We start from the raw sequence: 109329 nt of genomic DNA, 5'->3' as shown, positions 1-109329 counted from the left end.
GCCGTTGCCGCTCCCTCAAGCTATCGGCATTCTCTGTTATGGCAGCAGCCATCGGCCCGCGACGCTCTTTTTCCTCAACCTTCCCCGCGGGGAAGCTTTCCGGCGTATCATCTTGCGGAAGATCAATATCAAATACGCGACGTTTCTTGCTCATGCTGTCACCTCAATGCTGTCCCACGCCTGCAAAACATTGCCTTTGAATTCGTCATACGCCCGATCAAATGTCGTGCGTGCACGTCGCCATGTTTCCCGCGTCATGTCACGATAGTCGATTTCATAAACCGAACTCAGGAACCGCCCGGACTGCTCAACAGCGCGTGTCATCTCGACCGGGTGTTCCGTCAAGGCATCACCAAAGACCCTCCCGAACGCATCGAACATCGCGCGGTGCAAATCGTTTCCTGGCTCATAACGGGTCATCAGGAATTTAATATCGATGAATGCCTTCGGCAGCGAAACCTTCCCCGCGGGGAAGATCTGCGGAAAACCATCCGCCAAATCGCCCAATGCCTCCGCCAACTGACCGATGAAGGACGTGGTACTGTCATACTCCCAATAGCCCGGACCAGAGGGGATATAGAGCATATCGGCAGCGAACACTGCATTCATCGATTGATAGCCGATGGCAGGCGGACAATCGAAAAGGATCAAATCATAGGCATCGTCTGGGATCGCATCCAGATAGCGCGAGACAGCCGCAAAGAACGACCAATCAGGATTGAGGTGCCGGTACTGAGCACTGGCGAACTCAACAAATGCCGCATTGGCGCAGGACGGAATGATATCAATCGTAGACCACGCGGTTGGCTTAATGAAATCCCCAATCCGCAAATCCGCAAGACCCAGATCACGTATCGACGCAGGGATCTTGCGCTGGGGCAGGGCAGTGCCGCTCGCGGCACCCACCGCTGAGGAATTCATCCGATCGGTTTCCCGGATCAAATCGCGGGCCATGATGCCCCACACCGTGTGATCCTCCTCTACATCATTGAGACCCATCGAATGCGACAGCGTCGCTTGCGGGTCAAAATCAACGCACAGCACCCTATAACCGTCCAGAGCAGCCGCATGGGCAAAATGCAAAGCAACGGTGGATTTGCCCGCACCGCCCTTGAAGTTGGCAATCGCCGCGCGGAAAGCGCGCTTACCCGCAGGCCGTTCAGGCATCAGAGATTTCCGGTTCACCTTCATCCGTCGCCGCAACACATTGATCTCATCCAAACTGAACCAACGCTGCCGCCCATCTGGTTCGACCTCTCCACCAGGCAAATCAGGTTCTGCCGCAAGCCGCCCACGAAACGTCGACTGGTTGATCCCAAAAATCAGCTCCGACACCTCCCAAGAGGAAAAGCGCCTCAGCGTCTTTTCCATCTCTGGCGAAAAGGTCTGACGCCTGATCCAGCTCTGCATCTTGAGCGATTCGGCCTGTAATTGCGCGAGGTCTTCATGTGTGAACATGGATTATTCTGCTTTCTTCTGGACGCAAATTCTTAGTTATTTGCAAATTACGCTGGATTTCAGGAAAAAGCAAAACGCGATTTGCGGAAATACGCGAATTTGCTAAACTTCGGAAAACCCTGGGAAAACAGGCCGCATAGACATAAAACAAAACCTCTATCGATTCGCTCAAGGACCACCAAAAGCAGCAGCATCTTCCCCAATATCTAGGGGACAGTTTACGACCTACCTCAACAAATTGGGGGACAAAACTGTCAAATAAGAGGACACCCAGAATGTCCCCCTTTACCAATAAACCTCATTTCTTTAAGTTTTGTGATGAATAAATTGGTCCACATTCACGCCATAAATTCAAAACGTCTTGACAGAATCGATTGAGAGGACGCAAATACCTCCACGGTCGGGAAAAGCGTTGAGAACACCGCCATCGACCAGAAAATGGGGCAACAAAGACCCCGCGGTATATTGAGGCTTATTAGCCATTGCAGCAGGAGCGCCAATCGTGTTGGTCGCAAAACCCGTCGGGCGTGACGCCGCGACGAAGAAATATGATATTTTGTCCGCATTGGCGACCTTTGGCCTGTCAAAAGACAAGCACAAGCAACGCCAGATCCTGCGGCTCATGGCTCTGATTACTACGCGCTACAATTGGCAATGTGACGAGCTATCTATGGGACAAGCGGAAATCGCGCGTCTTTGGTCAGTGGATACTCGCACCGTCAAAAGAGAAATGGCGCGCTTGCGCTCTCTTGGGTGGCTCGTGCAAAAGCGACAGGGCGCGCGGGGACGGGTGTCTGTCTACGGTTTGGACCTGGCCCGTGTCATGGCAGATACACAGCCTACATGGGACAATATTGGTCCCGACTTCGTTCAGCGAATGGGAGCTGAACCTCAGCAATCCGACACGAATGTCATTCCGTTTCGAAATGAAAGTGCCGTCGAATTTTCCAACGATGTTTGGGGACGCGCCTGCAAGGTGCTTCATGTCGACGACCCATCAACGTTTGCCTCATGGATTGCACTGTTGAAATTTGGCGGCGATGAGGCCGGTCAAATCGTCTTGGTCGCACCTTCACGATTTCACGCCACCTACGTTACGTCTCACCTACAGCAGAGGATCCTCTACGCGTTGCGCGCTCAGGATCCGTCAATTTCTGCCGTTCAGATCATTGCGCAGTAGCCTACTGCCCGCCGGTGAGGTCTTCGGCCAACATCAGCGCATTGCCATCAGGGTCGTAGAAGGTTGCGGTCTTAACCATTCCTTCGACCACATCGGTCGGCCCATCGAACTTCACGCCCGCACCTTCCAGTTTTGATCTCGCGTCCTCAATATCCGCAATCCCGAAGACAGGCACGCTGTTCCCCGGAACCGGCTTTGTATGCTCACCAAATCCGATGGTCACGCCGTCCGTATTGGTTGCAACTTCTGACCAACCTGCTTCGTCTGCATGATATAACAGCTCAAATCCCAGCATCGATGTATACCAATCCGCACTGGCGTGGCGATCTGAAACGGAAAGGGCGATTGTAATGGTTTTTTCAACGGATATGAGCGACATGACACTTCCTTCTGACTAAAAATATAGTTACTATACTTTATGGACATTGATGTAGTTGTCAAGATGACCTCCAGAGCATGGAATTTGCCGATCCTAAAGGCGTTTTATGATGGGGTTCCTGGTCGCCAAGCGCCGCTTCTGGCTGCGACTGGAGCAGGGCGGACAGCATTTGCGCAGAGCTTGGACCATCTGATCCAAAACGGTCTGATCGAACGCAACCCCGGTTATGGGCATCCGCTTCGGCCGGAGTTTCGACTGACAGAAGCAGGTGTGAAGGCAGCAGAGATTGCACATAAGATAAGGTCCGCTGACCGCGAGGATGGCGATCCACTGATACGCCGGAGTTGGACGATCCCCGTGCTCGCCACGCTCCAAACGCCATTGCAGTTCAGTGGGATTAAGAGGCAACTCGGGCCCATTACCGATCGTGCCCTGTCCCAGTCCTTGAAAGCCCTAGAAGAACGCACGTGGGTCAAGCGCAACCTTATCCCGGAGCTAAGGCCGCCCAGACCGATCTATGCAGCATCCGGAACCGGCAAACGTATTGCCGATGTTTTTGAACTAGACCGCTAACCGCCCTTATGGATGGTTGCTGAGTTCAAAGAACTCAAAAGTCGCTTGCTGCGCACGACCCGTCAAATCCTGCGCCGCCATGCCAATATACGTCCCGGTGAAGTTGGAGTGTTCGCCCCTTACCCCCTCGTCAGAAAGGATGTGTGCGTCGAGTTCTGGCCCGATTTCCACATATGCCCTTCCATCTAAGCTGTAGCTGAACTGGAGCGCTCCGCGTCGTATCGAAAGAGCGAGCCAAACAGCACCTTCTTCGGGAATTGCGAACATCGCATCCAATGGAAAGGTCAGCGTACCTTCCGGCCAGTTGTGACAGCTTAGGATGTTAAGAGCACGGTGTCCGTCTTGGCTGCGCGTCACTCCGAGATAATGAAACTGCGTTCGGTTATAGTAAGCGGTCAAACCCGCCATCTGTTGGAAATCTTCTGGATCAAAGGAAACCTTTGTCCGCGCTTCGCAGTCCCATTCCGTCTGACGCCGCGCGACAAGCGATTGCTCAAACCAAGACCCAATGCTTTCTCGGCCCGTCAGGACCAGACCTTCAGAAGACAGGTTGAAGATACGGTCCGACTCAGGCGTTCGCGGCCACATGAAGGTGTTGGGCAAGCTTTCCAGTTGCGAGAAGTCATGAATGGTCGGTTCCGGCTCAAACTCATACACGGGTAAATCGGGAGCCGTTTCTTGAGCTGGCGGTATCAATCCGCCCTGATCAAGATAGAGCCAGCCGTCATCTTCCCAACGGCACCGCGTAATCCCAGTCTCTCTGCCCATGGGTGATTTCCGTGTTCCGGGTAGGGGGCGGGTGCAAAGGAACGTATGATACGGCGTGCCGTCCTGCGTTTCGACGTATTGTCCATGGCCGGTCCGCTGCAACGGGCTGTCCGGCGTCTCAAACACGCGCAACAGATGTGGGTTTGGGTGGAGCTCGTAAGGCCCTTCGATCGTTTTGGATCGCGCGAAGGTCACAGCGTGTCCGTAGCCCGTGCCGCCTTCAGCGGTAATCAAATAGTAGTACTCATCGCGCTTAAAGAGGTGAGGGGCTTCCGTAAGTCCAAGATCACTCCCTGGGAAAATGTTTTTGATCGGGCCCGTCAGGCGACCCGCCTCATGGTCATACTCTTGCAGCAGTATCCCGCCAAAAAGATGTTTGGTCGGCGCATTCGGATCACCCTGCATCGCGAGGTGGTTCCAAACCATGTTCACGAACCACTTCCGCCCGTCGTCGTCATGAAACAGCGACGGATCGAAACCCGAAGAGTTCATGTAAATGGGATCACTCCAAGGCCCTTCAATCGTCTCAGATGTCACAAGATAATTGTGGGCATCTTTCGAACTGCCATCGAGCCTTTTGACGTCCGTGTAGATCAGCCAGAACTTGCCATCCGCGTAGCTTAGCGAAGGCGCCCAAACGCCACCGGAATCCGGATTGCCGCGCATGTCGAGCTGTTCTTTGCGGTTCAGAGCTTGCCCAACCGTCCGCCAGTTCACCAAGTCTTTCGAATGGCTGATTTGGACACCGGGATACCATTCAAAAGTCGAGGTCGCGATGTAGTAATCGTCGCCAACGCGGCAAATAGACGGATCCGGATGAAATCCGCGTAAGATTGGGTTGCGGATTTCGGTCATGACGGCTCCTTTAGGCGATAAACAGCATCCATATGGCCATTCCGACCATCATCAGGTTCTCTGTCAAGCTGACAAAGCCTAGCGGCACACGTGCGTCGCCGACACAGGCACACTTTAGCTCGCGCTTTTCGATGTAGACCGCTTTGAAGACACTGTAGGCACCGATACCCGCCACAAAGAGCGCCGCAGGGGCCGCAAGCCACGTCAGCGCCCCCATCAACATCAACAGACCTGCGCCGGTCTCCACAAAGGGGTAGACATACCCATACCGCACCCACCGTTGCGCCAGCAGGTCGTAGTTGAGGAACATGGTCGCGAATTTTTCGATGTCCTGCAGTTTCTGCAATCCAAGCAAAACCATCGCGATTGAGATAAACCAGCCGATGGTCTGACCAACGAACAGCGTATCCCGCGCCAACCAAGTCACAGCAACGGCCAAGAGCGCTGCGACCGAAAAGAGCGCAATCACCGGCTGGTAGGTCACGTCGCCTTCTTTCGCGACTTGCTTACCAAAATGGGCGCTTAAATCGTCAAAACCGCCGATCCGTTCACCATCTATGAAGATCTGAGGCGTCGTCTTAACGCCATACTCGGCCTTGAACGCATCCACATCTTCGCGGGTCGTCAGATGTTGATCATCAACGACATAGCCGTTTCGCTCCAACAGGTCTTTGGATTTCAAACCAAAGGGGCAGACATGTCCGGGCATCACCATGCGGTGCAATGTTGCGGTTTTGGCCATGAGGATCTCCAATTTTTTGATCCAGCGAATTTTGATTCTCACAATTTCATCTAAGCTGCGTCCTACTAGACCACAAGGAATTGCCCGAATTGGATCATCAGATGTTTCTGGCGAGATTTCCCGATGCTGTCTGATAGCGCGTTTTGGTAGCTGGCAGTGTTGCCGCAAGGCGTATTGATCGTTTTCCTTTTGCGCTTCTGCACAAAACCAGCCGCAAAACGCCCGTCTTGTCTATCTTATTGCCAAACACGGACGTTACTCGTTTGTTGCGAATATGTTTGTGAATACGTGGTTAATAATCACCAATTGCATCGTGCGCTTAATCGCATGGAAAATGCTGCACCACGCCGAACATCACGGCTACTTAAAGGCACCATTTCACAAGTTGCCTGAGCTTCATACGCTTGCCGCTGAACACCTGCAAGTGACACAAGACGGATAGGCCAATTTTGGGGCATCCTTTCTCAAGGGCGCGAAATAGGGTCCATCTAAGCCAAGCTTGGCAACCACAGCACTATCGCGGGGAAGGCGACGAGCAAGCCGATGGTGATGGCATCAGCGATGAAGAAGGGTGTCACACCCTTGAAAACGTCCTGTACGGTCAGGTCATCACGCACGCCGGCCACGACGAAACAGTTCAGGCCAATGGGCGGGGTGATCAAACAGAACTCCGCCATTTTCACTACCAGTATCCCGAACCAAATCGCGCACATTGGCCCTGACATACCGAACGTACTTTCCGCTGCAGAGACGAATTCGCCGCCATTCAAGGCCATGACCGCAGGGTAGACCACGGGCAAAGTGAGCAGCAGCATTCCAATAGCGTCCATGAACATACCCAAGACTGCATAGGCCAGAAGGATGCAGATAAGGATTAACATCGGCGCCATGTCCAGGCCGGTGATCCAGTCAGAGAAGGCTCCAGGCAGGTCCGCGAAGCCAAGAAAGCGGACGTAGAGAAGCACTCCCCAGATGATCGAAAAGATCATCACCGACAGTTTTGCGGTTTCGAGGAGTGCATTCTTCAACTGTTCCCAACGCATCCCCTTGTAGAGCGCCATCAAGAACACGACGAACGCCCCAATCGCGCCGCCTTCGGTCGGGGTGCCCCACGCCTTTTCGCCGAAAGGGTTATAGACAAAGCAAATGATCGTCACGACCACAAAAATGATCGGCAGGGCGGGGGGGAGTGATTCAAACTTTTCGCGCCATGTGAAGCCCGAAACAGGGGGGCCAAAGTTCTTAACCGTTAGAGCAAGGCCAATAATTAGCAAGCCGTAGATCAGTGCTGAAAACGCGCCTGGAACAAAGCCTGCAAGCAACAGCTTGCCCACGTCTTGTTCAACAATGATGGCGTAGATCACGAGTATGGCTGACGGTGGGATCAAAGACGCGAGCGTCCCACCTGCCGCGACCACACCCGCCGCGAATTGCTTATTATAGCCGATCTTGAGCATCTCAGGGATCGCAATCCGCGCAAACACGGCTGATGTAGCGACGGAGGCTCCTGATACGGCCGCAAAACCGGCCGTTGCAAACACTGTGGACACCGCCAAACCGCCGGGCACCCATGCGATCCAACGCTTCGCCGCTTCAAACAGTGCTTTGGTTAGGCCGGCGTAATAGGCGAGGTATCCAATCAGAATAAAGGTCGGGATCAGTGACAGGGCTTGCGACGAGACTTTCGAATGCGGAACTTGCCCTGCCGTCTTCACCGCGACACTGAGCGCCCAACCGAATTCGTCGCCGGCATAGCCTTTTCTGGACCAGAAGATCCAAATCAGGCCAATCAGTCCTGACAGTGCCGCGGCGAAGGCGACCCGCATTCCTAGAACAACAAGTACAAGCAAGCCGCCCGTGACCCATAGTCCAATCTCAATAGAATCCATCAATCTTCGCCCTTCAACTGATCGGCTTCCATGGAGGCCTGTTTTGCAGCATCCGCTGGCAGTGGTACGGCGATCGGGTTGCCTGTAGCAATTGCCCGGCAATAGGCCCAGGCTTGCAAGGACAGTCTTACGCACAGCACAGAAAAAGCGATTGGGGCAAGCAATTTAGCTGGCCAGATCGGTAGGGCGATGTCCATTGAGCTATCGCGGCTCCACATCGGGGCGTTGAAGTCAAAGCTGCGGCTAAAGTGGGACCAAGTGCCCCAAACTAGCATCGCCATGAGCAAAAGTATCAAAAGGGTTGTCAGAAGTTCGACGATATACAGCGTGCGCCCGCGCAGTTTCCCCACGACAATATCCATACGGATATGTCCACCTTCGCGTTGCACGTATGAAATGCCCATAAAGGCGATAAGTGGCATGGCTTGTTCAATCCAATCCACATAGCCGGGTAGGGGGCTTGCGAAGAAATTTCGTCCACCGACTGAGACAACGGCCAAAATCATCAACGCAAAAACAGCAAGGCCGCTGAGCAGCGCTAGAAATTTTTCAAGTTTCAAAAGGTGCTGGTCGATCTTGCTGAGCGTGCTGTCATCAGCCAGCACCAATGATGCCATGGCCATTTTGTGCTCCCAATTGGTCGTAGCTGGACCTGCGCCGCTTGATGCGGCGCAGGTCCATTTCTTACCGGTTCGAACTTAGCTTTCGCCAGCGATCATCCCTGTCACCATGTCGTAGAGTTCCTGCGCCGGAAGCCCGCGCGCAGCGTTCTCTTCAATCCAAGACGCAGCCGCAGGGGCTGCAGCGGCGTCTTTGAAGGCGGCTATTTCATCATCACTGAACGTCACACGTTCAATGCCACGCTCATCAAGAGCAGGGCCCCAAGCGTCCATAGTCGCACCATTGTAGTTGGCAATGTAATGATTGAGCGATTCTTCGATAGACCCCATCAAAGCCTCCCGATGCTCATCGGACAGCGAATCCAATGCATCGGTGTTCACGACCACTGGGCAGTTTACGGTGCCTGGGTTCAGGTTTGTCGTCCACCACGTTGCATTTTCGATGGTGCCAAAAGACATATGTGCATGTGGTGCGAAGCTGACCGCTTCAACAATTCCGCCGTCCATTGCTTGACGCACTTCGGATGCTGTTGTGGATGTGGGCACAGCCCCGATGGTTTCCATAGCTTTGCCAATACCGCCGGTCGCACGGACCGTCATGCCTTCAAAATCAGCAAGACCCGCAGGCGCGTCTCCTGCGCCAACGATATTATACTGCGGCAATGGCGACGGCATCAGAAGTGTGGCGTTCCAACGAGCCAGATCTGCGACAGTGGCCGGGTGGTTATAGACAGCAAGGGAAAGTGCCACTTCTTGCTCTAACGACTCCACGCCGAGGAACGGTAATTCCAGGACGGTGATTGTTGGGTTCTTGTCACGGTGATATCCTGCGCAGAATTGTGCCATCTCGAACGCACCGATGGAAATCCCGTCCAGGTTCTCCCGGTTGTTGGACAGACCACCGTAAGACAGGTTCAGCGTGAACTCACCGCCGGTTTTTTCGCTAACCAATTCGGCAAGCTTTTCGACATGCTCCGTAAACGCGCGTCGTTTGCCCCAGAGGGATACGTTCCATTCTGTTGCAAGCGCTTCACCCGCGAAGGCCAGCGTAATAGCGGCAACCGCTGTTTGGCTTAGTAGTTTATTCATGAGAACTCCTCCCGATCTCAAACTTGTGAGGTCAGTGTCGGCGATTCCGTAGATTCAATCAATGAAGGAAACCGCGTGGCGTTGAGGCGAAGCGTTGCGGATTTCCGCAGAGGGTAATTTTCAGCCTATCAAACTTCCAGTTTGAGCCTATGGTGAAGCAAATTGGACAGGTCCCACTTTTAATCGTGGGGATTTTCACTTCACGGCGCCAACGATTTTGGGCATGAACTTGAATTGCCTTGCAGGGTCGTCAATTTGGTTGAGTGTGCCCGTGATGTACAGGTCCTTTTCGGGATTATAGAAAGCCATTGCCCCGTTGACGCCTGCGTGACCGATGAACTCTGGCATCTTCTGAAAAAGGGTAAGCCAGCGTGGTAATTGAAACCGCCATAGCCCATAGCCATAATGCATTGGGAAAAACATGCGGTTCCATTTTGTCATGCGCTCAAAGTACGTTTTATTGAAGAGCTCCCCCTCAAAATAACCGCGCAGAAATCGATAATTATCCTGCATTGTTGAGACGCACCCGCCCGCCCCTCGCTCTGAGGTTAAAGCAAGCGGCAACGACAATTGTGTGTTCTCGCAGAAGAACTGCAGCGGCTCTTTTTCACGAGGGATAGTGTGATCGAAAAGGTAGGTGTCCGCCATTTCCAAACGGGCAAAGATACGTTCCGCGAATAATTCGGCTAAAGGCCGCTCTGCAACGACCTCGATTAGTGCACCCAGAAGCTGATAGTTTGTGTCGGAGTAATGCGATCTTCCGCTGTCTGGGGCTGCGAAGGGCGACTGACCTCGGATCAGGTCGAGGACATCTTCTACGCTGTACAACCGGTCTCGGTTCTTCTTGAAATCTTCATCCAAGCCCTTCGCAAAATAATCCGCAAGTCCAGATGTCTGATGGAGCAGCTGATATACTTTTAGTTGATGACTGTAGTCCGTGCCCCTGAAGACATGAATGCCCTCCAGCCTGAGATGCGGCAAGTATTCGTCAATTGTATCATCCAGACTAAGGCATCCTTCTTCCACCAATTGCATAATTACCGTGGCCGTAAACATTTTCGAAATGCTTGCAACAAAATAGGGGCTGTCGATTTCACCCTCACCGGCGGTAGCTTCAAACAGAACACGTCCGCTACCTGACCTTACGCTTAGCAGGATGCTGTTCGAGTTGGGCTTGTCGAACTCAGTCTCAATGAGTTTCAGGAATTCGTCTTCCAAGTTGCTCATCTCGATACGTCTCCATTAGCAACTAAAAATTGTATTTTATGTTCCATGGTTCAACGAGTTAGAACGACGGTTTTGTCCCGAATTGTCAACCATGGTTGATCGAGTAGCTTACGGCATTTCGGTCCCTAAAGCAGTCAGAAACTAGTGCTATTTATGCGCCGTAAGAATGATAGGAATTTGGTGATCAGCTTCTAATAACTGCGTGAAGAAATTGTCTTGCCTAAGCAACTTATTTTGTTTGATGCCCATCGACATGGCGCGCCACAACTTTGTTGAGGCCTCTGAATCTGCTCCTAACGGAGCCATCGTGATCTTTTAAGTGGTACTCGCACGGCTGCTCTCCCCATCTGACTACATGCCAACGCACGCCACCGTTCTCATCAACTGAACATGCACCAGTTTTTTACTACATCCTAACTCGTCCTCAAGATTTGGGCAGGGTCATAGTACAGTATACCTACCATCTTTCGCATTGCCGTCTTGTACGATGGGCATGCGCGTGCCTGATTTTGCTAAATTACAATTTTCAGTAAAAATACAAATGAGGCAGGCAAATGAGAATTTCCTCAATTTTGGATCCTAAAGGTGGTGCGGCAAGACCACCTATTTCGATGAAAGTTATGGTTAAGTTGCAGGTACTTGGAAATTTCCAAGCGCTGAAATCTGTATAAAGTGGTCAAAATAGTCGGCCACAGGATGTAACGCCTACGTTCAGAAAGCGCAAAGCTCATTCAGTGTAGTCACAGCTTACAAATGAACAGCTGGCGGATAAGTGAGTTTGAACTGAGAATGTGCTTTTTAACGGTGGAGTGCGCATCGCGCGTGTTGTCGCCTACTGGTATTATATCCGAGAACAATTGATGGATTTGTCGCTAAGGGTGGCATTCACCAAATGTCGACAATACCCTTACAAAAATGCATCCTTATTCAACCCCAGTTTCACGATCTTCTCGTTGAGCGTCCGCCGCCCGATCCCCAAAGCTTCAGCCACCGCGTCCATGCGGCCTTGATGGCTTTGGATCGCTTTACCGATCAATTCCCGTTCAAAGCTCGCCACGGCCTCTCGCAAGGTATCTGGCACATCGTCTTGATCGACCAGTGGGCTGATCGCTTCGGCAAACGAGCCCAAACCGCGACGGGCAGCGTGGGTACGGCGGTCGGCGACGCTGCGCAATTCGCGCACATTACCGGGCCAGTCGTGTGCCAAGAGGGCTTTGACATCTTGCGCAGTGATCTCCGGCGTTGCGATTTCGTAGGTCTGGGCTGCGGTGTCGAGGAAGTGGGTTGCCAGCAGTAGAATGTCGTCCTTTCTCTCTCTCAAAGGAGGGATCGAGATGGTGAAGGGGTTCAGCCGGAACAAGAGGTCAGAGCGTAGTGTTCCGGCGGCGACCGCCTCGTCCACGTTCTCATTGGTGGCCGAAAGGATGCGGATGTCCAACGATAGGATGCTGCCATCCTCGGCGGGGAGTTCCTTGTGCTCAATGAGCCGCAAAAACATGGCTTGAACGTCGACTGGGCAGGCCCCGACTTCATCGAGAAACAGCGTGCCGCCATCTGCGGGGTGGACGCTTTTTGCCAGGGTTTCCGCCGTTAAGAGCGAGGCATTTAGAGCTAGAAAATTCTGCTCAGCACGCGGGCCAAGATTATGCAGCGCTCGGGCGACGAGCTCTTTACCGGTGCCGGTTTCGCCCTTGATGAGCACTGGCAATCCGGTGTCTGAAAAATCCATGATCGTATCGCGCAAACCCTGCATCGCCGCACTTTGACCCAAGAGGATACGGTTCAAACCCGCTACGCTGACCAGACGGTCTTTCAACCGCTCGTTGGCGGCCTTCATTTGGTACTGGTCGGCGGCGTGCGACAGGATGGTCAGCAACCGTCGTGGCTCAAACGGTTTTTCTACAAAGCTATAGGCGCCACGGCTCATTGCATCGACGGCCATCGGAATGTCGCCATGGGCCGAGATCAGAACGATAGGCGGCCCGTCGCCGGGGATTGTATCGAGCAGTGCAAGGCCACCCATGCCGGGCATTTGGATGTCAGACAGAACCACGGCTGGTTGCAGGTCATCGAGCTGTTTCAGCGCGTCTTCGGCACGCGGGAAGGCGGAGGCGGTCCAGCCTGCGGCATCCAACAAATCAACAAGCGATGATCTGATTTCGTGGTCGTCTTCGACGATCATTACATGAGGTTTGCTCATCTGACCTCCTCCGCCGTGGGCGCGGGAAAGGTTGCTTTGAACACAGCGCCGCCTTCGGTGCCGTTTGAGGCCTTTAAATGCCCGTTGTGGTCTTCGACAATGCCAGCAGAAATCGTCAAGCCAAGCCCCATACCTTTACCGCTTTCGCGCGTGCTTCGGAACGGTTCTTTGAGGTCGTCAAAATTTTGATCATCCAAACCATGGCCGTTGTCGGCAATCTGATACCAGATGGTGTTTTCATCGGTGCCGGCTTCCACGGTAATCTTTGGCGCATCAATCGCTTCTGTTGCGTCGAGCGCATTGCGCAAAAGGTTGGTCATCACTTGCTCGATCCGAAGTCTATTGCCATGGATAACAAGCGGGTCTTCCCCGAAATGTTCTGTGACCTTGACGCCCTGCTGTTTCAAATTCGGCGCTAGGAGTTCCAAAGCTGCGGCATGGGCGTCTCTCAAATCGAAATCCTCGAAATTGTCCCGACCTTTGCGGGCGAAGAACTTTAACTGGCGGGTGATACCTTCCATCCGGTCAACAAGGTCTTTCATTTTATCAACAATCTTACTTGGCCCACCTTGCATCTCTGCTACGGTTAGGTGGTTGCGCATCGCTGTGATCGGCTGGCCGAGTTCATGGGTCACTGAGGCAGATAACTGCCCTAGTGCTGCCAGGCGACTAGCACGTTCCAATTCCGTTTGTGTCCGTTGCAATTTGAGTTCAGCGGCGCGCCTGTCTTCGATTTCTATTGCGAGCCGTTCGTTGGCTAATCGTAACTGTGCTTCTTCTGCTTCTGAACGTTGCAGCGCGCGACCGATGCGTTGGTTGCGTTGTATTTGGAAGATGATGAAGGCACTGCCTGCAAGGAACACCATAATCGCCGTAGCAAGCCAACTGCGGGTTACCGCCACATCGTCGGTGGTGAAATAGTGCAGCGCCCAATCGTTTGGCAAATCAAGAGAACTGAGGTGAAGCAAATCCTCCCCTTCTACCTGCGCGGTGCCAGTTGCATCGGTCATCCAATCCAGGCGCGGCAGGTCTTGTCCACTGAATTGGCGCGCGTCCGCAATGCGGGTGACTTGCGCAGGCGACAGATCGGACATAGCCCGGTATCGCCAATTAGGTTCAGATGCGAGGAGGGATATTCCGTCAGCATTGGCAAGGATGACCTTTTCTCCGGCTTCTTGCCACGAGGTTTGCAGCTTGGACAGATCGATCTTTATGGCTATAACGCCAAGCGCCGCGCCATTGGGACCATTCACAGCCTCAGCGTAGAAATACCCCGGAATACCTGTTGTCGCTCCAATGCCGTAGAACTGTCCTTGCCTGCCGTTTAGGGCTTGTTGAAAGTATGGGCGGAAGGAATAGTCTTGGCCAACAAAGCTCCTTGTTGTTCCAGCGTTTGATGCGGATTGTGTGACGCCGGACAGATCCATCAAATAGATCGCATCGATCCCTGCACGATCCGCAAAGCCTGCGAGCCTTTCGTTCAAAACCTGTCTGTTACCGCCCCGCGCTGTCGCTATAACAAAGCTATCGTTGGCCAGTACAAAAGTTAGGTGGGAGAAGCGTTCAAGCTCCGAAACCACAGTGCTGCGGTAAAGAGACAATCGGGCAGCGGCGCGGTCCATCACTTCCGCACGGAAATAGACATACGCGCCCCAATAGGCGCCAAAGGCACCGATGGCCATGACGCCAATCAAAAGGAGTGGGACGAAAATCCGCATCCTTTTACCTAGGCCGAAGTCAAATCGTCGTGCAAGCGGTGCTAAAGACCGCCTTTGCTTTTGATCAAATCAACAACGTCCTGCACACCGTTGTTGTTTCGCAAAGATGCAAAGACATAAGGCCGCCCGCCGCGCATCTTTTGCGAGTCTCGATCCATCACTTCCAAGGAGGCGCCGACATAAGGTGCGAGGTCTGTTTTGTTGATCACAAGGATGTCCGAACGGGTTAGGGCAGGGCCACCCTTGCGCGGGATTTCTTCGCCTGCGGCCACGTCAATGACATAGACGGTCAGGTCCGCCAATTCCGGGCTAAACGTGGCGGAAAGGTTGTCGCCGCCAGACTCGATTAGAACAAGATCAAGTTCGGCGTGGCGTTCCCGCATTTCCGCAACCGCCGCGAGATTGATCGAGGCATCTTCGCGGATCGCCGTGTGCGGGCAGCCGCCGGTTTCCACGCCAATGATCCGATCGGATGGCAGGATTTGCATTCGCGTCAGCGCTTCTGCATCCTCCTGCGTGTAGATGTCATTGGTGATCACACCGACGGAATACTCAGCCTTCAGTTGTTCGGAGAGTTTTGCTGTAAGCGTCGTCTTGCCAGCCCCGACGGGACCGCCGATGCCAACGCGCAAAGGGCCATTCAATTTAGTCATGATTGAAACAGTCTAGGTTGTTGGGTTTCGTGTACCATCGACGCGACATCTGAGAGAAAGCAATTCGAATAGATGTCATCAAGGTCTGAATGAGCGACGTCTTGCGACAGCTCTGCGCAAAGTGGTGTTAGCTCCAGGAGGATCGTTTGCGCTGATGTCTGCCCGAGGGCCATCAGTCTTTGCGCCGCCAGCACGAGATTGCTAAGCACAGATTGTGCATAGATCGCGGTCAAGCTCTGCCCATCAAGGTCTTGTAACCGTGCCGCATAGCCAAGCGCCACGGGTAGCATCAGATCAGGCAGGTTGAGCTTCCATACCTCTCTGGTTGTTTTGGCAAAGGCCGTCCCTTGACGCTCCGCTTCTCTAATCCGCTCTTTTGAGGCGGCCAATGCGCGTGCGGTTGCGTTTAGATTGCGCACCGTGTCGTAATCTGTTGTTCCATAGGCGAGCGAGATCAGAATCGCGTCGTTGCGAATTGATCCTTGCTGAACCAAATCGGTGAGCCATTCTTTCAGGCTTTGGTCGTCTTCAATCCATCCCTGTGCAATCGCGGCTTCAATCCCATGGGACCACGCGAATGACCCAATCGGATAGGACGGCGACAGCCAATGAACCAGCGTCAGCAGTTTCGGATCAGTTGTCATGATGCGCTGAATGCCCATGTTCATGACTATGCGTGCGACCGTGGCCATAGGCCCCGCCTTCGGGAGTGAAGGGCTCGAAGACTTCTGTCACCGTCGCGCCGAGGTGTTCCAGCATATGACCGATGACCTTGTCCCGCTGGATCAGCAGGCGGTTTTCTTCAATCTGGCAGGGGGTGTGGCGATTGCCGATGTGCCATGCCAATTGCACCAAATCGCCGGTCACTTTGTAAAGCTCCTCTTCCGCAGCTATGACTTCGATCAACCGTCCATCTGTCAGCACAAATGCGTCGTGATCATTGATTGAGGTGGTCTGTTTCAGGTCGACCAGCAAGTTCTCATCATGCGCTGTTTTGACGACTTTTCGGCGTAAGAACCGCTCATCATAGGTCATGACGCATAGTTCAAAGCTGCCGGACCAATCGCCAGCGCGTTTGATGTCCTGGGCTACAAAATCCGGCATCAGAACAGGAAATACCGCTGCGCCATTGGCAATTCCGTCGCTGGTTGGCAGGTGAGGAGTTCGCCGTCGGCACGGACCTCGTAGGTTTCTGGGTTCACCTCAACCTCTGGCGTGGCGTCATTGAGTTTGAGGTCTTTCTTGCCGATGTTGCGTGTGTTCTTCACGGGCAAGGTGGACTTGGCCAAGCCAAGCCTATCGCCAATGCCATTTGCATAGGCCGCCTCGGACACGAAAACCACGGCGGAGTTTTCGACCGCTCGACCATAGGCACCAAACATTGGGCGGGAATAGACCGGCTGCGGCGTTGGGATCGAGGCGTTCGGGTCGCCCATTTGCGCACAGACGATGGAACCCCCGATCAGCACCATTTCCGGCTTTACACCAAAGAAAGCAGGCGACCATAGAACGAGGTCGGCGCGTTTGCCTTCCTCGATGCTGCCAATCTCAGTGCTTATGCCGTGGGCGATGGCAGGGTTGATCGTGTATTTTGCCACATAGCGGCGCACGCGCAGGTTGTCATTGTCGCCTGCTTCGTCCGCCAGACGCCCGCGCTGTTTCTTCATCTTATCCGCGGTCTGCCATGTGCGGATGATCACTTCGCCAACGCGGCCCATGGCCTGACTGTCGGATGCGATAATCGAAAAAGCGCCCATGTCGTGCAGGATATCTTCGGCAGCGATGGTTTCGCGGCGGATCCGGCTTTCAGCGAAGGCCACGTCTTCGGGGATGGATTTGTCGAGGTGGTGACAGACCATCAGCATGTCCAGGTGTTCCTCTACGGTGTTCACGGTGAAGGGCCGAGTTGGGTTGGTGGAGGATGGCAGGACATGATCCTCACCACAGATCTTGATGATGTCCGGTGCGTGCCCACCGCCTGCGCCTTCGGTGTGGAAGGCGTGGATCGTCCGGCCCTTCATCGCGGCGACGGTGTTTTCCACAAAGCCACTTTCGTTCAGGGTATCCGTATGGATCATCACCTGCACATCCATCGCATCAGCGACAGAGAGACAGCAGTCGATGGCGGCGGGCGTCGTGCCCCAATCCTCGTGAAGTTTTAGAGCGCAGGCGCCCGCGTTTACCTGTTCTTCCAATGCTGCAGGAAGCGACGCATTGCCCTTGCCTGCGAATGCGAGGTTCATCGGGAAGGCGTCTGCCGATTGGAGCATCTGGCCTATGTGCCAAGGGCCGGGGGTGCAGGTGGTAGCGAGTGTGCCATGCGCGGGACCGGTGCCGCCGCCCAACATGGTTGTCAGTCCGGAATGTAGTGCATCTTCGATCTGCTGCGGACAGATGTAGTGGATGTGGCTATCGAACCCACCCGCGGTGACAATACGGCCTTCACCCGCAATGGCCTCTGTCCCAGGGCCAACGATGATGTCAACCCCCGGTTGCGTGTCAGGGTTTCCGGCCTTCCCAATCTTGAGGATGCGCCCGTCTTTTAGGCCGATGTCTGCCTTATAGATCCCTGTATGATCAACAATTAGCGCATTGGTGATGACGGTATCGACGGCACCTGCAGTGTGGGTTATTTGGCTTTGCCCCATGCCATCGCGGATGACTTTCCCGCCGCCAAATTTAACTTCTTCACCGTACTGCAGCGTGTTCGCAACAGAAACTTCGGTCGCGGCTTGTGCAGAACGTTCGGCGATGAGGTCTCGTTCGACCTCGATAAGCAAATCTGTGTCGGCCAGGCGGAGCTTGTCCCCAACGGTGGGACCATACATGGCTGCATAATCAGAGCGGGAGATGGTTGCGGGCATTTAGAGATCCCCCATGACTTTTTGATTAAACCCAAATATCCGCTGTGCGCCGGAGATCGGAATTAGGTTCACTTCGCGGCGTTGCCCCGGCTCGAACCGAACAGCTGTTCCAGCTGCGATGTCCAATCGCATTCCATACGCTGCCTCTCGATCAAACTCCAAGGCAGGATTGGATTCGGCAAAGTGATAATGACTGCCCACCTGAATGGGGCGGTCGCCAGTGTTGGCGACCATCAAAACGGTCACCTCCACATCGGGGTTTAGGGTTAGGGTGCCGTCGGCGGGGAAAAGCTCTCCTGGTATCATGGTGGCCCTCAGCGGATTGGGTTGTGAACGGTGACAAGCTTGGTGCCGTCGGGAAAGGTGGCTTCGACCTGCACTTCGTGAATCATATCAGACACGCCATTCATGCATTGGTCGCGGGTGATAACCTGCGCCCCAGCCTGCATCATGTCAGCGACAGAGCGGCCATCGCGTGCGCCTTCGATCACTGCATCTGTGATCAAAGCAATCGCTTCGGGGTGGTTCAATTTGACCCCCCGCGCCAGCCGTTTGCGCGCAACTTCTGCAGCCATCGCGACCAACAGTTTGTCTTTTTCTCTGGGTGTCAGCTGCATGTGTTCAAAGCCTCCAAGTTTTTGGGAGTGTGTTTTGGCTGAGGAGATCAAGGATCGGCAAAAGCGCTTGGCGGAGCTCGAACCCATCGGATGCGAGCACACGGCCTACCATCACGTCGTCTTCAATCATAGTCGCCCCACCTGTTATTGGTAGATGGCTACGCACAGTATCGAGATGTGCTTCGGCGTCGGGGCCAATATAAATGAGATTCACCATTGCAAGGCAGCCTTGCGCGATGGCGCGTTGTGAAAGGGTATTTTTAAGGTCGTCTTCTAGTCGAACACGATCAAAATAGAGAAGTATCTGATCTCTGTAGATTGTGACCTGATCGAGAAATCGGCCTCGATTGACTGTTTCCTTCATGGCCGTACGGCCAAAGACCATCGGTTCGACGAATAGAAACTGCGCATCGCCCTGCATGTTGGCGGTGAGTGAACGTTCGATGTCACAGCCGTCAAACAATATCAGTTCTTGGGGGAGCCAATTGAGCCGCGCACCATCTTCGACTGACAGCGTTGTTTGCGTGACCGCTGAACCTGTCAGGGCGCGATAGCCGCGTTCCGCCGCTTGGGTAGAAAGAGTTAGGTTTGAGCCTTTTTGCGCCGTTGCTTCAAATTCGAAAATATCGCCGCTGGTCAGGCCGCCGGATGTGTTGATCAGGATCGCGGACAAGTCCTGATCAGTTCTCGGAAACAGCACGCGCAACGCGCCACTGCACCTGAAATCGTCGATAACGCTTCGGCCCTTGTATAGCTTCGAAGACAAAGCTCCTCGCCCTTCGGACCGCGGGATAATCTGTTCTAGTTCAACGTTTCGTCTTTTAGTGGCACCACGGGTTAACATTTTCGCACTCAAATTTCGATTTACCACTAAATCTCCCTCTGTCTTTTTTTAAAAGGATAGAAATTTAAGCCCTATCTCAATGAACAAAAAGCTAATGCTTATCTGGCAAGCGGCAAATCTAATTATGCTTATTTTTTAAGCACTTTTTTAATCAGTAGTTCGATGAGGCTGGTATCCGTTAGGGTCAGGATTCATTATCAGAAGATGATTTTGACTGCGAGATATATAGTGGATCGGAGTGTGTGGGCGCATCTGTCGTAACGCGCGGCTATGCGCCGCAATATTTACCAAAGTTTCTAAAGCAAGCACGTGAACATATTTTGCTCGAAGTAGTTTCCTGCCAAGCTCGTTCGTTCACCCCACTTGCTCAAAGGCTATTTGAAAGGCTTGTGTTCTTTAAAAATCTCCCGAAAAGTAACATGGCAAAAAGATAGTAAAACGCCATGGCTCCTGAACCAGTGAGCTTAGAATTGGCAAGGGGAGAAAGATCAAAATCATGAAGAATTTGTTTGGGATAACGACCGCTTTGGCGCTCACAGCGGCAGGTGCCGCAGCTGACACAAAGATCGGCATGATTACAACATTATCTGGCGGTGGTGCTGGGCTTGGCATTGATGTCCGCGACGGATTCATGCTGGCAATTGCGCAATCCGGTCGGGACGACATCGAGGTTGTGATCGAGGATGATCAACGCAAGCCAGACATCGCAGTCCAGCTTTCGGACAAGATGATCCAATCTGAGAAGGTCGACATAATGACCGGTATTATATGGTCAAACCTTGCAATGGCGGTAGTGCCTTCGGCGGTGAATCAAGACGTATTCTATCTGTCACCTAATGCCGGCCCGTCGGCGTTAGCCGGGGCCGGATGTCATGAGAATTACTTCAATGTTGCTTGGCAGAATGACAATCTGCACGAGGCCGCTGGTGCCTATGCCAATGGTGCAGGTTACAGCAACAGTTTCATCCTCGCTCCGAATTATCCTGCGGGTAAGGACGCGCTTACAGGCTACAAACGCTTTTTTGAAGGAGAACTGGCAGGGGAGCTTTATACAGAGCTTGGTCAAACGGACTACGCAGCTGAGATTGCTCAGATCCGCGCTTCTGGCGCTGACAGTGTATTCTTCTTCCTGCCCGGCGGGATGGGAATTTCTTTCCTGAAGCAATATTCTGACAGCGGGGTCGATTTGCCGGTTGTTGGTCCTGCGTTCAGTTTTGATCAAGGCATTTTGCAGGCCGTGGGTGCGGCAGCACTTGGTGTTGTCAACACATCGCAATGGAGCAAGGATATCGAAAACGCAACCAATGCCGCGTTTGTTGAGAGCTTCCAAACAGAGTACGGTCGTTTGCCATCGCTCTATGCAAGTCAGGGATTTGACACTGCGAACCTAATCTTGTCCGCCCTAAATATTGCAAACCCAGATGACGCCGATACGTTTCGTGAAGCACTTCGAGCAGCTAATTTTGACAGCACACGAGGTGATTTTATGTTTGGGCCGAACCATCACCCGGTTCAAACCATCTATGCTCGGGAAGTTGTTCAGGAAGGCGAAATCTTCACCAACAAGATCCTTGGAACTGCTCTCGAAAATCATGCGGATGCATATGCGGGTGACTGTAAAATGTAAGCATTTGGCCCCAAGGCACTACCTTGGGGCCGCCCCTTTGCCGTAGAAAAGGGCTCAGATCTTGGCTGAGCCGAAGTTTCCATTATGTCAGCAATCCTGGTCATCGAGCAGATCCTGAACGGTCTTCAATTCGGCATTATGCTGTTCTTGATGGCTGCGGGTCTCACCCTGATTTTTGGGGTTATGGGTTTGATCAATCTCGCGCATGGATCGCTTTACATGGTTGGTGCTTTTGCTGCGGCATCGGTAGCCGGCGCGACCGGATCTTTTCTATTGGCCCTAGTAGCTGCTTTTACCGTTGCTGCCTTTGCCGGTGCCATCGTGGAAATTGTGGTCATCCGGAGACTATACCGAGCAGCTCATCTGGACCAGGTGCTTGCTACCTTTGCATTGATTCTCATCTTTTCGGAGGGGACGCGTTGGGTCTTTGGTTCCTTCCCGCTTTTCCTTGATGTGCCGAGCTATCTCTCCGGCCCCGTTACCTTGCCAGGCGGGATCGAATATCCGCTTTACCGTCTGACTCTTATCGGCGTTGGACTTCTGGTTGCTCTCGGCCTTTGGTGGCTTACTGCGCGGACACGGATTGGTATTCAGATCCGAGCTGGCGAAAACGATCGGGAAATGATTGCTGCTCTTGGCGTTGATATTTCAAAACTCTATACCCTCGTATTTGCTTTGGGTGCTGCACTTGCCGGTTTGGCAGGTGCACTGGTGGGTGCCATTCAATCTGTTCAGGTTGGTATGGGGGAACCGGTTCTAATCCTTGCCTTTGTAGTCATTGTAATAGGCGGTATCGGTTCCATTAAAGGAGCGTTAATTGGGGCCATATTGGTTGGATTGACGGATACACTGGGCGGCATTTTCCTGCCTGAGTTTTTGAAGCTCTTCATGGAAAGTGGTGCAGCAACGCAAACCGGATCTGCGCTTGCTTCGATGGCAGTCTATATCTTGATGAGCGTCGTGCTGATTTGGCGTCCCACGGGGCTTTTTGGGGCGCGGCCATGATCCGGGAAGGTTACATCAACGCGATTGTCCTATTTGGGTTCCTCTTAATCCCAATCTGCGCACTGATTATCGAAGAGCCCTACACGATCACGCTTGCGACGCGGGCTGCGGTCTTGGCGCTGGCCGCCGTTGGTCTTAACATTGCGTTGGGCATTGGTGGGCTAGTCAGTCTTGGCCACGCGGTATTCTTCGGGCTCGGCGGATATGCCATGGGCATTCTGGCCTTTCACGCTCAAAACTATATTCCAGTAGAACTCGGTCCATTGACCATTAACGGTACTAAGTCAATGCCGATCATTTGGTTGACGGCTGTTCTGGTCTCCGCCTTCGCGGCACTGATCATCGGCCTCTTGTCGCTCCGTACGACGGGTGTCTACTTCATCATGATCACGTTGGCCTTCGGTCAGATGTTCTTTTTCTTTTCGATTTCGTGGAGCGCTTATGGCGGAGAGGACGGGCTATCGATTTATGTTCGCAATGTATTTCCGGGGGTCAATACACTTGTACCGATCCAGTTCTTTGGCCTATGTTTCACCGCCCTTTGTGTTGCGCTGTTCGTCCAATCGCGCTTACGGGCTTCGATATTCGGGCTTGTGCTTAATTCAGCGCGTCAAACCCCAGTGCGGGCTGAAACCGTTGGGTTGAACCCAATGCGATTGAAGCTTTTGGCTTTTGTGATTTCTGGCGCGATTACGGGATTAGCAGGAGCATTGTTTGCTGATCTCAATCGTTTTGTCAGCCCAACCATGTTCTCGTGGCAACTTTCGGGCGAACTTATCGTCTTGATTATCATTGGTGGGGTGGGGCGGTTGGCAGGTCCGGTGATTGGGTCGGCGTTATTTGTGACTTTGGAACACTTCCTGGGAGAATTTACAGACTTTTGGCATATTTGGCTTGGCTTGATTCTGCTTTTGATTGTTCTCTTCGCTCGAGGTGGCATTATCGGCATCTTGACCGGAAAAGATGGGCCGCATGTCTGAGCCAGTTTTAGCGACTCGCAATTTGTGTAAGACCTTCAATGCGCTTGTTGCGACTGATGATGTCTCCATCGATCTGAAGCCAGGTGAAATTCATGCGATCATCGGCCCAAACGGCGCGGGGAAGTCAACGCTGATCGGCCAGATTTGCGGTGGGATCAAGCCTGATGCTGGCAGCGTTCATTTGGGGGACTCCGATGTCACCAACTTCTCGACAGCCGAACGCGCGCAAGCTGGACTTGGCCGAACTTTTCAAATCTCTGCTTTGGCGATGGAAGATACGGTTCTTGAGAATGTGCTCCTCGGAGTGGTCGGTCGATCTGCAAAACCGTGGCGGTTTTGGTCGCCCGCTCTGAAAGCACGTGATTTGATTGAAAGTTCTATGGCTGCGTTAGAACGTGTAGGTCTGGCTGAGGTCTGTGATCAAGTGACTGCGAATCTTAGTCATGGTCAGCGGCGACAATTGGAGGTTGCCGTTGCTCTGGCTCTTACTCCAAAGGCATTCGTGATGGATGAGCCGATGGCTGGCCTTGGCGCAGAAGGATCCCACTCAATGACAGACTTTTTGTCCGAACTTCGACATGAAGCACCAATCCTTTTGGTAGAACACGATATGGATGCTGTTTTTGCATTGGCGGATCGAATTTCGGTTTTGGTATACGGACGTATCATTGCGTCTGGTTCCGTCGATGAGATTAAGGCCTCAAAAAAAGTCAGAGAAGCCTACCTAGGAGAAGAGACGTGAGTCTTCTGAGCTTGGAAAGTCTGACTGCGTCTTATGGTCCAGTTCCTGCGCTCTTTGGTGTTGATCTGGAACTAGGGGCTGGTGAGGTGATGTCGCTCATGGGTCGCAACGGCATGGGTAAAACGACCACCGTCAAAGCGATCTGTAGGATGATCAGCTCCAATGGTGGGCTGCATTTCAATGGCAACACTCTTCATAAGCTTCCTAGTCATCGGGTCGCTCGGCTTGGGATCGGTTTGGTTCCTGAAGGGCGCAGATGCTTTTATAACTTAACGGTTAAAGAAAATTTGATCGCTGCGGCAAGGACGGGACCTTGGGATCTCAAAACGGTTGGAGAGCTTTTTCCGCGGTTGGCGGAACGGCGCAATCAAGGTGCTGCTTTTCTTTCTGGAGGTGAGCAGCAGATGTTGGCTGTTGGTCGTGCATTGATGACGAACCCAAAACTCTTGATCCTTGATGAGGCGACCGAAGGCTTAGCACCAATCGTAAGGCAAGAAATTTGGGCTGCAATAAAGCGAATTAAATCGGAAACTGGGATGGCAATCATCCTGATCGACAAGAACTTAAAGGAAATGGCTGCTGTGTCTGACTATGCTGCGATTCTAACACGCGGAAAGACGGTATGGAGTGGTGCGATGCCAAGCCTAACAACCGAAATAACACAAAGGTATATTGGCGTTTAGATAGTGCTAGAGCTATGGAAGCTTCTTAGCCAAGCTTCCGTTTAAGCAGGCTACCAATGTTTGTGCATCAGTCGTCCGACTAGATTTCTATGAATTAAAAATCTCCAATTTAATTTTTGGTTTTTTGCCAGGATAAGAGCGTTTGTGTCTAAAAAGACCGCGAAAGCGAATGTCGTAATTGGATCACCGCTCAGCGCTAGAATGTTGAAAGTTAAATGACGGCTTTGGTTAAGTGACAATCTCAAAAGGATCTTGCAGCAAAGGATTGCTTCTCGTCTTTAATAACGATTTTCGTAGGCCACTCTGAAAGGCGGCTTGGGCGCACAGCCGATACCTGTCTCTCACCCATTTTATAGGCCATGACTCCAGGGTATGCCCAATGAAACATGACTTGCCGCCGAGGCTGCCTGATGTAGGGTCCAACGGAAACTACAAAGGGGGAGACAGATGAAACTTTTGCGGTTTGGAAACTCTGGGCAGGAAAAACCCGGTGTTTTGGACAGTTGTGGTCAAATTCGCGACCTATCTTCTTTGTTTGCTGACATCTCCGGAGAGACGCTGTCTACATTATCTCGTGCGAGTATATCGCAGAAAGACTTGGACGCTTTGCCAATCGTGTCTGACAACGTTCGGATTGGGCCTTGTATTGGCGATGTTGGAAAAATCATCTGCATTGGTCTGAATTACTCGGACCACGCCGCCGAAAGCGGGATGGATGTGCCGCCAGAGCCGATAATTTTCGCAAAAGCCACTAGCGCCATTTGCGGTCCAAATGATGATCTTGAGCTTCCTGTTGGTTCGGTTGCGACAGATTGGGAAGTCGAACTTGCCATCGTCATCGGCCGTCATGCAAAAAATGTGAACGAAGACGACGCGCTCGAATATGTCGCTGGCTACACGATTATGAATGACGTCAGCGAACGCGATTTTCAGCAGAAACGGTCAGGCCAATGGACTAAGGGTAAAAGCTGCGACACCTTTGGGCCACTTGGGCCTTACCTTGTAACGGCGGACGAGGTTCCTGATCCTCAAAACCTCGCCATGTGGTGTGAGGTGAACGGACATAGGTATCAGGATGGCTCAACCGCGACGATGGTTTATGGCGTACGCTATCTGGTATCTTACCTCAGCCAATTTATGTCGCTCCACCCCGGTGATGTGATCACGACGGGCACACCGCCCGGTGTCGGTATGGGGCATGATCCGCAGGTTTACCTAAAAGCCGGTGACACTGTTGAGGTAGGTATCGAAGGTTTCGGTAAGCAAAGCCAAAAGGTGGTGCAGGGCTAATGGGGCCTTTGGCTGGAAAGCGCGCTGTTGTCACTGCTGCAGGGCAGGGGATTGGAGCGGCAATTGCGCGACGTTTCAGTGAAGACGGCGCGGAGGTTTTCGCAAGTGATCTCGATCCTGTTTTGATGTCTGATCTTAATGCCCAAAGGACTGACAAATTGGACGTCACTGATGATGCAGCGGTGGAAGCTTATGCCGCAAAAGTTGGCGATGTTGACGTCCTTTGCAATGTTGCGGGCTTTGTCCACAATGGTACGGTTTTGGACGCAACAAATGAAGACTGGGATTTTTCTTTCAATCTTAACGTCAAATCCATGCACCGCATGATCCGCGCTTTTTTGCCGGGTATGTTGGCGCGCGGGACTGCTGACATTGGTGGGTCAATTATAAACATGTCCTCGGGTGCGTCTTCGATCAAAGGGGCGCCGTCGCGTTATATCTACGGCGCGACGAAGGCTGCGGTGATTGGTTTGACAAAGGCGGTCGCCGCTGATTTTGCCGGACAAAAGTTGCGGTGTAATGCCATTTGTCCGGGGACGGTTGATAGCCCGTCTTGGCGCGACCGAGTGGAGGCCATCGCGGATGAAGTTGGCGGTGTGGACGCGGCCGAGGCCCAGTTTGTTGCGCGTCAGCCGATGGGGCGTGTTGCGAGTGCTGATGAAATTGCGGCGATGGCAGTCTATCTCGCTTCTGACGAAAGTGCTTTCGTCACTGGGGCTGAATTTAAGATCGATGGCGGTTGGACAATTTAGACTGCGCTTAGTCGTTGTCTGAAATGCCAGCGCCGGCACCGAGCATCCGAGACTCCTCAGTCGCGGGAGCGTAGGTGCGGTGAGCGAACTTGTCGAGCGTTTCCCATGTCTCCCTTTGCGGACTCGCTCGGGAGACTGAAGTCATTAGTTTTGGTGACTTGGCCGTGGCTTTCACTTCAATAACCGACTTATTGCGCATCGGCTCGCCAGTAATTTCGAAAGCACTCTCGCTAACAATAACTGAGCATTTGCCAGCCTGAATCGCCAGTGGACGTTCAATCTGTGCTGATGCAAAAGCTGCGAAAGGGATCACCAGCGCTGGTTCGGCGACCGAACCGAAGGATGTCAGAGTGTCACCCAAGTTTTTTGCATTGTCCAAAATGAGGATACCCAATCGGATCGGGCAGTTTTTGGGATCAGGCTTCGCTAGCAGTAGCTGCGCAAGATGCTCGCACCCATTTACTCCGCGTTTGCACAACCACCTCACCGCTTTTCCTATATCTTCTGCTTCGCCCCACGAATAGTCGGCCCCTTTCGCGGCCTTTCGCGCTTGGGCTTCAACTTCGTTCATTGAAAGGTCCATTAAGCGACCTCTGGATAGATCCAAAAGTCGGCGTTTTCTACTGTCAGATCAGCGGGATACGGCGCACCGGAAAACATGCATATACGCACCCAGCGGTCGGAGCGTGGATCGAAATGAATGGCTCCAAAGAAAGACAATTTCGCGCGAAGCATATCAATCGGCAAAAGTTCTGCGCTGATCGTATTGTCACGGATTTCGGAATAGGGGGCGAGTGCACTCATTTGCGCGCGACGGATCGTGTGCCGGAAATGCGGGTGGTCTGCGAGGAATGCGCTGATGGGTGCATCCTTTGCGTAGGGTTTGAGAGCCCCAAATGCAGCTGCCGCATCGCGTGCCGGGGCCAAGGGCTGTTCATATTTGGCGATGGGTTCTTCAAACCGTTCGCCCAAGCGCGGCTCTAGCTTTTCTTCTGAGACATACCATGCTCGCGCATTTTCAGGCTGAGCTGTCCAATCGACGGACAAAGCCCATCCGAACGTATCGGTGATCAGTTGCCTTACGTTTTCAACAGGAATGGCGCCATCAATGTGGAAGCTCCGTTCAAAGTGATCCGACATGCAGCTACTCAGTCCATCAACCAGTTGAGCGTAGGGCTCCAAAACCAGTGAATTTAGAAACTCCTGACCTTCTTCGCTAAGCGTTTCGGCTGCCCATTTTAAAATGCTATCCCATGGGTAGGCGACGTCGAAATCCTGCGCGTCTAAGCGCGTTACTATTGAGGCGATGTCTGACTTTAGTTTGGACAATCGTTCCTTCTGGATTGGATGTTCTGATGTCCATTGATCAATTGAGTGGCGGCAGCGGTCGAAGAGGGACAGGAACAGGGCAATTTCTTCTTTCGATGCCTGAGCAACAGAACGGACGCGCGAGATTGCTTCCTCTCGTACCATGATCCAGTTGCTGAACAGGATTGGGTGGTTGATCAGGAATGGCGCCATGCCAAGCCCTGTTGAATTGCCGATACCAAGCTGTTTGGCGATGTCAGATGACAGAGGGGCAGCAGCATTGCCGCCCTTGGCGCGGGCCATATGCTCGACAAGGTCTTTGACGAAGGTGCGGATCAGATAGACTGTCAGCATTTCAACTTGGAACGGTGCTTTAAACTCTGATCGGTCTTCGATTGATTCGCGATCTGCGGCTCCGAACTTGCCAGAACCATAGACGGCGGTGGTACGCATCAGGTAGCCGACCTGCTGAATTTGTTCGAGGTCAGGTTGCTGACCATTTGAGAGCTGTTCAACGACATGCTCCCACAATCTGACCGAGCGGTTAGCGCGGGACATGGTGAGCTCTTTTTCAGTGATCCGACCGGCTTCTTGCACGGGCACGTTCTCGGATAGCCGTTGAATGTCGTCCCTCGTCGGCACCCCATCGAAGAGTGTAAAGGTTGCATCCCATGCGTTTGCAATCACGCGGTCGGAGCGGTCTTCGGGCGGCAGATCATGGGCGAAGGCGACAAGCGAATAACTGCGGTTGGGGGTCTTTGCGGAATAAACCGCATAGCCGACGCCGATTTCATCAATGTCAAACTCTGGTCGGCTGAACGTCCAGTCTTCCGATGCCATGCGCCGCATCAGAATCCGCATAAAGCTGAGCCTGGTTTGATGCAGCGACCCCAATCGCGACAAACGCATCACCACGTTCGGATCGCGACGTGGGATCAGAGGCGAGAGATCGTTCATGGGTGTGGCCCGAAGTTTTCAGAAAAGAATCGATACCAGTTTTGGCCCATGACGCCCGCGACCTCGGCTTCGTTCATGCCCACTTGCCGCAGGCCGTCTTCGATGTTGTCAAAGTGGCGATTGTCTTGGAACCACTCTGGCATAGGTGGAAAACCGGCGTCGGAAGCCGATCCTTCACCATAGTCAATTTTCTTCGTCCACCGGCCCACGCGCATCCATTCCACCACACTGTCAGGCTGATCTTGGCACAGGTCCGTGCCGATCCCCAAATGATCGACACCGAACTTATCAGCCGTTCGTGCGATCATCTCGCAAAAGCTCTCCAACGTGCAGTCTGTTTTGTCCTTCAAATGATGAGGGTAGACCGAAAAGCCCAACATGCCACAGTTTTGAGTGACCGCGCGAATAACGTCATCGGATTTGTTTCGGCGCGCAGGATGCCAGCGGTGCGGGTTCGCGTGAGTGATGGCGATGGGGCGGTCTGAATATTCCGCCGCTTCAATCGTGGATCGGTCGGCAGAATGGCTCATGTCGACGACAAGACCGACACGGTTCATTTCCTTGACCACCTGTTTGCCCATACGTGTAAGGCCGGTGTCTTCGACTTCATAGCATCCCGTCGCAAGGAGCGATTGGTTGTTGTAGGTCAGCTGCATGAAACGCGCGCCGAGCGTGTGCAGGATTTCAACCAACCCGATATCGTCTTCGATGGGTGAGGGGTTCTGGAACCCGAAGAACACTGCGGTACGGCTTGTTTCGCGGGCCACGTCTATGTCGCTGGCGCACTGCCCTTTCATAATCAGGTCAGGGTATTGTTCGAACCAGCGGTTCCACTTTTCAAAGTTCAGAACCGTTTCGCGAAAATTTTCGTGATAGGCGATGGTGACATGGATCGCGTCGACCTGCCCTTCGCGCAGTTGGCGAAAGATTTTTTCTGACCAATTGGCGTATTGCAGGCCGTCGATCCGCATCAGAACGGTGTTCCCGCGCTGATATAGGCGGTTTTGACGGTGGTATAGAATTCCGCAGCTGCCTTGCCCTGTTCACGCGGCCCGTAAGAGCTGTCGCCCCGACCACCGAAGGGGACGTGATAGTCCGTGCCCGCGGTTGGCAAGTTTATTGTTACGACACCCGTCTGCGCGTTGCGTCGGAAGTGTGTAGCACGGGCAAGGTTTTGCGTGACGATGCCCGAGGTGAGGCCAAAGTTGGTGTCGTTGACGGTTGCCAATGCTTCTTCATAGCTGTCGACTTTGATGACACTGGTCAGTGGCGCAAACATTTCTTCACGATTGATCCGCATGTCGTTTCGGGTGTTCAGGAACACACCTGGCGACATATAGTACCCGTCGTGCGGCAAATCGAGGCGCGCGCCGCCACAGGCCAATTCCGCACCTTCCGACTTGCCCAAGTCAACATAAGCGAGATTCTCATCGAGTTGCTGTTGGCTGACAACCGGCCCCATTTGGGTGCTGTCATCAAGCGCGTGCCCGACTTTCATTGCCGTTGCTCCGTCGACCAGTTTTTCAACGAAAGCATCATGGATAGAGGCATGAACGATAAGACGAGAGGACGCTGTACATTTTTGCCCTGTCCCACCGAACGCTCCTCCAAGCGCCAAGGCGACAGCCAGATCAAGATTGGCGTCGTTCATGACGGCAAGTGCGTTTTTCGACCCCATCTCCATCTGAACCTTTGTGAGGTTTTGAATGGCGTCACGGGCGATTTGTTTGCCCACCGGCACAGAGCCGGTGAAAGAAATCGCGTTGATCGATGGGCTTTCGACCAACTGCTGTCCAATCGTCCCGCCGGACCCCATAACAAGGCTGAAAAGCCCTTTTGGAATGTCTTGTCTCGCGATGATTTCTGTCAGGGCCACCGCAGATGCAGGTGTGATATTTGCAGGTTTCCAAACGACCGCGTTGCCATAGCAAAGCGCAGGTGCGATCTTCCATGATGCGGTTGCGGTCGGGAAGTTCCATGGGCTGATGACAGCGACGACACCGACAGGTTCGCGTCTGACATCAATTTCAACACCGTCCCGAACGCCATCCGCATTTTCGCCGATCTGGCGCAGGCATTCGGCAGCGTAATAGGCAAAGAACTGACCCGCCCGATAAACTTCGCCCTTGCCCTCGGCCAGTGGCTTGCCCTCTTCGCGGGACAAAAGCGTGCCAAGCTCTTCGGCGCGGGCCATCAATTCGTTCCCAATGTTCATCAGGATCGCTTGCCGACGTTCCAAACCGTACTGTGCCCATTCTCTCTGAGCTGTTTGCGCCTGTGCCAAGGTCGTGTTCAGTTGGCTGCTGTTTGCCTGACTAAACTGACCGATGACATCGCTCAGATCAGAAGGATTGCGATTCTCGATTTCGCTTTCACCTGCAAGCCATTCGCCTGCGATTAGGTTCAGATGTGTCAAGGGGGCCTCTTTCATTGGGTATGACCACACATTGGACTTTCACTATGTTGTCAGTCAAACTTAAATAGTTGAAGTTAGGTTCAGAGAAATTGAAGTAAGTCATTTGAAAATTGAAACCTTAAAGACATTTGTTGAAGTCGCGCAATCCGGCTCACTTGCGACAGCGGCTGCGCGTCTTGGGCGGACACCCTCTGCCGTTTCAATGAGCTTAAAGCTTTTTGAAACTGATCTGGGGCAAAAACTTTTTGAGGGGGAAAGGAAAGACAGGCTTTCACCCTTTGGGAAAGATGTGTTTGATTTGGCAATCCGGCAAATCAAACAGTTTGATGCGACAGTAGACGCGATCGAGGCTCGCGCGTCGTCTGAGCATGGATTGCTGCGTATTTCGTCAATCCCTTCTGTGGCGGCTTCTGTGTTCCCGACGCTTTTGGACCAGCTTACGGTGGAGTTTCCGGGCGTTAGACTTGATTTGCGTGATGCCGATAGCGCACAGGTCTTGGCTGCTTTACGCGATGGTGTTGCTGACATTGGTATTGCTTCCGGTTCACAATATTTCAATGGGCTGACGTCTAGCGTTTTGTTTCAGGACCGGTTTGGGCTTGTGATCTCGGCCAACCACCCGCTGCACCAATCAGGTCAAGATGCAACTATCAATGGTGTCTTTTCATTCCCGTTCATTAGAAACGAACTTTGCGATCATATAAAGACCGAGGCTGTTCGTGATTTGACCAGTGCAGCGCCGGTGACGATCCGAAATACCCAATCGCTTGTCGCTCTCATTCAAACAGGACGGTGGCTCTCGATTCTGCCGCAATCAGTTGTAAGCATATTGCCTTATGATTGCGTTTTTTTACCGATAGATGGGTTCAATGATGTTCGGGACGTTTGCTTGTACCGGCAGCAAGAGACCCAATACCCAGAGTTGTTGACCCATTGCACAGCCTTGATCGAAAGGCAGTTTTCCAGTGCCTAAAATACCGTTGAGTATTTGATTAGATTTAATAATTCTTTTTCGTCATTGATAAACTGTTGAGACGGAAAATAGTTTGACCATAATAGGTATCCTATTTCGTAAATTTAATGAGTTTGTCGAAGAACAACCCGGCGGGTGTGAAGCCTTCTTTGGTCAGGAAATTGCACTCACCCCGATGATCATGTGAATATCAAATTGTCCAGTTCTTCTTGCTGTGTTCTGCCATCGACGTTGATTTTGTTTTGATACCTACTCAGGAAACTTAAGGAGTATTCTAAACAAAGAGGATTAACAGTAGCCGAGCATAAAAAGTTTCGGGTTCTATATGATCAGAAAAGGTAAGTAATTTGCCTTCTACGGGAACCAAAAAAGTTCATCTGGTCCGTCAAGTGGTGATTTACAAGTGGGTACTGAAGGGTCAATGGTTTCTTCGAAAACAGGCTTACCGAATAGCCAAATTAGCTGTTAGAAATAGGTCCAAAATGACAAAGCGAACAGGTGGCGTGCTCTTAGTTGATTGTCTGCGTGCGCTTGGAGCTCGGCATAGCTTTGGCGTGCCAGGTGAAAGCTATCTCGCAATACTCGATGCATTGTACGACACAAGCAGTACGCATGGTGAGGCAAAAGCTTCTCTGGATTTCACCCTTTGCCGGAATGAAGGCGGGGCATCATTCATGGCGGCCGCGTACGGAAAGCTAACAGGCGCGCCGGGGATTTGTTTTGTCACCCGCGGACCTGGTGCCACAAATGCTTCGATCGGTGTGCATACCGCAATGCAGGACAGCTCTCCGATGATCTTGTTTGTGGGGCAGGTTGGCACCGACATGATGGAGCGTGAAGCCTTTCAGGAGGTAAACTATCGGGCCTATTTCGGGTCGATTGCAAAATGGGCCACTGAGATTGAACAAGTGGCCCGTATTCCAGAGATCATTGCGCGTGCGTGGCATACAGCGGTGACGGGTCGACCTGGTCCTGTTGTCGTCGCCTTGCCTGAGGATATGCTGACGGATGTTAGCTCGGCGGAACCATTGCGTGGCCCGGCAAAACAGAGCGAAGCGGCGCCAACCGAAGAAGCCATCGCTGAGACACGACGGATTTTGGAAAGTGCGAAGCGGCCGTTGATTTTTTACGGCGGCTGCAATTGGACGTCTGACGGTAGTAAGGCGTTACAGTCTTTTGCCGAGGCAAGTGATATTCCCGTCTTGTCGGTCTTCCGATACCAAGATCAGTTCGATAATCATTCTCCGTCTTTTTGCGGAGAAGCAGGCGTAGGCATGTCTCCCGCCATCCAAGATATGATGCGAGAGGCTGATGTCATCTTGGCCATCAACGCAAGGTTCGGTGAAAACTCCACACTCGGTTACTCGTTGCTGGATGTTCCGCAGCCAAAGCAAAGGATCATCCATGTACATGGCTCGGATCGTGAACTGGGTAAGGTGTATGTGCCCGAGCTTGCGATCCACGCTGGTCCGAATGCCTTTGCCGCCGCTATGGCAAAAAATCCAGTTTCCTGTGACTGGTCCGAATGGCGATCTGCTTCTCGGGCAGGCTATGAATCTGGGTTCGAATTGCCTGACCTGCCGAGCCCAGTGGATATGGGCAAGGTGAGCACATTTCTGCGCGACCGTTTGCCAAAAGACACTATTCTTACAAATGGGGCGGGGAACTTCACGGTTTGGCCGAACAAATTTTTCAAGTTTGGACCTAATCAAAGACTTTTGGCCCCACAAGCCGGAGCGATGGGGTACGGTTTGCCAGCGGCAATCGCGGCTAAGACGGTTCATCCCGAACGCACAGTGGTTTGTTTCGCCGGCGACGGTGATTTCCAGATGAACTGTCAGGAGCTTGGGAGTGCGATGCAGTCAGGGGCTCAGCCGATAGTCCTTATCCTGAACAACGGCACCTACGGCACCATTCGTATGCACCAAGAGAAGACCTATCCAGAGCGGGTATCAGGCACCACCTTGGAGAACCCTGACTTTGTGATGCTTGCTAAGTCTTATGGTTATCATGCGGAACGGGTTGAAAGCACTGAGGATTTCGAGTCCGCCTTTGAAAGAGCATTAGCTTCTGAAACAGGCGCAGTTCTCGATCTGAACGTCTCCTCAGAAGCGTTAACACCTCGTCAATCGCTCAGCCAGATGCGTGAGGTTGCAAAAAGTACTCAAGCATAACCGAGAAACGAGTTAATCAATCCGAAACGCTGGAGAGGAAAGACGATGAGATTGACGCTTCTGTCCGCTGGTTATGGCTTTCTTGCAGGTATCGTTGCGGCCTTCGTTCTGTGGCTGATGGAGCTTCTGGCCCATTTCATCTGGTCTGGACCAGAGACGCGCTGGTACATCTTCACGATGACAATGGTTGGCGGGATGATCCTTGCAGTGCTGCGTCATTGGTATGCCGGATCAGGTCTGAACGAGCAAATCGCCGGTGCCAGAATGCTGGAATCTCAAAAACGCCGCAACACTGCTTTCCTCGCAATCATGGCAATCGTCGCTGTTGGCTTTGGTGGCGCTGTTGGCCCAGAGGCGGGTATTCTTGCCGTGGTCGCAGAAATGTCGTTGCTCATTTCGATGTTGATTGCCCGCGATCATGCTGAGGCACGATTGATTGGCGAAATTGGTGCGGCTGGCGCACTAGGTGGCATCTATGGCTCGCCTCCAGGGGCTGCTGTGATCGCACAAGAGCATCCTGAGGCACCAAAATTGCGGCTCTATCTGGCTGCTTTGACTGGGCTGCTGGGGTTTATCCTGACGGTAAGGATGTTCCTGCCGGAAAACCCGCTGCACATACATTTGCCCGATCATGTACCAGCCGGTGACGGGACTGACATTATCTTTGCAGTTCTTCCTGCAATTCTTGGGGCAGGAGCAGGGGTCTTTTTTCTTCTGATACTCCCGCTGATTACATCAGTGCTTTCCCGCTGGGAGCATATATGGCTGCAGACCCTGGTAGGAACCGCTCTGTTTGCAATGCTGGCTACCGCTTTTCCAATCCTTAGGTTCTCCGGTCACCACGAATTAGAAGAGATGCTCGTTTGGGGACAAGAGTTTGGGATGGCGGCGCTTTTGGGATTAGCCGCCCTGAAGATGCTGGCTCTGGCGCTTTGTTTGTCATCTGGCTGGCGCGGAGGGGCTGCCTTCCCCCTTTTGTTTGCCGGTGCAGCGGCAGGAGGGGCCGTGGTCTGGTTGCTTCCGGCTACGCCGCTCACGGTTGCTTTGGTATCCGGCATGGCCGCAGCCATCACCGCAGGTATGGGCAAGCCCATCGCCGCGATGTTGATCGCGCTCTTGTTGATCGGTCCGGTTGCCATTTGGCCGCTTTGCGTTGGCGCGTTGGTCGGGTGGGGCGCATCCAAACTTGCGCCGCCACAGGTCCTGCATTGACGATGCAGAAAAGTTGTCTGGATTACGCCCGGAGACGTGCTCCAGTTGGATCAAAGGGCGGCTCCGAAAGCACTGTGGCTGGTACTGATCCACCCAAAATGGCGACATGAACAGTATCGCCAGCGGTCGCTGTTCCGGCCTTCAGATACCCGATCGCAAGTGATTTTTCGACGCTATATCCATAAGCCCCGCTCGTCACTTGACCGGCGGGTGTTCCGTCGGGCAAGAAGATAGGTTCGCCGCCCAAAGCGTCATGTTCTTCGGTATGCACTTCCATGACAACCATCAACTCGCGTGGGTCTTTGCCCGCGATGGCGGCGTATGCCTCTTTGTTAAGGAAATCCTTGTCCATCTTCACAAGACCGGCCAATCCCTGTTCTTGCGGCCAATATTCGGGGCTGTAGTCGCGACCCCAAGAGCCATAGCCTTTCTCAACACGCAAGCTCATCAATGCGCGCCCACCGACGGGGCCAGCGCCGATCTCTTTTCCAGCTTCGATCAGCGCGGTGTAGAGCGTTGCCTGATCTTCGGTCGCACTGTGTAATTCCCATCCAAGATCGCCGGTAAAGGACACACGAAGAGCCACAGCCTCCACGCCCGCGATCATGATCCGCTTGGAGCGCATGAAGGGGAAGTCGGCCGTTTCCAGAGAGCTGTTAGTGAGGCGCTGCAGCAAGGCGCGGGACTTTGGGCCCGCAACGTTGAACCCGCAAATCTCTTCCGTCAGGCATTCAAACGTCGTGCCGTCTGGTAGTGGAATTTCTTTGAAGAAACGCGCATGGAACCGTTCAGCCATTCCGGACCCGATGATCATGAATTCCTCGTCGCCCAACCGCGTGACCGTGAAATCGCCCGCTAGGCCGCCGCGTTTGCCGATGAGTGGCGTTAGGCACGAGCGTCCAACGGCCTTGGGCATTTTGTTGGCAAAGAGGGCGTTTAACCAATGTTCGGCCCCGGCGCCTTTGACCGAGTAGTTGGCGAAGTTCGAAATATCGATGATCCCTGCAACCTCGCGCAGCATCCGCGCCTCGCGTCCAACGCTGTGCCACCATGGCTGACGGGTGAAGCCCGCGCTGTCCGGCGTATCCGCGTCAAAGTACAGCGGATGCTCCCAGCCATAGTTGAGGCCGAACTTTGCGCCCATATCCTTTTGCATCTCATAGATGGGTCTGGTGCGCTCGGCACGGCCAGCCTCGCGTTCTTCGCCAGGGAAGTGGATTTTGAAGCGGTGGGCGTACTGGTCCTCGACCCGCGCTTTGGTGAAGGATTTGCCGGCCCAATGGCCATGGCGCGCCATGTCCCAACCGAACATATCGAGCTTTGGTTCCCCGTCGACCAGCCATTCGGCCACGTGCTGGCCCATACCGCCGGATTGGCTGAAGCCGGGGATGATGCCGCAGCAACAGAAATAGCCGCGCAGTTCAGGGACGGGGCCAAGCAGGACGGAACTGTCAGGTGACCAGATCATTGGGCCGTTTATGACGCGTTTGATCCCAGCGGTTCCAACAACCGGTACGCGGTCAATCGCGCGCATCATGTTGTCTTCGATCCGTTCCAGATCATCGGCGAAAAGCTCATGACCGAAGCCCAGCGGTGTGCCTTCTTCGGCCCAGAACTGCACGTCTTTTTCATAGGCGCCAACAAGCAAGCCGTTGCCTTCCTGACGCAGATAGTATTCGCCATCACGGTCCGCGACGGAGGGCAGGCGGCGATCCATTCCTTCGATTTCCGAAATGGCTTCGGTCACAAAATACTGGTGTTCGGTCGGCAGTAGCGGCAGTTCGATACCCGCCATCGCCGCGACTTCTCGCGCCCAAAGCCCGGCGGCGTTGATCACCCAAGGCGTGCGGATGTCGCCTTTTTCGGTGCGGACAATCCAACTGCCATCTGATTGCGGCTCGGTCCCGATCACAGGTGTAAACCGCATGATCTCGGCCCCGCGCTGACGCGCGCCGACAGCATAGGCATTTGTGACGCCAGAGGGGTCCACGTTGCCACCGTCAGGTTCGAACATGATGCAGCGGATGCCGTCATAGTTCACGAGCGGATGAAGCCGCTCTGCTTCGTCGCGGCTCACCTCATAAAAGTTCATGCCATAGCGGCGCGCTTTGGCTTCTTGAATGCGCAGTTGGTGTTCGCGGTCTTCTGTCTGCGCTAGATAGAGTGACCCAGGTTGGAACACGCCGCAGCTTTGGCCTGTTTCCGCTTCCAGCTCATTATAGAGGTTCATCGTGTAATGCTGGAGCCGCGAAATATTGGTGCTGTCGTGCAAGCCGTGGATGTTTGCCGCTGCGTGCCATGTGGAGCCTGACGTTAGCTCATCACGCTCCAGCAGAACAACATCCGTCCAGCCCAGCTTGGCCAAATGGTAGAGGATTGAGCATCCGATAACGCCGCCGCCTATAACTACTGCCTGAGCATGGGTGCGCATGAGAAATCCTTCCGTTTGGTCGCTCCAACCGCGCAAACTTCGCGGTGTTTTGATGTGACCATAGGGGTGCGAAATGACCTGCCAAAGCCCGTTTCAACCGCATTCTTGTCGTTTTGCGCCAGTCTTCGCGCCGTGCTGATGCAAACGTGAAAGCATGATGTCGCAAATTGGGTTAGGGTTTCACGCGTTATAGAAGCTGTTTGGAGCTTTCATGGTTCGACGTTCTGTTCTGTTTGCCGCCACGTTGATTTTTCTGCCGTTTTTGGTGTCAGCGGAGCAGCGCAAGGCTTTGCCTGACTACGTGATTGCGGAGTATGGTGTTCCACCCGTAATCCCATCAGGTTCTTTAGATCCCATCATGGCAGAAGCGCTCGATGACCTTGTTGTCATTGCGCTGAACCAATCTGCTTGGTCTCCAGATGACAAGGCGGCCTTTGATGTCATTGCCAAAAGCAATGATTCACGGGTGATTTGGACGTTGACCGATATGCAGCGCTTTTCATGGCGGATGGAATTTCATGATGCTTTGACTCAATCGGTTGAGGATATTCTTCAGATAAGTTTCGATGATGGCCAGCATCGCGAAGCGATCATTAACAGGATGATCGCGTGGGATATTCCAGCCTACCCAAACTATCTGGAACACAAGCGAAGCATCTTCACCAACTACATCCCCGGTTGGGAAAAATTGTTCGTCGAAGGTGAGATTGATTGGCAACTCGTCGATTGGGGCGGGGTGGACATTGATGCGCGCCCTTACGATGCAACGGATGACATCTGCCACTGCATCCCAGCAATCGACAATCCAGAAGTGAGTTCTGCTGACGCCGCGACGTGGCTTGCAGATGACGACATTATTTTCGGCGTTGAGATCAACGGTGAAGCGCGCGCTTATCCTCGCCAGATCATGGAAGTGCGGGAGATGGTGAATGACACGCTTGGTGGTCGAGACATCGCTCTGCCGTATTGTTCACTATGTGGCGCCGCGCAGGCCTATTTTACCGACCGGATGCCGAACGGGGTCGCACGACCCGTACTGCGGACCTCAGGCCTTTTGATCCGCTCCAATAAAGTGATGTATGATGTCGAGACCAACTCGCTCTTTGATACCTTTCTCGGTACGGCTGTGACAGGACCCTTGGCGGATTTGGATGTTGTTTTGCCACCTGTGACGGTCATCACGTCCACTTGGGGCGCTTGGCGTGACGCCTTTCCCGAAACCACTGTATTGGTTGAAGAACTGGCGCTAGGTCGTGACTACAACCTGAGAGAAACTCGCGACGCACGAGGCCCGATTTTCCCAATTGGTGATGTTGATCCACGATTGCCTATGCAGGAAGACGTTGTCGGCGTTATTTCTTCGACTGGACAACCCATCGCATTTCCTCGTTCATCAGCGATAGCCGCCTTGAAGGACGGTCGTTCAGTCGAACATATTGATGTCACGCTTGTTCTTTTTGCTGACGGTCTTCGGGCGCTTACTGCGGACGGTCAACAGGTGCCAAGCCACGAAGCATATTGGTTTGCATGGTCGCAGTTTTACGATGACACGATAGTTTGGCGAGGCGAGTGAGCCTATTTGACTTACCGACCAGACATCGCGGTGCGCAGGCGGGTCGAGTTGCAAATGCAGCGCTGCGCATACTCAACTTTGCGCAAACTGTCGTTCACGTAGCCTATTGCAATGCCGCAGTCCTCTCGAGCGGCTCCTGCCATTTGGAAGGCAGGGCCATTTCGCCCATTCGCTTCGTAAAACGCATAGGCTGTAACAGCTTCTGCCAGTCTGGCGCGAAGATCGTTTTGCAGTTGATCGCCTACGCTCGCTGAGTTGATGGCGATGTCGCGGTAACTGCGACACGCCGCCAACATATCGTCGAGTGTCACGGTCGCACGGCGGTTGGCGCGAAGCGGGGCGGAAACGGAAACAAGCAGTTCGTTTTCTCCGCGGCTTTCCACGGTTCCAATGCGCTCAACAGGTACGCCTTGCGCCACAAGTTCGCGCGCAACGGCGCGCGCGCGGCGCAAACCGAGGTCTTGGTTGTAACCCGACGAGCCGACAGCATCCGTATAGCCTACCACCACTGTCGGCTTATAGGTCGGCGACGCTTTCAGGTCTTCGGCGATCTCGGCAATCTCCGCGCGGGCTTCCGCGTCAAGGACATCACTGTCGAAATCAAAGTTTACGGTTCCAAGGTCTTGTGCCGCGACAAAGACCGGAAAGAGTAGTGCAAAAAGAGTAAGCAATAGACGCATGGGCAGAGCTTTACATTTTTTCCTCTCGCTATAGTGTAAGACTTAAAGTGAGCAATCAAGCCGTAAGGCTGTTAAAACAATCACTTTTATGCCGTGAGGGATGGCTGAATGGGAAATCTGACCGGGCTGTTGAAAGCAACGCGGGGCCTGTTTCGGCTGTCTGCAATCGCGGCTTTCTGCTTCGTAATTGCGGGGCCGGCTCAGAGTTTGACAGTCGAAGAAGCAATTCTGTTTGTTCTAGAGACAAATCCCGAGATCAGTGCGGCCGAAGCTAACAAACAAGCTATCGAATTTGAGTTGGATCAGGCCCGTAGCCTCGGCACGCCGCGCTTTGAACTTGAGGGGCGTGCCGAGGCCAGTATCAATCGGGGCACGCGAACCAGTGACAGCACGGCAGCAGATGGCGCGATCGGTGGCTGGGAAGTGCGCGGCCGGATGGTGCAAACCCTCTTAGACGGCGGATTTGTCCGGTCCGAAGTTGAACGACAGGCCTACCGCATTGACGGTGCGGCGTTACGGGTCTTGGAACGGTCAGAGTTCCTGTCCCTTGAAGCGGTGCGGGTTTATGCGGATGTCCTTCGAACCCGGCAGTTGGTGCGTCTGGCGCGCAACAATGTCGCCTACCATCGCGAGGTATTCGGCCGGATCGAGCGCGCATATCAGAACGGCGTCGTTGGTATCGCCGATTATCAGCAAGCGGAAGAACGGGTCTTCCTTGCCGATGACGTTTTGCTTGAATTCGAGCTTGATGCGATTGTTGCGGAAACCTTGTTTCTTGAAACGGTCGGAGTTGACCCAACGAACCTAAGCAGCGTTCCAAGCGTTGCGCGGTTGGTCCCGGCCACTTTGGACGAAGCCTTGGCCAAGGCGCGTTCGTTGAACCCGACGGTGCGGTTCATGCAAGCTGATGTGGGTGCAGCAGAAGCTTTGTCTCGCCGTGCCGCTTCGGAACTGACACCTGACCTGAACCTTGAAGCAGATGTGCGCTATGGCGAAGACATTGGCGGGTTCGAAGGCGAAGTAAATGATGCAAGGATAGGTTTGGTTCTGCGCTATGACTTCCAAGGCGGGCGCAAGAATGCTGCTCGGGAAGAGCAAATACGTCGGGCGAGTGAATCTCGTGCACGTTTGTTGACGCAAGTTCGTTTGGTCGAACGCGAAGTGCGTCAAAGCTGGGCAGCTTTGCAGTCAGCCAAGCGTCGCGCTTCAGTCTTGAGCCGTCAGGCGAAGTTGAGCGGCGAGCTTTTGGAGTCTTACGAAAGCGAATTTGAAGTTGGTTCCCGGTCACTTCTGGATGTGTTGAATACTCAGAATGCACTGTTCCAATCGGAAGCGAACTTGGTGAATGCACGTTCGACGCAAGTTTTTGTGCATTACCGACTTCTTGCCGCGTCTGGTGTTTTGTTGCCGAGCTTTGGCATCGAACTACCAGAAGATGCACGTGACTATGCCCGTGAGCTGGAACGTGTTCCTGGCGTAAACCCCGCACCGACAAGCATCCGAAACGATGCTAGGTCACTTAGCGAGTTCCGCCGCTCGCTCGACGACTAGACCACGCCATAGGGAGGAGCCGACCGATTTCTGATCGTCCCGAGCCCAGTGGCAAGAAGCCTGTAACGCTTCAATTCTCTAACGCCGCCAAGGGCGTGCGGCAAAAGGAATGGGCGTTGGACGGGCAACCGCGTGATGTGTTAGCTGCGGCGCTTGGATCGGCAATGCTGTCTGACGGGCGTGACGTGAATGCTGTGACACTCAAGGATGGATTACCTCTTCCGCCGGATGGGAAGCTGACGCCGCAACTCGCCGTGAGAGCGGCAGAACGTGAAGGCTACCGCGCAGCACTTGTACGGCTGCGATTGAAAGACATTCCTAAAGCTGTTTTGCCTGCCGTTCTTTTTCTGCAGGGGCGGGGTGCTTGCGCGTTGCTTGATCAAGATTCTGACGGCCAATGTCTCGTCGGATGGCCAGAACGAGGATCGGGTACGTTTCGGATAGACCAATCAGAGCTTGCCGAAGCCTATGCAGGCCACGCGCTTTTGTTGCGGGCCTCGGTGGCGAACGACGCTTCCAACACAGAAGCGGAAGGCCCGAAGGGTCACTGGCTTTGGTCCACACTGCGCAGGCATTGGCCCGCATATCTGCAAGTCGCGCTGGCCTCAGCGCTCGTCAACGTCTTGGCGCTGGCGACGCCTCTTTTTACGATGAACGTCTATGATCGCGTGTTTCCGAACGCAGCTTTGGTCACGCTTTGGTCGCTCGTGGCGGGTGTAGGGATAGCGCTGACCTTTGATGCCTTCCTGAAATGGGTACGCGCAAGGGTCGTAGACAATACGGGGCGGCGGATAGATTTGGCTGTTTCGTCGGCGATCTTTCAACATCTGAGCGCGATCCGTGCCGACAGGGTGCCGGGGCAGGCGGGCAGTCTGGCGAATACCTTGAAAGACTACGAACAAGTGGTTGAGTTTTTCTCGTCCCAGACCCTCGCGACCCTGATGGACCTTTGTTTCGCGGTATTCTTCATCGCGGTTATTTTCTATATCGGTGGCCCGTTGGCATGGCCGCCCGCGTTGGCCTTAGGATTTGTCACTTTGGTCGGGTTGTTGTCGCTTTGGCCACTGCGCCGGAATGCCCAGAACAACCGAGCGGCAGCGAGTGCGAAAACCGGCGTTGCAGTCGAGAGCTTGGCAGAAGCAGAGACACTCCGCGCTGTTTCTGGTCACGGACGGATGCAAGGCCGTTGGGAAAGCCTTGTTGCGGAAGCCGCTACAACTCAATCTCGCAGCCGGTCGATCGCGACATTTGCGACAACAGTGACGGGTTTGGCCCAACAGGGCGCATCCGTTGGAATTGTGATCATTGGTGTTTACCTTGCGCTTGAGGGTCAGATCACCATGGGTGCGGTGATCGCCTCGATGATTTTGTCGAGCCGCGCTTTGGCACCAACCGCTGCGCTTTCCGGACTTTTCGTGCGCGGCAGTTTCGCCTTATCGACGTTGAAAGCGCTGAACGAATATATGTCGATCCCCTCCGACGGTGATGGGCGCAAAATGGGCGCAAGCGAAGCGTCAGGTGCAGGCGCGATTGAACTGAACGACCTTGGATTGACTTATCCCGGCGCTCAGGTTCCGGCGCTGAGCGGTATTACCGCTGCAATCGGTACGGGGGAGCGCGTGGCTTTGATTGGGCCGGTGGGGTCGGGCAAAACTAGCCTTGTTCGCGTGTTGTCCGGTCTTTGGCCTGCAAGTGAGGGTCTGGTGCTTTTGGACGGCATCAACATTGCCCAAATGTCTCCGCCTGCTTTGCGAGACCAAGTTCAAGTGGTTCAGCAAGAAGCGGTGTTGTTCACGGGTACATTGGCTGAGAACATTGCATTTGGGAAACCCGGTGCGACAGAGATCGAGATTGTGGCCGCAGCTCGGGCGGCTGGCGTCGATAAAATCGCCGCTGAACACCCCGACGGCTTTGCGATGAAAGTCGGAGAGCGGGGGCGGACACTTTCGGGTGGACAGCGCCAATTGATCGCCTTGGCCCGCGCTTTGATCCATTCGCCTCGCGTGTTGGTTTTGGACGAACCGACATCGGCAATGGATATGCAATCCGAACGTATCTTAATCGACAGCCTTGCTCGCGTGGTCGAGCAACGGAGGATGACGCTCATCATCGCGACACACCGTATGGGTCTGTTGGAACTGACTGATCGAACGATCTTGATGGCGAAGGGCAAAGTTCTGATGGATGGCCCCAAGGGCGATGTGCTCGCGCGGTTGGATCGACAAGGGCAGGGGGCTGGATAGTGGCTGGCTCTGATTGGGAATTGAGAGAGTTTGCTCAGGGACCGGACGCAGCGCGTTTGGGGAAAACATCTTGGGCGCTCACTCTGGCACTATTGGTTCTTTTGGTTGCGGTGTGTTCCTTTGTCGCGTGGGCAAGTTGGGCCCGCATCGAAGAAGTGGCGCGCGCTGATGGTGTTGTCGTCCCGTCAGGCAGAGCGCGCGGTGTTGAAAGTCTTGAGGGTGGGATTGTCCGCGCGATTTCGGTAAGCGAAGGCGATACGGTCTCGGCCGGAGATGAAATCGTACGCATTGATGACACCAGTGCAGCGGCAAGTCTTGGTGAGTTAGAGGCGCGGGGGACATCTTTGGCCGCGCGCGCCTTGCGGCTTGAGGCGGAATTAGCGGGCGCCGACACGGTTGATTTTTCATCACTCGGATTGGCCGCAGATGATCCAGTGGCTTTACGAGAAGTGGCCCTATTTGACAGCCGCCGCGCCGCGGATTTGAGCCAGACGACAGTTCTCGAAACTCAAGCCACGCAGCGACGGCAGGAAATCGAAGAGATCACAAACGCCATTTCCCGCGTCGATGAATCGCTGGCTTTGCTCGATGAAGAAATCCAACTTCGGAGCGACTCTGGCGTCGTTCCAAGGGCCCAGATTATTCCGATTGAACGCGAACGGACTGTAAAGCGGCAAGAACGCGATGGCTTGTCTGGGCGGTTGGCGCAGGCGACTTCGGCGCTGGCCGAAGCCGAAGCGCGAATTGAAGAGCTTCGGTTGAACCGCCGCGCCGACATCAATTCAGAACGCGCCGATGCGTTGGCTGAAGTGAGCGTGATTGAGGAGTCGCTGAAGCGGGCGAGCGATGTTGTCGAGCGGACCAGCCTGCGCGCACCAGTGGATGGCATTGTATCTGTGCTCAACGTTAACACGTTGGGATCGGTCGTTGCTCCGGGCGAAGAAGTGGCGCGCATTGTACCTGAGGGCGATCTTCTGGAGGTCGAAGCACGCCTGCGCCCTGAAGACATCGCTTTCATCCGAGAGGATTTGCCGGCGCGGGTTAAACTCACCGCCTTTGACTTCACGATCTATGGTGCGCTTGATGGACGCGTCGTACGGATTGGCGCGGATGCGGAACAGGATGAAGCGACTGGTACAACCTATTTCCCGATCATTGTTGAGACAGAAGCGAACACGCTAGAACGGGATGGTGAATTGCATCAGATCAAACCGGGGATGGTTGCGTCCGTCGACATCCTGACCGGTGAACGAACGGTTCTCGACTACATTCTAAAGCCATTGCGCAAAGCCCAATATGAGGCGTTGCGCGAGCGTTAGGTCAGCGTCGCAACTTCGGCTACTCCACTCGCATTCTCAAAAATGACTTCCACCGAGGGCGGTAGGCCTTGGATTAGATACGCTTGGGCACCCAATACATCGAGAGTTCCGGTCAGTGGGTTATAGTCAGCTTCTGCGTCAGTAACTGTTGCTACACCATTGACGAGCGCAGATATGTCGATCTGATCTGCACCAGTTCCATAGTCTGTGATCACGTCAGCCACGGACGGTAGCGCATCTAGGATAAAGGTATCATCACCTAGGCCGCCCTGAAGCGTATCGAATCCGGCGCCGCCAGTGAGTTGATCCGCCCCAATTCCGCCGGTCAATATGTCATCTCCAGACGATCCGATAGCAATGTCGTCACCTGCGCCAAGATCAACATCAAACCCGTTGCTCGCGGCAGAGAGATCAACAAGGTCGTTGCCTCCTTCCATGCGGAAACCGGCTATGTCGATGTAACTATCCGGTGCGCCCGTGTGCGTCACCAAATCTGCATCCGCCGTCCCTTTGGCAAAGTCGGTCCCTCCGACTGTACCAGCCACATTGGACATGACTTCTCTGGTGATGCCATCGGCTCCGACTTGCTGGCCGGTTGATACCATTTGCAGGGTATCAATATCGAGATTTGCAGTGGTTGTCGTTCGGGCAGGTCCGACCCCGCTATCGACTATGTCGTATGTCAGGATGGAAGTCGCATCATACCCAGCGGCGACGTCGATTGTAACGGTTTTGGCGCCTTGATCGACGACGATTGAGCTTATTGCGGGATCGTCAGAAGATACGTTTTCCACAATGAGAGGCGTATCTGGATCGGTCGCCGTTGCCGTCAACTCGGCAAACGTCAGGACCGTTGTCGTCGTGGTTGATACGATATCGATCGGAGGTGCGACGATGTCGGGTGCTCCGTTGATCGAGTAGGTTTGATCGGTGAAGACTTGCGTGTCGTGAGTTGAGGTCACAGTGATATCGGCGACAATATCGTCAGCAAAACCCGGCGGTATTGTCAGGGTCAGGGCCGCGACCGTAGGGACGAACACTGCCGGCGCTGCACCATTCCGCTCAAGAAGCAATGACGATCCATCTGGCGCAATCGTTCCAGCTGAGGCGATGGTGCCCGCAGGCAGTGGCGCGTCGAACGCAATCTCTACAGTCTCAAGGAACTCGTAGGCTGTTGGTGTATTGTCGTTGATTGTCGCGTCGATTCCCAAAGGAATGACCAATGCAGCACCTGTTTCGGTTGATGCCGTCGTAGTGACCGTCACGTCCAAATCTGACGTTCCGTTGATTTCGAGCGTAAACGCGCCACCCGCATTGCCACCTTCGTTGGTCGTTGCCGAGACCGTTCCATTGATGACACCGCTGTCCGTCGCGAAATCAGCAGGGAACGTGATCGTCAGATCGTTGAAATCAGCAACGGATGTGAGCGTGATGCTAAGCGGCCCTGCGGGGACCGGCGTTGTCGTGCCGCCGATCGTGTAGCTCGTCCCATCTGGAACATTATCGAGCTCATAAATGATCTCGATAGTCTCGGAGCCATCCTGATCCGTCAGATCAATGTCGATGTCCGTCGTCGGTGTGTAATCGAGCGGCGCATCAGTTTCATCGATGGAGACGGTCGGGTTTCTGAGGTCAAAGTCGAGGTCAGGCGAGACAGCGATGTCGAGTGTCAATTCAAGAACATCGGACCGTTCGTTATCAATGTAGCCATCGCCGCTCCACGGGGCAGGGACATCGTCGATCGTGATCGCTGTGACTTTTAAAGAGGCAGTATCACCACCGAAATCCTGTGGTGGAATGAAAGTCAGCTGCCCATTTGGAATAAATGTGTCTACTCCCGGAACAGAAACGTTTTGTTGGCCATCGAGGACAACAAAGGCATGAGGAACACCGCCATACGGATCATCTGGATCGGCTGGATTTGAGAACTGTAAGGTAAGCGGTGTGCCGTCCAATTCAAACACAGGAAGATTTGCCGGGTCAAATCCACCACTCGGAATTTGAATAGCGACCTCGAACTGCATGGCCTCGTGCGGATCAGGCGTGTTACCGGTTATAACAATTTCATAAGGTTGTGGTTGGTCTTCAACGCCGGTGGTCGGAGTAACACTCGCAACCAATTCCGGCTTATCTGCATCAGGGCGAACCTGAATAAAGAACTTACTATCAAATTCGAACTCATCGCCATTCGGCAGCTCATAGCTGATCAATCGAATGTCGACTTCAACCTGACTAGGCACAGTCGGATCAAGATTGTCGGGTGTGCGCGCGTGTTCGTCCTTCAACTTGAGCCAGATTTTGTCGAAGTCTTCTAGCGCGATGGTAAATGTTCCGTCACCGTTGTCGATGATGGACGTCAGCGGTCTTGTCGCGCCAATCTCGAGATTTGGATCAGGGATAAATACGGCTGATAGAAATTCGGACCCGTCCATGTCAGGGGTAAAGGCCGGCGCGATTTGTTGAAGGAAAATCCTTTGATCTTCGATGGCCGTCACGACCACGAAATCATCCGTTACATCGTCAGGAGTACCGTTGTCGTTGAGAACGGCAATAGGCAATCCGGTTTCAGGATCGAGAAGCGTTTCATCAATATCGACAACCGGTTCATCTGCAATTGCGTCGATTTCGATACTTCCGCTTCCTGTCCATGTTTGAGGTGCCAGATCAATGTCTTCAGTTTGCACCGCAACGCTAACCGTCAGTTCGCCATGAATGTGATTTTTGGGGATAATATAGAGACCGGCAAGGTCGGCCTGATCAAGGGTGTAGACGTAATCTCCGCCGATGATCTGAAGGCGCCCATCATCGATGATTTTGCCACCCGCATCATAAAGACCGCTTTGTTCCAATCCCAACGTTTGATCGAGTAACGAGAGCGGACCCCCGATATGAGTTCCGTTTATCGTAATGACAACGGAACTTCCCGGTACAATCCGCTCTCCTCCGTCCGGACTGCTTACGCTAATGTTCAGGTCGATGGGTTGGTCTTCTGGCGTTGGGTAGTCGGCAGTAGGTGCCTGACTTTCCAGACTGACGTTAATGATCGCCGGATCGAGGACTGGCGCGATTGTAATATCTAGTGAGCCTGTTCCGGTCGTCGTTGTACCACAGGTGATATCGTTCAGAACCATCGAGAGTTCGAGGTCAGGAAGGTTGTCGTATGGATCGACCGGCCCAAACGTTTCAGTGGGATTAAACGGATTGACTGGAGACGATTCATGCGCAGGCGGGGTGTAGAAAATCGTCCCCGACGAAACTGTGTCGCCGTCCCCGTTCCCGGAGAGGAATTTCTGCAGATCAATTGCCCATCCACCGGAAACAGGATCATAAATGATCGAGCCCGGCGGATCAGCGGAGATTTGTGATCCGGGCGGAAGGTCGATCAAGATACCAAGGTCGCCTTGGATTGCGATGCCTTCAAGAGTCGGCAAATTGATCAGATCAAGAATGTCTTGGTATTGTGGGTTTCCGCTTGGATCGATGTGAAGCTTAAGCTCCGCCGCTTCGTCTTCTAGTCCACTACCCTTGAGCGAAATGGTCGGAACATCGAGCGGAACATCAGGGCAATTGTCGCCTCCGCCAGTGTCCTCGGGGAGAAGAACGATTGAGATCGTTTCTTCTTGGAAAGCGGCACCTCTATCGGTGGCGATCGCGTTCAAGAAGCCGGCGATATCAATCACTGAATTGGAAATTGGGTCTAAGAAAAGCGCTCGGGTCGAGGAAATTAGCGTAGGGCTTACATCATCCTCAATGACGATCGCATAGAAACTCAGATCGTAGTAGGTGACGACATCCACATCAGGCGGAACAAAGGCGAGCGTTGCCAGTTGTTGGGCGGTGACAAGATAGGTTTCGCCTGTCGGGTCGACTGGTGTCACTCCAAGGAAAGATCCTCCAGGAGGGACACCGGTGATAAGGTAATAAAGCGTCTCTGACCCATCAAACGGTGTGCCACCGGTGATCGCGGTCGTCTCCGTCATGATGCCTGTGATCGGATCGGCGGCTTGGAAAATTTCATCTGGAGCTAAGGAAGCAAACCCGTTTTCCAGCGCATTGTCGGTTAGGCGCTGATTAAGAAGGAACGGTGCGCTGTCATCTCCTGCATAACCATAAACACGGTTGTAATTCTGAATGGGGCCCGGAGCGATCCCGCCTGGACCATCGGTGTCAAAACTATTCGCACGATAGACCGCATCAATGTCCGCCAAAGCAATGCCGTTTGGCGTTAGCGTTGGGTCTTCTTGCTGTGCAGTGGTGATTGGCGTGTCAGCGACGCCTTCAACTTCGATGGATACCGTACCGATATTTGTTGTGACTTCGGATGGTTTGATTTCTTCGACGTATTCGACCTCGATTTGGAAGGTCAGTTCTTCGTTACTGTCGATGCCTGCAAGCATGGTCAGGTTTGGTACGACTGACCAATCGATCCATGCGGTCGGATCAATTAAGTTCAGATAGCCTGTTTCATTATAAGGGTCCGTCAGATCAGGCGGATTGGCTGGGTCAATCTGTGGAGGGCCATCAAACAGTAGGAACGGACGCCCGAATGAGTCGCGTGGAAAGTCGCCATCAACAAGGCGGAAGCGATCGACGATCTCTTTTGAGATATCATTTGGTCGATCGACAAGAAGTGCTGCACTGTCGATGATGTTTGCGGATATATTGACGCCAAACGGCGTATCTTCAACGCCAGACCCGTTACCACGAGGGTTACCGCCATCGGCAACTGGTTCGATCCGCAATATCTCGTTGTAGCTAGACACCCGTGTCCCGCCGCCGTCAAATTCTGTCGTGATGGCATCGATTTGTAGCGGGAAATCACCTGCAAGATGAAGCGGAACACCGCGGAATTGAACGTTTTCCCAAGCACCGTCTTGCAAACTCCAATCCGACGATCCATCTGGATTGATTTGGGTGATCAGGGCAGGGGCGTAGGGGCTCGTTGGATCACCAACAACGGAAGGCACAAAGACGGAAACACCACTTGGGATCGCGCGCAGGACAACCGCAGTGATGATCTCTGACCCGTCTTTGTCGTCGTGATCAAGGATGATGTTTATGTCCCAAATTCCGCTTGGGCCTCCGGGAAGGTTGTCGATGACAGCCTCATTGCCGACCGAAATATCAACGATGACGGCAAGGTTGTTAACCGGCGCGACATCAATGTTGACTTCAACTTCTGCCGTTTCGGTATCGTCGGTTTTTGTATTTCCATCCCGCGTTGAAACAACGGCAGTGATGTCCTGACCGAAAAACTCTCCCTCCGAAGTGCCGTTGGTTTTGCCAGTGGCATTGAACGGACGCACGACACCAAATGGTGCAACTTGGTCTGGATCCCAGTCTTCATAGGGCGTTGGCTTCAATACGAGCGACGCTGAGAACTCGACAACATCATCTACAAATTCGATGGTAAGCACGCGACCTGTTGGATCGAAGCGGATCGACTGAATTTTGTCGAGTTCCGCTTGGAGAATTGGGGCATCACCTGAAAGGCTCCGCAACAAAATCCATTCTGACTGAGGAACCGTTCCGCCTTGCCAGCTTGTCGGATACCAATCCGTCGGCACGTTCGAGATTACCAAATTCTCGAGCTCTTCTGATCCGTCGCGGTCAGGTGTGGAGGCATTCAGGCCAAGGTACACTTGCACCTGATCATTGATGGAGCCGTCAGGCAGGGTGGGGGGGTTCGTCCCCGGACCAGTCCCGTCCAGAGTGGACTCTCGTAGCTGCATGATTTCCGCGATCGTGATGGACTCGCCATTCTTTGCTTCGCCGGACACACTCATCGGCGCGCCATCAACCACGTCATTGTCAGTGAAGTCGAGTGGGTCAGTCGCCCCGCCATCGAGCACAAAAACATCCAAAGCCAACGTAGCTTCAGCAATTGGGCGCACCGTTATCGTCGAGGTGAACGTGCTGTCCGTCGCGAAGTTGTCGCTGATATCAAACTCGCCACCGGGAGGGGCGTCCACCGTCTGGGTTTCCTGCCAACTGATTGTCCCGGAGTTGCTTAAAACACCTGAGAAATGTTGCGGAACCTCGATACGCAGCTCCGTTAGGGCATCTTGGAACTCAGCATCCGTCGCGCCGGCGGCCTTGCTCAGAGTAAAGCTTGTACTGCTCGTTCCCGGAATAGGGACGCGCACGATATCAATGGCCCCAGACGTTCCGCCCCCTGCGAAAAGGCGCAGATTGCTGTTCAAATTGGGATCGTAGTTGTCGCTGAGGGTTGCGACATCAATGGTCAGTTCCAAACCGGTGATGAATTCGGAACCGTCCGTATCCGACAGCGCTACGTCTTCAAGGCCAAGTCTAAAGCGTTTGACATTTGTTGTGTCTTCATCCGTATTGCGGTTTTTCCCGCTCACGGCCAAATCATCCACGACTGCATCGACATCAAGATCAACAAAATCCGCCGCCGTTTGTGTATCTGTTGGAAGGCCGGTGGCCATATCGACAGACGTTACCGTCGCAGTGATTTCATTCCCGCCCAAGAGAGTCGCTACGTCCTCGTCACGGTCCGCTTCTGGCTGCAATTGGAACACGCCGGTGAAATCAGTCACACCTGCGTTCAGCATGATTGTCAGCGTCGTGCCTGAAACGCTGGCCGAGGCAATTTGCCCATCGCCTTCGATGATTTTGCTCGGATCGACGTTGCCGTCGCCGTTCGTCAGCCAATTCGTCGGGATGTTTTCAACGACCACCATCGTGAGGGCTTCTGACGTATCTTTGTCAGCCGTCGTCGCCTCAATCCGAAGCTGGGCGGGTGTGTCCTCTTTGTTTGAGAAGTTCTTTGGCCCAAGCTGGAACGTCGTGGCATCCGTGTCGATGGAGACTTCAATCTCTGGCTCAGCAACAGGCGTAATGTCGAGGAGGAACTGATCGCTTGCTGTTCCTTCATTGGAAGTGACATCGACATCCATCGTAATTCGACCGGAGAAATGAGTCGGGAAACTATCTATTGCCAATGTCAAAAGCTCGGCTTCTGTACCGGTCCAAACATTGTTGGCTGGGTTAAGAACTGTGCCGTCGCTGAGGATCGTATCACCATTGGTTGGCAAGCCGGTGAATGTGACCCGCAAGTCTTCTAAGCGCTCTGACCCGTCAATATCCGTGATTGCAACGTCAAGTTCGAGCGGGATTGGCGCACCGAGGTCTTCAATCCGCGTGATGTCTTGACCGGTGATCCGAATGTCGCCTTCGGCATCAACGTTGACCTCAAAGGCAACTTGCTCAATCCCATCATTGGGGTTTGCAGGTGTTGGTGTCTCGCCCGCCGCGATCGATTCATCGGTGGCAAAGATGACAGTGCCTGTCAGGGGTCCATTGTCGGGGCTTTCGGTCGAGAAATCGTCAGGCAAACGGATAACAAGATCGTCGTATTCAGCTTTGCTAATAGGTCCGAGTGTAAACACACCACTTGGCACAGCATTAAAGACCAAGCCGCCATCGACCGAATACAGGGCATCATCCGGAAGGTTATCGAACGTGACTGTGACTTCTTCTATGGATTCCGAACCGTCCGCGTCGCTCGCTTGAGCGTCAAAGAGTTGCGTCAGCGAGAACTCAAGCGGCAATTCAGTTGTCGCATCGGTATCGATGCTGCCTGCGGGGTCGTTCTCGGACAGGGTTATTGTACCCGGTCCCGTAACGTCTAGGTCGCCCTCGGCAGATAGAGTTATCGTCAAGGTCTCTTGAACAAACCCGCCTTCGTTGGTTGTTGCGGTGAATTGGGCCTCAAGCGTTGTTCCCGGGTTCTCTGTAGAGAAATCAGGTGGCAGATAGATGATAAGGTTCTGATATTCGACGCCATCAAAGAAAGCGGGAAGCGGCGCTGCAACACGGCCCGCGCCGATATCGTATTCGGTTCCGGGTGGAAGGTCAGGGAAAATCAGCGAAACAGCGTCGATGAATTCTGACCCATCGTTATCGTCTGCTCCCGGTTGCAAGTAGTCGAACGGGCGAACCGCGACAAAATCGTCCGTCTCTGCCAATGGCGGCATGGGATTGACGACGAGCGTGATATCTTCTTCGTAATTTATCCTGATTTCAACGTCGAAGTCTTCTGGGCCTAAGATTGTGCCCCCTTGGATCGTCTCAATCGAAAGGTTGGCGACCAACGGTAGATCCGGATCGGGGCTTGCAGTCGAGAAGTCGGTCGGGAACACCAGTTCCGCGTCAGCTGGGGAGGGGCCGGGATCGCCTTGTGTCCATTGATACTCAAAGCTTAACAGGCCCGTGGTCGGATCCGTAGTGAACGTGCCAACTGGATCGCCAGAAACACGATCAATCGCTTGCGTCCCCGGTGGAAGGTCATCCAATGTGAAGTCGATCGAATATAAGGTCTCATTTGGAGGTACGACATCGACTGCCACGAAAGAGGATAACAAGACCACGAGATCCGCATCGGTCTCATCAACCTCGACCCGGCCGTCTACAGCAACGTCGATAACTGGACGAATTATGATTTGTTTGACGTCTTGGACAATCCCCTCAGGCGTCTCAACAGTGACTTGTGCAAGCGTGGTTCCGGAATAATCCCCCGGGTAACGCAGTTGTAAATTATTGGCGTCATCGACAGAGCCAGTCCATTCACCAGTCAGAGGGTCGACTGCACCACGATTGGCGCTCAAGCCTCCAACCACTTGGCTGAATTGTATCATGACCTGCGACCCAAATGGCGCTGATGTGTTTTCTTGATCCTCGGAGTCGTCGGTATCATCGACGGAAATCGATAGACCGAGATCAACCGTCACGCCGACAGAGACGTTTGGTATCCCACCGTCTTCGTCGGCAATGACCGTATCGCCGACATCCAAATTGATGTCGTGCGTGAAATCAATGTTCACTTCGGCCGTAGCTGTGGCTTCGCCATCAATTGCGGTATCGTCACCGGAAATCTGATCTTCGTTTGTGACGACATTGATCGTGATCTGGATCGGAAGCGCAGTTTCTCCGGGCGCGAGATCGCTGCGGTTGGCGGTCGAGAAATCCGGTGGAACGGTCACAGTAACAGCGCTGAACAGATCAGCAGCATCGCGACCTGTGAACGTAGCGGTGAGGGTGCCCGGTCCCGTTCCGCTTGGGTCATATGTTAGCGAGGCGCCTGCTGGCAGCCCACTGAAGCTTGCCAAATCAAACCGACCTAGAGGATCATTCGGCAAACCAGTTATGATGAGCTCAAGCGATTCAAAAATCTCATACCGCGGGGCAGGGGCGCTTAGCAGAGAGTCCAAATCGGTCACTTTGGGATCAAGATAGTCGCCCAAAGTGAAGGTGAGCGCGGCGTCCGTTTCCTCAAGATTGTCCGGCGTCAAAACGTCGATTTCGACGTCGCCCTCGGGCGTGATGATCAATTCGACTGGCACCGGGCCATTGCTGCCCTCGGTCGAAACGCCAGAAATCTCACCAACGATGGACTCTTGGATCAGATTGTCTGACCCGTCCAAAACCGCTGTGGAAAAGTCTTGCGGGAATGCAATACGCAGCTGTTCATACTGTTCGCCTGTCCCGATGAATGTGAAATCACCCCCGTTTACCGGATCATAGGTGATGCTGGGCGTCCCGTCTGGGAAACCAGGGAACGCAGCACTTGTGGTCACTCCTGGTGGGAGATCGCGGAGGGTGAGAGTCACCTCCGTCAGTGCTTCCAGAGGAAGCCCGGGATCAAGGTCACTAATAGAAACGACCCATTCCGAGGAAGGATTGATCGTGAATGGCGCATCTGTTTCGGCCACAACGATTGGATCGACATCAATATCAACATCGCCTTTCGGCGTAACCACCAACTCTTGGCTGGCATCTTCTTCACCTTCCAAATTTGTGGCGCGGATGGTCCAAGACACCGAACCCGAAAAGTCGCCGGGCAGTTGGAATGTCAGATTGTTGGCATCATCCAACGTGCCTCGCCAAAAGACCGAGGCTTCTTGGAATATCCCACGCGAAAAAGTGGTGCCGGGCGGCAGGTTCGCAAACTCGATGGAGACGATGGTGTTGTCTTCCGACCCGTCGATATCTTCAACACGGACATCGATCATCGGGTCGATCAACACACCGCTCCCGTCTGGGCCGGCCGTGTCTTCCATTGCCATAAGTGGACTATCCGCGATGATGACAATGTCGGGTGTCGCTTCGATCTCAATCGTGAAATCGCGCGATGCCATTCCGTTTTCATCGGTGACTGCCGTCAGCGTGCCGCCAAGCTGGGTCGGGGGGTTCTCGGTTGAGAAATCGCGGGGCAGGCGCACGACGATTTCTTCGTATTCGGCCAATGATCCTTGAAAGACAAAATTGGGACCGACAGCCGCAAAATCCGCCTCAGCGCCAGTCAGAGAAATCAAAGTCCCGGGCGGCAAAGGAAACAACGTCAGCGTGACTCCTGTGATACTTTCACTCCCATCAGCATCTGTTGCCACGGGATTCAGAGCGTCGGAAATTTTGATATCTATTGGGGCATCCGTCTCAATATCCGCAACGACACCGGAACCCTGAATTTCCACATCACCTTCGACTGTTATCGTCAAAGGGATATCGGTGCTTGTCCCTTGCCCAAAGTTGGAATTCGCAGAAATCGAAACGATGAGGTCGCCAGAAATATCGGTACCGTTTGGACCGTCGTTCCGATTGTCGGTCGAGAAATCTTTAGGGAACAAAATCTCTAGATTGGCAAACTCTTCGACGGTCCCGTTGAACTCAAATGTCAGCAATCCGTTGCTATTGGTAAATGTTCCAAAATTTGAAGTCGTGCCTATCGGTAGATTTTCGATCGTAATGGTAACGTCGGTAATGCGTTCGCCGTCCTCAAAGCCACCAGCGACGATATCGACGAAATCGTCAGGTCTGAACACCAGCGCTGCATCGGTTTCGGCAAGAACAGCTTCGCCAGTAATGTCAAAGTCAACATCAGGTGGGCCAATACCGCCATCATTGCCGGTCTCTCGACGTTCATACTCCGGGAATTCGTAGTCAACAGGTGGCAAAAGCGGATTGATTGCAAGCCCGACCAGAGGATCTCCGACAGTGACGATTTCTTCCTCGCCAGAACCGCCAATTCCTGTTTGAGTTCCACCCGAAAGCTCCAACAGCGTGACTTGCTCAACATCGTCTAAAGATTGCCAAGTCTCTTCGTGAAGTGCGAGATCATTGTAGCGCGTGACGGGAATGCGAAAGCCGTCGACAAGTAGCACAAGGTTTTCACCCATAGCGTCGCCGAGAACCAACAATGTACCATCGGGCTGAACGAGGATCAGGTCATTTCCGAGGATCAGTGGCCAACTGACGTTGAAACCTTCGGGGACGCTAAAGGCAACGATACCTGACACATCTACAAATGTAACGCCAGGAACGTCAGCACCGCTTCGAGCTGCTTCAACAAGTTGACTTACATCGACTTGTTTAAGACTCTGATTTGTCAGCCAATTAATCGATCCGTCTGCCATAGCAAGTAAACCTAAAATTGCATGACAACCCTGCGATGTATGGCATTGTGAAGCAAGTTAATTTAGCAAAATTGCCCGCCTTGGCCGCGATTTAACATAAGATTGATTACGCGGAATATTTGTTTTGAACGTCGTTGTTGGCTCAGAGTTCAGGTTGTTAAGCGATCGAGGAATTTGGGAGATCTGTCACTGGTTCTGTGGATAGCTAATGACAGCAAGATATTTGGCGGGCAGTTTTACCAAACGTTCCGGCCCATGGGGTGAATCCGCGTCGAAAAAGAGTGTGTCGCCGGGGCGAAGCTCAAAAATGTTCGGGCCATGTCTGTAATCAACCGCCCCTTCCAGCATATAGATCGTTTCTATGCCGTCGTGTTGAAACGTTTCAAATGTATCGCTCTCAGCCGTCAATTCGATCAGATACGGTTCGACGATGACACCGCTAGAGTTGCTGCCGATATGCCCCAACAGCTTGTATTGATGACCAGCTCGAGTGCCCTCCCGTTCGGTTTCAACACCATCTCCAGCCTTTGTATGAACCGCTTCGCGCCGCTCCTCATACTGACGAAAAAACGACGTTAACGGGACAGAAAGTGCATTCGCGAGAGATTGCATTGTAGACAAGGATGGCGAAGTGTTTCCATTTTCGATTTTGGACAACATTCCAATCGATAGACCGGTCAGATCAGACAGGTTGGAGACAGTCATGTTTTGCTGTTTGCGGTGGCCGCGCACAGCGCGCCCGATTGCAACTTCAAGAACCTTTTCACGGGCTTGTTGGGTTGCATGCGGATCTTGGTTGAGTTTTTGGACCACATTGCCTCCGAAGCTTCTCTTGGATGAACCTTATCGAGCTGTCCGCATCGCGTCTATCTCAATGCGTGCCCCTTAAAACAACTAAAACTGTCAAATCCGGCAAAGGGGATTCGTGATTCAGGAACGGCTGAGCCCTTTCTATGAGCCGTCCGGTCAAAAAACTTTGGAATCGAAACAATGCGTCCTTACGAATTTCGACGCATCAGGAATTCTCTCCGAGAGGATTGCCTGCTACTCTAAGGATCCTGTTGCGACAGCTATAGAGCAATAGATTGTGCGATCGGGAGGCCCTATTGAAGGGTGCAAAATTAGCTCGGGAACATACTCAAGATCCGGTCGCGCATTTCTCGCACTTTCTCAATGTCAGTTAAGCGAGCAACCTCTCCAAATCCCTTTTGAGCCAAGGGGTCTGCCAACGTTCTTTCACTGGAACAGGATGAATGAATCGCATGGACACCCGTTTGGGAAAGGAGTTCGTCGACGTTCTCAAGCGTTATGCCGCCACCTGCCATAATTTCGATCCGCGCGTTCGATTGCTCGACGAGTTCAGCCAACCTTTTCAAGGCGAGCGGTGCGCTACTGGCCCCGCCTGAGGTCAGAACCCTTTGAAAACCATGAGTTATGGCATCTTCAAGCGCCTTCGCTTGGTTCTCGACAACGTCAAACGCACGGTGCAGTGTCAATTTAAGGCCCGCTGAGGCCGCTGCCATTTCCCGAAGCACTTCCGTGTCTAAGTGCCCATCTATTGCCGCACCAATAACAACACCGTCCAAACCAATTTTCTTCACCTGCTCAATGTCAGCCAACGCAACATCGAGGTCCGATCTCGTCATAAAGAAATCACCGCCCGCGGGACGGATAAGGACATGGGTTTCTAACCCACTTGCCTTCGCACATTCCATCAAACCGGCACTTGGGGTCAGCCCCCCGATGTCGAGCGCGGAACACAGCTCTATCCGATCGACTAAGCCGACACATGCTTCTATGCCTTGAGCTGAGTCAACGCAGACTTCAAAGTTCGGGATTTTATTCCGCGGCATCAAATTGCGGCGCAAGAACGGCGTTGTCTGTGACGTCCAGAGTTTCGTTCAAAACCAAAACGTCGCAAATCGAGCGACCCACCAATGTCGCGAGGTCTGGCCGTCCAATTACCGTTGCAGGAACCGTTGTCGCCATCTTGAAGGCCCGCTCATGCGGAACACCGATCTCTTGCACGAGCCGTTTGACCCCTTGAGCTTGGGTGATATGTGCCCCAGCCAAATTGCCTTCACCGTTGATCAAGCGACCGTTTTCCAATCGTACCACCTGACCATAGAGTTCAAAGCAATCGGGGCCCCCAACAGTTGCCATTGAGTCAGAGACCAGGAAGGCTGCATCTGGATTGGATCCTGCACGTAGCGCGAGCGAGATCATGCGATCGTCCACATGGAATCCATCGCAAATGATCCCAAAGTGAATGCCGCTATGCAGAACAGCGCCAACCGCTCCTGGCTCGCGACTGGTCATTGGTGACATGGCGTTGAACAAATGGGTCGCGCAACACGCCCCAGCAGCGACCGCGGTTTCAATCTGATCAGCGCTCGCATCGGTATGGCCCACGGACACAATAGCGCCCATCGCCGATAACTTGGCAATGTCAGCAAAATCCATTTCTTCTGGAGCGACAGTGATCATCACCGTCACGCCTGCGGCGCGCAGATTTTCAACGATCTCCAGTGTGCGGGGGGCAAAACGGCGAATAAAGTCGCTCTTGTGTGTGCCGCGACGATTCCTCGACAAGTGTGGACCTTCAATATGAATCCCCAAAATCCCGGTCCGACCTTTGGCCGACAGCGCCGCAGTCGCCGCCTTCTCAAGCACTTCCGGTGCATCAGTGATAACGGTCGGAAGAATCCCAACGGTTCCAAAGCAGCGATGAGCCTCTGCGATCTGCGCCATGGCATCAACCGTAGGCGTCGCATTCAATTGAACGCCTCCGCCACCGTTGACTTGTAGGTCAAGGTAGCCCGGAACAAGGTAGCCAGAATGGCTTAGGTCGGTTCTTACGCCAAAATCCAACTCCGCGATGTGCCCATCTTCAATCCGCACCGATGCGCTATCGTGAACCCGTTCACCGTCAAAGACATGCTGAAATGTGATCCACCGCGTATTCATGGCGTTTCCAGAAAGAAATAGGGCTCGAGGGCCAGTTCAATGTGCGCGTCAATTAGACGCCGTGCTTGCGCACCACAAAGGTTTTCCGCCCGCTCCAACGTTTTGTCGTCGAAAACGTTGCTCAGCTGCGCATCCGAAAGCCCGTTGCCGCAATCTTCCAACAAAGCCGCAACGGCGTCTTGGGCTCCTTGGGTCGGCCAATAGTAGCGAATACGATCAGCCAAACCGGAATGCCGCTGCTCGCGAAGTTCTTCGGGCGAGCCGCTGTAATGCCCCTGCCAATATTTAGGTTGCCGCAGCATTTCCTGTTCCATTGCCGCTTCCAGCTGTCCTGCATCGGATCGAATTTGATCCAAGGCATACAGCGCTTCGCGATAGGAGAATGTCAGCGCCGGTCCAACCTTTTGGAATGCAAACCCAAGCTCTGCCAATCGCGGATAGACCGCATCAACTTGATAGTCGGTCGAATGCGCTTCCAAACAGATAGTGGGACGATCGGACAGTGCTGCCAATATGTGCGGATCTCTGTCTACGGGCATGTGATGAACCGCCGTCGGGCTAAATTCGACACCGGGCTGGACCACCAAACCACCTATATTGCTTGCCAACGATCCAAAGGTTGCCTCATGCGCCGCAAGCGTATCCCGTGCAGCATTTGGGTCGGTTGGAGGAAAAACTCCGTCTTCGTCCAGCCTCGCCCCGCCCGGCGGCGGGACTTCAGTGCCCACCACAAACAAGAGATCATCGGCTTGCTTTGCAGAGATTTTGGCCAAAACTGCGGACCGATCAGCCGTGATCTCATCCGTCAATTGAGCGGCTTCGCCAGCGCACCCTTCTGAGCAATCAAGGTGGATTTTCTCAAAGCCCGCTGCAACGTAGTCCGCGACAAGAACCTTCGCTTTTTCCATTGCAGCCTCTGCGGCCTGGTCGCGCCACGCCTGCGTGCCCAAGTGATCGCCGCCAAAGATGATCGCGTGCCGGTCCGTACCGACCTCATCCGCAAATCCATGGACATATGCGACAAAATCAGCCGGCGTCATCCCCATGTAGCCACCGTCCTGATTGACCTGATTGGACGTTGCTTCGATCACGACGGGTTGCCCCAAACGTTTCGCCAAGCCCAACGACGCCCGCAAGACATCTGGATGCGCAGAACAAACTGACGGGACGGCAATCACCTCCCCTGCCCGATTACGGGCAATGATGTCTCGAAGCACTTCAACCATCTTGCTGCTCCGTCCATGCAGCGTAAGCCGCACCTCTCGCACCACTTGAATCCCCGCCTTGTGCCAAGACTAGTTGGGCGGGCGCGAAACCGGGAATTTGGCTAGACGCCGCCGCCGCAGTCAGATCATCGATGACGCCAGGAACTTTGCTAAGGCCACCGCCGAAAACGATGACATCTGGATCAACCGTCAACGTCAGAGTGTGAAGCATCTCTGCTGCCAATTCACACCATAGCGACCAGACTTCTGCCATGACGACATGGCGCCGGTCCGCGATTTCTGGCGCCGTTAGCGATTGTCCTGTCAGGTGTTTCGCAAGCCGTTCGAGCCCCGGACCAGCAACATAGGTTTCGATGCACCCCATGCGCCCGCAGCCACACTGGACAACGGGGAGGCTATGTTTTGCGACAAGTTGCGCAGGTGCTGCAAAATGCCCAAACTCCCCGCCCGTCGCGGTTGGCCCCGGTATCAGAGCGCCATCAATCGCGATACCGCCACCGATGCCTGTCCCAATAATCAGCCCCATAACCGTACGACGGCCGCGTCCCGCTCCGAACACGGCCTCAGAAAGTGCCAAAGCACGACAATCATTTACGAAAGTGATCGGTCGTCCAATGGCCTTTTCAATGTCTGCTGGCAGGGGATGATCCGTTGCAGGTAAGTTTGCCGTCAAAGCGAGACCTGTGCGTGGGTTCACCAAACCTGCGGTTCCTACACCGATTGCGTCGAGGCCGCCAGCTTCCTCTGTCGCCCAGCGGATCTGTGACGCAATATCGCCAACTAGGTCCTCATAGCCCTCGGGTGTCGCACATCGGTTGCGCGCGACTTCATTCCAATCCTCATCAAAGATCTGCACCTCGATCTTGGTGCCACCAATATCGAGACCAGCAACCGTCATGACGCCACCGCATAGAGTTTGACGCCGCTGACCACACGGCTGAGCGTGTTTTGACCAGCGAATGGATCGTCCACATTCATCCCAAGCTGCGCTGACCATTCCACGCTACGCACTTGTGCAGCTGCGACACAAATCGCAGCAGCCCAATGCATGCCAAAGGGCATGGGCACATCAATGTCTCCGCCGGGTCCGATCGTCTCAACTTGCGCGTTCGGAAATTGCTGTCGAAGCTCGCTCGCAAGGTCCGCATCGTAATCATTTGCGGGCGTATCGGGGCTGGTGAAAATAGTAATAGCCGTTTCGCCATCAACGAACGACTTTGGCCCATGACGGAACCCCAATGTGCTGTCCCAAATCGCCGGTATTTTGCCCGCAGAAAGCTCAGTTACCTTCAACGCGGCTTCTCGCGCAGCGAAAGTCAAAGGACCGGCACCGACATAAACAACGCGGCCGGGCATCTTTGTACCGCCAAACCGTGGCAACAGATCGTCCAATTGATCCGCAAGCCGCGCTAGTCGATCCGCCACATCGCAAGGCGCATCAAACAAGGCGAGCGCGGTCAGCAACATTGTCGAAAAGCTCGATGTCATCGCAAAACCGGTGTCGTGCGTCTCCTCCGGCAAGATGATAGTCTTTCGAGGGCCTGTCGTCTGAGCCGTGGCAAGGGCGCTTTCGGCGTTACAGGTGATGTTTAACTGAGGGGCCTCTGGCGTCAAAGCTGCCAAAGCCTCCAGCGTTCCAACGCTTTCGCTGCTGTTTCCAGAGCGACCAAAATTCACGACCAACGGACGCGCACCACTCAAGTAATGCGCAGGTCTTTGCACCAAATCCGTGCTCGGGACAGATCGCGTTCCCTTCAATTCGGCTGCGATGATGTCACCGATGTAAGCGCTCGTTCCAGCACCACAGAACCATACCTCATCAAAGCTCTGATCAGCAATCCAAGCTCGAATGCCTTCGACATCCAGTTGATTGCCCCATGACCGCCAAATCTGGGGTTGTCGGTGAAGCTCTTTCCACGTCGCGATATTTGACAGGTCTTGGGTCATGTAGTTTGCGTAACTTTCGATAGTGTTGCAGGCGTGTCTGGGTCGTACCCAAGCGCCAAAGCTGTATTGAGGATGATCGGATAAACCGCAGCGAGCAAAAGAGCAGCTGATGCCGCAGGAGTTTCTAAATCTATGCCAAAGTCGGAAACGCGAATGCGAACGACGTCGCAATCTTCTTTTTCAAACCGCGCTTCCGCTTGGTCCAAACTGTCTTGGGTTTCAGCTGTTCCTGTATCGAGGATCAGAACCATCAACGGATTGGTGGCGAGCTGCAAAGGTCCATGCAGAACTTCCGAAGCAGAATAAGCTTCCGCGTGGATCGCAACGCATTCTTTCAGCTTTAACGCTGTTTCAATCGCCGCACCGTAGCCTGTGTCTCGGCCAATAACGTAAACATGGCGCGCTCTCAGAAGAGCTGATTGCAGTCTGTTAGCTTGCTCAAATTGGGTCGAAAGACCCGCTAACTTCTTAGCATCCCTGTGAGCGCGGTTTTGGAAGTCAGATGACATCGCTGACAAGATCGCTTGCCCCGCGCCAATGGAACCGCAAACTGTTTTTGTCGCTGGAACGGCCTTTTCCGGCCCTGCTCCGATAGGAACGATGCAATCGGACTGGGCTTCGACCGGGCTGTCTGGTTGGTTCGTTATAGCAACAACTTTGGCCCCTGCCCCCTTGGCACCTACCGCAGATCGCACCAAATCATCGCTCGCCCCTGACTGGCTGACGATAATCGCGGCCGAACCGGCGAGCGATACGCCTTTGCCCAACGAGAAAACCGATGGCGGCAGCGAGGTCATTGGAACACCAAGCTCGCGCATAAACTCGTAGGATAGAATGTTGGCCGCTGCGTCCGACGACCCACGGGCAATCGTGTAAAAGGCTGTTGAACCAGCAAGGTCCGCCACATCAACATCCTGACGCACGGCGGTCGCAAAGACATCTAGCGCCTGCGCGGATTCGGTCGCCATAAAATGGCCGGGCACTGTTTCGTTCTTTGTCATGCTCATTGTCTCAATGCATAGCCGTCAAACTCGGCCCAAGTTTCTGTAAGATCGACCACGCGACCTGTGATCCGCGCCTCATCCATCGCCATAGCGGCGAGTCCAGCCTCAAGTGCATCAACCACCCCTACCGGGAGCGTTTCCGCCTCACCTTTCAGGAAGCTAACGATTTCATCAACCATCATATGATCCGCGCCATAGTGGGCCGACGCCCTGGCGCTATCCATTTGGGTATAGTCGTGATCGGCAACCACGGAACCATCGCGCAACGTGACCTGCAAATTGCCGCGGACAAAATCACCCTCAGCCATACCAAGCGCACCCATGACGCAAAAGCGACGGTGCTCATCTGGTACATTCAAATTGGTGTGGAACGCCAAGGAGGCCCCATTCTCATACTGCAAAATGGCGGTCTGATGATCGATAATGTCGCCGTCGGAATGGAATGGATCATCCACGCTCTCCCAAACGCTTGGCTTGCGGTGCATGATCTCATTTTCGACATTTGATGTCGGAGCGAATTGCGGAACGAAAGATTTTCGGCCACCGAAGCTCGCCACACTCTTCGGCCGGGACTTCGTCACCATGTTGTAAATGTCGATATCGTGGCAGCATTTTTCCAACATGAAACCGCCAGACCACCGGATCATCCGCCGCCAGTCGCGCATGAAAAACGCGCCGTGGTACGGGGCGATATGCTCGCTCGCTTCGAGCGAGACAATCGGCCCGAGCACATCCAAATTTGCGCGCAAATCGATCATGTGCTGGGAATAGCGCAGGACGAGGCCAACCATCACGCTGTCGGTGCCATGCTCCGCCAATAGCGCCGCCAACTCCATCGTGTCTTCCTTGGTCGTGACAACAGGTTTCTCGGTAAAAATCCGAACACCCGCATCAAGACCCTGCTTGATATGTTCCAAATGAAAAGAGTTTGGCGACCCGACAAAGAACAGATCAGGTTTGGTCTGCGCCAACATCGTCTCCACATCATCAAACCGTGGAATATCCTCTCCGATCATATGCAAGAACGTTGGCTGCGGGTCGAAATACCCAACAAACTCCACCTCTGGCATCGACTCTTTCAAAAGAGACAAGACATGCCCGGCGCGCAAACCTATGCCCGCGGTGACAACTCTCATCCGGCAAGCTCAGGCGCTGCTTGGCGACTCAGAACATCGCCATTTGCATCAAAGACGTGGCAGTCATCGGGGTTCACAGCGAGCGTCACCGGAGTGCCCTCGCGGATCGCCGCATCACCCGGAAGCGAGGCGCAGAACCGCGTGCCATTTCCGACCGCGCCGTAGGTAATCGAAACACCGCCGAGGCGTTCGAGTACATTAACCGTCACGCTCAATCCGCTGTCACCGAGGGAGACATGTTCAGGGCGAATGCCAACTTCGACATTGTCGCCTTTCGATACCAAGCCGGCCTCCACAGGAACCACCATTTGATGTCCCCCGTCGAGTTCAACTTTCAAGCTCTTTGCATCGCTGCCCAAGACCTTAGCGGGCAACAGGTTCATGTTGGGTTGCCCGATAAAGGAAGCCACAAATTTCGTTTTCGGATGATGGTACAATTCCATTGGCGTGCCGAACTGCTCAACACGACCCGCGTTCAAAACAACGATCCGATCTGCCATTGTCATCGCTTCGACCTGATCGTGGGTGACATAGACCATCGTTGCCTCAAGACTACGGTGTAGCTGGCTAAGTTCCACGCGCATGTCGCCGCGCAAAGCGGCATCAAGGTTCGAGAGCGGCTCATCGAACAAGAAAACTTTAGGGTTCCGCACGATGGATCGCCCAATCGCAACCCTTTGGCGTTGCCCGCCAGAAAGCTGCCCCGGCTTCAATTGCAACTTGTCCGTCAGCTGCAATATTTCTGCCGCACGGTTCACAGCGGCGTCCATTTCCGGTTGCGGCATCTTCTGAACACGCAAAGGAAAGGCAATATTCTCATAAACGGTCAGATGCGGATAAAGAGCGTAGGATTGAAAGACCATCGAGATGCCGCGGTCGACCGGGTGGGCATCGCTGACGTCTTTTCCGTCGATCATGATCTGGCCGGAAGTCGTTTCTTCCAATCCGGCGATTATCCGAAGCAGCGTGGACTTACCGCAGCCGGAGGGGCCGACGAAGACAACGAATTCTTTGTCCTCAATAGCAAGGCTGATGTCGTGTAGAACCTTCGCGGCTCCGAACGATTTGTTGATGGAAAGAAGATCGAGCGTCGCCATGGGTCAGATCCAAACTGGTGCGGCTGTCAAAACCGCGAAACTAGGTGGTATGAGTGGTGGGTCGGCGCAAAACCGACAAACCTCGTGTCCGGGCGACGGCCTAGACCGCCGCCCGAAAGGGAGGATGATTTACATCGCTTCGTCGAGTTCCTCGGCAGCGATTGTGACAAGGTTATCAACCGTGTCGTCTGCCAACAGGATGCCCTGCACCATGTTGGTGAAGACGGACTGCAGCGACTTGAAGTCTTCAACGATTGGCTCTGGGCCGCCTGTTGAAATCGTCGCCGTGAAGTTCGGCCAAACGCCTGTTTCATAGTAAAGGTCGGATTTACCCATCGCAGCATAGTCAAGGATCGGTGTCAGACCCCAAGAGCTGTCGAGGTCATACTGGCTGTCGCCAGATGTGATCCGCTGAGCAAGCTCATGCGCCAAGTCTTCATGGCCGGAGCCTTTGAATACAACGATGCTGTCTGTGATCAGGATCGTGCCGCTTTCACCGGATGGCCCGGCTGGAACAGGTGCAACCAACTGGTTGATGTCTTCGTTATGCTGGCCATAGCCCCATGGACCTTGGACATACATCGCGATCTGACCGTCGTTGAACAGGTCTTTCAACTGATCACGTTCCCAAGCGGTTGGACCTTCCTGAGATACTTCAGCCAGTTTGCCGTAGAATTCCAGCGTTTCGCGTGTCTGCGCGCTGTCCAGCATGTTCTCACCTGTTGCAGGGTCGATCACAACACCACCGTTGGAATAGAGGTAGTTCAGGAACTGATGCATTGTGTTGTCGAAGTCTTTACCAGCAAGGCCAACACCAGCAGCGTCTGTGTTGTCCACGACGCCTTTCGCCATTGTGTACATGTCGTCCCAAGTTGCTGGAGCTACACATTCCTGGCCGGATTCTTCTACGAGATCACAGTTGATGTAGAGCGCCTTTGTAGAGAACGCATGTGGGTAACCCCATTCCTGGCCAGACACAGTCACTGTGTTCAAAACACCGGTCTGATACTGCACGTCATCTTGGATTTGCGCCGGAACGATCAGATCGTTGTTGGCCAACTGCAAGAGTGTGCGAGAGCCCATGTAAGCAATGGATGGTGGATCACCAGCTGCTGCGAGTGTCAGTGACTTGTCCTGACATGTTCCCCAAGGCACAGCCTCTAGGTTTACAGTGACACCTTCGTTGTCAGCGACAAACTGGTCGACGACAGCTTGGTCAGCCGCACGAACCTCACCACCACACATGATAAAGTGCAGTTCGGTTTCTGCTGCTGCCATGGATGCAGCGCTGCTCAGCAGTGCGACCCCTAGTGACATTGTTAGATATTTCATTTTCAGTCTCCCTTTGTTGACAGATTTCTTCATTCTTTGACCGCGCCCGCCGTCAGGCCTGCGACCAGGAATTTCTGGAGGAATAAGAATATGACCATGACGGGAAGGATGCCGGTTAAGGCAGCCGCCATCATCTGGTTCCATGTCACATCCTGATAGCCGATGAACTCAAACAGACCCGCCGGTAGCGGCTGAAGTTCTCGCTGTTGATTGAACGTAATCGCAAAGAGGAATTGCTGCGCGTAAGCTCCGATGAACACGGCAACACCAACCACGATCAGACCCGGTACCGCCAATGGCAGCACAACGCGGCGCAGCGTATACATGCGAGAGGCGCCATCGACATAAGCCGCCTCTTCCAACTCGCGCGGGATTTTTTCCAAGTAGGACCGCAACAGCCAAATGCCCGTTGGGATCAAGAAGGCGACGCCGGGAACGATCATCGCCCAATAAGTGTTGAGCAAACCCATCGTGCGCAGAACGCGATAGAGCGGGATCAAAAGAACCGCACCTGTGAACATGTTCACGCCAAGGAAAATCGCCAGCGACGCGTTCTTGAACGGAAAGTCCAAACGTGCGTAGGCATAGGCCGCAGGGATGATGAAAATCATCGTCAGCAGAGTGACCATCGTTGCGATATAGACAGAGTTCCAGATGTACCGGCCCAACAATGGTACCGTCTCCCACATGTCCGAATAAGCTTGGAAACTGAAATCGTCAGACCAGAATTGGTAAGGACTGCGGAACAGGTGTTCGAGCGGCCGCAAGGAAGCCATGAACATCTCAAAGAATGGCAGCAGGATGAAGATCAGGAAGATCGTAACGGCAAAGTAGATGCCTGCCATCTGCAGTTTTGTGTAGCGATCCATCATTTCTTGCCGTTCCCGTAGTAACGGTTCACCTTATTGAGGAAGAACAGGTAGATCAGGCTGAAGGTTCCCAAGAGGATCACAATGATCACAGCGCGGGCGGAACCTTGTCCGAATTTGAAGTTGCTGATCGCCGTTTTGTAGGTGTCAACGATCAAGGTTGTTGTCGCTCCGCGCGGGCCACCTTCGGTCAGGATCCAGATGATCTCGAACGAATTGAAGGTAAAGATCGCAGACAGCAGCGACATCGACACAATCACCGGCATGATCTGAGGGATCGTAATCCTGCGGAACCGATACCAACGCGACGCGCCATCGACGTAAGCAGCTTCATAAAGATCGCGCGGCACACCTTGCATCGCGGCAAGGAAAAATAGCGTCACCATGGGCGTCCCGACCCATACATCAGCGACAACTGCGGAGTAGAAGGCGGATTGCTTGTGGGCGAGAAATTCAAACGGGCCATCAGTGATGCCGAGCGACATCATCGTTCCAGACAAGACACCGAAATACCCGTTGTAGAGCCACAACCAACCGATCATACCAATTGCGATGGGGATCACCCACGGTGGCATCACGAGAACGCGGAACAGCGCGCGACCCGGAACTGCTGCGTTCAACAGTGTCGCTCCGATGAGACCAAGGATCAGCTTCAGCGAAACCGAGAGGAACATCCAATAAAAGGTGCGGACAATGGTCTGATGGAACTTCCGGCTGTCGAGAAGGTCTTGATAGTTTTCGAGACCAACATATTTCTCACCACCCAATCGGGCTTCCATAAAGGACAAGCGGACAGTTTCCGCCAAAGGCCACGCTACGATCAAAGCAATGAACAGCATCGCCGGGCCGATCAACAACCAGCCAAACACGTTCTCCGACATGGTCTTACGTGTCTTAAAACTGGTTTCCAGAGTTGAGGACTGTGCCACGTCCGTCATTCAGGTTCCCCCCTTGGCGCCCGCTCGAATCAGCGGTTGTCAACTAAAGTACCCGATAAATCCATTTTGACTACCACTTTAATACCAAAATATTTCCACTTGCATTTTTTCCTTAAATATATGAGGTTTCGATCAATTGATGATCCCTTTATTGGTCGCATTTTCCAATATTGGTATTATAAATTGATACCAGAGGGGAGACCAATACATGAGTGATCTCGTCGAAGAATTAGACGCCACTCGTTGGTTTCGAGAGGGCAAAGGCGCGCGGTACCGCCAACTGTCCCGACACATCACAGAGCTCATAAAATCAGGCAGTTTGGCGCAGGAAGATCAGCTTCCATCAGAACGCGAGCTTGCCGACATCGCGGGTATCAGCCGCGTGACTGTGCGTAAGGCTATTGCTGAGTTGGTCGACGCAGGGCTAATCGAGCAACGGCAGGGCGCGGGTTCGTTCGTTAGCGAAAAGGGCGAACGATTCGAACAGTCGCTGTCTTCGCTCGTTTCCTTTACCGAAAATCTTCAAGCGCGCGGCATCCGCTCCTCGAGTGAAGTTTTGCTCCGAGGCGTCTTTCGTCCGACGCCAACTGAAACCACTATTCTCGGGCTCACACCAGTTCAACGCGCCTCCCGCATCCATCGCCTGCGCAGCGGTGACGGCGTTCCGATGGCATTGGAATATTCGTCTGTACCAGATGACATTCTCCCTAACCCCGACCGCGTCAGCGTTTCACTCTATGAAGTTCTAAGGTCGAGAGGCACCGCCCCCACCCGCGCCCTTCAGCGCGTCATGGCGATCAATGCAACCGATCGCGTTGCTGAACTCCTGAAACTCCCTGATGGAACAGCCGTTCTTCAAATCGAACGGACCGCTTACCTCGCCACAGGTCGCCCCATTGAATTTACAAGCGGCTACTACCGCTCTGACGTCTACGACTTCGTTTCCGAACTACGCTTGGACTAACATGAAATACGACTGCCAAATCGTCGGGGATGAATTGCTGTGCGCAATCACCTCCGATCAAGACCTCGCTGCCCCTGTTTTCTGCTTCTCAGGCATGGCGCCTTTGGAACCCGTTCGCGGCGGAACGCTCATAAAGTCGGTCGGCAGCTATACTGAAGTCCAATTGCCCGATTTGGCGAAGGGCAAAGAGCACAAAGCCACAATCAAGTATCAAGCCGGCTACAAACCCGCCAATCGCGCTTGGAAGCCCTTGGGCCCCTACCTCCGCGTTGGGGGTGACATCATTGAACTGCCGCCAACAGAGGCAGGTCGTCGGGTTCCGCCGCGAACAGAACACAGCGAACTAGAAGGCCTACCCCTCGCACCCCAACCCGAAACATGGGCGCCGAGCGAAGGCGTTCTGGAGGCTGACGGATTTGCATTCGAAGACGATGCCTTGTCCGCCGTCAGCGCTCTCGCCCAACGCCAAGGCATGTTATTCAAGGGCACTATGCCGATCATCATCGAGACCGGTGAACTCGAAACCGACGCTTACGAAATTGAATTCACGCCTCAAGGCGTCCGGATCATCGCAAACTCTTACGGCGGCCGCTTCTATGCGGGGATCACTCTTCTGACTTTGCTACAACAGGGCCCAATTCCCTGTGGGCGCATCACAGATAGCCCTCGATTTGCGTGGCGTGGTCAGCACCTCGATACGGCGCGCCATTATTACGAACCCGACACAATCCTATCGCTGCTCGATCTTATGGCGATACTCAAGCTGAACCGCTTTCACTGGCACTTCGCTGATGACGAAGCTTTCCGTTTAGAGGTCGCCTGTCTTCCCGACCTTTGGCAAAAGACCGCGCTTCGCGGCGACGGCCAAACCATGCCGGGTCTGTTTTCGGGTGCGCCGGTCCAAGGCGGCAGTTATTCCATCGAGACAGCAAAGCAGATCATCGCGCGGGCCAAAGAACTGAACATCGAAATCTTGCCAGAGATCGAAACACCAGCCCATGCGCTGTGCATCACGACCCTCTATCCCGAAACGCTCGACTCAACAGACAATGGCGCCGAACGCTCCGTGCAAGGCTACGAACGGAATGCAATGAACCCCGCGATGCCGAAAACGTGGGACATCGTTGAGGCGCTTATTACAGAGATCGCGGAAATCTTCCCCTTCGGTCACATCCACCTCGGCTGCGACGAACTCGCTGAAGACACATGGATGAGCAGCCCCAAAGCGCGCGCCTTGATGGAGCAGCACGACCTTCAAACGACAATGGATTTGCAAGGGTGGACAATGTATCGTTTCGCCGCCTTCGCCCGATCAAAGAGCCTGCGCCCCGCCGCGTGGGAAGAAGCCGCCCAAGGCAAGAATGGCGGGATCGGCCACGACGCAATCCTATTCAGCTGGACTGGTCAGGGACCAGGGTTAGAGGCCGCCCGCGCGGGCTATGACGTTGTCATGACACCGGCGCAGCAGGTCTACCTCGATATGGCGCATACCTCCGATCCAGATGATTGGGGGGCAAGTTGGGCCGCCTTCGTTGACCTACCCGATACGATCAACTGGGATCCGGTCCCCGACGCTGATCTGTCAGATCGCATCATTGGTGTGCAGGGCACCTTCTGGTCAGAGTTTACGACCCAAGATGATCAAATCTGGCCTATGTTGATGCCGCGCATGCTTGGTGTCGCAGCGATGTGCTGGGAGCGTGATAAGCCTTCGATCGAGACCGTTGCAGCCTTGGCAGGGTATTACTCTGTTTCAAGCAGCGGTGAGATCGAAATTAGCGCCACCTGAAACCCGATTTCGCAAATCGCAAAACTTGAATTCTTTGCTTTGAAGATTTCGCCCGCTCCATAAACTGACCCCGCACGACAGCGGAGTAAGACATCATGAAATCGCGCACCAAAGTGGCTGTGATCGGCGGCGGTATCGCAGGGTGTTCCACCCTCTACCACCTCACGCAAGAAGGTTGGTCAGACGTTGTGTTGATCGAACGGGATGAACTGACGTCGGGCACAACGTGGCACTCCGCCGCGCAGGTTACGAACTTTGGGATGAACCAAACCATGGTTGGCCTCAAGTCGCACTCCATCGCGCTCTACAAAAAACTCTGCGACGATCCCGAGTATCCGGTCGGCTATCATCACGGTGACGGCGGTATTCGGCTCGCCAATACCGAAGCGCAGATGCAAGGCTACCGCCACTTTTCCTCCATGGCCCGAGGCATGGGGGTCGAGTTTGAGGTTATCCACGCAGAAGAATGCGCGCGCCGGCATCCGTTGATTTCGACGGAGAACCTCGTCGGCGGCCTTTGGGATGGTGAGGACGGTGATATTGATCCAGCACAGCTTTGCCAAGCGCTCGCCTTCCATGCACGAAAAGCTGGCGCAGAAGTCTATCGCCATACGGCTGTCACAACCCTAACCCAAAACAGCGACGATACATGGACGGTTGAGACGACCAAAGGGACCATCGACGCCGACATTGTCGTCAACGCCTGTGGCTACCGCGTGAATGAAGTTGGCGCGATGATGGGTGTGCATCACCCCGTCGCCTCGATGGAGCACCAGTATTTCGTCACCGAAGACATTCCGGCAATCATCGAAGCGGGCCACCGAATGCCCCTGCTGCGCTGCCCGATCTCTGACTATTATTCGCGGCAGGAAAAGAACGGCCTTTTGGTCGGCTTCTACGAACAGGGCTGCAAAACATGGGGCATGAATGGGATCAGCCCGAGTTTTGCCAATGACCTCTGCCCCGATGACCTCGACCGTGTGATGGACGTTCTCGAAGGCGCATTTGCCCGTATGCCAGCCCTCACCGAAGTCGGCATCAAACGTGTCGTGAACGGCCCGATCACATATACCATCGATGGGGCGCCACTGGTCGGCCCGATCCCCGGTAAGCGTAACGCGTTTTGCATCATCGGCCTGCGCGCGGGCGTAGGCGAAGGCGGCGGGCACGGCTGGTTGCTCGCCCAACAGATCGTTCATGGCGAAGCCTGCTATGACACGTGGTGCCTCGATCCGCGTCGGTTCACTGGCCATGCGAATGCAGAGCTGACATCGCTAAAAGCCATCGAGGATTATCAAAACGAATTCCGCTTCCATTTCCCGCATGAACACCGCCCCGCCGGTCGCCCTGCCAAGACGACACCGTTGACACCGATCCTTGCGGCAGAAGGTGCAGAGTTCACCATCGTCAATGGTTGGGAGCGGGTCGACTACATCAAACCAACGCCTAATTTTCATCCCATCCTCACATTTGATTTCGATGAGGCCTTTGATGTTGTCGCCGCTGAAGTGCGCAACGTGCAAGAAAACGTCGGCCTCTGTGAAGTTAACGGCTTCAATCGCTTTGAAATCACCGGCACCGACCGCCACAGCTTCCTCGACCGGATGTTCTGCGGGAACGTGACAAAAAAGGAAGGTCGTGTCGGCCTGGGTTATCTCCTGAACCACCGCGGAATGGTGAAGGGCGAGGCCACGGTTGCCAATTTACCGGCATCCGACCGTGGCCCCGCCCGCACCTGGTATGGCTCCGCTGCCGCCAGCGAATTCCACGATATGGATTGGTTGCAACAACACCTGCGCGACGACGAAGACGTTCGGATCAGCAGTCTGACCAACGATCAGACCATACTTGTTCTCGCGGGACCAAATGCGCGGGCCGTTGTGTCAAAGTGCGCCCGTGGTGATTGGTCGGCGGACGCCTTCCCATGGCTCTCCGTTCGTGAATGCTTCGTCGGTTTTGCTCCCGCAACGGTCATGGGCGTCAGCTTTTCGGGCGAATTGGCCTACGAAATTCATATCCCCAACGCATCCCTCTACGCCGCCTATCTGGCCTTGCGTGAGGCTGGCAAGGAATTCGACATGCAGCTCTTCGGTGCCCGCGCTGTGGACTCCATGCGGATGGAAAAGGGGTTCTTGCATTGGAAGGCTGACTTGCTGACAGAGTTTGACCCCTTCGAAACCGGCCTAGATCGGTTCGTGAAATTGGACAAAGCGGATTTCGTCGGCCGCGATGCGTTGATGAAACGCCAAGCAAACGCCCCGTCAAAGAAACTCGTCTCGCTCCAAATCGACGCCACGAAGGCCCCTGCCCATCCCGGTGGATCGCTCATGGACGGCGACAAGGTTGTCGGTACAATCACGTCGGGGGATTGGGGACATCGAACAGGTCTGAACCTCGCCTATGCATTCGTAGACACTAAGCACAGTGCGATCGGTCGTTCAATGGAGTTGGATTTGTGCGGTGATCTGGTCAAAGCAACCGTGATCGCACCCTGCCCCTACGATCCAGACTTCGATCGCATCCGCAGCTAAGGCGGGGCCGCATTCAGCCCCGCCCTCTATCTCTAGGCTGCAGCGACAGCCCGTTTTGCCATCGCTGTAATCAGAGCCGCGCGATACTCGGACGATCCATGGATATCCGACAGCAACCCATCTGCTGACACAGCGACGCTTGCCGCGGAATTCTCGGTGAATGAGTCAGCCAAAGCAGCCTCAAGACCCTCGTGCCGGAACACGCCATCTTCGCCTGCACCCGTGACCGCAACGCGTGTTTCGCCGCCGGACTGGGCGACAAAAACGCCAACCATCGCGTAACGCGACGCTGGGTTCGGGAATTTGGCATAGGCCGCCTTGTCCGCATCCGGGAACACGACAGAGATGATCACCTCATCCTCTTCAAGCGCAGTTTCAAACATGCCCTCAAAGTAGTCCGCGGCCGCGATCTCGCGCTGGTTCGTGCGGATCGTTGCGCCCAAGGCCAGACAGGCTGACGGATAGTCGGCCGCTGGGTCATTGTTGGCAATGGAGCCACCAATCGTCCCACGATGGCGCACAGCCGGATCACCGATCCCACCTGCAAGCGCGGCAAGATAAGCAGGCACATCAACGCTGCTTGCCACTTCCGCATGGGTCGTCATGGCCCCAATCACGACACTGTCTCCATCACGGCAGATGCCAGAGATGGACGCGTCTTTCAGGCTGATCAAATCAGAAGGCGACGCAAACCGCGCCTTCATCGTTGGGATCAGTGTTTGACCCCCTGCGAGCAGCTTGCCCTCCTCTGCCGCGCCCAATTTGGACGCAGCATCATCAGCGGAAGAGGCTTTGTGAAAAGTTGTTTCATACATGGTAAAGCTCCTTCTTATTCAGCCGCATGCTTGATTTGATTGGCTTGAATCGCTTGCCAAACGTTTGATGGTGTCGCTGGCATTTCCAAGTTTTCGGTGCCAATGGCGTCGGTGATCGCATTCATGATCGCCGGAGGTGAGCCAATCGCCCCCGCTTCCCCACAGCCTTTCACACCCAATGGGTTTGACGGGCTTGGGACCGAGTTATGCTCCACATCGAAGCTCGGCAGATTGTCCGCGCGAGGCATGGTGTAGTCCATGTAGGAGCCGGTCAGAAGCTGACCATCATCGCCATAGATCACTTGCTCCAGCATTGCTTGACCAACACCTTGACCAATACCGCCATGCACTTGGCCCTCAACGATCAACGGATTGATAAGCGTCCCAAAGTCGTCAGCCGCCGTGAATTTCACGATCTCTACAACCCCAGTTTCAGGATCAATCTCAACCTCGCAGATGTGGCATCCAGCTGGGAAGCTGAAGTTCACCGGATCATAGAACGCACCTTCTTTCAGGCCCGGTTCCATATCCTCTGGCAGGTTGTGCGCCGTATAGGCCGCCAATCCAATCTCGTGCCAGCCAAGGGATTTGTTCGTGCCCTTAACCTTCACTTCACCGCCTTCGCAGAAGACGTCATCTGCAGAAGCATCCAGCAAATGCGCTGCGATCTGCTTGACCTTCAGCTCAACCTTGTCGCAAGCCTTGAAGATTGCTGACAGGCCAACTGGGCCAGAGCGAGACCCATATGTGCCCATGCCAAACTGAACCTTGTCAGTGTCTCCGTGCACGATCTGGATATTCTCCACTGGCAGATCGAAGCGATCCGCGACGACCTGCGCAAAGCTGGTTTCGTGACCCTGACCATGGCTATGCGAACCAGTCAGAACTTCGATGGTTCCAACAGGGTTCACCCGCACCTCGGCACTTTCCCAAAGGCCGACGCCAGCACCAAGGCTACCCACCGCTTGAGAAGGAGCGATGCCGCAGGCTTCAATATAAGTGGAATAGCCCAAACCACGCAGCTTACCACGGCTCGCAGCTTCGGCTTTGCGCGCTGCAAAGCCAGCCACATCAGCGGCAGCTTGTGCTTTGTCCAAGTGACCTGGGAAATCACCGCAGTCATAGTTCATGATCACAGGGGTCTGATATGGGAACTCAAGGATGAAGTTCTTGCGCCGCAGTTCTGCTGGGTCCATCCCCATCTCACGCGCGGCTTTCTCCATCACCCGTTCGATCAGATAACAGGCTTCTGGACGCCCTGCCCCACGATACGCATCCACAGGTGTCGTGTTGGTATAGACCGTCTTCACGTTACAATGGATCGCGGGCATGTGGTACTGACCGGCCAGCAGTGTCGCATAAAGATACGTCGGCACTGCGGACGAAAAGAGCGACATATAGGCCCCAAGGTTCGCGATCGTATCAATCTTGAACGCTGTGATCTTACCATCGGCATCAAAGCCCATTTCAGCGTGAGTGACATGATCGCGACCATGCGCGTCCGTTAGGAACGCCTCAGAGCGCGTTGAGGTCCATTTCACTGACCGCTTCGTTTTCATCGACGCCCAGAGACACACGATCTCTTCTGGATAGATGTAGATTTTCGATCCAAATCCACCGCCTACATCAGGCGCAATCACCCGCAGCTTATGCTCTGGCGCGACCTGATAGAACGCGCTCAGAACCAAACGCGCCACATGCGGGTTCTGGGACGTTGTGTAGAGAGTATAGTGCTCTTCCGCCGGATCAAACGTCGCCACGGCAGAGCGTGGTTCCATCGGGTTCGGGCTCAAGCGGTTATTTGTGAGATCGATCTTGGTCACATGGCTCGCCGCCGCGATCCCGGCGTCCGTCGCCGCCTCATCACCTAACTCCCAATCAAAGATGAGGTTGTTCGGTGCATTCTCATGAACCTGCGCAGCACCGGCGTCCATCGCGGTCGCGGTATCGACGACTGCTGGCAGCTCATCATAAGACACCTCAACAGCTTCCGCCGCATTGCGTGCCTCTTCCATCGAATCCGCAATGACCACTGCCACCGCATCGCCCACATAGCGCACCTTTTCGGTCGCCAATGCCGACCAAGCACCCATGTTCATCGGCGTGTCGTCTTTCGATGTAATCGCCCAGCCACAAATGATGTTGCCAATGCCATCGCCGGTCAGCTCTGCACCGTTCAAAACGGCAACAACGCCGGGCATCCCTTCGGCAGCGCTCGCGTCAATCCCCGTCACATTCGCATGGGCGTGCGGGCTGCGCACAAAGGCTGCATAGGCTTGGTTTTCGTTGCGCACATCGTCGGTGTATTTGCCGGACCCTGTGGTGTAACGCTTATCTTCTTTCCGCTTAACGCGGGCTCCAATTCCGTCAGTCATAGGTGTCCTCCCTTACATCTTTGTGCTGGCGTCCGCGATGGAGCGCACGATGTTATGGTATCCGGTACAGCGGCAGATATTGCCTTCCAACTCGCCACGAATAGCCGCCTCATCCAGCGGCTTGTTGCTGGCCTTATAGCGGTTCACCATGTCGATCCCGGCCATGATCATGCCCGGCGTACAGAACCCACACTGAAGACCGTGATTGTCGTTGAAAGCTTGCTGCATTGGGTGCAGCTCACCGTTCGCAATGCCTTCGATTGTTGTAATCTGGGACCCATCAGCTTCAACGGCTAACATGGTGCAAGATTTGATCGATTTGCCATCAACGTGAACAGTACATGCGCCGCATTGGCTGGTATCGCAGCCAACATGCGTCCCTGTCAGTCGCAAATTTTCGCGGATAAATTCGACAAGAAGCGTGTTGTCAGACACCTCCTTGCTGATTGACCGCCCATTCACGGTCAACGAGATCTTTGACATTTTTTTTCCTCCCAAAAAATCGTCTAGGTGCAGCGACGAGCGCGTGCCTTGTGTTTTCTTGGTGCGATGACAGGCTCCTCCAAGCCGATCAAACGCAACATGGATCGCTTTTGTGCGCTACAGTTCTAAGAGAGCTGAACAGTTAAGGAATCCACGCCTACGTGTTAGCTTAGAGCCAGAAGCTTGTTCTGCAACGAAAAAGATTTTGGACGATGTTGTTGGTTGCACCGCACCATCCGTCCAAGCGCTTATTTGCCCATTCGCATATTGCGCAGGCTTTCTGGTTCTTTTGACCACAGCGGGTGCACAGGTCCGTCTTTCGGCCGAACGAAATGACCTTTGAACACGCTCCAATAGGAACGATAATAATACCCATCATTCTTCTTCAGAAAATGGGCCCGCTTCCTTTCAAACGCCTTTGGCAGCTGATGCCATACCAGCCTCGGATGAGAATGGTGAACCGCATGAAAATTGTTGTTCAGGAACAAAAAAGCGAGGAGGCCGCGATCTTCAATGATCACCGACCGCGCCGCTGCTCTCTCATGTGCTTGATGTTCTAGGTAGGTGCGAATTCTCAGAATGGACATCCCAAGATAGGCCGCGGCAACATACAGCCAGACTGGGAATTTTGTGACCGTCACGAGCCAGAAAAGAACGATGGCAACGCCAAAAAGGTGTTGAACATAATGCCAGACGAGGCGCTTCTCTCCATTGAGAAGGGCTTTTATGTCATCCCTAAAGAACCCACCCAAACCAATAATCGGACCGACGGTCATTCGACCCAGAAGCGTTGTATTCAACTTATGGCCAAGTCTGCGGAGAAAGGACATTTTGTTCCATTCCAACACGTCGACGAAATTGGTCTCGGGATCCTCGTATGGGTCGGTCAGGTTTGGATCGAAGTGATGCACCAGATGGGTTTCTTTGAAACGCAGATAGGGAACGAACAAGCCAAAGGCAGGGAAAACCAATGCATCGTTCCATATCTGCTTTCGAAACGGATGACCGTGAATAACCTCATGCTGGAGAGAGGAATAAAGCGTGATGACGAGCGCTAAAATCATCACAGGCAGGGCCCCCCCTTCGGAACCGGCCAAATAGGTCGCGGCTCCGAAGACGCCGTAACATAGCGCAATAAGTAACAATGTCGGAAGCTCTGCCCGAGAAACCATTTCCGTGTCCGATGTTTTGTCCCGAACAAAGGGTAACCTCAGGATAAAGGTCAGAGCAATTTTGTGAGTCTGTTGTAAATCATGTGTATCTGTGACAACTTATCAAAAATAGTGTGTAAATACATCACAAATGGATCGAAGAGAACTTTCAACTGAATTCCGAGAACGATTTCGCCTGTTGATTGACGACGTAAGCGACGACCTTCCAGGTTTTCTCAAGCGGACTGGCTTGGACCGCTCTGCACTTAGCCAGCTTCGCGACCCAAAGCTCGATCGCCTGCCTCGCGCAGAAACGCTGCGCAATATTGCTGAAGCGACCGGCGTATCTGTCGATTGGTTGCTTGCTTTGGAAAATGCCAGAGAAGGCAGGCAACAGATGACGGAAAGCAAGGAACTGTTGGCGTCGGACCCTGCAGCAGGGCAATCCCCTTTGACTCGATGGCGCAACGAAGCAGCAGGGCATAAGCTCCGATACGTTCCCGCGACGCTGCCCGATATGTTAAGCCTCAACCCAGAAAGCGAAGGGGCTGAGGGCGAAGAGAAAGTGCTGACAGGTTTCGACCTTTCAGAAGTCGACTTAGAAATCGCCATGCCGATGCAGACCCTGCAAACACTCGCGAAGCGCCAAGGCCTTTGGGAGGGCCAAACCCACGCCTTGGCCCAGTCTCAACTCAAGCAAATCGCAACCCTTTGCGAACGGCACTACCCAGCCCTTCGTCTGCACCTTTTTGATGGTGCTGAGCATTTCATTGCACCGTTCACGGTTTTTGGCAGGATGAGGGCCGCAGTCTATGTAGGTAATGCCTATGTATCGGTCACCGGACCTGAAGAAGTGAAGTTCTTTACCCAACAGTTCGACCGTCTCGTCAGACTCGCCACCGTGGCCCCTGATCAAATCTGGTCTTGGATAGGAGATCTCCAATCAGAAATCCGGCCTTAGGTGTCTAAGGTCCAAATTGCCGTTCCGCCATCGGGAGGCGATAGACACAAAAATGTTAGCGACAAAGATAGTCGTCCCTGTGCAAAGGGGTGTCGCATACAAACTTCCGGCTAAACTTTTAGCAAGTAGCCTCATTCACGAAAATTCAAGCCAAATTGCCTTGAATTGCGCGGGATAACCTGCATTCTTTCGGATTGGGAACCTCAACCACCGAAGTCGTAAAAGAACTGAGGTACAAATGGGAGAAATCATGAAACACTCACTAAAACTCGCTTCCGCAGCGGTCACAGCCGGCTTGCTTTCTGCAACGTCAGCTCAGGCAGATTGCGGCGAAGTCTCAATCACTCAAATGGACTGGGCTTCTTCACAGGTCGTCACAGCGGTCGCTGCATTCCTGATGGAACAGGGCTATGGCTGCACCGTGCAGCAAGTGCCATCTTCAACTGTTCCGGCGCTGACATCTTTGGCTGAAACAGGCGAGCCTGACATTCTGACTGAAGTTTGGGCCAACTCTACACCCGCCTACGAAGGTTTGCTTGAAGAAGGCAAGCTGATCGAATTGACCGACGTTCTGTCTGACGGCGGTGTCGAGGCATGGTGGATTCCAGCATACCTCGCAGAATCCAATCCCGAGCTGACAACATGGGAAGGCATCATGGCCAACCCAGAAGCAGTTGGCGGCAAGTTCCACGACTGCCCATCAGGCTGGGCTTGCGACATCATCAACAACAACAACCTGATTGCTGCCGGTATCGATGGTTCTGGCCTCGAGCGTTTCCAGCACGGTTCTGGTGAAACTCTGCAGACATCCATCGCCGCAGCTTACGACGCACAAGAACCATGGTTCGGCTACTACTGGGCGCCAACCGCCGTTCTGGGTAAATACCCAATGGTTCAGGTTGAAGTTCCAGCCTACGACGCAGAAGGTCACACATGTAACGGTGATGCGGACTGCGCAAACCCTGTATTCTCCGCCTATCCGTCTTCCAAAGTTGTGACCGCTGTTTCCGGTGCGTTCATGGAACGTGAGCCAGAAGTTGCAGAGCTGCTGAAAAACGTCTCCTTCACAAACGCTCAGATGGGTGAAGTTCTGGCATGGCGTCTGGACAACAACGCGTCCAACGAAGAAGCCGCAGTATACTTCCTGACAACATACAAAGATGTCTGGGGTGACTGGCTGAACGACGAAGCCAAAGGCAACTTGGCCGCACTTCTTCAGTAATCGCAAAGACAAGAAACTTGACCCTCCCGCGACATGGCGGGGGGGGGGTTAGCTGACTTCAAGGGAACAGGTATGGCGTTTTATGACGGGCTCTTTGAGGCACTCGGCCTCGAAGATTGGTGCGGAGGTGACGCATCAAGCGCGCCCCTTTCAATGGCGGATTTGCTGGCACAAAACAGCGGAGACGAAGCGACCGGACCCATTTTCCCGTTCCCCTCTCTAGATAATCTCAACGAAAGCTGCGCGGCCGTCAGCCAAACACGTGACCTGACCAAAGGGATCGAAGACAGCTTTCTCGCGGCAAAGCCTGCCCTTCAAACAGTTCTGGACCCAGTGACCCAACCTCTCAGTTGGTTGCTTGATGGGGCGCTATGGACATTCAACGCGATCCCTTGGTGGATCATGATCCCATTGCTGGTGGTGGTGTCCTGGTATGCATCCCGCAGCAAAGGCGTTACGATATTCGTCGCGGTCTCCATTCTTTTGATGGCGTTTGTGGACCACTACGATGTGGCGATGCAGACACTGTCGATCATCTTTGTCTGCACAAGCATATCGGTGCTCATCGGCGTACCCGTAGGTATCGCAATGTCAAAATCGGACCGATTACAAAGGGCCATTGTCCCGGTTCTGGACCTGCTCCAAACGCTACCAACCTTTGTATATCTGATCCCACTGATCTTCCTGTTCTCGGTAACAGAATCCAAACTCTATGGCATCGCAATCATCCTCTACGCCATCGTGCCCGTCATTCGATTGACCGACCTCGGAATTCGACTGGTCGACCAAGATGTGGTCGAGGCAGCAAACGCATTCGGCATGACATCTCGGCAAAAGCTCACCGGCGTTGAACTCCCGCTGGCGCTTCCAAACATCATGGCCGGAGTGAACCAAACCATCATGATGAGCCTTGCGATGGTGGTGATTGCATCCCTCGTTTCTGCTCCTGGATTGGGCGTGAACGTTCTTCGTGGCATTCGAAACTTGGAACTAGGTGTCGGCATTGTTGCAGGTATTGGCATCGTGCTTCTTGCGGTCATTCTTGATCGTGTGTCCAAGGCCGCGCTCAGCCGCGTCGACATGACGAACATGAAACACTAATCGGGCGGACAAGATATGACACAAGACCCCAAAGTCCGCCTACGCGGCCTCTATAAAATATTCGGCAACGATCCCGCAGAAGCTCTCAAGTTCGTCAAGCAAGGTGTCGGAAAGGAGCAACTGCTCGTTGACCACCAGCACGTTCTTGGCCTGCAAGACATCAACGTCGATATGCAGGAAGGCGAGATCACTGTTGTTATGGGGCTATCCGGTTCTGGTAAATCGACTCTGATCCGTCACTTGAACCGCCTCATCGAACCAACTGATGGGGAAATTCTACTTGATGGCGAGGACGTGATGAAACTGTCAGAAGATGGTTTGCGTCAGCTGCGCCAGAAAAAGATGTCGATGGTGTTCCAAAAGTTCGCGCTTTTGCCGCATCGCACCGTTCTACAGAACGCCGCAATGGCGATGAAAGTCCGCGGCGAACCTGAAGCCGACCAAACGCGCGAAGCTAAGAAATGGCTCGATCGGGTTGGCCTCACCGGCTACGAAAACCACTACCCCGTGCAACTGTCAGGCGGGATGCAGCAACGCGTCGGCATTGCCCGTGCGTTGACCGCGAACACCGACATCATGCTCATGGATGAGGCCTTTTCGGCCCTCGACCCTTTGATCCGGACGGATATGCAGGATCTCTTGCTGGAGTTGCAAACGGAGCTGCATAAGACCATCATCTTTATCACCCATGACCTAGATGAAGCGCTCAAACTTGCCGATCATCTGGTGATTTTGAAAGACGGTCGGGTGGTTCAACAGGGCGAACCGCAGGAAATCCTACTCGAGCCAAACGATCCCTACATCGAAGACTTTGTCAGCGACATCAACCGTGCACGCGTACTGAAAGTGCGCTCCGTGATGGAACCTTTGAACGGCGGCAAAGCACCTAAAGATGCAGCGGGCGAAGTTGACCAAAACGAGTCGCTTGAGAAAATCATCGCGCGATCCGGCGGTGACACGACCCACACCTATACCGTCACCAAAGACGGCGAGCCGGTTGGCACGCTGGAAATGAAAAGCCTCGTGCGTGCCCTTGTGCCACGTGTCGCTTCAGAAGCAGGCGCGCGGAAGTCCTAAAGCTCCGCGCCCGCTTTCCATTCTTGCCATTTCAACACCGCCCGCGCGCCGGACGTGGCGATTGGCTTTGGCGGTAAGCGGCTTGGGGCTTCTGCTGCCAGGGCGCGATCCAATCGTTCCGACCCCCGCCCCGTCGCGAGATCAGCCGCCATGATGCCTCCCAACGTCCCACGCGTCGTGCCCAGCCCATTCTGGCAACACGCGCAATAAAGCCCGTCTTCCAACTCCCCCACCACGCCGACATTGTTTCGGCTCAGACACAACCGGCCGCCCCAGCGATACTCCATTGGCACTCCCTTCAACATCGGGAAGCGTGCCGCAAACGCACGATCATGATCTTTGCCAATCCGTTCAATCCGGCGCTGATCGACCTCCATCGTCGGATCAAAGGTGAACCGATTACGGATCAAAATCCGGTCGCCCATCGGTCCAGAAAGCCGGCGCACCGTCGTCCCAAGCGGATCAGCAGGCGTAATCCCCCAGGGAGCCTGCCCGCCAAGAACCGCAACTTCATCTAACGTCAGCCGCCGAGTGACAGAGGCATAGGTAAACACATGCATCAAGCGGTTCGGCAGAAAACCAAAGCTATTGAGATGTCCGTTGACGGCCAAGATCACCTTCGGCGCGGTCACAGAACCGTTGGTCGTTTCAGCCACCCAATCCCCATCTCGCCGTAGCGACCTCACACCGGACCCCTCAAAAATCTGAACGCGGTTCGACGAAATCCCCTTTGCCACCCCATGCACAAACGCTGCTGGCTGGATGATGGCCGTGCCTTTCGTAAACAACCCGCTGTGATAATAGGACATGCCCGTCACCTCCTCCATCGCCTTAGCATCCATCATCTCTGTTGGCTCGCCGATCGCCGCCAGATGCTTGGCGTATTCGACGTTATGCTGATGCCCCTTCGCCGTCGCCGCACCATTGATTTTGCCGCATCGGCTGAACACATCCTCACCAAAGCCAAACTCCGCCGCCATCTCCGCCGCGAAATCGATGGCAAAGCGGTTGTCGCTGGTGATGGCTTTGTCATGCTCGACACCGCCGGAATAGTCCGACGATGCCAAATCATGCGGCAGGTCAATCATGAAGCCGGAGTTCCGCCCCGCTGGCCCCTCCGCCACGCGCGTCGCATCCAAGACGACAATCCGATCACCCGGGCCAGTTTGCGACAACCGGCGCGCCGCAGAAAGCCCCGCAAAACCCGCACCGACAACCAGCCAATCCGCCGTGATCTTCCGATCCAAAGACGGAAAAGCCTCCGGCGCATCCAGAAACTCCCGCCACGCCGCAGGCCCCGGATCGACGGGCTGTTTGGCTACGTTAATCTGCATCAGTAATCCTGATTCAGCGCATCCGCCGCCGGAATCTCCCGTTCACGCCGCGCGATGTAATCGAGCAATTCCTCGTTCACCGCCTCATCCATCTTCGGCTCTTCATAGGCATTGAGCAAATCCTTCGCGCGGCTCATCGCCCGCTCATTAATCTCGACCGACCCTTCGGCTTGCCACTGCTCAATCGAGTTGTTGTCGAACATCTCCGGCATGAAAAACGCGCGCTGGAAGTTCTCCAAGGTGTGCGGATGGCCCAAATAATGCCCACCTGGGCCAACATCGCTAACCGCTGCAATCGCCTCGTCGAAATCGTCCCAATTGATCCCCGACGCCATCCGATGCGCCATTGCGCATTGTTCTGCATCCACAACAAACTTCGCCATCGAACAATGCATCCCTGCTTCATTCCAGCCCGCCGAATGCCAGATGTAATTGGCGCCCGACATCATCACCGCCATCAGCGTAGAGGCGCTTTCGTACCCCGCCTGCGCATCAAACGTCTTGGCCCCGCCTAATGTGTTCGACGTCCGCCAAGGTACATCATAAAACCGCGCCATTTGCCCGATCATCATGTTCATCAGGCTGATCTCCGGCGTCCCCGCCATCGGCGCGCCGGATTTCATCGACACGGTCGACAAGTAGTGCCCATAAATCGCAGGCGCACCCTTTCGGATGACCTGCGTATAGGCCAACGCGCTCAACGCCTCCGCATTCAACTGCGCCACCGTGGGTGCGACTGACGCAGGTGTATTCGCCCCGCCCAACACGAACGGCGAACACAGAACCGGCTGGTTGCACCGCGCAAAGGCCCGCATCGCGCCCAGCATGGTTTCGTCCCACACCAGCGGAGAGTTTCCATTGCAGTTCCCTGTCACCACCACATGGGTTTCCATGAACTCCTTCCCGAACAGGATCGCGCACATGTCCATCACGTCTTCAGCGTTCTTTGGGCTGGTCGTCATGCCCATGAACGTCTTGTCCGAATGCTTCATCGACGAATAAGTGATCCGCAAATGCCGCTGGCTGATCGGGTGATCATAGGGCTCGACAATGTGGTGCGCGCTTGAGTGCATCGCTGGCAGCATGTGGCTGAGTTTGTGAAAATTGGCGAGGTCATCGAGCGTCGGATTGCGCCGCACGTCCTCCAAATCGCGCAAATACGGCGCGCCTGTCATCGGCACAAAGATCGCATGATCATTGCCAAACGGCAGGTTATTGGCGGGATTGCGGGCATGGTAGGTAAAGCTCGCAGGGATCGTTTTGATCAGCTCGCGCACTAAGCCACGATCGAGATGGACCGTCTCGCCGCGCACATCCGCTCCTGCCACCTTCCAATCTGCCAAAGCAATGTCATCGCGGAACACAACGCCGACGTTTTCCAGTATATCCATGGACGCCGCATCAATCCGTGCGATCTGCTCTGCGCCCATGGGTTCCGTGAGCGGAATGCCTCGCTTCAACGCAGGCAACATCTGAGTATCCAACACTTGCCGTGCCGCCCTCCGAGCACCCCGCCCGCGACGGGTGGTGCCTACTGCATCAACCGACATGATCGCCCTCTTTTGGATCAGTCAGATCAATCCAAATCGTCTTTAATTCCGTGAACTGATCATGGGCATGAACCCCATTGTCGCGCCCACCAAAGCCGGATTGTTTGTAACCGCCAAACGGGGTGGAAATATCCCCCTCGCCATAGCAATTCACCGTCACAGTCCCCGCCTTTATGTCACGCGCGGCACGAATGGCCCACCGCGTGTTGGCTGTAAAGACAGACGCAGCAAGTCCATAAGAGGTATCATTCGCCACCTCGACCGCCTCATCATTGCTCGCCACCGTGATGACCGACAGCACCGGCCCAAAAATCTCATCCCGCGCTTTCACATCGTCGCGGTCCACCTCGACGACGCACGGCGTAACGAACACATTCTTCTCCGTCTCACCGATATAGCCGCAAACCTTCGCTGCATGATCGCCATCAATCAAACAGCCGATATGGTTCGCCGGATCGAGAGGATCGCCAGTTTTCCAATCCCGCATCCGCGCTTCAATTCGTTCCAACAGTCCCGCCTTCACGTCTTTATGCACGATCAGCCGAGACGCCGCCGAACAATTCTGTCCCGCATTCCAGAACGCCGCATTGACCACATGCTCCGCCACGTTATCAAGGTTTTCCGCATCATCGAACACCACCGCAGGGTTCTTGCCACCGCATTCCAGCACAACTTTCTTGAGGTTGCTCTCCGCCGAGTATTTCAGAAACAACCGCCCTGTGTCAGTGGAGCCGGTAAAGCTTACCATATCCACATCCATGTGCCGCCCCAGCGGTTCGCCAACGCTTGGCCCGTCTCCAGGCAAGACCTGCAAAACGCCACGCGGCACACCTGCTTCATAGGCCAGTTCCGCGACCCGCAAGGCAGTCAATGACGTCTGCTCCGCTGGTTTCACGATCACCGAACAACCCACCGCCAAAGCAGGCCCGATCTTCCACGCGAGCATCATCAACGGGAAGTTCCAAGGAAGCACCGCCGCCACGACCCCAATCGGCTCCCGCACGATCATGGAAATCGCATCGTCGCCTGTCGGCCCGGTCTGATCGTAGATCTTATCAATCGCCTCGGCGTGCCATTTGATGCAATGTATCGTCTCCGGCACATCAACCGCCTCGCAATCGAGGATCGGTTTGCCGCTATCGACGCTCTCCATCACCGCCAATTCGCGCCGGTTCCGTGTGATGAGCTTGCACAGCCGGATCAACACATCCTTTCGGTCTGACGGATGCAGCTTCGACCAACGGCCTTGCTCAAACGCCTCGCGCGCCTTGGCAACGGCCAGATCAACGTCGGACGTATCGCAACCCGAAATCTCGGCTAACCCCTCACCTGTCGCCGGATTCACCGTTGGAAATTTAGCTCCAGACCCAGCTTTAAACTTGCCATCAATGAAAGCCGTTGTCGGCGGGTCTAGCGCCTCGGCCAGCGCCTTGTATTCCCCGTGAGTCAGAAGATCGCTCATGCGCCCGCTCCTGTAATCTGATCAATTGTCGTATTCATGGTGCGGATCACTTCGGCCAGCTCCCGCTTGTCGTCCTTATTCAAAGGCTGCAGAGGCTTTCTTGGCGGTCCCGCATCGATCCCCCGCAAGGTCAGCCCGTACTTGATGCACTGCACAAACTTCCCGCCCTGCTCCAACACCCGCATCAACGGCAGCATCGCGGACATAATCGCGCGACCTTTGGGGAAGTCCCCCTCGACTGCGCAAGCCTGATAAAGCGCGATATGAGCCTCAGGCGCGAAATTCGACCCCGCACAAACCCAAGACCGTGCACCCCAAGCAAAGAACTCTAACGCCTGATCATCCATCCCACAGGACAAAGCGATATGTGGATAATCCCGCGCCAGCATATGCAACCGATTGATGTCACCTGAGCTTTCTTTGATGGCGCAGAAATTCGGTGACCGACCAAGGCGATCAAGTGTCTCCTCATCCATATTCACCGACATCCGACCGGGGTAATTATACAGCATCACCGGCAGGTTCGCCGCACGATCCACAGCCAATGCATGAAGCGCAATCTCGCGACCCGTCGGATAGGCATAGGGTGGCGTCGTCACCAACAACGCATCCGCGCCCACCGCTTGCGCCGCTTGCGCAAACCGAATACTGTCCTCAGTCCGGATCGCACCGGTGCCCACAATCATCGGAACGCGGCCTTTGATCAGATCAGCGCAAAGCCCCATCATCTCAACCCGCTCGTCCTCAGACTGCGCATAGTATTCGCCGGTCGACCCCGCGACGATGATGCCATGCACGCCCGACGCAATCAGATGTTCCACAGTCTGCGCCAGTACCAGTGCATTCAGGGTGAAGTCATCATGATAGGGGGTCACGATAGGCGTATAGATGCCTTCAAACTGCATCACGATGCTCCTTTAGTGAGACTACATCCAACGGCAGCGGATCGGGCCGGACGTATTTTTCCAACTGATCCCGCGACAAATCCCAATGCTGCAAAGTCAAATCTGTCACCAATGACGCCTCGCCCGCCTCAATCGCGGCAATCATCGCGTCATGCTGGTCAATGGATTTCTTGATCCGCGTTTCGTCCGCTTCAGTCTCAGGTCTAAAGAACGTCTGACTGAGGCGTGTATGATCCACCAACATGCGCTTCAGACCGGCAAAGAGATACGGGTTGTCCGCCATCTTCCCGATGGCATCATGAAACTGGTGGTTCAGCAAAGCCGCATCCCGAACGTCGCCTGATTTAGCTGAAGTCGTAAAGTCCCGCTGAATGGCTTTGAGCGCGTCCATTTGCTGGCTCGTTCTATTCTCCGCCGCTTGCCGCGCGATAGAGCAGTAGATCAGAGGTGCCGTTTGGAAGAATTTGCGCAGCACAGAAAGATCGAGCGATTCAACCTTGGCCCCGCGATTTTCCTCCAACCGCACATATCCACCGCCTGCCAGCCGATGCAAAACTTCCCGCAGCGGGGTGCGAGAAATGCCATAGGCCTCGGCGAGCTGAGCTTCATCCAGATCAGAACCTGGGGCAATGTCCAAGGATAAGATGCGATCCCGCAAATCTGCGGCGCAGAAAGCCTTGCGGTCCTTTGGTGATTCCTTTGTCATACAAATTGTATACTTTTCATATACAATTTACGTCAACACATTCTCCACGCGTAAATCACGCGGTGCCTGCCCGAAGGTTTGTTTAAATGCGCGGGTCATAGCACTGGCATTTTCATACCCGCAACGCCCTGCTATTTCCGCCACGGATTGTTCGGTTTCAACGACAAGTTTTCGCGCATAATTCAGCCGCAAGCGCCGATACAGCGCATCCGGTGTCGTCCCCAAATCCGCTCGCATACGAGTCTCCAACGTCTTCTGGGAGCACCCCAGGGACTTGGCGATTGCACCAATGCTCAATGGCACCTCCAAATTGGCCTGCATGACTTTCCAAGCACGATTGACCAATAGGCTCCCGCTCCGCATAGGTGGCAACATCTCACCGCTTCGGCGATCCGACATCAAGAACTCGCCGACCTCCAAAGCCAGAACGGGCCCATGCTCGTCCGCAATGAGGGATTGCGCCAAATCAAACGCGGCCAAAGCACCCGAACAAGTCAACTGATCACCATCGACGACAAACCGCTCCCGTACCGCGGTCACCTGCGGGAACGCCTCCTCAAACTGCGTTAGCTCTTCCCAATGGATCGTCGCCCGCGCCCCCTCCAACAAACCCGCACTGGCCAACAGCCAACTGCCAGTGTCCAATCCAGCAACGACACGATGGCGTCCCGCCGCGGCACGAAGTTTGCGCCGAAGCATGTCATTGTCCGCTTCACGAAATCCGTAAGACGGCATAACAGCTAGAACATCGCCCGTTTGATCTGCAAAGGCCGCATCGGGTGTGACACTCAACTTACTCGAACTGAAAACAGCTGTTCCGTCGAGTGATAGGCATTGCCAGCCATAGACAGGGCTTCTCGACAAAGTATTCGCCGCGCGAAACGGCTCGAGAAAATTCGCCAGACAGAGGTTCGAAAACCCATCGTAGAGGAGGATGTTGAGTTGCTGCATCTGCCCTTTCAATTTTTTCGATTTCTGCATTATTTTCGACTATATCTGCACGACAAAACTTTTCAATCTGCCGTCCCCTGCCTCAACGCCCGCAACAGGAGCACCGCAATGCACTTTGGTCTGACATCTGAACAAGACATGATCGTCTCCACCGTCCGCAGCTTCGTCGAGAATGAGATTTATCCGCATGAAGCAGAAGTCGAACGCACAGGCCATGTTCCCAAAGAACTCGGCGATGAGATCAAACGCAAATGCCAGGAGCTTGGGTTCTACGCCTGCAATTTCCCTGAAGAAGTCGGCGGCGCGGGCCTCAGCCACGTGGATTTTACACTTGTGGAACGCGAACTCGGCCGCGGATCCATGGCGCTGACGCATTTCTTCGGTCGACCACAAAACATCCTGATGGCCTGCGAAGGCGAACAAAAGGAGAAATACCTTTTGCCCGCTGTCCGCGGTGAACGAATGGATGCACTTGCGATGACCGAACCCGACGCCGGATCGGACGTGCGGGGGATGAAATGTCAAGCGGTGCGCGATGGCGGCGATTGGGTCATCAATGGCTCCAAACATTTTATCTCAGGCGCGGAACACGCGGATTTCTTCATCGTGTTCATCGCAACCGGCGTCGATGACACACCGCGCGGGCCAAAGAAACGGATCACGACCTTTCTTGTCGATCGCGGCACGCCAGGGTTCGAGGTGCGCGATGGCTACAATTCGGTCAGCCACAAGGGCTACAAAAACTGCATCCTCTATTTTGACAACTGTCGTTTGCCGGACGCACAAGTGCTGGGCGAGGTCGATGGCGGTTTCGCTGTGATGAATGAATGGCTCTATGCGACGCGCATCACCGTCGCCGCTTTTTGCGTCGGACGCGCGCGGCGGTGTTTTGACTACGCGTTGAACTACGCCGCAGAGCGCAAGCAATTCGGCCAAGCCATTGGCAAGTTCCAAGGCGTCAGCTTCCAAATCGCCGACATGATCACTGAAATAGACGCAGCCGACTGGCTCACCTTCGCCTCAGCTTGGCGGTTGGACGAAGGCCTGCCCGCCAACCGCGAAATCGCCTCCGCCAAAGTCTACGCGTCTGAGATGCTCGCTAAAGTCACGGATACGACCCTGCAAATTTTCGGCGGCATGGGGCTGATGGACGATTTCCCCATCGAACGTTTCTGGCGGGATGCACGGGTGGAACGCATCTGGGACGGCACATCAGAGATCCAGCGCCATATCATATCTCGCGATTTGCTGCGTCCTCTCGGAGCCTAAATGCGCGAGCTTAGCCGCCTTTTGAACCCCCAATCCATCGCCGTCATTGGCGGTGGAGCATGGTGCGAACAAGTGATTATTCAGCTCGACCGCTTCGGGTTCAAAGGCAACATCTGGCCGATGCATCCGAAACGGTCAAAGATCGCGGGTCACGAGGCCTTTACCAGTCTCGACCACCTGCCCAACCCTCCCGACGCCACTTTCGTCGGCATCAACCGCCGCGCCACAATCGACGCGATCCGCCAACTGTCTGCGATGGGTGCAGGCGGTGCGACTTGCTTTGCCAGTGGGTTTTCAGAAGCAGCCGCCGAAGATGACAGCGGCACCGACCTACAACAACAGTTGATCGATGCAGCCGGTGATATGCCGATCCTTGGCCCGAACTGCTACGGCTTCATCAACGCGCTCGACACTGCTCTGATCTGGCCAGATCAACACGGTTGCACGCCGGTCGACACGGGCGTCGCGATCCTGACGCAGAGCTCCAACATCTCGATCAATCTCACGATGCAGCAACGCGCCCTGCCCATCGCCTATATGATCGCCTGCGGGAACATGGCGCAGACAAGTCAGGCCCAGATCGCTAGTGCTCTGCTCGATGATCCCCGCGTGACCGCCATCGGTGTGCACATCGAAGGCTTCCACGACTTACGCGATTGGGAAGCGCTCGCGCAAAAGGCCTATGCCCAAGGCGTACCCATCGTTGCGCTGAAAGTGGGTGCATCCGATCAGGCACAAGCGACCACCATCTCTCACACCGCATCCGTTGCCGGAAGCGACGCGGGCGCGCAGGCCTTTCTTGACCGACTCGGCATCCCACGCCTTCGCGATCTTCCGTCCTTCCTCGAAACGCTGAAAATGCTCCACTGCCACGAACCGCTGGAAAACAACAACATCGCGTCGATCAGTTGTTCCGGCGGCGAAGCCAGCCTAATCGCCGATATGGCGCTAAACCACAATCTGACCTTCCCACCCCTGACCGACCCGCAACATGCCACACTCCGCGATGCGCTTGGCCCGATGGTCGCCCTCAGCAATCCACTGGACTACCACACCTACATCTGGCGCGACCGCGCGGCGATGGCAAAGGCGTGGTCGGGGATGACCGGAGATGGGATTTCGATGACATTTTCGATCATCGACTACCCGACGACCGACCCCACCGATTGGATCGAAGCCACCGGCGCCGCGCTAGACGTGCGGCGTCAGACCGGAAAAGGCTTCGCTGTAGTCTCTACCCTGCCAGAACTCATGCCCCTCGACACAGCAAATGACCTGATGGCAGGCGGCGTCGTCCCCTTCATGGGTCTTCATGAAGCGCTCTCTGCCATTGAAGCAGCCGCAAACTATTGCGCGCCAACGACCGACCCCGTCACGATCCCTTCCCTCACCACAGCAGACACAACGCTGACCGAAGCCGCTTCCAAAGCAGCTCTTGCCGCGTTTGGTATCAGTACCCCCGCCAGCTGCTTAATCACTAAGGGCGACGACACCACGGCGGCCATCAAAAACATGACCCCACCCTTCGCGGTCAAAGGCACAGGTCTCGCCCATAAATCCGACAGCGGTGCGGTAAAACTTGGTGTCATGCCTGAGGGACTTACCCAGGCCATTGCCGCCATCGGCACCGAAACTGTCCTAATCGAAGAAATGATCACCGACGCCATCGCCGAACTCTTGATCGGCGTTGTCCGCGATCCGGCTCATGGGTTCGTCCTGACCATCGGCGCAGGCGGCGTGATGACCGAGCTTTTGCGCGACACCACCTCGCTTTTGCTGCCAACAACCGCCGAAGACATAACCGAAGCCATCGACACCCTCAGAATCGCACCCCTTCTGCACGGCTTCCGCGATAAACCCGCCGCAAACCTACCAGCCATCACTGACGCCATTCTATCCGTGCAGTCCTACGTCCTTGCCCACGCCGACCACATCGGCGAAGTTGAGATTAACCCGCTGATCTGCACTCCCACCGGTGCAATCGCCGCAGACGCCCTGATCCGAAGGAGCTAACCCATGTCCGTGATCAAAACACAGCGCGACGGCGCGATCCTTGAGGTCACGCTCGACCGGCCCAAGGCCAACGCCATCGACCTCAAAACCAGCCGTGAGATGGGCGAGGTGTTCCGCGATTTCCGCGACGACCCCGACCTCCGCGTGGCGGTCATCACCGGCGGCGGCGAGAAATTCTTCTGCCCCGGCTGGGATCTCAAGGCCGCTGCCGATGGCGACGCGGTGGATGGCGACTACGGTGTAGGCGGTTTCGGCGGCTTGCAGGAGATGCGCGAGATGAACAAACCCGTCATCGCCGCCGTCAACGGCATCGCGTGCGGCGGAGGATTAGAACTTGCCCTCTCTGCCGATATCATCATCGCCGCCGATCATGCGACCTTCGCCCTGCCAGAAATCCGCTCTGGTACCGTGGCCGACGCCGCCAGCGTCAAACTCCCCAAGCGCATCCCCTATCACATCGCAATGGAACTCCTTCTGACAGGCCGCTGGTTTGATGCGGAGGAAGCGCATCGCTGGGGCCTGGTCAATGAAATCATCCCCGCCGCTGACTTGATGGACCGCGCGTGGGAGCAAGCGCGGCTTCTCGCCTCTGGCCCGCCCCTCGTCTACGCCGCGATCAAGGAAATCGTCCGAGATGCAGAAGACGCAAAGTTCCAGGACGCCATGAACCGGATCACACAACGCCAATTACGCAGCGTTGACATCCTCTATGACAGCGAAGACCAACTCGAAGGTGCTCGCGCTTTTGCGGAAAAACGCGATCCGGTTTGGAAAGGCAAATAGCCTAGGCCGTTGACCGCATCTGCGCCAATGCGTCTAGGCCGACACGCTGCACAACCTCGCCAATCTCCTGAAATTGCGCCGAGAGCGGATGCCCCTTGCGCCAGACCATTCCGACCTGCCGCATCGGCACGCGGTCCTCGAACCGCGCGATCGACACATCCGCCGACCGGGTTTCAATTGGAACGGCCAACTCTGGGATCAGCGTCACGCCAAGGCCCAAGGCCACCATCTGCACCAAGGTCGACAGCGAACTCCCCTCTAGACTGTCCCGCGGCAACCCCGTGCGAAGTCCGCAGAACGTCAAAGCCTGATCGCGAAAGCAATGCCCCTCTTCCAAAAGCAACAGTCGCATTTTACCCAAGACCTCCGCACTTGGCACGGGCAACGCCGCATCCTCCGGCGTGCGGACCAAAACGAAGGCTTCTTCAAACAACGGCGCTTCGACCAAATGCGGTTCTGACACAGGCAAAGCCAAAATCGCCGCGTCCAAGCTTCCATCCTCAACATCTGACAAAAGCGTCGCCGTCTGCGTCTCCCGCAAGTGCATATCCAAATCGGGATAGGCAGCCAACAATTGCCCCACGATCGAAGGCAGAAGATAAGGCGCAATCGTCGGAATAATCCCGATCCGGAACTGCCCCGCCACGGCCTCTTGCTCTGCCCTTGCTAGGTTTTGCAACTCTTCAACTGATTTCAAAATCTCCCGCACATTCGGCGCGATCTCTGCCCCAAATCGAGTCAATCGAACCTGCTTTGCCCCGCGTTCGACCAAATCGGTCCCCAGCGACTCCTCCAGCTCTTTGATCTGCATCGAAAGCGCAGGCTGCGAAATCGCGCAGGCGTCCGCCGCACGGCCAAAATGCGCGTGCTCCGCCAAGGCCTCAAAATACCTCAACTGTTTCAAGGATATATTTGCCATAAGGCAAACTTATCAAACTGATCAAGAAATTCAACTTTTCCCAATCACATGACCCTGTTAGAACGATTCTAGAAAGTTGGGGGCGAGCGATCTCTCTCAACCTGTCACATCCTATTTCAATTGCGGAGATTATTATGGACGGATCCGATGTAAACAGCGCAGGTAAGTGTCCTGTGATGCACAGCGCAGGTGCCACCTCAACCAACCAACAGTGGTGGCCGAACCAGTTGAACCTCAACATCCTACGTCAGAACGCTCCGCAATCTGACCCGATGGGGGATGATTTCAACTATGCTGAAGAGTTCAAAACGCTCGATCTAGAAGCGGTGCGTCAAGACCTCTATGCGCTGATGACCGACAGCCAAGACTGGTGGCCAGCAGACTATGGCCACTATGGCCCGCTATTTATCCGCATGGCATGGCACAGCGCAGGCACCTACCGCACCTATGACGGTCGCGGTGGCGGCGGTACAGGCCAGCAGCGCTTTGCACCTTTGAACAGCTGGCCAGACAACGGCAACCTCGACAAAGCGCGCCGCTTGCTGTGGCCGATCAAACAGAAATATGGTCGCAAGCTGTCTTGGGCCGACCTGATGATCCTAGCTGGCAACGCAGCGCTCGAATCCATGGGCTTTGAAACCTTCGGCTTTGCAGGTGGCCGCGCGGACGTTTGGGAACCAGAAGAAGATGTCTATTGGGGCCCGGAAACAGAATGGCTGACTGACAAACGCTACTCGGGTGAGCGCGAATTGGCGAACCCACTTGGCGCAGTGGAAATGGGTCTGATCTATGTGAACCCACAAGGCCCGAACGGCGAAGCCGACCCTCTGAAGTCCGCATTCGACGTGCGCGACACCTTTGCACGCATGGCGATGAATGACGAAGAAACCGTCGCATTGGTCGCCGGCGGTCACACCTTTGGTAAGGGCCACGGTGCTGGCGATCCGGCACATGTTGGACCAGAGCCAGAAGGCGCACCGGTCGAAGCGATGGGCTTTGGCTGGCTCAGCACCCATGCCTCCGGCAAAGGAGGCGACACGATCACCTCCGGTTTCGAAGGCGCATGGACGCCTACTCCAACCCAATGGGACATGAGCTATTTCGACACGCTCTTCGGCCATGAATGGGAAATCAGCGAAGCCCCATCCGGAGCGCTGCGTTGGGTGCCTGTATCTGAGGAGGGCAAGCAAGCTGCCCCAGCCGCTGATGGCTCCAGCAAGCGCGAAACGGTTATGATGACCACCGCTGACATGGCGATGCGCATGGACCCAGCCTATGAGAAGATCAGCCGCGATTTCCACGCGAACCCTGACAAATTCGCAGACGCGTTTGCACGGGCTTGGTACAAGCTGACCCACCGCGACATGGGCCCATACGTCCGTGGCCTCGGCAGCCTTGTTCCTTCCGAGCCTTTGATCTGGCAGGACCCTGTGCCAGCGGTCACACATGATCTGATCGACGATGCAGACGCAGCAGCGTTGAAGGCGAAGATCCTTGAAAGCGGCCTGTCCGTTGGCGAACTCGTCAGCACGGCGTGGGCCTCTGCCTCTACCTTCCGTGGGTCCGACATGCGCGGCGGTGCCAATGGCGCCCGCATCGCACTCGCTCCAATGAAGGATTGGGAAGTAAACGCGCCTGCTCAACTGGCAAAAGTCTTGTCTACATTGGAAAGCATCAGAAGCGATTTCGGCAAAGAGATATCTCTCGCAGATACGATCGTCCTCGCCGGTGCGGCTGGTGTCGAAAAGGCAGCAGCTAACGCAGGTCACACCATCACCGTGCCATTCACACCGGGCCGGACAGACGCAACTGACGAAATGACAGATGCGGACTCCATCGAAATGCTGAACCCCGTCGCTGACGGCTTCCGCAACTATGTCAGCGACCGTGCGTATCGCCCTGTGGCGGATCACCTGATCGACCGTGCGCAGTTGCTAACCCTGACAGCGCCGGAAATGACAGTACTGATCGGTGGCTTGCGGATGCTGGATTTGAACCACGATGGTTCTAAGCACGGTGTCTTCACCGAAAAGTCCGAGACACTCAGCGCCGACTTCTTTGTCAACGTGCTGGATATGTCCACAGCTTGGTCAAAGGCCGAAGACGGCTCTTTCGAAGGCAAAGACCGCGCGACGGGCGCTGCCAAGTGGACAGCGACAGAAGTGGACCTTGTATTCGGTTCCAACTCCGTCCTGCGTGCCTTGGCTGAGGTTTATGCCTCCGACGACGCGTCCGAGAAGTTCGTGAGTGATTTCGTCGCGGCTTGGACCAAAGTGATGGACCTCGACCGGTTTGATCTGATCGGTTAATCGACGCTTAACGAAAACTCAAAAGCCCGCCAATCCGGCGGGCTTTTGTATGTCATGTGTATGTACGGCCTGTGTACGCTGTGTGTACGCACGGTGTACAAGAAAAATATGGGTTTTGAGCGGAATCAGGCCTCGTTTAAGTCACAGCCTTTCGCGCATGATATTCCGGCGTATTCCACAGCTTGTTGACCATCACATCCTCAATGATCTCGGCCGCGCGTATGATGTCACCGTCATCCAAAAACAGCGGCGTAAATCCGAACCGCATCACATTCGGCGCACGGAAATCCCCGATCACGCCCCGCGCAATCACTGCCTGCATCGCAGCATAGCCATTCTCAAACGCAAAGCTCACTTGGCTACCTCGCACCGCACAATCCCGCGGGCTAACCAAAGACATCATCGGGCAGCGCGCCTCAATCTCTGAGATAAACAGGTCTGACAAATGAACCGACGCGGCCCGCACCTCTTTCATCGTCACGCTGTTCCAAACCTTCAACGCCTCTTCCAACGCCGCGAGTTGCAAAACCGGCGGCGTTCCAACCCGCATCCGTTCGATCCCCGCGCCTGGACGATAATCCAGATCGAACGCGAACGGCGCATCATGCCCTAGCCACCCCGCCAAGGCAGGTTCCACCGTTTCGACCAGATCAGGACGCACGTAAATGAAAGCAGGCGCACCAGGCCCACCGTTCAGATATTTATACGTGCAGCCTACGGCCATCTCACAGCCTGACGCTTCGATCTCAACATCCAAAGCCCCCGCGCTATGCGCCAGATCCCACACCATCACCGCGCCTGCTTCCTGCGCCGCTTTGGTGATCGCCGCCATGTCATGCCGCCGACCCGTCCGGTAATCCACCTCCGTCAGCATCACGACCGCGATGTCCTCTCCAATCGCACCAGCAACGTCTTCAGGTTCCACCATCCGCAGTTCGATCCCTTGATCCTTAAAACGCGCCAATCCTTGCGCCATGTAGAGATCAGACGGGAAGTTGCCCGTATCAGACAAAATCGCCTTCCGATCGGGCCGCATCTGCAAACCTGCCGCCAAAGCCTGAAACACTTTGATCGAGAGCGTGTCACCCATAACCACGCTGCCCGCAGGCGCACCGATCAACCGGCCCACTTGATTGCCAACGCGGCTTGGCTGTTCCATCCACTTGCAAGCGTTCCAGCCCCCAATCAACTGCCCGCCCCATTCGGCTTCAACCGTTTTCTGAACCGCCTCAGAGACACCCTTGGGCAAAGGCCCAAGCGAATTTCCGTCGAGGTAGATCATCCCATCTGGAAGATCGAACAAATGCTTACGGGGGAGATTTGACATATCAGCGCCTTTCGAATTGCGCGCCAAGGGGTGCAACATCTGACGCCAAAGTCAACGTAAGACTTCGCATACCAACTTGCTATTTTCATCTACCAAACCGTTGATGACCGTGAAGTGGTTCTCAGCGGGTTGATAGACCGTCGACACATCCGCCCCTTTCAAACCCCACCCCTCAGCAATAAGTCGGTTTTGACGCAGAAATTCGGGACGTTCATCCGCTCCAACCCAGAAGGTGACAGGCACGTCGGCAGGCTCTAACAACGCAGAACTTTCGGCCAAAGCCTCCGCCTTTGTTAGGCCAAGCGTGTCATTCATCCGCGTCCCGACCAGAGGCCGCAGATCATGAACCCCGCTCACCGAAACGACGCGTTGAACGCGAGCAATCAGGCCGTCAGACAGCACACCCTGACACATCATCCGGCTAACGAGATGCCCGCCGGCAGAATGCCCTACAAGCCGAAGTGGCCCTTCAACCGTTTTGGCGACCTCAGCGACCGCCGCAGCAATCGACTGGGTTATCTGCGAAATCCGAACGGTGGGCGCCAAGGTATAGCCCACAATCGCCACAGCCCAGCCATGGTTCAAAAACCCCTTCGAAAAATGTGACCAATCCGACTTCGCCCGCATGTGCCAGTAGCCGCCATGGACAAACACAACCACCCCTTTCGGCAACCCCTCCGGCAGAAACAGATCAAAGCGCTCTCGATCCCCAGAGCCATAAGGGTGATCCAATACAGCATACGGTTGTTTGGTCCGAAACGCTTCCGCCGCCGCCACCCAAGCGGCTCCTATCTCGCTGGCTTCAGGCACGTAACCGGAATTGTCGAAGGCGTCATCCCAATCAATCATCACCACTTCTCCCCTTGGTGTAGTCGACCCCCGCCGGGCCACGATATATCGATGTCAGCTCTTCCGGCACCTCAGACCCATCCACCAGAAACGGCAAAACCCCTTTGCACAATGATCCCCCGCGCGACGCCTTGATCTCCGCATCCGACCGCGTCACGCGTTGAGAGACCCTCCACCCCCATTGCGCCAGCAATCCATAGAGCCGGTCAATCTCATGCTGGTGACTGTCGCCTTTGGCCAGATCGTGAAACTCATCAGGGTCAGTTTCGAGATCAAACAACATCGGGCGGAACCCACCTTCGGCGTGCATCATCTTGTAACGACCATCGAAGATCATGAACAAACGGCACGCCTTCGGCTCCAACCCCAGCTTCACCGCCTGGCCACTAGCCGAATAGTCATATTCCGAAATCACATAGTCCCGCCATGCGGGCGTTTCACCATGTAGCCACGGCAAGAGCGATCGACCTTCAAGGATATGATCCGGTACATCTGCGCCGCGTGCATCTACAAAAGTCGCGGCCAGATCGATGGATTCCACAAGTGCATCGCAAACCGACCCACGTGTCGCCTCCGCCTCTGGCCTTGGGTCATAAATGATCAAGGGCACCTTTACCGAAGGTTCGTGAAACAGGTCCTTCTCCCCCAACCAATGATCGCCCAAATAGTCGCCGTGATCCGACGTCAGCACGATCATCGTGTCCTCCATCCGGCCCGAAGCTTCCAAATGATCCAAAAGGCGACCCAACTGATCATCGCACTGTCTGATCAGACCCATGTAAGCAGGGATCACTTTGTCGCGCACATCTTCCCGCTGGAATGCCGCTGCGATCTTATTCTCCTGAAACACGCCCAGAACAGGATGCACATCTTCGCGTTCCACATCATGCCGAACTGCTGCTGGCACATCGGCTGGGCCAAACATGTCGTGATACGGTGCCGGCACGATATAGGGCCAATGCGGCTTGATATAGCTGACATGCGCGCACCACGGAGCCCGCGCCTGATCAATAAACTCAATCGCCTGATCGGTCAGCCAAGGCGTCTCACTGTCTTCTTCCCGAATGTTCGCAGGCTTGTCCGCATTCTCAAACATCCAGCCAGAGGCGATGTCACCATCCTCATCCACACTCGCATTCGCATTCGTCGCCCAAGGGTTTTCAGCCTCATAACCCTTGGATTTCAAAAACTCATTATAAGGCGACCGATTGGAATCATAGAACCCATCCGGCCCTTGCGCCCAAAGCCCATCATCGCGCACCCAGACGTCAAAGCCACATTCCGCCTGACGCGCACCGATCACACTGTCGGGCGTCAACCCAAGCCGTTCCATCCCCTCGGCATCTACGCGCATATGGGTCTTACCGATCAACCAACACTCCATGCCTGTCTTGCGCAGATGATCGCCCATCGTCATCTCACCCACCCGCAGCGGAAAGCCATTCCATGCAGCGCCGTGCGAAGAGACATAACGGCCGGTGTAAAAACTCATCCGGCTCGCACCGCAAATCGGCGACTGCACATAGGCGTTGGTGAACCGCACGCCCCGCGCGGCCACACGATCAAAGTTGGGGGTCTCTAACGTCGGATGACCTGCGCAGCTGAGGTAATCAAACCGCAACTGGTCATACATGATAAACAGGATATTCACGCGGCCTCCGAGCTATCAACTGATCAGTTCAGCCCGCCCATAGTCCGCTAAGCGTTTGTTTAAGGCAACCGCCTCCTCCGCCCCCTGTTCCAGCGCAAAAACATAGGCGTGGGTTAGAAAGAAACAGGCGGCATCTACCTCCCCCGCAGCTTCGCGCATATCGGCGGCTTGAGTGTAAAGATGGACCAACTGCATGTGGTCCCCTGCCCCATGCGCCGTCAGCAAAGCCGCCTGTAAGTCGCCGTCATTCACGGTTGGTCAACTGCGTCGCAACCCAATGGTGGAAATTATGCGTCGGCCCATCCATCGCGGGCGAAAAGCGGCCCCCATCGAAATAGGCACCGTGGCGCCCCTTTTGCATGCCTTCGACAACGAAGATGTCCTCTTCAAAAACCACTTTCCACTGTTCCGCATTCTTGACGCGCAAATCTGCCAGTTCAGGCGTGTCTTCGGACGATTGCGCGTAGTAGAGCTCAATGTGTTCGACGGTCTGCTCACAGGCCTTTGGCTCCAGAACAATCGCAAAAGCATGATCCCGCTGAACGCCCAAAAGAACATTCGGATAGACAGTGATATATTCCGCGCCTTCGTCCCATTTTTCGCTGAGGCCTTCGAAGTCAGGGAACATCTCCCCGCCCTCGCCTTTCAGTTGGCGATAAACCAAAGTGCCCTGGCCCGAATATTTCCCCAGCTCTTCAATATTGTAGTGATCTTCCAGCCGAGAGTAGCTGTTCAACCCGGGATGCACCCAAGGCAAGTGGTAGCTTTCGCAATAATTCTCGACCGCCAGCTTCCAATTGGTCGCAACTTCCAATTTGAAAGAGGACTCCGGCCCGCCGTGATGCACAGGCACCTCAAATTCAGCCCACCGCGCCATCAAATCAGCGTGGACTTCTTCGAACTCAAGTGCTTGTCCGTCAACATTTACGAAAATCACATCTCGCCAGACATACGACCGGATGCGCAATAGGCCGAGGTCTGATTTATAAATGTCTTCATGCATATTGTGCCCCGGACCGCCCACATGCGGGGTGGCGTGCAGATCGCCGTTCAAAGCGTAACACCAGCTATGATAAGGACAGCGGATCACGCCACCGATCTTCTTTGGTTTGTCGACAAGGATCATTCCACGGTGCCGGCAGGTGTTCTGAAACACCGCAACCTCACCCTGCTTGTTCCGCACGATCAGCAACGGCATCCCAAGGAAATCGACCGGCATTGCATCGCCGACCTCTGGCACATCTTTGCCAAAGCCGATGCCCGACCAATTGGCAAATAGAACCGCGGCCTTTTCCTCTTCAAACACATCTGGATCAATGTAATGCGCGTTCGGCAAACCGTTGGCTGTGTTGACCGACTGAAGAACTGAACTGAGGTGTTCGTGCTTGTTCATGGCTTCGACTCCGTAGCTCTCGCGCTTAGAATGAAGTGGAAACACTGATTCCGGCAATACACCAAAGGCGGCAAAACCATCCTGTTCGCGTCATCACATTCACAGCGATACCACCACTGGAAAGGGTCAAAGATGAAGAAACTCAAAGTCTCCGCTGCCGAAATGGTCGCCGACGCCCGCGCGCGGATCGAGGAGGTGGAAACACCCGACCTTATCGCCATGGTGGATGATCCGAACGTTATAATTGTCGATATTCGGGATATTCGCGAACGCCAGAAAGGCCACATCCCCGGCAGCGTCCACGCTCCACGCGGGATGGTCGAGTTTTGGGTCGATCCCGACAGCCCCTATTTCAAAGAGGTTTTTGGCCAAGACAAGAAATACGTATTACACTGCGCAAGCGGCTGGCGCTCCGCCCTGACCGTTGCGACCCTGCAGGAAATGGGGTTTGACGCCGCTCACCTGCGCGAAGGGTTTTCCACTTGGGAAGCGCAAGGTGGGCCGGTCGAGGTTCCCGCGCCGAAAGGCTAGACCATGCTGCGCTCTGCCGATTTGTTTAGACGGGTGCGGTAGAGGAACGCACAGATGAACAGCGCGGTTTGGATCAGAATGATAGTAGGGGCAGGCGCGCTGTCGATGAAAAAGCTCAGGTAGGTGCCCAAGAGCATCGACACCATGTTCACAACCACCGCGATCCACATCATGTGGCCAAAGGTACGCGTGACCAGAAACGCGATAGCGCCGGGACCGATCAAAAGGCCAATGGCGAGGATCAGACCGACCGCCGCGAGAGTGGCGACGATAGTCAGCGACAGCGCGGCCAACAGCCCGTAGTGCAACCAATTCACCGCCAATCCCGACGCCTGCGCTTGCGCCGGATCAAAGCTGTGCAACAGCAGGTCCTTTCGCTTGATCAAGATCGCTGCGGCAACCACCGCAGAGATGATCCCCGCTGTCCACAATTCATCGGGCTCGATCCCCAGCATGTTGCCAAAAAGGATATGATCGAGGTGGGCGTTGGTCTCAAACGCGACATACATGACGATCCCAAGGCCAAACATGCCCGAAAAGACGACACCCATGACCGTGTCCTGCTTCACGCGACTGTTTTGGGCCAAATAACCCGTCGCCACAGCACAGATCATCCCAGCAGCGAAAGCGCCGATTAAAAGTGGAAAGCCCAGAACATAAGCCAGCACTACGCCGGGTAGCACCGCATGGCTTATCGCGTCACCCATCAAGGCCCAGCCTTTCAGAACCAAAAAGCAGGACAGCAGGGCCGTCGGCACGGAAATCATCATCGAGATGAAAAAGGCGTTCTGCATAAAGGCAAATCGGAACGGAAACAAAAGCGTGTCGAGGTCCATCACGCGCCCCCTGCCCGCTCGGCCAAAGCGACCCGTGCTTTGCGTTTGCTAGCGAGCAATCCGTGCTTTGGTGCAAAGACAAAGGCGATCAGGAAAATCAGCGTTTGAAAGACAACGATGATCCCCCCCGTTGCCCCATCGAGGAAATAGCTGATGTAGGCTCCAAAAAAGCTCGTCAGAGCACCTATAGCCACGGACGTCATCAACAACCTTGGGAACCGGTCGCACAACAGATAAGCCGTTGCGCCCGGCGTCACGACCATGGCAATCACCAAAAAGGCACCCACGGTTTGCATCGCGGCTACGACGGCCGCCGACAACAGAATAAAGAACATCGCCCGCAACCGCTCCGGCCTCAGTCCAATGGATCGCGCGTGCGTTTCGTCGAAGAAGGCGACCATAAGGTCCTTCCACTTGGCAGTGAGCACTGCCAGCGTCACAAACCCGATGAGGGCGAGCTGCAACGTGTCGCTGGGAGAGATCGCAAGCACATTGCCCATGATTATGGTCTGCACATCGATGGCGATCGGGTTGATCGAAACCATGAACAGCCCCAAACCGAAAAAGGAAGTAAAGATCAGGCCAATGATCACATCGACCTTCAATCCAGAACGTTCGGATAGAAACAGCATCGACCCAGCCGCCAGACCCCCCGCGATAAACGCGCCCAAGGCAAACGGCAGGCCAAGCAGATAAGCGCCAGCCACGCCCGGAACGACGGAATGCGCCAAGGCGTCACCGATCAAGGACCAGCCCTTCAGCATCAGGTAGGCCGACAAAAACGCGCATACGCCGCCCACGAGAGCCGAAACCCACATGGCATTGGTCATGTAATTGTAAGTAAACGGCTCCCACAGCAGCTCCATCAGGAATTGCTTTCCTGCGTCTGCGTCTTCTCTCCATATTGCACAAACGGGCGCTCATCGTCCGTCAGGATTGTCACCGTCCGCCCGTCATCGTCGTCATGCAACGTATCTCCACCCAATGTGAAATGACGCAGCACCCCACCAAAGGCCATTTCCAGATTTTCGCGGGTAAAGGTCGTCTCCGTCGGGCCGTGGCCTAGAATCGTACCTTTTACAAGGATCGTGCGATCACAGAACTCTGGCACCGACCCGAGGTTGTGGGTGGAGACAAGCATCACTCGTCCCTCATCTCGCAGCTCTTTCAGCAAAGCAACGATCTGCTCTTCAGTCTTAACATCAACGCCCGTGAACGGTTCATCCAACAGGATAACCTGCCCGTCCTGCGCCAGCGCCCGCGCCAAAAATACGCGTTTGCGCTGGCCACCAGACAATTCGCCAATCTGACGCGTCCGATACGCGGTCATGTTGACCCGTTCCAAAGCGCAATCGACCGCCTCGTGATCAGAAGCCGATGCGCGGCGCAAAAACCCCATATGCCCGTAGCGACCCATCATCACCACATCTTCGACCAGTACGGGGAACGCCCAATCTACCTCTTCCGACTGCGGCACGTAGGAAACAAGGTTCTCTTTCAATGCTTGTTTGACAGACCGCCCTAGGAGCAAAATTTCACCCTTTGCGGTCGGCACAAACCCCATGATCGCTTTGAACAGGGTGGACTTCCCTGCCCCGTTGACCCCAACAAGGGCCGTCACAGTGCCACGGGGCACATCAAACGACGCATCCCACAATGCGGTGTGACCATTGCGATAGGTCACAGTCACATCATGGGCGAAAATGCCGGTATCGACCCGCGCGTCCATGGCTTAATCCGCAGCGCCCGTCAGACCTTCCGCAACTGTGCGAGAGGTAACCGTCAAAAGATCCAGATATGTCGGGACGGGTCCGTCAGCTTCGCTCAAGCTATCAACGTAAAGTTCACCGCCGTAGGCCGCGCCAGTTTCACCCGCAACTTGTAGTGCGGGCGAGATGCTGACCGTACTTTCGCAGAAAACCGTCGGAATATCGTTCTCAACAACACCATCAATCACGCTGCGCACTTGTTGAGGCGTCCCGACCTGATCCGCGTTCATCGGCCAGAGGTACAGTTCCTGAAGCCCGAAATCCTTAGCCAGATAACTAAACGCCCCCTCGCAGGTCACAAGCCACCGCTGATCTTCGGGAATCTCAAGGATTTGCGCGCGCAGAGGCTCGATCGTCTCGATCAGTTGATCCTTATAGGCAGCGGCATTCGACGCATAAAGGGCCGCATTAATGGGATCGGCCTCTGACAAAGCGGCCGTGATGTTGTCGATGTAAATAAGCGCATTATCCAAACCCATCCATGCGTGCGGGTTCGGTTTGCCCTCATAAGTGCCTTCGGAAATCGCAATTGGCTCAATCCCATCGGTCAAAGTGACCGAGGGCACGTCATCAAAGTTTGATAGGAACTGTTCGAACCAAAGCTCCAAGTTCAATCCATTCCACAGGATCAAGTCGGCATCATAAGCGCGCACAATGTCTTGCGGTGTTGGCTCATATCCATGAATCTCCGCACCCGGCTTAGTGATCGAGGATACCTCTGCAACGTCGCCAGCAACATTTTGGGCCATGTCGGCCAAAACCGTGAACGTTGTCACGACTTTCAATTTCTCTGCCTCCGCAACCGTCGCAGACACAGCTAATACCAACGCACCTGCCAGCACTTTCATGGCTAAAGCTCCTAAGTTCCAATACAAAGTTTTAAATGCGAATAATTCGCAACTTGTCAAGCTAGATGCGAATTATTCTCAACTACAGAACTTAGGTCGACCAACTGCGTCTCAAGCTGAAGGATGACTAGCCGATTAAGATCGGAACTTTGAAGGATCGTCGAAGATTGTGACCGAACCGAGAAATTTCCTGCGCTCTTGCCCCGGCACAGGCAGCCATATCCCCTTGTCGGTGACGTCGAGGTTAACAACACCGTCAATTTGATAGTCGTCGAAGTACTTATTCAGTGTTTTCACCATATCCTTGGTGAATGCGGCCGTCGCCAGCCGTTTAGGTCGCGATACCATACCCTAGGAACCTTTCACATCTGCCCCACATGAACGAGTATTTTCGCGAGGCCCTCTGGCAAAACACGCCAGCGGAACATACGATACCCATTCATTCTGCAAAAAGCCAGTTGGATAAAAAGCTAAGTCGGCGCCACATTCGGGAAACACGGGAAAGAAGAAGGCGTTCTCCAGCGTAGATTTGGAAATAAAGTTAAAGGCAATCCTGTCCAAAACTCTGATCGGACCAAATCTAAGGCCGACTGGGCGAATTCCGAAAAAGCGCCTGAGCGGCCCTTAGAGTGCGGCCAGCCCAAAATTAACCTAGCACCCCACCTTAAGGCGATAAAGACTCTTAGAGCGCCTTACATCAGCCCTGCGGACAAATTGCGGAGCACAGATGGGCTGCTCAACCAAATTGAAAGCCAAAATGAGGCAAATGATGGAAATTCTGCTAAAAATACCAGTATTAGAGTCTAAGCAACTGTTTTTATTTAATTTCCCAAATTCCTACCAACTAGCCGCCACTCAATCCAGTTCGTTCAACATCGCCGCCACTGCGTCTTCGAGGCGTCTTCGGTCAATGGTTGAAAAGTCCCGACGCAACCGAATTTCGAGCCGACCAGAACCCGCCGTGCACTTCGCCGTTCCCTCTGGCCGTCTGATCTGAAATGTTACCTTAGCCTTTGAACGCGTATCCTTTTCGACCTTCTCCGCCAAGCCAACGGACGGCTCCGCTGGAACTCCATCCTCCTCAAGCGCCCCGACATAACGCCGCAACACGCCAACCTCCTGCTCAGAGGTTCGTGCAGCGCCCAGATCCGCCAGATCGAGAAGAAGTGCCGCTTTGCACCCCTCCACCTCCTCAAGCATGCGCACAACTTTTAGCCCCAAGGCACGCGGGATATCCTGCGAAAACTTCAGTTCAGACCCGAGAGCATCCATCAGTTTGATAAACGCGCGGATGTAACTTCTCTTGGAATACCCCGTCGATTTGTAGAGCACCGCAACCGCCTTGTCCGGGTCCGACAGCTCAATGCCTGGGTCAGCAGCATAGTTGATCGCTAACTGCGCCATCTCCGCGAATGAGATATCTTTCCGTACTAGGTTCTCATCCACCATCCGCCGGTGCAATGTCTCCAGGTCGTCGCCCGCATTAACCACCCGCGCCGGAATTGCGCCATAGGCATTTGCATCGTCGGTATCCGCCATAAGCGCCTCGAACGCAGCGATACGGCGATAACCCTGCACCAGCTCCAGCGCACCATCACCACCACGTTCAACTAGGATCGGGTTGGACAAACCAACGGACCGAATGGATTCAACCAACTCAACCAGCTCTGCATCCTCCGCAACAGCGCGGTCACGAGTGATCTTGGACATCTTGATCTGGTCTAAAGGAACCCGATCAACGATCAGCCCCAGGGACTGCAAGCGAACATGCTCATGCGCCAGTTGATCGTTCTCGGCCCTGATCTCAGCCTCCAGCCGTTGCCGCTCCCTCAAGCTATCGGCATTCTCTGTTATGGCAGCAGCCATCGGCCCGCGACGCTCTTTTTCCTCAACCTTCCCCGCGGGGAAG

86 protein-coding genes are annotated in these 109329 nt (G+C 54.5%); 28 read left to right on the top strand and 58 right to left on the bottom strand.

The genetic code is table 11. The features are described 5' to 3' along the window. Positions 1 to 150: 150 nt before the first annotated feature. Positions 151 to 1458, bottom strand: a complete 1308-nt coding sequence (locus BUA85_RS16265) for an AAA family ATPase (protein WP_072902977.1) — start codon at positions 1456 to 1458, stop codon at positions 151 to 153. A gap of 502 nt (positions 1459 to 1960) precedes the next feature. On the opposite strand from BUA85_RS16265, the gene BUA85_RS16260 reads away from it, so the two are divergent. After that, complete coding sequence (locus BUA85_RS16260) at positions 1961 to 2638, top strand: DnaA N-terminal domain-containing protein (RefSeq protein WP_072902975.1); 678 nt, start codon at positions 1961 to 1963, stop codon at positions 2636 to 2638. Between the two features lies 1 nt (position 2639). Here BUA85_RS16260 and BUA85_RS16255 read toward each other — a convergent pair whose 3' ends face one another. Then, complete coding sequence (locus tag BUA85_RS16255) at positions 2640 to 3017, bottom strand: VOC family protein (protein WP_072902973.1); 378 nt, start codon at positions 3015 to 3017, stop codon at positions 2640 to 2642. 63 nt (positions 3018 to 3080) lie between these two features. Here BUA85_RS16255 and BUA85_RS16250 point away from each other — a divergent pair, with 63 nt between their 5' ends. After that, complete coding sequence (locus BUA85_RS16250) at positions 3081 to 3590, top strand: winged helix-turn-helix transcriptional regulator (RefSeq protein ID WP_341350634.1); 510 nt, start codon at positions 3081 to 3083, stop codon at positions 3588 to 3590. Positions 3591 to 3596: 6 nt separating this feature from the next. Here the strand turns inward: BUA85_RS16250 and BUA85_RS16245 are convergent, their stop codons facing one another. The 15 genes from BUA85_RS16245 to BUA85_RS16175 all read right to left on the bottom strand — a co-directional run bounded on the left by BUA85_RS16245 (position 3597) and on the right by BUA85_RS16175 (position 19532). After that, a complete protein-coding gene (locus BUA85_RS16245) occupies positions 3597 to 5213 on the bottom strand; it encodes a glycoside hydrolase family 43 protein (protein WP_072902969.1) in 1617 nt (538 codons plus the stop codon). Between the two features lie 10 nt (positions 5214 to 5223). Continuing rightward, complete coding sequence (locus tag BUA85_RS16240) at positions 5224 to 5955, bottom strand: glutaredoxin family protein (RefSeq protein ID WP_072902992.1); 732 nt, start codon at positions 5953 to 5955, stop codon at positions 5224 to 5226. Between the two features lie 488 nt (positions 5956 to 6443). Continuing rightward, the gene (locus BUA85_RS16235; protein WP_072902967.1) at positions 6444 to 7844 is read right to left on the bottom strand and encodes a TRAP transporter large permease; all 1401 of its coding nucleotides are present in this window, start codon (positions 7842 to 7844) and stop codon (positions 6444 to 6446) included. Continuing rightward, positions 7844 to 8467: a TRAP transporter small permease subunit gene (locus BUA85_RS16230; protein WP_072902966.1), complete on the bottom strand. Its 624-nt coding sequence runs from the start codon at positions 8465 to 8467 to the stop codon at positions 7844 to 7846. The genes BUA85_RS16235 and BUA85_RS16230 overlap by 1 nt, the downstream gene beginning before the upstream one ends. A 75-nt stretch (positions 8468 to 8542) precedes the next feature. Next, a complete protein-coding gene (gene dctP, locus BUA85_RS16225; RefSeq protein ID WP_072902964.1) occupies positions 8543 to 9553 on the bottom strand; it encodes a TRAP transporter substrate-binding protein DctP in 1011 nt (336 codons plus the stop codon). 195 nt (positions 9554 to 9748) lie between these two features. Continuing rightward, a complete protein-coding gene (locus BUA85_RS16220) occupies positions 9749 to 10780 on the bottom strand; it encodes a serine hydrolase domain-containing protein (RefSeq protein WP_072902962.1) in 1032 nt (343 codons plus the stop codon). Between the two features lie 907 nt (positions 10781 to 11687). After that, entirely contained in the window at positions 11688 to 12980 is a 1293-nt protein-coding gene (locus BUA85_RS16215) for a sigma-54-dependent transcriptional regulator (RefSeq protein ID WP_072902960.1), read from the bottom strand. Then, positions 12977 to 14698, bottom strand: a complete 1722-nt coding sequence (locus BUA85_RS16210) for an ATP-binding protein (RefSeq protein ID WP_072902957.1) — start codon at positions 14696 to 14698, stop codon at positions 12977 to 12979. Before BUA85_RS16210 ends, BUA85_RS16215 begins: the two co-directional genes overlap by 4 nt. Before the next feature lie 41 nt (positions 14699 to 14739). Then, positions 14740 to 15351 carry an urease accessory protein UreG gene (ureG, locus tag BUA85_RS16205; RefSeq protein WP_072902955.1) on the bottom strand — a complete coding sequence of 204 codons (612 nt, stop codon included), beginning with the start codon at positions 15349 to 15351 and terminating at the stop codon, positions 14740 to 14742. Further along, positions 15348 to 16043 (bottom strand): urease accessory protein UreF, encoded by a 696-nt coding sequence (locus tag BUA85_RS16200; protein WP_242649082.1) that lies wholly within the window; start codon positions 16041 to 16043, stop codon positions 15348 to 15350. The genes ureG and BUA85_RS16200 overlap by 4 nt, the downstream gene beginning before the upstream one ends. Further along, the gene (locus BUA85_RS16195; protein WP_072902954.1) at positions 15985 to 16455 is read right to left on the bottom strand and encodes an urease accessory protein UreE; all 471 of its coding nucleotides are present in this window, start codon (positions 16453 to 16455) and stop codon (positions 15985 to 15987) included. The genes BUA85_RS16200 and BUA85_RS16195 overlap by 59 nt, the downstream gene beginning before the upstream one ends. Beyond that, entirely contained in the window at positions 16455 to 18215 is a 1761-nt protein-coding gene (ureC, locus tag BUA85_RS16190; RefSeq protein WP_072902952.1) for an urease subunit alpha, read from the bottom strand. Before ureC ends, BUA85_RS16195 begins: the two co-directional genes overlap by 1 nt. Continuing rightward, on the bottom strand, positions 18216 to 18521 hold the full coding sequence (locus tag BUA85_RS16185) for an urease subunit beta (RefSeq protein WP_072902950.1): 306 nt from the start codon (positions 18519 to 18521) through the stop codon (positions 18216 to 18218). 8 nt (positions 18522 to 18529) lie between these two features. Further along, entirely contained in the window at positions 18530 to 18832 is a 303-nt protein-coding gene (locus tag BUA85_RS16180) for an urease subunit gamma (protein ID WP_072902948.1), read from the bottom strand. Positions 18833 to 18836: 4 nt separating this feature from the next. Further along, entirely contained in the window at positions 18837 to 19532 is a 696-nt protein-coding gene (locus BUA85_RS16175; RefSeq protein ID WP_242649081.1) for an urease accessory protein UreD, read from the bottom strand. A 640-nt stretch (positions 19533 to 20172) separates the two neighbouring features. Between BUA85_RS16175 and BUA85_RS16170 the strand changes: the two genes are divergently transcribed. The 7 genes from BUA85_RS16170 to BUA85_RS16140 all read left to right on the top strand — a co-directional run bounded on the left by BUA85_RS16170 (position 20173) and on the right by BUA85_RS16140 (position 26755). After that, the gene (locus BUA85_RS16170; protein WP_072902945.1) at positions 20173 to 21303 is read left to right on the top strand and encodes an ABC transporter substrate-binding protein; all 1131 of its coding nucleotides are present in this window, start codon (positions 20173 to 20175) and stop codon (positions 21301 to 21303) included. Positions 21304 to 21387: 84 nt separating this feature from the next. After that, entirely contained in the window at positions 21388 to 22308 is a 921-nt protein-coding gene (locus tag BUA85_RS16165; RefSeq protein ID WP_072902943.1) for a branched-chain amino acid ABC transporter permease, read from the top strand. Beyond that, complete coding sequence (locus tag BUA85_RS16160; protein ID WP_072902941.1) at positions 22305 to 23288, top strand: branched-chain amino acid ABC transporter permease; 984 nt, start codon at positions 22305 to 22307, stop codon at positions 23286 to 23288. The genes BUA85_RS16165 and BUA85_RS16160 overlap by 4 nt, the downstream gene beginning before the upstream one ends. Further along, on the top strand, positions 23281 to 24030 hold the full coding sequence (locus BUA85_RS16155; RefSeq protein WP_072902989.1) for an ABC transporter ATP-binding protein: 750 nt from the start codon (positions 23281 to 23283) through the stop codon (positions 24028 to 24030). The genes BUA85_RS16160 and BUA85_RS16155 overlap by 8 nt, the downstream gene beginning before the upstream one ends. Continuing rightward, complete coding sequence (locus BUA85_RS16150) at positions 24027 to 24713, top strand: ABC transporter ATP-binding protein (protein WP_072902939.1); 687 nt, start codon at positions 24027 to 24029, stop codon at positions 24711 to 24713. The genes BUA85_RS16155 and BUA85_RS16150 overlap by 4 nt, the downstream gene beginning before the upstream one ends. Before the next feature lie 447 nt (positions 24714 to 25160). Next, a complete protein-coding gene (locus tag BUA85_RS16145; RefSeq protein ID WP_072902938.1) occupies positions 25161 to 26003 on the top strand; it encodes a fumarylacetoacetate hydrolase family protein in 843 nt (280 codons plus the stop codon). Then, positions 26003 to 26755, top strand: coding sequence for an SDR family oxidoreductase (locus BUA85_RS16140; protein WP_072902936.1), 753 nt, complete (start codon positions 26003 to 26005; stop codon positions 26753 to 26755). The genes BUA85_RS16145 and BUA85_RS16140 overlap by 1 nt, the downstream gene beginning before the upstream one ends. Positions 26756 to 26762: 7 nt before the next feature. On the opposite strand, the gene BUA85_RS16135 is transcribed toward BUA85_RS16140, so the two are convergent. From BUA85_RS16135 to BUA85_RS16120, 4 genes are read right to left on the bottom strand one after another with little or no spacing between them, the layout of a single operon-like run. Beyond that, complete coding sequence (locus BUA85_RS16135; RefSeq protein WP_165611633.1) at positions 26763 to 27326, bottom strand: DUF3726 domain-containing protein; 564 nt, start codon at positions 27324 to 27326, stop codon at positions 26763 to 26765. Positions 27327 to 27337: 11 nt separating this feature from the next. Further along, entirely contained in the window at positions 27338 to 29020 is a 1683-nt protein-coding gene (locus BUA85_RS16130; RefSeq protein ID WP_072902932.1) for a hypothetical protein, read from the bottom strand. After that, complete coding sequence (locus BUA85_RS16125; protein WP_072902930.1) at positions 29017 to 29991, bottom strand: membrane dipeptidase; 975 nt, start codon at positions 29989 to 29991, stop codon at positions 29017 to 29019. Before BUA85_RS16125 ends, BUA85_RS16130 begins: the two co-directional genes overlap by 4 nt. After that, positions 29991 to 31451 carry an aldehyde dehydrogenase family protein gene (locus tag BUA85_RS16120; protein ID WP_072902928.1) on the bottom strand — a complete coding sequence of 487 codons (1461 nt, stop codon included), beginning with the start codon at positions 31449 to 31451 and terminating at the stop codon, positions 29991 to 29993. The genes BUA85_RS16125 and BUA85_RS16120 overlap by 1 nt, the downstream gene beginning before the upstream one ends. An 88-nt stretch (positions 31452 to 31539) precedes the next feature. Between BUA85_RS16120 and BUA85_RS16115 the strand changes: the two genes are divergently transcribed. From BUA85_RS16115 to BUA85_RS16105, 3 genes are all read left to right on the top strand, one after another. Next, entirely contained in the window at positions 31540 to 32409 is an 870-nt protein-coding gene (locus BUA85_RS16115) for a LysR family transcriptional regulator (protein WP_072902927.1), read from the top strand. Positions 32410 to 32891: 482 nt separating this feature from the next. Beyond that, positions 32892 to 34583 (top strand): thiamine pyrophosphate-binding protein, encoded by a 1692-nt coding sequence (locus BUA85_RS16110; protein ID WP_072902925.1) that lies wholly within the window; start codon positions 32892 to 32894, stop codon positions 34581 to 34583. A gap of 45 nt (positions 34584 to 34628) precedes the next feature. After that, complete coding sequence (locus tag BUA85_RS16105) at positions 34629 to 35795, top strand: chloride channel protein (protein ID WP_072902923.1); 1167 nt, start codon at positions 34629 to 34631, stop codon at positions 35793 to 35795. A gap of 22 nt (positions 35796 to 35817) precedes the next feature. On the opposite strand, the gene BUA85_RS16100 is transcribed toward BUA85_RS16105, so the two are convergent. Beyond that, entirely contained in the window at positions 35818 to 38226 is a 2409-nt protein-coding gene (locus BUA85_RS16100; protein WP_072902988.1) for a GcvT family protein, read from the bottom strand. A 211-nt stretch (positions 38227 to 38437) separates the two neighbouring features. Here BUA85_RS16100 and BUA85_RS16095 point away from each other — a divergent pair, with 211 nt between their 5' ends. Next, on the top strand, positions 38438 to 39799 hold the full coding sequence (locus BUA85_RS16095; protein WP_072902922.1) for a DUF3179 domain-containing (seleno)protein: 1362 nt from the start codon (positions 38438 to 38440) through the stop codon (positions 39797 to 39799). A gap of 11 nt (positions 39800 to 39810) precedes the next feature. Here BUA85_RS16095 and BUA85_RS16090 read toward each other — a convergent pair whose 3' ends face one another. Next, positions 39811 to 40479: an OmpA family protein gene (locus BUA85_RS16090; protein WP_072902920.1), complete on the bottom strand. Its 669-nt coding sequence runs from the start codon at positions 40477 to 40479 to the stop codon at positions 39811 to 39813. 108 nt (positions 40480 to 40587) lie between these two features. Here BUA85_RS16090 and BUA85_RS16085 point away from each other — a divergent pair, with 108 nt between their 5' ends. The 3 genes from BUA85_RS16085 to BUA85_RS16075 all read left to right on the top strand — a co-directional run bounded on the left by BUA85_RS16085 (position 40588) and on the right by BUA85_RS16075 (position 45592). Continuing rightward, positions 40588 to 42030 (top strand): TolC family protein, encoded by a 1443-nt coding sequence (locus tag BUA85_RS16085; RefSeq protein WP_072902918.1) that lies wholly within the window; start codon positions 40588 to 40590, stop codon positions 42028 to 42030. Between the two features lie 116 nt (positions 42031 to 42146). Further along, complete coding sequence (locus tag BUA85_RS16080; RefSeq protein ID WP_131802826.1) at positions 42147 to 44273, top strand: type I secretion system permease/ATPase; 2127 nt, start codon at positions 42147 to 42149, stop codon at positions 44271 to 44273. After that, entirely contained in the window at positions 44273 to 45592 is a 1320-nt protein-coding gene (locus tag BUA85_RS16075; protein ID WP_072902914.1) for an HlyD family type I secretion periplasmic adaptor subunit, read from the top strand. The genes BUA85_RS16080 and BUA85_RS16075 overlap by 1 nt, the downstream gene beginning before the upstream one ends. On the opposite strand, the gene BUA85_RS16070 is transcribed toward BUA85_RS16075, so the two are convergent. The 13 genes from BUA85_RS16070 to BUA85_RS16010 all read right to left on the bottom strand — a co-directional run bounded on the left by BUA85_RS16070 (position 45589) and on the right by BUA85_RS16010 (position 69546). Further along, positions 45589 to 57030, bottom strand: coding sequence for a hypothetical protein (locus tag BUA85_RS16070; RefSeq protein ID WP_072902912.1), 11442 nt, complete (start codon positions 57028 to 57030; stop codon positions 45589 to 45591). The two genes, BUA85_RS16075 and BUA85_RS16070, sit on opposite strands and share 4 nt — an antisense overlap. Before the next feature lie 186 nt (positions 57031 to 57216). Beyond that, positions 57217 to 57843 carry a helix-turn-helix domain-containing protein gene (locus BUA85_RS16065; RefSeq protein WP_072902910.1) on the bottom strand — a complete coding sequence of 209 codons (627 nt, stop codon included), beginning with the start codon at positions 57841 to 57843 and terminating at the stop codon, positions 57217 to 57219. Between the two features lie 308 nt (positions 57844 to 58151). Further along, the gene (locus tag BUA85_RS16060; protein ID WP_072902908.1) at positions 58152 to 58883 is read right to left on the bottom strand and encodes a copper homeostasis protein CutC; all 732 of its coding nucleotides are present in this window, start codon (positions 58881 to 58883) and stop codon (positions 58152 to 58154) included. Further along, a complete protein-coding gene (locus BUA85_RS16055; RefSeq protein ID WP_072902907.1) occupies positions 58870 to 59997 on the bottom strand; it encodes an N-acetylglucosamine-6-phosphate deacetylase in 1128 nt (375 codons plus the stop codon). Before BUA85_RS16055 ends, BUA85_RS16060 begins: the two co-directional genes overlap by 14 nt. Then, positions 59994 to 61223 carry a class II D-tagatose-bisphosphate aldolase non-catalytic subunit gene (locus BUA85_RS16050; protein WP_072902904.1) on the bottom strand — a complete coding sequence of 410 codons (1230 nt, stop codon included), beginning with the start codon at positions 61221 to 61223 and terminating at the stop codon, positions 59994 to 59996. Before BUA85_RS16050 ends, BUA85_RS16055 begins: the two co-directional genes overlap by 4 nt. Continuing rightward, positions 61216 to 62121 (bottom strand): ROK family protein, encoded by a 906-nt coding sequence (locus BUA85_RS16045; RefSeq protein WP_072902902.1) that lies wholly within the window; start codon positions 62119 to 62121, stop codon positions 61216 to 61218. The genes BUA85_RS16050 and BUA85_RS16045 overlap by 8 nt, the downstream gene beginning before the upstream one ends. Then, complete coding sequence (locus BUA85_RS16040; RefSeq protein ID WP_072902901.1) at positions 62118 to 63170, bottom strand: SIS domain-containing protein; 1053 nt, start codon at positions 63168 to 63170, stop codon at positions 62118 to 62120. The genes BUA85_RS16045 and BUA85_RS16040 overlap by 4 nt, the downstream gene beginning before the upstream one ends. Beyond that, entirely contained in the window at positions 63167 to 64171 is a 1005-nt protein-coding gene (locus tag BUA85_RS16035; RefSeq protein WP_072902986.1) for an SIS domain-containing protein, read from the bottom strand. Before BUA85_RS16035 ends, BUA85_RS16040 begins: the two co-directional genes overlap by 4 nt. A gap of 2 nt (positions 64172 to 64173) precedes the next feature. Next, entirely contained in the window at positions 64174 to 65310 is a 1137-nt protein-coding gene (locus tag BUA85_RS16030) for a Gfo/Idh/MocA family protein (protein ID WP_072902899.1), read from the bottom strand. Continuing rightward, positions 65307 to 66407: an ABC transporter ATP-binding protein gene (locus tag BUA85_RS16025; protein ID WP_072902897.1), complete on the bottom strand. Its 1101-nt coding sequence runs from the start codon at positions 66405 to 66407 to the stop codon at positions 65307 to 65309. Before BUA85_RS16025 ends, BUA85_RS16030 begins: the two co-directional genes overlap by 4 nt. A 129-nt stretch (positions 66408 to 66536) precedes the next feature. Beyond that, positions 66537 to 67739: an ABC transporter substrate-binding protein gene (locus tag BUA85_RS16020; RefSeq protein WP_072902984.1), complete on the bottom strand. Its 1203-nt coding sequence runs from the start codon at positions 67737 to 67739 to the stop codon at positions 66537 to 66539. A 29-nt stretch (positions 67740 to 67768) separates the two neighbouring features. Further along, positions 67769 to 68611 (bottom strand): carbohydrate ABC transporter permease, encoded by an 843-nt coding sequence (locus BUA85_RS16015; protein ID WP_072902895.1) that lies wholly within the window; start codon positions 68609 to 68611, stop codon positions 67769 to 67771. Beyond that, on the bottom strand, positions 68608 to 69546 hold the full coding sequence (locus tag BUA85_RS16010) for a carbohydrate ABC transporter permease (RefSeq protein ID WP_072902894.1): 939 nt from the start codon (positions 69544 to 69546) through the stop codon (positions 68608 to 68610). The genes BUA85_RS16015 and BUA85_RS16010 overlap by 4 nt, the downstream gene beginning before the upstream one ends. A gap of 208 nt (positions 69547 to 69754) precedes the next feature. Between BUA85_RS16010 and BUA85_RS16005 the strand changes: the two genes are divergently transcribed. The 3 genes from BUA85_RS16005 (at position 69755) to BUA85_RS15995 (ending at position 74830) form a co-directional block, all read left to right on the top strand. Further along, entirely contained in the window at positions 69755 to 70510 is a 756-nt protein-coding gene (locus BUA85_RS16005; RefSeq protein WP_072902892.1) for a GntR family transcriptional regulator, read from the top strand. Between the two features lies 1 nt (position 70511). After that, positions 70512 to 72299, top strand: coding sequence for a beta-N-acetylhexosaminidase (locus BUA85_RS16000; protein ID WP_072902890.1), 1788 nt, complete (start codon positions 70512 to 70514; stop codon positions 72297 to 72299). Positions 72300 to 72394: 95 nt separating this feature from the next. Further along, the gene (locus BUA85_RS15995; RefSeq protein ID WP_072902888.1) at positions 72395 to 74830 is read left to right on the top strand and encodes a GcvT family protein; all 2436 of its coding nucleotides are present in this window, start codon (positions 72395 to 72397) and stop codon (positions 74828 to 74830) included. 32 nt (positions 74831 to 74862) lie between these two features. Here BUA85_RS15995 and BUA85_RS15990 read toward each other — a convergent pair whose 3' ends face one another. From BUA85_RS15990 to BUA85_RS15975, 4 genes are all read right to left on the bottom strand, one after another. Beyond that, the gene (locus BUA85_RS15990) at positions 74863 to 75645 is read right to left on the bottom strand and encodes an FAD binding domain-containing protein (RefSeq protein ID WP_072902887.1); all 783 of its coding nucleotides are present in this window, start codon (positions 75643 to 75645) and stop codon (positions 74863 to 74865) included. A 14-nt stretch (positions 75646 to 75659) separates the two neighbouring features. After that, a complete protein-coding gene (locus tag BUA85_RS15985) occupies positions 75660 to 78020 on the bottom strand; it encodes a xanthine dehydrogenase family protein molybdopterin-binding subunit (RefSeq protein WP_072902885.1) in 2361 nt (786 codons plus the stop codon). Positions 78021 to 78032: 12 nt separating this feature from the next. Next, positions 78033 to 78503 (bottom strand): (2Fe-2S)-binding protein, encoded by a 471-nt coding sequence (locus BUA85_RS15980; RefSeq protein WP_072902884.1) that lies wholly within the window; start codon positions 78501 to 78503, stop codon positions 78033 to 78035. A gap of 248 nt (positions 78504 to 78751) precedes the next feature. Further along, positions 78752 to 79675: a fatty acid desaturase gene (locus tag BUA85_RS15975; protein WP_072902882.1), complete on the bottom strand. Its 924-nt coding sequence runs from the start codon at positions 79673 to 79675 to the stop codon at positions 78752 to 78754. A 178-nt stretch (positions 79676 to 79853) separates the two neighbouring features. Here BUA85_RS15975 and BUA85_RS15970 point away from each other — a divergent pair, with 178 nt between their 5' ends. The 4 genes from BUA85_RS15970 to BUA85_RS15955 all read left to right on the top strand — a co-directional run bounded on the left by BUA85_RS15970 (position 79854) and on the right by BUA85_RS15955 (position 84015). Beyond that, positions 79854 to 80615 carry a helix-turn-helix domain-containing protein gene (locus BUA85_RS15970; protein ID WP_242649080.1) on the top strand — a complete coding sequence of 254 codons (762 nt, stop codon included), beginning with the start codon at positions 79854 to 79856 and terminating at the stop codon, positions 80613 to 80615. 250 nt (positions 80616 to 80865) lie between these two features. Beyond that, positions 80866 to 81837 (top strand): ABC transporter substrate-binding protein, encoded by a 972-nt coding sequence (locus BUA85_RS15965; protein ID WP_083526315.1) that lies wholly within the window; start codon positions 80866 to 80868, stop codon positions 81835 to 81837. A 72-nt stretch (positions 81838 to 81909) separates the two neighbouring features. After that, complete coding sequence (locus tag BUA85_RS15960; RefSeq protein ID WP_072902983.1) at positions 81910 to 82938, top strand: ABC transporter permease; 1029 nt, start codon at positions 81910 to 81912, stop codon at positions 82936 to 82938. Between the two features lie 15 nt (positions 82939 to 82953). Beyond that, positions 82954 to 84015: a quaternary amine ABC transporter ATP-binding protein gene (locus BUA85_RS15955; protein ID WP_072902878.1), complete on the top strand. Its 1062-nt coding sequence runs from the start codon at positions 82954 to 82956 to the stop codon at positions 84013 to 84015. On the opposite strand, the gene BUA85_RS15950 is transcribed toward BUA85_RS15955, so the two are convergent. From BUA85_RS15950 to BUA85_RS15925, 6 genes are read right to left on the bottom strand one after another with little or no spacing between them, the layout of a single operon-like run. Continuing rightward, positions 84012 to 85349, bottom strand: a complete 1338-nt coding sequence (locus BUA85_RS15950) for an NAD(P)/FAD-dependent oxidoreductase (RefSeq protein ID WP_072902877.1) — start codon at positions 85347 to 85349, stop codon at positions 84012 to 84014. The genes BUA85_RS15955 and BUA85_RS15950 overlap by 4 nt on opposite strands. Further along, complete coding sequence (locus BUA85_RS15945; RefSeq protein ID WP_072902875.1) at positions 85349 to 86899, bottom strand: trimethylamine methyltransferase family protein; 1551 nt, start codon at positions 86897 to 86899, stop codon at positions 85349 to 85351. Before BUA85_RS15945 ends, BUA85_RS15950 begins: the two co-directional genes overlap by 1 nt. After that, entirely contained in the window at positions 86889 to 88361 is a 1473-nt protein-coding gene (locus tag BUA85_RS15940; RefSeq protein ID WP_072902873.1) for an aldehyde dehydrogenase, read from the bottom strand. The genes BUA85_RS15945 and BUA85_RS15940 overlap by 11 nt, the downstream gene beginning before the upstream one ends. Further along, positions 88358 to 89266 (bottom strand): dihydrodipicolinate synthase family protein, encoded by a 909-nt coding sequence (locus tag BUA85_RS15935; RefSeq protein ID WP_072902871.1) that lies wholly within the window; start codon positions 89264 to 89266, stop codon positions 88358 to 88360. Before BUA85_RS15935 ends, BUA85_RS15940 begins: the two co-directional genes overlap by 4 nt. After that, the gene (locus tag BUA85_RS15930) at positions 89256 to 89972 is read right to left on the bottom strand and encodes a GntR family transcriptional regulator (protein ID WP_072902869.1); all 717 of its coding nucleotides are present in this window, start codon (positions 89970 to 89972) and stop codon (positions 89256 to 89258) included. The genes BUA85_RS15935 and BUA85_RS15930 overlap by 11 nt, the downstream gene beginning before the upstream one ends. Positions 89973 to 89999: 27 nt before the next feature. Further along, positions 90000 to 90953 carry a GlxA family transcriptional regulator gene (locus BUA85_RS15925; RefSeq protein WP_072902868.1) on the bottom strand — a complete coding sequence of 318 codons (954 nt, stop codon included), beginning with the start codon at positions 90951 to 90953 and terminating at the stop codon, positions 90000 to 90002. A 78-nt stretch (positions 90954 to 91031) separates the two neighbouring features. Between BUA85_RS15925 and BUA85_RS15920 the strand changes: the two genes are divergently transcribed. From BUA85_RS15920 to BUA85_RS15910, 3 genes are read left to right on the top strand one after another with little or no spacing between them, the layout of a single operon-like run. Next, the gene (locus tag BUA85_RS15920; protein WP_072902866.1) at positions 91032 to 92192 is read left to right on the top strand and encodes an acyl-CoA dehydrogenase family protein; all 1161 of its coding nucleotides are present in this window, start codon (positions 91032 to 91034) and stop codon (positions 92190 to 92192) included. Continuing rightward, on the top strand, positions 92193 to 94205 hold the full coding sequence (locus tag BUA85_RS15915; protein ID WP_072902865.1) for an acetate--CoA ligase family protein: 2013 nt from the start codon (positions 92193 to 92195) through the stop codon (positions 94203 to 94205). It abuts the gene before it with no gap. 3 nt (positions 94206 to 94208) lie between these two features. Continuing rightward, entirely contained in the window at positions 94209 to 94988 is a 780-nt protein-coding gene (locus tag BUA85_RS15910; RefSeq protein ID WP_072902863.1) for a carnitinyl-CoA dehydratase, read from the top strand. 1 nt (position 94989) lies between these two features. Here the strand turns inward: BUA85_RS15910 and BUA85_RS15905 are convergent, their stop codons facing one another. Then, positions 94990 to 95907: a hydrogen peroxide-inducible genes activator gene (locus tag BUA85_RS15905; RefSeq protein ID WP_072902861.1), complete on the bottom strand. Its 918-nt coding sequence runs from the start codon at positions 95905 to 95907 to the stop codon at positions 94990 to 94992. Positions 95908 to 96041: 134 nt separating this feature from the next. Here BUA85_RS15905 and katG point away from each other — a divergent pair, with 134 nt between their 5' ends. After that, complete coding sequence (gene katG, locus BUA85_RS15900; RefSeq protein WP_072902859.1) at positions 96042 to 98216, top strand: catalase/peroxidase HPI; 2175 nt, start codon at positions 96042 to 96044, stop codon at positions 98214 to 98216. A gap of 136 nt (positions 98217 to 98352) precedes the next feature. Here the strand turns inward: katG and kynU are convergent, their stop codons facing one another. The 5 genes from kynU to BUA85_RS15875 are packed head-to-tail and all read right to left on the bottom strand — an operon-like array spanning position 98353 to position 103436. Further along, complete coding sequence (gene kynU / locus BUA85_RS15895) at positions 98353 to 99543, bottom strand: kynureninase (protein WP_072902981.1); 1191 nt, start codon at positions 99541 to 99543, stop codon at positions 98353 to 98355. Between the two features lie 51 nt (positions 99544 to 99594). Beyond that, entirely contained in the window at positions 99595 to 100392 is a 798-nt protein-coding gene (locus tag BUA85_RS15890) for an alpha/beta hydrolase (RefSeq protein ID WP_072902855.1), read from the bottom strand. Next, positions 100385 to 102043 (bottom strand): sulfatase-like hydrolase/transferase, encoded by a 1659-nt coding sequence (locus tag BUA85_RS15885; RefSeq protein WP_072902853.1) that lies wholly within the window; start codon positions 102041 to 102043, stop codon positions 100385 to 100387. The genes BUA85_RS15890 and BUA85_RS15885 overlap by 8 nt, the downstream gene beginning before the upstream one ends. A gap of 15 nt (positions 102044 to 102058) precedes the next feature. After that, positions 102059 to 102295, bottom strand: coding sequence for a hypothetical protein (locus BUA85_RS15880; protein WP_110559115.1), 237 nt, complete (start codon positions 102293 to 102295; stop codon positions 102059 to 102061). Next, the gene (locus BUA85_RS15875; protein WP_072902849.1) at positions 102288 to 103436 is read right to left on the bottom strand and encodes an aromatic ring-hydroxylating oxygenase subunit alpha; all 1149 of its coding nucleotides are present in this window, start codon (positions 103434 to 103436) and stop codon (positions 102288 to 102290) included. The genes BUA85_RS15880 and BUA85_RS15875 overlap by 8 nt, the downstream gene beginning before the upstream one ends. 132 nt (positions 103437 to 103568) lie before the next feature. Here BUA85_RS15875 and BUA85_RS15870 point away from each other — a divergent pair, with 132 nt between their 5' ends. Beyond that, entirely contained in the window at positions 103569 to 103967 is a 399-nt protein-coding gene (locus tag BUA85_RS15870; RefSeq protein WP_072902846.1) for a rhodanese-like domain-containing protein, read from the top strand. Here the strand turns inward: BUA85_RS15870 and BUA85_RS15865 are convergent. The 6 genes from BUA85_RS15865 to BUA85_RS15840 form a co-directional block, all read right to left on the bottom strand. Then, positions 103964 to 104803 (bottom strand): metal ABC transporter permease, encoded by an 840-nt coding sequence (locus BUA85_RS15865; RefSeq protein WP_072902842.1) that lies wholly within the window; start codon positions 104801 to 104803, stop codon positions 103964 to 103966. The genes BUA85_RS15870 and BUA85_RS15865 overlap by 4 nt on opposite strands. Next, the gene (locus BUA85_RS15860) at positions 104803 to 105669 is read right to left on the bottom strand and encodes a metal ABC transporter permease (RefSeq protein ID WP_072902840.1); all 867 of its coding nucleotides are present in this window, start codon (positions 105667 to 105669) and stop codon (positions 104803 to 104805) included. The genes BUA85_RS15865 and BUA85_RS15860 overlap by 1 nt, the downstream gene beginning before the upstream one ends. Then, positions 105669 to 106532 (bottom strand): manganese/iron ABC transporter ATP-binding protein, encoded by an 864-nt coding sequence (locus tag BUA85_RS15855; protein WP_072902838.1) that lies wholly within the window; start codon positions 106530 to 106532, stop codon positions 105669 to 105671. Before BUA85_RS15855 ends, BUA85_RS15860 begins: the two co-directional genes overlap by 1 nt. Positions 106533 to 106535: 3 nt before the next feature. Continuing rightward, complete coding sequence (locus BUA85_RS15850) at positions 106536 to 107420, bottom strand: metal ABC transporter substrate-binding protein (RefSeq protein WP_072902834.1); 885 nt, start codon at positions 107418 to 107420, stop codon at positions 106536 to 106538. 135 nt (positions 107421 to 107555) lie between these two features. After that, positions 107556 to 107768 (bottom strand): hypothetical protein, encoded by a 213-nt coding sequence (locus BUA85_RS15845; RefSeq protein WP_072902831.1) that lies wholly within the window; start codon positions 107766 to 107768, stop codon positions 107556 to 107558. 507 nt (positions 107769 to 108275) lie between these two features. Continuing rightward, positions 108276 to 109329 (bottom strand): ParB/RepB/Spo0J family partition protein (locus BUA85_RS15840; protein WP_072902828.1); only part of this gene is annotated, 1054 nt, incomplete at its 5' end.

The organism is Cognatiyoonia sediminum (assembly GCF_900129845.1).
GTDB classification, from domain to species: domain Bacteria; phylum Pseudomonadota; class Alphaproteobacteria; order Rhodobacterales; family Rhodobacteraceae; genus Cognatiyoonia; species Cognatiyoonia sediminum.
This window is presented reverse-complemented; position numbering and strand designations above follow the sequence as displayed.

Excerpts from the sequence above, each read along its gene's own strand:
- BUA85_RS16265 (WP_072902977.1), bottom strand. The coding sequence starts at position 1,458 with ATGTTCACACATGAAGACCTCGCGCAATTACAGGCCGAATCGCTCAAG.
- BUA85_RS16255 (WP_072902973.1), bottom strand. The coding sequence starts at position 3,017 with ATGTCGCTCATATCCGTTGAAAAAACCATTACAATCGCCCTTTCCGTT.
- BUA85_RS16250 (WP_341350634.1), top strand. The coding sequence starts at position 3,081 with ATGACCTCCAGAGCATGGAATTTGCCGATCCTAAAGGCGTTTTATGAT.
- BUA85_RS16245 (WP_072902969.1), bottom strand. The coding sequence starts at position 5,213 with ATGACCGAAATCCGCAACCCAATCTTACGCGGATTTCATCCGGATCCG.
- BUA85_RS16240 (WP_072902992.1), bottom strand. The coding sequence starts at position 5,955 with ATGGCCAAAACCGCAACATTGCACCGCATGGTGATGCCCGGACATGTC.
- BUA85_RS16235 (WP_072902967.1), bottom strand. The coding sequence starts at position 7,844 with ATGGATTCTATTGAGATTGGACTATGGGTCACGGGCGGCTTGCTTGTA.
- BUA85_RS16230 (WP_072902966.1), bottom strand. The coding sequence starts at position 8,467 with ATGGCCATGGCATCATTGGTGCTGGCTGATGACAGCACGCTCAGCAAG.
- dctP (WP_072902964.1), bottom strand. The coding sequence starts at position 9,553 with ATGAATAAACTACTAAGCCAAACAGCGGTTGCCGCTATTACGCTGGCC.
- BUA85_RS16220 (WP_072902962.1), bottom strand. The coding sequence starts at position 10,780 with ATGAGCAACTTGGAAGACGAATTCCTGAAACTCATTGAGACTGAGTTC.
- BUA85_RS16215 (WP_072902960.1), bottom strand. The coding sequence starts at position 12,980 with ATGAGCAAACCTCATGTAATGATCGTCGAAGACGACCACGAAATCAGA.
- BUA85_RS16210 (WP_072902957.1), bottom strand. The coding sequence starts at position 14,698 with ATGCGGATTTTCGTCCCACTCCTTTTGATTGGCGTCATGGCCATCGGT.
- ureG (WP_072902955.1), bottom strand. The coding sequence starts at position 15,351 with ATGACTAAATTGAATGGCCCTTTGCGCGTTGGCATCGGCGGTCCCGTC.
- BUA85_RS16200 (WP_242649082.1), bottom strand. The coding sequence starts at position 16,043 with ATGGCCACGGTCGCACGCATAGTCATGAACATGGGCATTCAGCGCATC.
- BUA85_RS16195 (WP_072902954.1), bottom strand. The coding sequence starts at position 16,455 with ATGCCGGATTTTGTAGCCCAGGACATCAAACGCGCTGGCGATTGGTCC.
- ureC (WP_072902952.1), bottom strand. The coding sequence starts at position 18,215 with ATGCCCGCAACCATCTCCCGCTCTGATTATGCAGCCATGTATGGTCCC.
- BUA85_RS16185 (WP_072902950.1), bottom strand. The coding sequence starts at position 18,521 with ATGATACCAGGAGAGCTTTTCCCCGCCGACGGCACCCTAACCCTAAAC.
- BUA85_RS16180 (WP_072902948.1), bottom strand. The coding sequence starts at position 18,832 with ATGCAGCTGACACCCAGAGAAAAAGACAAACTGTTGGTCGCGATGGCT.
- BUA85_RS16170 (WP_072902945.1), top strand. The coding sequence starts at position 20,173 with ATGAAGAATTTGTTTGGGATAACGACCGCTTTGGCGCTCACAGCGGCA.
- BUA85_RS16165 (WP_072902943.1), top strand. The coding sequence starts at position 21,388 with ATGTCAGCAATCCTGGTCATCGAGCAGATCCTGAACGGTCTTCAATTC.
- BUA85_RS16160 (WP_072902941.1), top strand. The coding sequence starts at position 22,305 with ATGATCCGGGAAGGTTACATCAACGCGATTGTCCTATTTGGGTTCCTC.
- BUA85_RS16155 (WP_072902989.1), top strand. The coding sequence starts at position 23,281 with ATGTCTGAGCCAGTTTTAGCGACTCGCAATTTGTGTAAGACCTTCAAT.
- BUA85_RS16145 (WP_072902938.1), top strand. The coding sequence starts at position 25,161 with ATGAAACTTTTGCGGTTTGGAAACTCTGGGCAGGAAAAACCCGGTGTT.
- BUA85_RS16140 (WP_072902936.1), top strand. The coding sequence starts at position 26,003 with ATGGGGCCTTTGGCTGGAAAGCGCGCTGTTGTCACTGCTGCAGGGCAG.
- BUA85_RS16135 (WP_165611633.1), bottom strand. The coding sequence starts at position 27,326 with ATGAACGAAGTTGAAGCCCAAGCGCGAAAGGCCGCGAAAGGGGCCGAC.
- BUA85_RS16130 (WP_072902932.1), bottom strand. The coding sequence starts at position 29,020 with ATGAACGATCTCTCGCCTCTGATCCCACGTCGCGATCCGAACGTGGTG.
- BUA85_RS16125 (WP_072902930.1), bottom strand. The coding sequence starts at position 29,991 with ATGCGGATCGACGGCCTGCAATACGCCAATTGGTCAGAAAAAATCTTT.
- BUA85_RS16120 (WP_072902928.1), bottom strand. The coding sequence starts at position 31,451 with ATGAAAGAGGCCCCCTTGACACATCTGAACCTAATCGCAGGCGAATGG.
- BUA85_RS16110 (WP_072902925.1), top strand. The coding sequence starts at position 32,892 with ATGACAAAGCGAACAGGTGGCGTGCTCTTAGTTGATTGTCTGCGTGCG.
- BUA85_RS16105 (WP_072902923.1), top strand. The coding sequence starts at position 34,629 with ATGAGATTGACGCTTCTGTCCGCTGGTTATGGCTTTCTTGCAGGTATC.
- BUA85_RS16100 (WP_072902988.1), bottom strand. The coding sequence starts at position 38,226 with ATGCGCACCCATGCTCAGGCAGTAGTTATAGGCGGCGGCGTTATCGGA.
- BUA85_RS16095 (WP_072902922.1), top strand. The coding sequence starts at position 38,438 with ATGGTTCGACGTTCTGTTCTGTTTGCCGCCACGTTGATTTTTCTGCCG.
- BUA85_RS16090 (WP_072902920.1), bottom strand. The coding sequence starts at position 40,479 with ATGCGTCTATTGCTTACTCTTTTTGCACTACTCTTTCCGGTCTTTGTC.
- BUA85_RS16085 (WP_072902918.1), top strand. The coding sequence starts at position 40,588 with ATGGGAAATCTGACCGGGCTGTTGAAAGCAACGCGGGGCCTGTTTCGG.
- BUA85_RS16070 (WP_072902912.1), bottom strand. The coding sequence starts at position 57,030 with ATGGCAGACGGATCGATTAATTGGCTGACAAATCAGAGTCTTAAACAA.
- BUA85_RS16060 (WP_072902908.1), bottom strand. The coding sequence starts at position 58,883 with ATGCCGCGGAATAAAATCCCGAACTTTGAAGTCTGCGTTGACTCAGCT.
- BUA85_RS16055 (WP_072902907.1), bottom strand. The coding sequence starts at position 59,997 with ATGAATACGCGGTGGATCACATTTCAGCATGTCTTTGACGGTGAACGG.
- BUA85_RS16050 (WP_072902904.1), bottom strand. The coding sequence starts at position 61,223 with ATGGTTGAAGTGCTTCGAGACATCATTGCCCGTAATCGGGCAGGGGAG.
- BUA85_RS16045 (WP_072902902.1), bottom strand. The coding sequence starts at position 62,121 with ATGACGGTTGCTGGTCTCGATATTGGTGGCACCAAGATCGAGGTGCAG.
- BUA85_RS16040 (WP_072902901.1), bottom strand. The coding sequence starts at position 63,170 with ATGACCCAAGACCTGTCAAATATCGCGACGTGGAAAGAGCTTCACCGA.
- BUA85_RS16035 (WP_072902986.1), bottom strand. The coding sequence starts at position 64,171 with ATGACAAAGAACGAAACAGTGCCCGGCCATTTTATGGCGACCGAATCC.
- BUA85_RS16030 (WP_072902899.1), bottom strand. The coding sequence starts at position 65,310 with ATGAGAGTTGTCACCGCGGGCATAGGTTTGCGCGCCGGGCATGTCTTG.
- BUA85_RS16025 (WP_072902897.1), bottom strand. The coding sequence starts at position 66,407 with ATGGCGACGCTCGATCTTCTTTCCATCAACAAATCGTTCGGAGCCGCG.
- BUA85_RS16020 (WP_072902984.1), bottom strand. The coding sequence starts at position 67,739 with ATGAAATATCTAACAATGTCACTAGGGGTCGCACTGCTGAGCAGCGCT.
- BUA85_RS16015 (WP_072902895.1), bottom strand. The coding sequence starts at position 68,611 with ATGATGGATCGCTACACAAAACTGCAGATGGCAGGCATCTACTTTGCC.
- BUA85_RS16010 (WP_072902894.1), bottom strand. The coding sequence starts at position 69,546 with ATGACGGACGTGGCACAGTCCTCAACTCTGGAAACCAGTTTTAAGACA.
- BUA85_RS16005 (WP_072902892.1), top strand. The coding sequence starts at position 69,755 with ATGAGTGATCTCGTCGAAGAATTAGACGCCACTCGTTGGTTTCGAGAG.
- BUA85_RS16000 (WP_072902890.1), top strand. The coding sequence starts at position 70,512 with ATGAAATACGACTGCCAAATCGTCGGGGATGAATTGCTGTGCGCAATC.
- BUA85_RS15995 (WP_072902888.1), top strand. The coding sequence starts at position 72,395 with ATGAAATCGCGCACCAAAGTGGCTGTGATCGGCGGCGGTATCGCAGGG.
- BUA85_RS15990 (WP_072902887.1), bottom strand. The coding sequence starts at position 75,645 with ATGTATGAAACAACTTTTCACAAAGCCTCTTCCGCTGATGATGCTGCG.
- BUA85_RS15985 (WP_072902885.1), bottom strand. The coding sequence starts at position 78,020 with ATGACTGACGGAATTGGAGCCCGCGTTAAGCGGAAAGAAGATAAGCGT.
- BUA85_RS15980 (WP_072902884.1), bottom strand. The coding sequence starts at position 78,503 with ATGTCAAAGATCTCGTTGACCGTGAATGGGCGGTCAATCAGCAAGGAG.
- BUA85_RS15975 (WP_072902882.1), bottom strand. The coding sequence starts at position 79,675 with ATGGTTTCTCGGGCAGAGCTTCCGACATTGTTACTTATTGCGCTATGT.
- BUA85_RS15965 (WP_083526315.1), top strand. The coding sequence starts at position 80,866 with ATGAAACACTCACTAAAACTCGCTTCCGCAGCGGTCACAGCCGGCTTG.
- BUA85_RS15960 (WP_072902983.1), top strand. The coding sequence starts at position 81,910 with ATGGCGTTTTATGACGGGCTCTTTGAGGCACTCGGCCTCGAAGATTGG.
- BUA85_RS15955 (WP_072902878.1), top strand. The coding sequence starts at position 82,954 with ATGACACAAGACCCCAAAGTCCGCCTACGCGGCCTCTATAAAATATTC.
- BUA85_RS15950 (WP_072902877.1), bottom strand. The coding sequence starts at position 85,349 with ATGCAGATTAACGTAGCCAAACAGCCCGTCGATCCGGGGCCTGCGGCG.
- BUA85_RS15945 (WP_072902875.1), bottom strand. The coding sequence starts at position 86,899 with ATGTCGGTTGATGCAGTAGGCACCACCCGTCGCGGGCGGGGTGCTCGG.
- BUA85_RS15940 (WP_072902873.1), bottom strand. The coding sequence starts at position 88,361 with ATGAGCGATCTTCTGACTCACGGGGAATACAAGGCGCTGGCCGAGGCG.
- BUA85_RS15935 (WP_072902871.1), bottom strand. The coding sequence starts at position 89,266 with ATGCAGTTTGAAGGCATCTATACGCCTATCGTGACCCCCTATCATGAT.
- BUA85_RS15930 (WP_072902869.1), bottom strand. The coding sequence starts at position 89,972 with ATGACAAAGGAATCACCAAAGGACCGCAAGGCTTTCTGCGCCGCAGAT.
- BUA85_RS15925 (WP_072902868.1), bottom strand. The coding sequence starts at position 90,953 with ATGCAGAAATCGAAAAAATTGAAAGGGCAGATGCAGCAACTCAACATC.
- BUA85_RS15920 (WP_072902866.1), top strand. The coding sequence starts at position 91,032 with ATGCACTTTGGTCTGACATCTGAACAAGACATGATCGTCTCCACCGTC.
- BUA85_RS15915 (WP_072902865.1), top strand. The coding sequence starts at position 92,193 with ATGCGCGAGCTTAGCCGCCTTTTGAACCCCCAATCCATCGCCGTCATT.
- BUA85_RS15910 (WP_072902863.1), top strand. The coding sequence starts at position 94,209 with ATGTCCGTGATCAAAACACAGCGCGACGGCGCGATCCTTGAGGTCACG.
- BUA85_RS15905 (WP_072902861.1), bottom strand. The coding sequence starts at position 95,907 with ATGGCAAATATATCCTTGAAACAGTTGAGGTATTTTGAGGCCTTGGCG.
- katG (WP_072902859.1), top strand. The coding sequence starts at position 96,042 with ATGGACGGATCCGATGTAAACAGCGCAGGTAAGTGTCCTGTGATGCAC.
- kynU (WP_072902981.1), bottom strand. The coding sequence starts at position 99,543 with ATGTCAAATCTCCCCCGTAAGCATTTGTTCGATCTTCCAGATGGGATG.
- BUA85_RS15890 (WP_072902855.1), bottom strand. The coding sequence starts at position 100,392 with ATGATTGATTGGGATGACGCCTTCGACAATTCCGGTTACGTGCCTGAA.
- BUA85_RS15875 (WP_072902849.1), bottom strand. The coding sequence starts at position 103,436 with ATGAACAAGCACGAACACCTCAGTTCAGTTCTTCAGTCGGTCAACACA.
- BUA85_RS15870 (WP_072902846.1), top strand. The coding sequence starts at position 103,569 with ATGAAGAAACTCAAAGTCTCCGCTGCCGAAATGGTCGCCGACGCCCGC.
- BUA85_RS15865 (WP_072902842.1), bottom strand. The coding sequence starts at position 104,803 with ATGGACCTCGACACGCTTTTGTTTCCGTTCCGATTTGCCTTTATGCAG.
- BUA85_RS15860 (WP_072902840.1), bottom strand. The coding sequence starts at position 105,669 with ATGGAGCTGCTGTGGGAGCCGTTTACTTACAATTACATGACCAATGCC.
- BUA85_RS15855 (WP_072902838.1), bottom strand. The coding sequence starts at position 106,532 with ATGGACGCGCGGGTCGATACCGGCATTTTCGCCCATGATGTGACTGTG.
- BUA85_RS15850 (WP_072902834.1), bottom strand. The coding sequence starts at position 107,420 with ATGAAAGTGCTGGCAGGTGCGTTGGTATTAGCTGTGTCTGCGACGGTT.
- BUA85_RS15845 (WP_072902831.1), bottom strand. The coding sequence starts at position 107,768 with ATGGTATCGCGACCTAAACGGCTGGCGACGGCCGCATTCACCAAGGAT.